Source organism: Halomonas sp. KM-1 (assembly GCF_000246875.1).
Lineage (GTDB): Bacteria > Pseudomonadota > Gammaproteobacteria > Pseudomonadales > Halomonadaceae > Halomonas > Halomonas aerodenitrificans.
The window spans coordinates 1-82,065 of record NZ_BAEU01000106.1 but is presented as its reverse complement, the minus strand read 5'-3'; the positions used below and the strand labels follow the sequence as shown (position 1 = coordinate 82,065).

Genomic DNA, 82,065 nt, shown 5'->3' with positions numbered 1-82,065 from the left:
AGCGGGCGGCGGCTCGCCGGCGCCACCAGCGGGTGCGGCGGACGAACCGCCACTTTCGACACCGCGTAGCGGCAGCGGGGTCTTGGCCGGCTGCGGCACCCCCTGGGGGCGGAAGGCCAGCATGCGCAGCAGCGTCATCTCCAGCGCTGTGCGCAGGTCGGGGGCGTGAGCCATGTCGCCGCGCCCCTGAATGCCGATCTGGTAGTAGAGCTGCACGTCCTCGGCGGTGAAGCGCGAGGCCAGAGCCAGCACCGTGTCCCGGTCGCCGTGGCCGTTGTCCACCGCGGCGGGTACCATCTGAGCCACCGCCAGGCGGTGCAGCACCGCGCTCAGGTCGTCGAGTACGGCGGCGAAATCCGGCCCTTGCTCCGCCAACTGGGCGATCTCGGCCAGCAGCCGTGGCGCATCGACGTCTGCCAGCGCTTCGACCAGTGCCAGCACATGACGGTGATCGAGCGTTCCCAGCATGGCGGCCACGTCAGCATGGCGCACCTGCCCCTGGCCGAAGGCGATGGCCTGGTCGGTCAGGCTCATGGCATCGCGCATGGAACCGTCGGCGGCCCGTCCCAGCAGCCACAGCGCACTCTCCTCGAAGCCGATGCCCTCGGCCTCGAGCACCTTGGCCAGGTGGGTGACGATACGCTCCGGCGGCATGTTCTTGAGGGTGAACTGCAGGCAGCGCGACAGTACCGTGGCCGGCAGCTTCTGCGGGTCGGTGGTGGCGAGCAGGAACTTGACGTGGGGCGGCGGCTCTTCCAGCGTCTTGAGCAGCGCGTTGAAGCTGCTGGTGGAGAGCATGTGCACCTCGTCGATGAGGTACACCTTGTAGCGGCCCTGGGTGGGAGCGTACTGCACGTTGTCGAGCAGCTCGCGGGTGTCTTCCACCTTGGTGCGCGAAGCGGCGTCGACTTCGATCAGATCGACGAAGCGGCCCTCGTCGATGGCACGGCAGCTGTCGCACTGGCCGCACGGCGTAGAGGTTACGCCATCGTCACCATACCCTTTGGCCGTACAGTTGAGACATTTGGCAAGTATTCTTGCCAGTGTGGTCTTGCCGACGCCGCGTGTCCCGGTGAACAGGTAGGCATGATGTAAACGCCCCTGATCGAGGGCGTTCACCAGCGCACGCTGGACGTGCTCCTGGCCGACCAGTTCATGGAACGTACGCGGTCGCCATTTGCGGGCCAGAACCTGGTAGCTCATTGCTGTACGGATTCCTTGCAACAGGGCTGGCGGGCAGCCGATCGGAGCAGGGCCTGCTGCGCCCCGACGAAGGTGTCCGGTGACGAGCCGAACGCGAAAACCTCCATTCTACCGGCTGATGCCGGGGGCGCAAAGCACACCCGGCAATGGCCCACGGCCCGCCAGTCGAAGCACCGCCTCGGGGGCTCGTCCGCCAGGCTAGCTGTGTTAGCATGCGTTGAGTATTTTCGACATTTACTGGAGTCATCATGAGCGATCCGCGCTGCGCCTCCTACTATACCGCCACCATCCACCAGGAGTCGGACTACCCTCGGCTGGAAGGCGAAGTGACGGTCGACGTGGCCATCGTCGGCGGCGGCTTCACCGGCGTGGCTACGGCGGTGGAGCTGGCCGAGCGCGGCTATCGGGTAGCCATCGTCGAGGCCAACAAGGTCGGCTGGGGCGCCAGCGGACGCAACGGCGGCCAGGTGACCGGCAGCCTCTCCGGCGAGGCGGCCATGCGCAAGCAGATGCGCCGCACTCTGGGCGAAGCCGCCGACGACTTCGTCTGGAACCTGCGCTGGCGCGGCCAACGCATCATTCGCCAGCGAGTCGAGCAGTACGACATTGCCTGCGACCTGAAGCACGGTCATCTGCAGGCGGCCTGGAAGCCCTCGCACATGGCGGCGCTCAAGGCCGACTTCGAGGCCTGTCAGGCCCGCGGTATGGGCGAGCACGTCGAGCTGCTCGATGCGCATCAGGTACGCGACGTCATCCGCACCGAGCTCTATCACGGCGGTCTGCTCAACCGTTACAACCTGCATCTGCACCCGCTCAACCTGTGCTTGGGCGAGGCGCGCGTGGCCCAACGGCTGGGTGCGCAGATCTTCGAGCATTCGCCGGTGGTGCGCATCGACCACGGCCCCTCGCCCGCCGTGATCACCGCGCACGGCACGCTACGCGCAGACCGCGTACTGCTGGCCGGCAATGCCTATCACCGCCTGGAGCGCCGCCGCCTGGGCGGCAGGCTGTTTCCGGCTTCGCTGGGTATCGTCACCACCGCGCCGCTGGGCGGGCTGGCCGAAGCCATCAACCCCCAGGACCTGGCGGTGTACGACTGCCGCTTCGTGCTCGACTACTACCGTCTCACCGCCGACGGCCGGCTGCTGTTCGGCGGCGGCGCCAACTATTCGGGCAAGGACTCCCCCGACATCGCCGCCGAGCTGCGCCCGCGCCTGGAAGCCACCTTTCCGCAGCTCGCGGGCACGCCCATCGATTACGCCTGGCAGGGCATGGCCGGTATCGTGGTCAATCGTATCCCCATGCTCGGCAGGCTCTCCGACACCGTCTATTACGCCCAGGGCTACTCGGGGCATGGTGTAGCGACCTCGCACATCGTCGGCGAGATCATGGCCAAGGCGATTGCCGGTCACCTGGAGGAGTTCGACACCTTCGCCGCCTGCCGCCACCTCAAGGTGCCGTTCGGCGACGCGCTGGGCAATCCGCTGTTGGCCGCGGGGATGTGGTATTACCAGTTACTCGAGCGCTGGCGCTGAGCCATGCCTGAAAAATGGCTGCGCTCGGCGATTTGTTCAGCGTTTCGCCGCTGCTTATAGTGAGCTTCACCCCAACAACTAGAATAGCGGGCCGGCCATGACAGCTTCCTTTTCCGAACGTATCGACGCCTTTCGTATCGCCCGCCTGCCGGATATCCGCTTCGGTGCCGGTAGCATCGGGCTGCTGCCGGGGCTGATCGCCGACTATGGAACGAGCGTGTTGGTGGTCACCGGCAGGCGCTCCTTCGTCGCAACGTCACATTGGCGGGCGCTGGTCGCAGAGCTCGAGGCGCAGGGCGCCAACTGGCATCACGTCACCGTCGAGGGTGAGCCCTCGCCGCAGCGGGTGGATGCCATCGTCGCCGAACAACAGGCTCACGCCATCGACGTCGTGGTCGCCATCGGCGGCGGCAGCGTGCTGGATGCGGCCAAGGCGGTGGCCGGCCTGCTGCGTCCCGGCAATTCGGTGATGGATCACCTGGAGGGCGTTGGCAGCGGCCTGCCCTATCGCGGCCCGGCGGTACCGCTGATTGCCGTGCCCACCACGGCCGGTACCGGCAGCGAAGCAACCAAGAACGCCGTGCTCAGCGTGCAGGGCGCCGACGGATTCAAGAAATCGTTCCGCGATGAGCGCTTGGTCGCCGCTGTGGTGCTGGTCGACCCGCAGCTGCTGGCGGGGTGCCCCAAGGCGCAGATTGCCGCCAACGGCATGGATGCCTTCACCCAGCTACTCGAATCCTACGTCTCGCTCAATGCCAGCCCCGCCACCGACGCCCTGGCCTGGTCCGGCATGCAGGCGTTCTGTCGCGGCTTCTGGTCGGCCTGGCAGGCGAACCATCCCGAGGCCGAGCAGGGCTACGAACAGATCGCCTACGCTTCGCTGATGTCGGGCATCACCCTGGCCCAGGCGGGCCTGGGCTCGGTACACGGCCTGGCCTCGCCGCTGGGCGCCTTCTTCCCGATTCCTCACGGTACGGTATGTGGCACTCTGGTTGCCGAGGCCACCGAGGTCAACGTTGCGGCGCTGCGCCAGCGTGAGCCGCACGCAGCGGCCCTGGCCAAGTACGCCGAGGCCGGCCGCCTGGTCAGCGGCGAAAGCGAGCTCAGCGACAGCGATGCCTGCGATGCGCTGGTCGCAACGCTGCGCGAATGGACCCAGCGGCTCGACATGCCGAGGCTCGGCGCCTACGGCATGCAGCGGGACGACATCGAGCGCGTGGTCGCCGGCGCCCGGGGCGGAAGCATGAAAACCAACCCCCTGGTGCTGACCGATGCCGAGCTGGGCAGCCTGTTGGAACGGCGACTCTAGGCGGCCCAAGGCGGCACTAGCCGGCTCTAACCAGGGCGGCATCGAAGCCGCTCAACACATTCACCACGTTGATGCCGATCTCCTCCACCGCATAGCCGCCCTCGAGCAGGAAGACGGTGGGTAGGCCCAGCGCGGCCAGGCGGCGTCCGACATCCGGGTAGTCGTCGCTTCTCAGCTTGAAGCTGCTGATCGGGTCGTGCTCGAAGGTATCCACCCCGAGCGACACGATCAGCAGTTCGGCCCCGGCCTGACGAATGCGCGCCAGCCCCTCGTCGAGAGCCGCCGACCAGCGCGCGTAATCGGTACCGGGCGGCATGGGATAGTTGACGTTGTAGCCCGCGCCCCGGCCGCTGCCGGTCTCGTCGGCGTGGCCCAGATAATAGGGAAAGCAGTGCAGTGGGTCGCCGTGCAGCGATACTACGATCACGTCGTCGCGGGAGTAGAAGATTTCCTGGGTGCCGTTGCCGTGATGAAAGTCGATGTCCAGCACCGCTACCCGCGAATGGCCGTGCTTCAGGGCCTGCTCGGCGACGATGGCCGCGTTGTTGAAGAAGCAGTAACCGCCGAATTGATTCGACGACGCATGGTGGCCCGGCGGACGGCACAGACCGAAGCTCGGCTCGCCGCTCTCGAGCGTGTGATCCAGCGCCGACAGGGCGATGTCCTTGCTGACCTCGGCGGCCTCGAAGGTATTGGCACAGATCGAGGTCTCGCCGGTCTGGGCGTAATAGCCGAGCCGCCCTTCGATATGCTCGGGTATCCGCGTGCCGGGCATCGAACGGGACGGCCAGATGTTGGGGATCGCCTCGCCGGCCATGCCGACCGCCTTCCACTCCTCCCAGCAGCTGGCCAGGAACTCGACGTAGTCGCGATCATGTACGGCCAGCACCGGCTCGAGACCGAAGCGGGCCGGGGCCTGCACCGGGCCAAGCCCGCTCGCTCGAATCCGCTCGAGCACCAGGTCGACGCGCTCCGGACACTCGAAAGGCGCCATGAGCAACCCCTCGTTGAGCTCGGTCTTGGCGCGACGCAGCTTGGTCGACTCGCTATGGAAGGTCAGCATGACGACACCTCTTCGGGATGGTTCGCCTGACCTTGCCATGCCCTAGGCCGAGATACCATATAGTGGAATACTTCAACGACGAGCGCCGACTGGGGGAGGGCCAATGCTAAGTGACATCGAACAGCGCATCGTCGAGCGCTGCGAGGCGCTGATGGACGACACCCTGGCGCTGACCCGCGACCTCGTGCGCGGCTACAGCGTGCTGGGCCAGGAGCACGGCGTACTCGAGACCATGGAGCGCTGGTTCGAGCGCCTCGAGCTGCCGGTTACCCGGGTGCCGCTGGACGCCCCCGGTTTCGCCGAGCACACCCACCGCGCCCCCACCGAATGGGACTGCACCGAACGCTATAACCTGGTGGCCCAACTCAATGCCGAGGCTCCGGGGCCGCATCTGGTATTCAACGGCCATCTCGACGTGGTCCCCGCCGAGCCCACCGACATGTGGACCCGCCCACCCTGGGAGCCCTGGGAACGGGACGGCTGGCTCTACGGGCGCGGCGCCGGCGACATGAAAGCCGGCATTGCCGCCATGACCCTGGCCGTGCAGGCGGTGCGTCAGGCCGGCGTGGCCATCGACTTCCCGCTGACCCTGCAGACGGTGATCGAGGAGGAGTGCACCGGCAACGGCGCCCTGGCCTGCCTGCACCAGGGCTTCAGCGGCGACTTCGTGCTGATTCCCGAACCCTTCGGCGCGCGGATCTATGCCGGCCAGGTCGGTGTGCTGTGGTTCCGTATGCGCCTCGACGGCGTGCCGGCCCACGTGCTCGACACCCGTGCCGGGCGCAACGCCATCGAGACACTGGTCGAATATTTGCCCGCGTTCAAGGCGCTGGAGGCCGAGATCAACGGCCTGCCGCGCCAGGCGCCCTACGACACCCTCGACAGCCCCTTCAATCTCAGCATCGGCAAGATCGAAGGGGGCAACTGGGCCTCCAGCGTGCCCGCCCATGCCATCCTCGAAGGCCGCGTGGGCTTCCCGCCGGGCATGACGCCCGACGAGGTGATGGAGCGTGTGCGCCGCTGCGTGGAGGCACGCCACGCCGAACTTGCCGATGACGGCCCCATGCCCCGGGTGGAGTTCCACGGCTTTCGCTCCGAAGGACACCTGGTCGACCTCGAGGCACCGGGCATTGCCCTGCTTTCGCGCTGCCACCAGGATCTGCTAGGCGCCCCGCCGGCCACCTATCTCTCCACCTGCACCACCGACCTGCGCGCCTTCCACGTCAGCGGCGCGATCAATGGCACCTGCTACGGGCCGGTGGCCCAGCGCATCCATGGCGTCGACGAGTGCGTAGAGATCGACTCGATTCGCCACGTGCTGACCACCTACGCGCTGTTCATCCATCGCTGGGCGGAGATGACCTGAAACCAGGGACACGAATTCTAAAGGGGATCAAAACGCAGCGGGGAGGCCATTGGCCTCCCCGCTCGTTCTTTCATTCGTGCGTGTAAGTGCTCGTCGCTGCCGGACTCAGGCGCAGTCCGCCGCACCCTCACCGAACATGTCGAACAGCAGCTCGCGGCCCATGGCGCTCAGCACGAAGCGACCGTGTTCGTTGTAGATGGCGGCCTCGCTGCTCTCGAGTACCCGCTGGCAGGCCGGCCACTCCTGGGAGGCTTCGCGCATCTGGCGCAGCGCGCGGCTATCGAGTCCACGGAAGGGGATGGTGATGGTCTCCAGCACGTGACCCTGCTGGTAGAGCAGAAAGGCAGCGTTCGACAGGCACTGGCGCAGGCTGCGCTGAATACCAGCGTTGGGCGTGGCGTCGATCTGCATGGTGCACATCCTCTCGCAAGCGTTTTGCTGCGCTGCATATTAACACCAAAGTCTATGTCGACCAAGGTCTAACATCGAAGCGTGCTGCGCGGAGATACACAAGACGAAAAGAAAACAAGAGGCCGAAATGGAGGCAGCCCCGACAGCCACATCCCGGCACACGCGACCACCACTACCGTTGCTCCCTTCCGGGCCTGGCGGGGTTTGCGGTTTAGCGTTGCGGGAGGACCGACGGGGCCACCACGACACGATGCCTTCGAGGTATCGAACCCGGCGTGCATCAATGGCTTGCCGAGTGCGCGTGCACTATACCAGCGGCACCGGAGGCGAGCAAGGACCGTCGCTCGAGGCAGGCATGAGCGACGGCCCGGGCTGTAAGGCGGAGCCAAATCGGCTAGGGTGAAAGGGCAAGGGAGACGATGAGGAGAGGCACACACACCGGAGGAGACGCCCCATGAAGAAGAATCCCGACAAGGGCTACATTGCATTGCTCGGCTGGAGCCTGAATGCCGTCGAGGCTGCCGAGAACTTCGACCGTCGCTACATCGTGGTAGCGCCGGAATGGGCGGAAGAGTACTGCCAGAAACACGATATCCCCCATGTGTCATGGAATTTCGAGCGCCTCAACGACCGCTCGCTGGAAATTGCCGAGACCTTGAAGGAAATGGGAGTGGACGTGGCGATCCCCCTGTTCGAGGAAACCGTCGAATGGGCCGGCGCCATCAACTCGGTATTACTAGACAACCCGCGGCTATACGGCCAATCGCTGCTGCTGCGCGACAAGGCGCTGATGAAACGCCGCGCCCAGCTTGGCGGCATTCGCGTGGGGATCTTCGAGGAGGCCCACGACAAGGGCGACGTCATCCGCTTTCTCAAGCGCGTCAACCAGACCCTGCTCAAGCTGGACGGCGACCCCAACGACCCCATTCATCTCAAGGCCTTCGACAAGGCCGGCTGCCTGGGGCATCGGGTGATACGCACCCCCGACGAGGTCGATACCATTCCCGATGAAGAGTTTCCGGTGCTGATGGAGTCGCACCTGGACGGCTGGGAATTCGCCGTGGAGGCGTGGATCCATGACGGCAAGATCGCCTTTCTCAACATCTCGGAATACGTCACCCTGGGCTACTCGGTCTTCGTGCCCGCCTCGCCGGAACTGGAACGCTACCGGCCCCAGATCACCGCTCAGATCGAAAAGCTGATCAAGGCCTTCGACATCGATTTCGGCCTGATCCATCCCGAGTATTTCGTCACCAGCGACGGCGAGATGTACTTCGGCGAGGTGGCCTATCGCCCACCGGGCTTCAAGGTGTTCGAGCTGCTCGAGCGGGTCTACGGCTTCAATGCCTACCAGGCCAGCATGCTGGTGTTCGACCCCAAGAGCAGCGCCGAAGAGGTCGCCGCCTTCTTCCCTCGCGAGGTCGAGGATGCCAAGTGCTATGCCGGCTGCTTCGGCGTCTATCCACGGCGTCGCGTGGTCAGCCGCCTGGAGATCCCCGAAGAGGTGGAAGACGACCCCTACTTCGAATCCCACGAACTCACGCCGCCCATGGAGGAAACCGTGACCAAGCGCACCGCTTTCGGCACGCACTGGGGGCTGATCTACTTCAAGGGAGACGATCCGGAGCGCCTGCGGGATCTGCTCAAGCACCAGGAAGAGCTTGATTTCTACATTTGATCAGGGCGTGATGGTGCGACAGCTCGATCACAAGGAGTCGGCGTGACCACTAACGGGCACATGCACGAGGGCACCCCGCCAGCGGACGAGGAGAAGCTGCTCAGACTACTGGCCAACCTCGACGAGGCAGCCGCCATGCTCGGCGAAGCCCGCGACTTCGCCAAGCCGGGCAAACTTCCCCGGGTGCTGGATACGGCACGTCGCGTACTGCTCCATCCCGGTGGCGCCGCCGCCCTGGAGGTACGCGCCAGGGCATTGGAAGAGGCCGGCGTGTTTCTCGGCTCCGACTGGGCCACGCCGCAGTATCTGCTCCCTTCCCTCACCACCTACTCGCTCAAGAGCCCCGACGCAAACACGGTGGTGATCGAGGCCTTGAGCGAGCTGCGTCTGCTGGCGGTGGCCAAGGGCGACTATCTGCATTCGCTGGTGTCCGGCGAGCAGGCCCACCACTACCTGACCCAGGTGATGGCGCTCAACCTCTGGCTGCTGTTCAGTTCCCCCAGCGAGGCGGAGCGGGAAACCCAGGGACGACTGGCGCGGATTCCACGCTATCTGTTCCATCACCTTGCCGAGCGTATCGGCTACGAGCACATCATCGATCAGCTGATCGAGGAGATCTGGCGGGTGCTGCAGCAGCGCCCGATCCAGGTGGAGGCGGTAAAGCAGATGATCACCCAGATCGCCATCTGCCAGGCCGATCCGGCCATCGATCTCGGTACCAGCGGCCAGGGCGCCGACCGCCTGGTGAGTTCGCTGTATGGCCCCACTCGCGCCTGCCGCGAAGACCCCGGCCTCGAGGTCTATCGCCAGCGTCTGGCCAGTATGGACAACGCCGCCCTGCAGGGAGAAGCCACCGGCTTCGCCCGCGCCATGCACGACACCGGGCTGGTGTCGCCCTACCACCCGGTGCTGCTGCGCCACCTGCTCGACCACGGCGACCATCTCATCACCGAGGCCCTGGGGCTCTCCTCCACCGGCCGCGACTGCCTGCTGTGCTACCGCGAGCTGGCTCACGCGCTGATCCGCAGTGCGGTGCACCCGGCCACGCCCCAGGCGGTGTACGGCCTGGCGCTGATGCTGGAGCGCGGCATTCTCTATCAGCCCCCCGTGGCGCCCGCCATGTGGCGCCAGTTAGGGCTGCCGCTCTCCGAGTGGTCCCAGGCGCGCCTCAACCTGGCATACGGCGATGCGGTCTCGCCGCGTGCCCGCCTGCTCGAGGGGGTGTTGTGCATGCTGGGGCTGCCGCTGGGCGTAGGTCAGGGCAACAACCCGACCTGTCAGTCGGCCAGGGCACTCTCCATGTGGGCTTACAACGATCCCGACTACCTGCTGCAGATGGTGGCCTGGGCCGCCCGCGACGACGAGATCGTGATGCACTTCGAAGGCCAGCCGATCTCCTCGATGGAGAGCAGTGGTGGCGTGGCACAGAGCCTGCCGATGGATCTCGATCCGGTGTCGCTGATCGTGGTGCCGCACCTGGACCGCATCTATGCCGAGATGGGCCGGCGCTGCATCGGCCGCGAGGGCGACCCGCACCGTTGGGTCAATCCGGAGTTCCACGGTTGGTGGTCGGGGCGCGGCTTTCGTATCAACGTGGACGTGGCCAGCGGCCAGCTGCATGAGCTGGACGTCTTTTTGCGCCACTTCTACGCCAGCTATCACCCCTACTACAACGGCAATCAGCCCCTCATCCACCCGCAGCCGGCGGGCATCGCCGTGACCGATAGCGCGGCGCGCTTCATCGGTTGGCACGCCATCACCATCCTGCGCGTCTCCCTCGATCCCACGGACGTGATGCGGGTCTACTTCTTCAATCCCAACAACGACAGCGGCCAGGACTGGGGCGATGGCGTCAGGGTCAGTACGGCAGGCAACGGCGAGCGCTTCGGCGAAGCCTCCCTGCCCTTCGAGCAGTTCGCCTCGCGGCTCTACATCTTCCACTACGATCCGCTGGAGCGCGGCGAGCTGGCCAACGTCACCCAGGAAGAGCTCAACCGGGTCACCGGCTACGTTCATCGCAGTTGGGGGGCGAACCGGGTACCCGCCGCCGATCTGCAGGCTGATAGCGGACACCCGAACCCAGGTACTTGACCCGCATCAGGACAATGACTCGGGGCTCTGCCAGAATGGCAGTATCTCAATGTGAGGCTCGCTTCGAGGGAGTTCGAATGGATTTCAAGTTATTGATGGTTTTCGTCGACCAGGACAGGACCGATACCGTGCTGACTGCCGCACGGGAAGCAGGCGCCACCGGGGCTACCATCATCAACAACGCCCAAGGCCAGGGGCTCAAGCCACAGTTGACCTTCTTCGGCCTGGAATTCATGGCGTCTCGCAGCGTGATTCTCATTCTGGTGGAAGCCCGCCGTTCAGAGGATGTACTGAACGCCGTGAGCACGGCGGGCAAGCTCGACGAGAGTCTCGACACGGGCATTGCGCTGGAAATCGAGGTGTCCAAGGCGCTGGGGCTGACGGAACACATCAAGGCCCTGAGCAAGGAGCACCCGTTCGACTGAGCGCTACTCGGGTGGCTGGCCGGAGCCGGTGAGGCGCCGTTCCACCCGCTCGAGATTGTCCTGCGAGCCCAACAGTACCAGCACGTCGTTGGTCTGGACTTCGGTGGCAGCGCCTGGGTAGCGCTCACGCTTGTCATCACGAACCAGCGCCGTGACGGAGACATCGTCCCGCTCGGTATCCAGCTCCGAAAGGCTCTGGCCAATTGCCGGTGAGCCCTCGGACATCAGCACCGAATGCAATCGCTCCTGCTCCGATGCCTCCGGTTTGATACTGTCCAGCGTACCGCGAAACAGCTCCCTGAGCATGCGGTAGTGGCTGCTGCGCTGCTCCTGCAATCGCAGTGCCACCCGGTACAGAGGCACGCCCAGCGACTGCAGCGCGTGGGAAGTCAGCAGCATGCTCGCTTCCAGTGTCTCGGGTATGACCTCGGTGGCACCTGCCTTTCGCAGCTCCTCCACATGCTGCTGGTCCCGGGTACGAACCACTGCCGCCAGCTCGGGATTCAGGCGCTTGGCATTGCGCAGCGTCGCCAGCGCCGCCGGCCTGTCGTCATGGCTGATGACCAGTAGCGCCGCCCGCTCCACACCGACGTTTTCCAGCACCGTCAGGTCCGATGAGTCGCCATAGAACACCTGCTGCCCCGCCAGCCGCGCCTCCCTCACGATGGCCGGGTCCATATCCAGCGCCAGGTAGTCGAAGCCTTCGCTTTCGAGAAAACGGCTTACCGTTTGGCCGGTACGGCCAAAGCCGCAAATCACCACATGCCCCTGGCTCTCGGTAGGCTCGGACGGCGTCGGTACGTCGCCAGCCGGTTTCGCTCGGCCTCGTGAGCGGCCGAATGCCCATAGTGCCAAAGGTTGATTGAAGCGAATCAGCAGTGGCGCCAGGATCATCGAGAACAGCACGGCGTTGAGCACGATCTGCGCCGGCCGGCTGGCGATGACGTTGCCATCCAGGCCAATGGCCAACAGCGCGAAGCCGAACTCACCGCCGACGGCCAGCACCAGCCCGGTACGAAACGCCGTCTGGGGATCGACCCCCGAGAAACGTACGATCAGCGTGATCAGCACCACCTTTATGCCCAGCAGCCCCACCGCTCCCAGCAGCGCTTCGAGCCAGATATCGGGCAAAAGCGCGGGCTCGACCAGCATGCCAATACTGACGAAGAAGAGCCCAAGCAATACGTCGCGGAACGGACGAATGGTGGACTCGACCTGATGGCGGAACTCCGTGTCACCGAGCACCATGCCGGCAAGAAAGGCGCCGAACGCCATGGACAGCCCGAGCGTCTTGGTGGTCCAGGCGGATACCAGAGAGACGAACAACACCGTGAGGGTGAACAGCTCCGCCGAGCGCCGTTCGGCTACCAGGTGAAACAGAGGACGCAGCAGATACCTTCCCGACAGCAGCACGATAACGAACGCGAGGAAGGCCTTGGCCAGAGCCATCCCTAGCGCCCCTGCCACCTCATGCATGGCAGCTACACCCAACACCGGGATGATCACCACGAAAGGAACGGCAGTAATATCCTGGAAGACCGACATGGTAGTGCCGAGCCGCCCATGTCGCGCCTGACTCTCACCCTGCTCCAGCAACTGCTTGGTGATGATGGAGGTCGATGACTGGGCGAACACCGCTCCGACGACGAACGCCGCCGGCCCGGGCAACCCCAGCCACCAGGCGATCATTGACACTACCAGGGTAGTCAACGCCACCTGTGCCGTACCCAACCCGAGAATGGTATGGCGCAGCGCATAGATTTGCGGCAGGGAAAAGCTGAGGCCGATGGTGAAGAGCAGAAACACGATGCCGAACTCGGCGATGACGTCGATGTAGTCGTTGTCGATTACCGGGCCGGCCGTGTGGGCGCCCAGCATCACGCCGACTAGCAGATATCCCAGGCTAGGTGGGATCCTGAAGCGCTGAAAGACCAGCACGACCAATACCGTTGCACCAAGCAACAGCAGTAACTGCACCAGCGCCTGCTCAAGCATTCATTCGTTCCTGCTCATTGGATGGAGCGTCCCTGTGAAGTTGCTGAATGGGTATCATGATATTGAAATTCAACGTGTACGCATCAACCAGCGCGCCCAGAACGGCGCGAAGAGCATCAGCGCCACCATGCGCAGCAGGTGATGAAAGGCGACGAAGACGGGGTCGAGATCCAGCGCCACGGCGAGTATCGCCATCTCGCCGATACCGCCGGGGGCCAGCGCCAGCAGCGCCACGTCGCGGGGCACGCCGACCAGGCGGTGGATCAGTTCGGCGAAGCCTGCCAGCACCGCCAGCGCCAGCAGCGTGGCAATGAAGGCTTCGAACAGATAGCGTCCCAGCCTGGCGGAAGAGAGCCCGCGAAAACGCGAGCCGATGGCACAGCCGAGCACCCACAGCATGACATTCATACCCCAGTCCGGCAGGCGCAGGCTGGCAATGTCGAAGCCGGAGAGCAGACCGGCGAAGAGCAGCGGTGCGAGCAGCGTGTAACTGGGCAGGCGCAGCCAACGCCCCAGGGGAAACAGCAGCGGCAGAGCCAGCAGCATCCAGGCGGAGGCAAAGCCGTTCTCGATCTCCGCCGCCTGGGGCGCTGCGCCACCTTCGTAGGCCCAGAACAGCGGCGGCAGGATCATGATCACCAGCACGATACGCAGCGACTGGGCGATGGCGATACGCCGCGGATCGCCGCCGCACTTCTCCCCCATCAGGATCATCGCCGTCATCGCGCCGGGCGCCGAGGAGAACCAGGCGCTCATCGAATCGAAGCCGCAGCGCCGGTACCAGGCGGCGGCCACTGCCGTGGAAGCGGCCACGCCGAGCAGCAGCAGCGCCGCGGAAAGCGGCCAGTCGAGCACCCGCTGGGCCAGCTGTGGCGTCACCTGACTGCCCAGCACCAGGCCGAGCACGCCGATAAAGGCCTCGCGCAGCGGTTCGGGCACGCGCACGTCGCCGCCCTTCGCCGACATGATCAGGTTGGCCGTCAGCGGCCCCAGCATCCATGCCAGCGGCATGCCGATGAGGTGGAAAATCAGCCCACCCAGCGCCCCGATGGCCAGCGACCTGGCCAGTGCCCTCCCTTCGCTTCGCTCCACGCAGCTCCCTTCTGTTAACTGGCTAACTAAACGATTATGCCATAATGGCGGCCCCGCTTCTGGCTGCCACTCTTGCTGCATGAGGAACTATTGCATGCCCCGCCTCGATCAGCTGCTCGTTTCCCAGGGCCTGGCCCGCTCGCGAACCCGCGCCCAGCGGCTGATCCGCCATGGCCGGGTCAGCCTGGCGGAGAGCGGAAAAATACTCAGCAAGCCCGGTGAGAAGCTGCCCGAAGGGGTGCGTCTGGCGGTGACCGAAGACCCCGAGGAGCGCTACGTCTCACGGGCGGGGCTGAAGCTGGAGGCACTGGTCGCAGCGCTGGGACTCGAGCTGTCGGGCCGAGTGGTGCTCGACGTGGGGCAGTCCACCGGCGGCTTCACCGATTGTGCCCTGGCCTTCGGTGCGCGCCATGTTATCGGTATCGAAGTGGGCCACGGCCAGCTAGACCCGGAGCTGCGTGGCGACCCTCGCGTGACCTGCCTGGAGGGGCTCAATGCGCGGGCCATGCACGACGAGCCGCGCCTGCACGACGCCCTCGCCGCTCAGAGCGCCGCGGCCCCCGATATCGTCGTGATGGACGTCTCGTTCATTTCGCAGACGCTGATCCTGCCCGAGATCGCCCGACTGCTGCGCCCCGGCGGCGAACTGCTGAGTCTGGTCAAGCCGCAGTTCGAGGTGGGCCCGGGCGGGGTCAATTCACGCGGCATCGTCTCCGACCCGGCCCGCTACGGCGAGGTGGAAGCCACCGTTCGCGCCTGCTGCGCCGAGTACGGGCTTGACGTTCGCCACTGGCAGGAGAGCCCGCTGGCCGGCGGAGACGGTAACCGCGAGTTCCTGCTACACGCCGTCAAGCAGTGACGGCGTTGCTCAGCGTCCGCCATCCCCGCCGTCGCTGCCGCCGATATCGATATCGCCTGGGTCGCCCCCCGCGCCGGGCGGCGGATGATGGGAGGTCAGGCTTTGTCCCGGCGCCTGGCTCTGCACCTTCCTGGCCTCGCCATCCGCCCGGTGCAGCCATACGTCGAGCTGGTTGAAGGCGATGTCGATGTCATGCTCGGCGAACAGCTCGCCCACCCGGCAGTTGACCTCATCGGTGGCATAGAGCCGGTCGCCCAGCGCATTGACGAAGATGCGCAGCTCGAAGTTGAGGGTGCTCTCGCCGTAGTTCATGAAGAACACCTGGGGTTCGGGATCGCCCAGCACCCGCGGGTTCTCGTCCGCTGCCTGACGCAACAGACGATGCACCAGGCGCTGGTCGGAGCCGTAGGAGACACCGAAGGTCAGCACCACCCGGGTGACCGTGTCCGACAGCGACCAGTTGATCAGCTGATCGGTGACGAAGGTCTTGTTGGGAATGATGATTTCCTTGCGGTCGAAGTCGGTCACCGTGGTGGCACGAATGCGAATCCGGCTCACCGTACCGGTGAGGTTGCCCAGGGTGATGGTGTCGCCGATACGCATGGGCCGTTCGAACAGGATGATCAGCCCCGAGACGAAGTTGGCGAATATCTCCTGCAAACCGAAGCCCAGCCCCACGCCCAGCGCCGCCACCAGCCACTGAAGTTGGCTCCAGGCCACGCCCAGGGTGGCCAGCGCCACCACCAGCCCGGTGCCGACGATGGCATAGGAGAGCAGCGCCGAAATGGCGTAGGCACTGCCCTGCTTGAGTTCCAGCCGCGACAGCACCATCACCTCGAGCAGGCCCGGCAGGTTGCGCGCCATCACCAGGGTCAACACGAAGATCAGCAGCGCGGCGAAGACGTCGGCCAGCGACAGCGCACTGGTGACGAGTTCAGCGCCGACACCCTCGCTGGCCTCCCAGATCGCAATCTCGTTGAGGTAGCCCAGCACCGTCAGCAGGTCGGACCACACCAGGTAGAGCAGCACGGCGAAGCCGAGCAATAGAATCAGCTTGGAGAGACGCAGCGACTGCTGGTTGATCTGCTCCATGTCCAGCGGCGGTTCCTCTACCACTTCGAGCCCTCCTTCGGCGCCTTCCTGGGCCTGGGCACGACGGCGCATCAGCGCACGCCTGAATGCCAGCCGGCGTGCCGCCACCGCCAGGCCGCGCACCACCGTGGCCTCGACCAGGATCCACATCGCCAGCAGATAGAGCGTGATGACGAAGCGTCCGATCAGGCTCAGGGCGGTGTATTCGAAGCCCGACACGATCAGCCCCGCCAGCACCAGCGGCACACCGGCCATGAGCAGCCCCAGCACCAGGCGGAACAGCTTGACGCCGAAGAACGGGGTATGGGCCATGATCAGTCTGGCCAGCAGCACGCTCATGGCCAGCAGGCCGGTAATCAGCAACAGCAAGGCAATGGGCCGCGACGAGAGATCGATCTCGCCATCCAGCGCCAGTGTGGAAACCAGCAGTACCGGCACCAGGGCCACCACGACCCAGCCCAGCAGCCAGCGCAGCCGCGCCACGTAGCCCGAAGGCCAGTAGAAGTGCTTGGTCGCCACGCCATCGCGCACCAGCAGGCGACGAGACCAGGCAATGAAGCCCCAGGCCAGCGCCAGATGCAGGAATGCCTGCCCCAGGCCCGAGGCGATGCCCGAACCGATGGTCGATAGCGAAATGCCGATGCCGGCCAGCGTCAGCGGGCCGGGAAGCGCCAGCAGAGCGTTGAGGCCGACCGCCTGGGGCGTGTGGGCCTGGGAGTCGCTGCGCAGGCGACCGATCTGCTCGTGCAGCATGGCCAGGCGACGCTGAATGCGGCGGCGCAGCCCCAGCAGTAGGGCCGCCATGAAGACCAGCGGCGCACCGGACAGGGCGTCGACTCCCGGCATACGCCAGTGCACCGGCAGCACGCCGCGCCATTCACCGCGCTGCAACTCGTCGGCCACGTTCGCCGGAAGCTGGCGGAACCAGGCCAGGTCCAGAGGTCGGGTATTGGCGATCCAGAACAGCTGCTCATCGATGGTGGTACGCAGCTCACGGGTGGTTTCCAGCAGCTGCTGCTGATTGAGCTGCAGCTCGATGGCCGCACTCAGCAGGCTGCCGTAGGTCTGTTCGAGCTGATCGACGAGCTGACGGCGCGAGTGGTAGAGCCCCTGCAAGGATTCCACCAGCCCCTGAGTGACCTCGACACCGGCCTCTTCCAGACGCTGATTGGCCAGACGCTCGCTCTGGCGCAAGGCGTCGCGCTGGCGTACCAAGTCGAACTGGCGCAGGCGCAGGTCGGCGATTTCATCCTGCAGGCTGCGCCCGGGGTCGACCTGGGGCAGCGAGCGGCGCTGCTCGCGCAGAATGCGCGACAGCAACAGGCTGCCGCGAATGGCTTCTATCTGTTCATTCAAGCTGCGCTGTAGCTGACGCACGTGATCGAGCTGACTGCGTATGGCCAGGCTCTCGCGTACCAGGCCGTTGTGACGATCGTTGGCCCGCAGCAGTTCGAGGCTGAGCTCACGGTTGACGTTCTGAGCACGCTCCAGCACCGGGTGTCCGGCTTCGAGCAGGGGGTCGTCGCGAGCGGCATCGGCAATCGCCTGCTCCGAGGCGATGCGCCGCTGGCGGTCGATCACCCCCTGCAGCAGGGCCAGCTCGGACTCCTTGCGCGCAACCTGTTGGGTGATCAGGTCGCGGCGCTGCTGGGTCAGCTCCCGCAGCCGGGTATTGCTGCCCAGCTCACGCTGACGCAGCCTGAGCGTGCGCTCGGCAAGCCGTCGCTCCACTTGCAGCTGCCACAGCCGGGGCGAGTCCTCACCGACACCCTGCGCCTCCAGCGCATCCAGGGCGCGGCGGGTGCGCTCGGCCGTCTGCATCGCCTCGGCTATGGCCTGCTGGGCCCGCTCCGGCAGCGTCTGGGCCGCCAGCAACTGGGAGTTGACGTCGGCCAGGCGATCCTGCAGCTGCTGCAGCTCGAACACTGATTCCTGCTGGCGATACTCCAGCTCATCCAGCGGCGTGTCGTCGAGCTCGGCAATCGAGCGGTCGAGCTCAGCCTCCTCTTCCTGCAGCAGTTCCCGCTCCAGGCGCAGCAGCTCGGCGGGCGCACTTTCGAGCCGCTGCTCCAGCCCCTCGATCCGCTCCTCGATCCCTTGCAGCTGTTCCAGGGCACGCAGCGTCGCCTCGAGGGCCTCGACATCGCGCTGCTCGGCCTCGCTCAGGCTCTCTCCCTCTTCGGGACGCAGCTCGACCAGGCGCTCTTCCACTGCCTGGCGCTCGGGCAGGGCATCTTCCGCCAACGCCGATGTAATCAACAGAATCCAACAGCAGATCAGTAGACACAGCGCCTGGCTGGCACGTCGGAAGATACCGGCAGCGGAGTAAAGCGTGACGTTCACGAAATTCCTCGTAGCAGCGACCCTCGTCAGAACGAGGCTCAACTGGTGCAATAACATGACAATAGCGGCGCCAGCAGTTGACTTGCCAAGGCGACATGGTAGAAACGGAAGCTCAATGCCTCGCTTCGAGTTCCTCCATGACCATCCGTTCCCTTCTTTTCGCCAGCGCCGCCGTGCTAGGGCTGCTGCCCACCTCCGCCATGGGCGAGGCCGATGCCCAGCGACAAGCGCTCGAATCTCGCATCGAAGCGTTGAGCGGCGAGCTGGAGGCATTGCGGCTTCAGCTCGACGCTCTGCCACCAGAGGACGACCCCCTCTATGCCGAGGTGGATGACCCCGTGCTGGAAGAGATCGCCCAGCGCCGTCAGCTGGAGCGGGAATCAACGCGCAACCCGCTGGCCATTACCATGCACCGGCGAAATTACCTGTTTCCCCTGAGTTATACCACGCATCCTAACCAGGTGGCCTTTCGCGACGTCTATGCCGACGGCAGCCCCAACGATCTCGAGGTGAAGTTCCAGTTCAGCGCCAAGGTCAACCTGCTCGAAGACATCCTGGGCACCACCGGGGATCTCTACTTCGCCTACACCCAGCGCAGCTGGTGGCAGGCCTACAACACCGATGCCTCCTCGCCCTTCCGCGAGACCAACTACGAGCCTGAGGTGTTCGTCGATTTCGACAACACCTCGCGCTTCCTGGGTTGGACCAACACGCGCAACCGGGTGGCCTTCAATCACCTCTCCAACGGACGCTCGATGCCGCTTTCGCGCAGTTGGAACCGCATCTACCTGGAGAGCATCTTTCAACGCGGCGACTGGGCAGTGGCAGTGGCACCCCACTGGCGCATTCCCGAATCCGACGGTGACGACGACAATCCCGACATCGACCGCTACTGGGGCTATGGCGACGTGACCGTCGCGCGCCGTTTCAACGGCGACCAGGAGGCCAGCGTCATGGTGCGCGGCAACCCCAGCCCCGGCAACATGGGCACCCAGGTGGACTACTCCTGGCCCCTGTTCGGCAACATCCGCGGCCATGTCCAGTACTTCTACGGGTACGGCGAGAGCATGATCGACTATGACCACCGCAACCAACGCATCAGCGTCGGCTTCAGCGTCAATCCGCTGTTCACCGGCGCCGGTGGCGTGCGCTGACTTGCCACAGGAGCAGCGTTGATCTCATATCAGCGAGTGCTATGCTGAGGCTGTCATTCATCGTCAGAGGAAGACTGTCATGGCAACGCGCACCCCGCATACCGATGAAACCACTCGGCAACTCAAGGAAGACCTGCACCAGCTCACCCGCACCATCGAGGAGCTGGTGCACGCCACCGCCGACGATTCCCGCAGCAACATCAAGGAACTGCGCGAGCGCGCCGAACAGCGGCTGAAGGACACCCGCGACCGACTCGAAGCCCGCGGTGAGCGGCTCTATGGCGAAGCACGCGACACCATGCACCAGCAGGCCGACGCCTGCGACCGCTACGTGCACGAGAATCCCTGGACCAGCATCGGCATCGGCGCTGCGGTGGGCGTCGTCATCGGCATGCTCATCGGACGCCGTTGATGGCTGCAAGCGAAGGACCGGCGCAACGCCTGTTCAGCATCGCCAAGCGAATTCTGGCCAATCTGGTGGCGACGGGCGAGACGCGTTTGCGCCTCGCCGTTCTCGAACTCGAAGAGGAGCGCGCCCGCCTCGTCACGCTGCTGCTGATGCTCGGGCTCAGCCTGCTGCTGCTGCTGCTGGGCCTGGGCATGCTGACCCTGCTGGTGGTGGTACTGTTCTGGGACACCCACCGCCTGGCCGCCATCGGCATCAGCGCTCTGGTGCTGCTGGGTAGCGGCATCGGCATGGCACTCTGGGGCATGCGCCTGGCGCGCCGCCATACCCTGCTCAAGGAGACACTGGCTCAGCTCGCGCTGGACCGTCACCTGATGGAGGAGCCGCGTGACACGCCGCAACGTTGACGCCTCAATACCCGCTGCCGCGAGCCGTGCCCAGCGCAAGGCCGAACTCATCGCCGCCATCGAACGGCAGCGTATCGACCTGCTGGTGGAAGCGGAGCGCTGGAAGCACGGCACCCTGGGGCTCAATGCCGGCTGGCAGCAGCTGGAGAGTCTCAAGCCCTTCATCAAGCACTACCGGGGAGCGGCTTATCTGGCCGGGGGCGCCCTGCTGGTCGCTGGCTTGCGTCATCCTCGTATGCTCGTTCGGCTGACCAGGCAAATCGCTGCCGGCGCCCTGCTGCTGCATCGGGCAAGGCACCTGCTGGAGCGGGTTCGCTGAGCACCTAGGATTAGTCAAACGGAACAGGGCTTCGAAGGGCGGCTTAGGCTTCGAAAGGCGGATTAGGCTTTGTACGAAAAGTCGGCGAGCGAAGGCACTTTTCGCAGAGCCTAGAGCTGCGCTTCGGCCCTATGCCTATGCTTTCCCCCGCTCGGCACCCATCGCATCCAGCTCTCGCCACGCTTCAAGCGCTTGTCGATGAACTGACGCGTCTTGCGCTGCCCTTCGCTGGTATCCCTTGCCCACACCGCCAGCGCCGCCACGAACAGGCTGGTCAAGACCACCTCTTCGAGCTGAGCGCGACGCGTGCCGTAGCGGGCTTCCAGACGTGCCGCCTCGCGCAGCCATTGCACGGTGCGCGACAGATCGAACACCAACGGTACCCAGGTGTGCGGATGCGGCAGATGCGCCTTGGTCCTGAGCATCTGCACGGTAACCCGGCGATGGGCGGCGAAGGTGTCGAACCAGGCCTGCAGGCAGTGCTCGATGCGCACCCGCTCCGGCCAGTCATCGAAGGTTTCCGGCTTTTCCGCCAGCATGGCGCGCCAGCCCCGCTGGAACCACGCATTCGCGACGGCATCCATGTCGCGAAAGCGTTCCAGCACCACTGACATCGGCAGCTCCAGGTTGCGTGCCACATCCGAGAGCCGCACCGCCTGCCAGCCGCGCTCCTCGGCCTGACGCACGGCCTCGTCGACGACGAGATCGGCAAATGCAGAGGCTTCGGACCGGGAAGAGTCCTGGATCGCGATCATGGTCATGGGTGGCCCTCGGCTTCCAGCATGGTTCTGCTTGCAGCATAGCCCGGTTTACGGGTGACGCCATCAGGCCGCCCGCTCCAGATAGTGGATGCAGAATAGCGCATCGCGATCGGTCCAATGCGCACACGGCTCGAACCCGGCGCGCCCCGCCAGCTCGACAAATCCGGCCACGCTGTACTTGTAGGAATTTTCGGTGTGAAGGCTCTCGCCCTCGGCGAAGAAGAAACGCTCCTCGGCCAAGCGAATGGCCTGGTCGCAGCGACTCACCAGATGCATTTCGATGCGCGATTCGACTTCATTGTAGAAGGCCAGATGGTGAAACCGCGACGGCTCCACCTCGGCCTCGAAATCACGGCGCAGCCGCTCCAGTAAATTGAGGTTGAAGGCCGCCGTGATGCCGGCAGCATCGTTGTAGGCGGCGTTAAGTATCGCCCGATCCTTGATCAGGTCGACACCGATCAACAGCCCGCCGCCGGGTGGGAGCAGCTGCGCCAGCCCCACCAGGAACGCCTCGGCCTCTGCGGGGGTGAAGTTACCGATGCTCGAGCCGGGAAAGAACGCCACCGGACGCTCTCCCGACAGCCCCTCGGGCCAGCACATCGGCTGCGAGAAATCGGCGCAGGCCGCATGCACCTCCAGCCAGGGGTAGTCGGTGGCCAGGCGGCGCGTGCTGTCGAGCAGAAAGTCCCGTGAAATGTCCACGCCCAGATAGCAGGCCGGATGCAGCGCCTCGAGCAGCAGCCGCACCTTGCGGCTAGCGCCGCTGCCCAGCTCGATCAGGGTCGCGTCGCGCCCCACCACCTCGGCGATCTCCCTTACGGCAGCACGCAAAATCGCCTCTTCCGTGCGGGTGGGATAGTACTCGGGCTGCTCGCAGATGGCGTCGAACAGCTCCGAGCCGCGGCGATCGTAGAAGAACTTGGGCGAGGTGTATTTCGGCGTGGCGGCAAGCCCAACCATCAGCTCCTGGCTCAGCGAACCCGCCGCCGCCGGTGAGTGCTGGTCGTGAAAAGTGACGAACGGGTCCATGTCATGCCTCCCTGGCCAGGCGGAAACCTGAGAACGCCCAGCGGGCGTGGGGTGGGAAGAAGTTGCGGTAGGTCGGGCGAATGTGATCGCTCGGCGTGGCGCAGCAGCCCCCACGCAGCACCATCTGTCCCGACATGAACTTGCCGTTGTACTCGCCCAGGGTGCCGGGCAGCGCCCGAAATCCCGGATAGGGCCTGTAGGCGCTGCCGGTCCACTCCCATACGTCGCCGAACAGTTGAGCCGCGGCACTGCCCCGCGCCGCGGCGGCCACCGGCTGCAGGTGGTCGCTCTCGACGAAATTGCCGCCCATGGATGCGTCCCGGGCCGCCACCTCCCACTCCGCCTCGCTCGGCAGCCGCGCCCCGGCCCAACGCGCATAGGCATCGGCCTCGAAGAAGCTCACGTGCACCACCGGCGCCTGCGGGTCGACCGGCCGCAGTCCGCCCAGGGTGTAGTGGTACCAGCCCTCTTCGCGCTTCACCCAATACAGCGGCGCCTGCCAGCCGGCCTGGCCGACCTGCTGCCAGCCATCGGAGAGCCACAGCGCCGGGCGGGTATAGCCGCCGTCTTCGATGAAGGCCAGGAACTCGGCGTTGGTCACCGGGCGATTGGCCAGTTGAAACGCCTCGAGAAACTGCCGGTGCACTGGCCCTTCGTTGTCATAGGCGAAGCCCGTTTGCAGGTCGTGGCCGATCTCGCGGACGCCGTCGGCATGCTCGAGCCAGGCCAGCTCGCCCGGGAGCTCCGTCGGCGGTGGCGCCAGGTCGTCGCGGTAAGCCGGGCACAGCGGGTTCTGGGCCAGGATGTGCTTGATGTCCATGAGCAGCAGCTCCTGGTGCTGCTGTTCATGGTGCAGCCCCAGCTCGACGCGGCGGACGATCTCCTCGGCATGCTCGGGTGGCGGCGACTCGAGCAGCTCCATCATGGCCGCATCTACATGGGCACGGAAGCGGTACACCTCGGCCACCGTGGGGCGCGACAGCGTGCCGCGATTCGGCCGCGGAAAGGGCACGCCGTGAGTCTCGTAATAGGAGTTGAAGAGGTGGTCGTAGATGGGGTCGAGAGGTCGGTAGCGGGGCTGGAAGGGAACGAGAATGAACGCTTCGAAGAACCAGGTGACGTGGGCGAGATGCCACTTCGGCGGGCTGACGTCATCCATGCTCTGGATCACGTAGTCCTCGGTGCACAGCGGCTCGCACAGCCGCTCCGATGCCTGGCGTATGCGCTGGTAGCGTCTCAGCCACTCCTTGGTGTGCAGGGTATCGGGCGTATCCAACTGCTGGGGGGAGGCCAACTCATGAGCTAAGGGGGGCATGGCGCACTCCTGTGACGAGCCACATCCGTGACGAACCATCCAGACGACCAGTTCTATCCAGCGTAGCAAGGCTGCCCCAGGCCACCGGTTACGTTAGGTAAGGTTTTGTCGCGTTCCCTTCAATTGCTACAGAGAGCCCCCACAGGCCACCCCCGAGGCCCAGGCCCACTGGAAGTTGTAACCGCCGAGCTCGCCGGTCACGTCGAGCACTTCGCCGATGAAGCGCAGCTGCGGCAGTCCGTCGACGCTGAAGTCCTTCGATGAGATCGCCGTGGTGTCCACGCCGCCCAAGGTCACCTCGGCGGTACGCCAGCCCTCGGTTCCTGCGGGCTTGAGCCGCCAGGCCCCCAGGCGCTCCTGCCAGGCCTCGATGCGGGAGTTGGAGAGCTCGGCCAGGGTGGGGTCTTCGCCGTGCCACTCCACCAGCGCCTGGGCCAGACGGCGCGGCAGGCGCTCGCCCAGCCAGGTGGAGAGCTGACGCCGCGGTGCCGCCTGGCGTGCCTCGGCAAGCGCGTCGGCAATCTCGAGCCCGGGCAGCAGATCGATCTCCAGTTCGTCGCCGGGCTGCCAATAGCTGGAGATCTGCAGCATTCCGGGGCCGGAAAGGCCGCGGTGGGTGAACAGCATAGGCTCACGATAGCGCCGCTGCCGCCCCGGCCCCAGACGCCGGCCGTCGCGTAGCGCGCTCACCGCCACATCGCAGCTCACCCCGGCCAGCTCGGCCGCCCGCTCCTTCCACTGCGAGGTCAGGGTGAACGGCACCAGTGCCGGACGCGTCTGCGTCACGCCGAGGCCGAACTGACGGGCAATGTCATAGCCGAAACCGGTAGCGCCCATGGTGGGGATCGAGAGTCCGCCCGTAGCGATCACCACCGCGCCCGCTTCGATGCGGCCCGCCGAAGTGGCCAGCCGCATGCCCTCTCCCGCTCTCTCGATGCGCTCCACGCTCGTCTTCAAGCGCAGCTCCACCCCGGCCCACTCGCACTCGGTGAGCAGCACGTCGAGCAGCTCCTTGGCCGAATGCGCGCAGAACAGCTGGCCCGGCGCTTTCTCCACGTACTCCACGGCGTGGCGCTCCACCAGCTCGACGAAGTGCTCGGGGCGGTAGCGCTTGAGCGCCGAAATGCAGAAGTGTGGATTGGCAGAGAAGAAGTTGGCCGGGCCGGTGGCCAGATTGGTGAAGTTGCAGCGCCCGCCGCCCGACATGAGGATCTTCTTGCCAGGCTTGTTGGCATGGTCGAGTACCAGCACACGCCGCCCGGCGTAGCCCGCCGTGAGAGCACACATCAGTCCGGCGGCGCCCGCGCCGATCACCACCACATCCGCTTGCATGCTCACCTGCGTCGCCCACCGGGTTGCCACTTCGAAGCTGCGCATTCTAGCAGCTGTAAGCGGGCAAACCCACGGCGGGAGGATCGCCGCCTCGTTAGTGTGCTAGGTTTACTGAGCCAACAGAAGAAACATCATTCCAATAAGTTAGAGGCTTGACGATGACGTATCCGAAGAAGGCACTGTTGACCAGCTCCGTTGCCCTGGCATCACTGCTGGCCGTAGGAGCAACTGCCGTAAATGCCGACGACTTTCCCAGCCAGCCGCTCACCATGGTGATCGGCTTCGGCGCGGGCGGCAGCACCGACATCCAGGGCCGGGTATTGGCCAACGTGCTGGAAGAGGAACTGGGCCAGCCGGTCAACGTGGTGAACCAGCCCGGGGCCGGCATGGGAGTGGCCCTGACCCGCCTGACCAACAATACCGACGATGGCTATACCTTCCTCTATGGCCCCTCCTCGCCGCTGACCTTCGCCCCGCTGGCGATGGAGACCGACTATGAGCTGGACGATTTCCGCTATGTCGGTGCGGTCTCCCTGGCCCAGGCCGGCTTCGTCACCGGCGAGAATCGCCCCTTCGGCGACAGCTGGGAGGAGCTGGTGGAATACGCGCGCGAGAACCCTGGCGTGAGCTATGCCACCCAGACCGCTCAGGACCGGCTCATCATTGACTATATTGCCGAACAGGAAGGACTCGATCTGCGCATCGTGCCTACCGAAGGCGGCGCCGGCATGGCACCGCTGATTCTCTCCGGCGACGTCGATTTCGCCTACAGCGGCGGCACCCACTCGGGCTATGCCGACAGCGGCGAGATGCCGGTGTTGCTGAGCCTGGCTGCCGATCGCCTGGTGGCATTTCCCGATGCCCCCACCCTGGTGGAAGCCGGCTACGACATCACACCGGGCGACATCCTGATGGCCGTGCTGCCGCATGACGTATCCGATGAGCGTGCCGAGCGGCTGGCCGAGGCCCTCGAGGCGGCCACCCAGGACGAGCGCTTCATCGAAGTGACCGAAGAGCGCTTGCTGCTGCCGGTACAGTACATGAACGAGGAAGAACTCACCGACACCCTATACGAGCAGCGCGATGCTTTCGCCGCACTGATCGAAGAGATGGGCGGCGTGGAAGAGTGACTGACCCACGAGACCGGCTCCTCGGAGCCGGTCTTATTGACTAGAAAAGTAATACTTCAGCCTGAGAAATATCACCCAGATATTTCCTCGCCATCTATTACATTGGCTAAGACAACCCATCACAAAAGGTTACACGCCGACATTACTAATAAACAAGAGCAAAGTAGGCCTCAAGAACTAAAACACATAAAGTAACATACGCAAGGGACTCAGGAGGGACACCGCTCATGTCCGCTCACGCCTACGTACTCATCGTATTACGCACACTGAATGAGCCTGAAGAAAGAGACTATGTGGTTGCACTAAGGCAAAAGGGTTATCGCATCGAGTTCGTCGGGGCAGAGCAGGACCCGCTTCCGATTCTGCTCTCTAATCCCCCCATCGTTGCCTGCTTCGAGTATGACTACCCTGACCTGAAGGGCCTTACCGATCTCAGACAAGCCAAGCAGCACGCGGCCTCGGTGCCCCTGCTGATGATCACCCAAGCACACTCGGAAAGCCTGGCGGTGTGGGCCTTTCGCACTCGAGTTTGGGACTACTTCGTACAGCCCGTCGACCTGGCCAGGTTCATAGGCGTGGTGGCCAGCCTTGCTCAGTTACGATCGCTCAATCCCGGCTCGCAAGAACGTAAACAGGCGACCGCCGTCGTCAATAGGATTCCGCCCGAAGCGCGCTTGCGCTGCTGCACGACCAGCAGCCAGCAGATCCAACTGGAGCGGGCCATCAGCTATATCGAGCAGCATTTGTACCAGAAGCTGGCCCAGGCGGAAGTGGCAGCGCAGTGCGGTATCACCTCGTTTCAACTCAGCCGACTGTTTCGCAAGCTCACCGGCAACACCTTCCAGGGATTCCTGCTCGAGCGGCGCATCGACGAAGCCAAGCGATTGCTGGCCAATCCTCGCACGTCCATCACCGATGTCTGCTTCAGCGTCGGCTTTCGCGATCTCTCCTACTTCACGCGAACTTTTCAGAAGCATGTCGGCCATACGCCGACACACTACCGTCAGCGCTTGCACCTTCAGCCACCCGCCAGCGCCGCTGTAGTGGAACCGATGCCGATAAATCCTTACGACAAGCTGACCCCGGCCTCTCGCCCCTTGATCAGCACCAACCAACTGCAAGACTCAACCTGCCCTCAGGTAGTCTCGCCCTGAGCCACGGGAGAACAAGGCGAAAACGATGGCGCCGGCTCTCGCCGGCGCCAGTGTGACTGCCCCACCAACTAATCCACCAGGACGGGTATCTGCGCCAGAATGCCGAAGTTCTCGCCCCCCGTCTGACCTTTGGGATCGTGATAGCTGCAGCTGGGCAGGAAGTAGATGCTCTTCTGCTGCCAGCCACTCTGCTGTGGCTGAGAGTTCCAGTGGGCCATGCTCCCATTGGCCTTGCGCAAGTTGAAGGTATTCACGAAGCTGTTCCAGCGATCCACGCCGCTGGTACTGCTATGGCTCCAGGTGCCTGGCGAGGTGCCGCCGCTGTTTTCCGGCGGCAGCTGCATTTGTTGGGGCGCCCGCTGGTCGATCTGGTTGGCTTGATCGTTCATCCATACGATGTTGACGGTCACGGCACCGATCAGCGGATTGCTCGGCGCAACACCCGAATCGCAGTCGATCACCGGCAGCGTCAGGGTCCAGACGCTCTGCTTGCCAGTCTTCTCCACCCAGCAGTCATAGAGATCGCCGAAGGCTGAGTTGACCTGACCGTTGTTGGTGGCGATGTTCTCACCGAAGCGCAGCTCATTGGGGTTGCCATCGCCGCATACCAACGACCTCAGCTCGCTGGCGCTGGATGCTCCGCTGTGATTGTGCTTGAAATTGGTCCAGCCACCGGTCTGGTCGCCCTCGGGGATGAAGCGGCCCACGCTACATGAGTAGTTGCCCGAAGGGTCCACCAGCGCCTGTCGGCACAAGGCGATGGGCTGGTCCACGTCCTCCGGGCGCAGGTTACCGGCGAAGCCGATGTAGGCCACCGAGCGCGCCGTCACGTCGTAGCCCTCGAAGCCGAAGATACGCCCAAAGAAGGCCGCCACCTGGCTCTGCTGGCGGGCCGTCACCACTTCCACGGCGTTGATGAAATTGGGGTCGCTATCGAGATCCTCGGCGGTACGACCGAACAGATCCACCGGATCGAGGGAGTCATTTGGGGTGAAAGTGCGCGTGGCGAAGCTCCAGTGGCCACGCAGCGCACTCAACACCTCGACTGCCTCCTTCTGGCTGTCGTTGGCCATGGCCGCATCGGTGGCTATCTGGTTGGCATCCGCATTGACCGAGCTGCCATCGGCGGTATACAGCATCCGAGCGCCGGCCAGGGAGCCGGCATCGGCAGCGTTGTGCAGCTCGTTTCTGGCCACGTAGAGATTGCTGCCATCCACCGCCAGGGCAGTGAAGGCCAGCAGCATGAACAGACCGACGGCCAACAGCACGATGGAAACCCCGCGCTGGCGCTGCGGCGAGCCGTAACGGCCGCGCCTTACGTTGCGAACGTTCATCTCATTCCGCCCTCATCACGGTGGTGGCATTGAGTTCGAGCACGTTGCCCAGGGTACCGATGAAACCGGGCAGCAGCAGGAACTGGTAGGGGTAGTCGACGCTGACCACGATCTCGTCGCCGGAATCGAAGCGGCCGTTGCCGTTGCGGTCGATGCGCTGGATGTCGATGGTCATGCTCGCCGGCCCGCCCAGCGAGATCAGGTACTGTTCGGCATAGTTGCGGATGGCCTGTTCGATGGCGGCGTTCTCGTTCCCGTTGTCGCGCGGTTCGGGCCGGAACAGGATGCCGGTTCTGGCTCCTTCGCGGCTGGCGTTGGTCAGCGTTGCCTTGTCGAACAGCGCGACGCTGAATTCGATGATGCCGAACAGCAGGATGAACAGCAGTGCCGCCGAAATCGCGAACTCCACCACCTCCGAGCCGCGCTGCCGGCGCGCCGAGCGTATTGCTTTCATGCCTGGCCCTCCCTGCTCGGGAAGCGCTCCGGTCATGACGATGCCGGAACGCTGCCCGGGCGATCAGTTGATGACCTCGCCTCCATTACGACGGATCAATTGATCCAGACTGCGGGCGTTCTCGCTGGCGGTGACGTAGTAGGCCGGCGAAAGCCGCATGGCTTCCTCGAAGAAGCCCAGGGCATCCTGATAGCGCCCCTCGAGCATCGAGATGTAGCCGATGTCGTTGTAGGCCTTGGCCCGGTCGCCGCCTCTGGCCACCGCCTCGATGGCGGTGTCGTAGTCGCCCTCGCGGGCGTGCACCAGCCCCAGGTTGCGCCAGGCCAGGTCATAGTTGGGATTGGCGTTGAGCGCCTGGCGCAGTGCCTGACGCGCCCCCGGCAGGTCGCCGGCCAGGTAGCGTGAGTAGCCCTGGTTGTTGAGCACCAGCGGCGTTCTCGGGTTCGTCTCCAGGGCCCGCGCATAGTGGCCTTGTGCCGTGGCGTGGTCGGCGCGCATGTCGGCGATAACCCCCAGGGCGTTGTGGGTCTGCCAGGGTGCATCGCGCCGCGCCGCGATTGGCGCCAGTAACCGCTCGGCCTGGTCATAGTCGCGCTGCTGGATCAGGATGATGCCAAGCGCGGTGCCGGCACCGGGATGGCGCGGATCGATCTCCAGCACCCAGCGATAGGCCATGTCGGCCAGTTCATGGTTGCCGCGACCGTGGTGGATGATGCCGACCCGGTACAACGCTTCGGCCTGGGGGCGCCGCTCCATGCGCAACCCGCGCAGGTACTCGAACAGCGCGCGATCGGCGTCGCCGGCACGCAGGGCGGCCTCGCCGTTGCGGTAGGCCTCCTCGGGAGACCCCACCGGGAAGGCGGTACCATAGGCGACCGACGACCCACCGGCGCCCAGCGCACCGTAGACGTCGCTCTCCTGGGACATACCCCCTCCGGTGGCAGCGCAACCGGCCAGTGCCAGGGACAGCGTGGCAACGGCGCAGGCCGCACGGCATCGTGTAGTGATTTTCATGACAATCCCTCCCACTCGTTGATGACATTGGCCGACTCAGCGCCCCGCCAGGGCGGCCGCCGCACCCAGCAGCGGCGGCCCCAAAGCCACCACGAAGAAGCTGGGAAAGACACAGAAGATCAAGGGAAACAGCATTTTGGTACTGACCTTGGCGGCTTTCTCCTCCGCCTCCTGGGTGCGCTTGTCGCGCAGCTCCACGGCGAACAGGCGCAGGGTCATGGCGATGCTGGTACCGAAACGCATGCTCTGCAGCAGCGTGGTCACCAGGCCGCGGATGTCCTCCACCCCGGTGCGCTCCTCCAGGTCACGCAGTGCGGTCTTGTTGTCCATCCCGGCACGGGTCTGCATGCCGAACAGGTGCAGCTCGTCGGCCAGCTCCGGGTGACTCACCTCCAGGTCGCGGGCCACCCGCTGAATCGCCGCGCCCAGCCCCAGGCCGGCCTCGCTGCACACCACCAGCAGATCGAGGGCATCGGGCAGGCCGCGGCGCAGTTGCTGAGTGCGCCGCTTGATCGCCCGCTCCAGCCAGAAGCGCGGCAGCAGGTAGCCGAGGATGGCCGGGATGATCAGCAGCAGTACCGCCACCATCGGGGGCAGGCGCACGAATGGGATGATCAGCAGCAGCACCAGCAGTGGCGGCACCACGGTCAGCAGCAGGCGTATGCCGTAGAACAGGCTGACGGCCGATGGCGAGCGCTTGCCGGCATGGCGCAGCTCCGTAGCGATCCGGCTGCGCACCTCATCCTTTTCTGGAATCAGTTTCTCGCCCATGGGCCCGAGCCACTGGACCAGCCCGCTCTCATCCGCCTTGCCATGCCCACCGGCCACCTCAGCGCTGGCTTCCAGATGCTTGAGCCGCCGCCGCAGCGGATCCGACAGTCCCATCACCAGCAGCACCAGCGCCACCATCAGGCTGAAAACGGCCATGCCCAGCAGTGCGGCGAAGCCAAGCTGCATGGCCTGAGGGTCCTTCAGCAGGCCACTGACGCTTTCGAGCCAAGCGGTTGAAACGTTCATGCGGGCTTCCTCCTCATACGTCGATACGCACGATACGGCGCATCCACAGGATGCCGACCACGATCATGAAGAATGACGCCGCGATCATCTGCCGCCCCACGGGGTCCTGGGTGAGCATGGGCAGGAAGTTCGGCGACACTAGAGTGAGCACACCGGCCAGGGCGAACGGCAGCAGCGAGAGGATCCAGGCCGCCATGCGCCCCTGGGCAGAAAGCGTGCGTACCTTGCGCTGGAAGCGGAAGCGGTCGCGCACCACCGCGGCCAGACCGTCGAGCAGTTCGGCAAGGTTGCCGCCGCTCTCCTTCTGGATCAGCACCGAGGTGGTGAAGACCATCACGGTCACGCTCGGCACCCGTTCCAGCATGCCCAGCATGGCGGTACGCACCTCGCCGCCGTAGTTGATCTCCATGAAGGTGGTACGGAACTCGCCGGCGATGGGATCGGCCATCTCCTCCGCTACCAGGTGCATGGCGTCGCTGAAGGGATGCCCCGCACGCAGGGCGCGAGCCATGATGATCAGGGCGTCGGGCAACTGCTCTTCGAAACGCGCCAGGCGCTGGCTGCGCAGGCGCTGCAGGTGCATGAACGGCAGCGTCGCCACGCCCACCCCCAACAGCACGCCGAGCAGGGGTTGCGGCAGCAGCAGGAAGCCGACCGTGCCGCACATGCCGCCCAGTCCCAGGCTCTGCAGCACCACCCGGTAGGCCGGGGTCTCGCGCCCCGCCTGCTCGACCAGCCGCTCGACCCGGGCCATGCCGGGCAGCGCCTCCAGCGCCCGCTCCAGCGGAGACAGCTGGCGCAGGTACTTGCGCCGCACCAGCGAGGCCTTGCCGTGATCGGCGCTGGCCGAAATGGCATGCAGGCGCTTCTTCAGCCGCTTCTGCGCCTTGCGGTTCTCGCCGAACGTCGGCACCAGGAAGCTCTGCATCAGCAGGAAGGCGGCAATGAAGATCATGCCGATGAAGATCGCCTCGTCGGAGAGGTTGACGTTCAGACCCATGACCGCTGGCCTCCCCCCACCTGGAACACCTCCAGCCCAGGATCCAGGCCGCGACGCTTGAGATGATCGTAGAAGCCCGGCACCACGCCGGTGGCCATGAAGCGCCCCACTACCCGGCCATGCTCGTCGATGCCTTCGCGCTCGAAGCGGAACAGCTCCGACATGGTGATGATCTCGCCCTCCTGGCCGTTGACCTCCTGCACGCTGACCAGGCGCCGCACGCCGTCCTCCTGGCGCTCCACCTGGACCACCAGATCGATGGCCGAGGAGATCTGCGAGCGCAGCGCACGAGGCGGCAGCTGGTAGCCGCTCATCGCCACCATGTTCTCGATCCGGGTCAGGGCGTCGCGGGGGGTATTGGCGTGAATGGTGGTCAACGAGCCGTCGTGACCGGTATTCATCGCTTGCAGCATGTCGAAGGCCTCACCGCCACGCACCTCGCCGACGATGATGCGGTCGGGTCGCATGCGCAGACTGTTGCGCACCAGATCACGCTGGGTCACCTCGCCACGCCCCTCGATGTTGGGCGGACGCGTTTCCAGCCGACCGACGTGGGGCTGCTGCAGCTGCAGCTCGGCGGAGTCCTCGATGGTGACGATACGCTCATCGGCCGGAATGAAACCCGACAGCACGTTGAGCAGCGTGGTCTTGCCGGCGCCGGTACCGCCCGAGACCAGCACGTTGAGCCGCGCCTTGACCACTTTTTCCAGCAGTTGGGCGATGACCGGCGAGAGGCTGCCATGGGCGATCAGATTCTCGGCGGTGAGACGGTCCACGGCGAAGCGCCGGATCGACAGCATCGGCCCGTCGATGGCCAGCGGCGGAATCACCGCGTTGACCCGCGAGCCGTCCTTGAGCCGTGCATCGACCATCGGCGAGGACTCGTCGACACGCCGCCCGACGCTGGACACGATACGGTCGATGATGGTCATCAGATGCTGGTCGCTGTCGAAGCGCAGCCGGGTCTGTTCCAGCTTGCCGCGGCGCTCCACGTAGATCGGGTTGGTGCCGTTGACCAGGATGTCCGAGACCGTCTTGTCGGCCAGCAGCGTCTCCAGCGGCCCCAGGCCCAGCACCTCGTCCTGCAGCTCGCTGACGATGCGCTGGCGTACGGCCGCGTTGAACGGCAGCGACTCCTTGCTCATCAAGGCCTCGCACACCTGCTGCACCTGGCTGCGAGCCTCGCGCTCCTCCAGACTGCTGAGCAGCGCCAGGTCCATCACCTTGACCAACTGACGGAACAGCCGCTGCTTGCACTCCTGCTCTGGGGGCGACAGGCTCACGCCCGCCAGCCCGCGGCCGCCCCAGCCACGCTCCTCATCTCCATTGGTCATGCGTTCGCGAAAGTTCATGGCCGCCTCCCGGACGTCAGCAAGGGTCAGTGTTGCGTGCGATTCCACAGCCGCAGGGACCAGCGCCGGGCAGGCGCCGGCGGCTCGCGCGGTGTCGTCAAGGCAAGCGCCAGCGCCTTGATGGCGCGTGTCAGCGGTGCCTTGCGGGCCAGATCGATCAACGGGCTGCCGACGTTGATGCTCTGGCTGGCATGACGGTAGTCGTTGGGCAGGGTATGGATCGGCAGCCGCGGCAGGGCATCGCCGATGGCACCCAACGACACCTCGTTGCGTTTGTCGTAGCGGTTGACCACCACAGTCAGGCGCGCAGGCGGCAATCCGAGCTCGTGAATCAGGATGTCGCGCAGGCGCTGGGCGTCGTGCAGGTGCGCCACGCTCTGCTGCATCACCATCAGCACGCGGTCGGCGCGCTCGAGCACGCAGGCGGTGGCACCGTTGATCCAGCGCGGCAGATCGACGACCACCTCTTCATGATCCTGGCCCAGTACGTGCAGCAGTTGCTCGACCCGGATCTCCGTCACCTCGGCGAGACTCACGCGGTCTTCCGGCGACGAGGCCAGCAGGCCCAGGCCGCTCTCGTGCTGCTGGACATAGGCCGACATGGCCAGGCTGTCGAGGCTGTCGGCGGCGTCCAGCGCCTGGACCAGCCCGTGGTCGGGGGTCAGGTTGAAATAAAGCGGCAGCGAGCCGAACTGCACGTCCATGTCGACCAGGGCGCACTCCTTGCCCTCCACCGCCAGCCGATGGGCCAGGTTGGCCGCCACCAGGCTGGCGCCGGAGCCGCCCTTGGCATTGATCACTGCGGTCAGGCTTGCCGCCGGCAGTGCCTGCTCTTCGCGGCGGTCGCGGACGATCTCACGCAGGAAGCGGCCGATCTCGCCGTCGTCGATGGGCGGAGAGAAGTAGTCCCGGGCACCGGCACGCATGGCCAACCGAATCAGCTCCACGTTGCCCTTGGGGCCGACCACCAACAGCGGTGGGCGCTCGCCGACGGGACGCTCGCACAGCGCCAGCAGCTCCGCCTCCCAGCACTCTCCCACCATCAGCACCAGCGCGTCGGGCAGCGTCTCTACGTCCTCCAGCGGATCGACGTTTCCGTTGATCAGCTGCCGTAGGGTGACGTCGATGCCACCCTGGCTGCGCAGCAGCGCTTCCAGCGCCTCCATGTCTGCCCTGGAGCGCCCCACCAGCCGTATCTCGAGCCGTGTCAGCATGGCGAATACCCGTTGGTCGTCAGCCTTGGTTTGCCGGCGGTCGCCCGACCGGCACCGTTGTTTGCGTTTCCGCTCGCTGTGCGCCTTGCGCCCGGCAAACGCTCAAGGCAGCGAACTGGAGCTCATGGGCAGCGACTGCTGCCCCGCCCCGCCGCTGCGGTAGTTGCGCATCGACTCGGCCGCCTTGGCGCCCCCCAGGGCCGGTGCGTCATCACCGGGTTCGTAGGTCTGCAACCGCTTGGTGTGCTGCACCGTGTCGCCGAAGGGCGGCAGATCGGCGCCGGGCTGGGCCGCGCAGCCCGCCAGCCCCACGGCGGTGGCAAGGGCTGCCAGCCGGATGCCACGGGCGAGCGGGCGATGAGTGGCATGGCCGAGGCCGGCAAAAGGATTCAGTGGGAACATGGCGGACACCTCCGTCGTGGCGTTCGGTTCACAGGTCATGGCCGAAGCGGCCCTCGGTGCCGCCCGCACGGCGGCTCGACATCAGTTCCAGATCCAGGCTGCTGGGGCGGGGCCGCGAGCCGCCGTCTTCGTCACGGGCCTGGAAGCGACCGAGCAGATAGAACTCCAGGTCGCTGGGCGCCACGAACGAACCGGTGGGCAGCCGCACCTGCTCAGGCGCGAAGGAGCGCGCCAGCCGTGGGGTGACGAAGATCACCAGTTCGGTCTGCTCCTTGATGAACTCCTGGCTGCGGAACAGTGCGCCCAGTACCGGCAGGTCGCCGAGGCCGGGGAACTTGGAGACGTTCTCGCGCAGGCTCTCGTTGAGCATGCCGGCGATGGCGATGGTCTGGCCCGAGGCCAGCTCCAGGCTGGAACTGGCGCTACGCTTGACCAGTGCCGGTACGAAGAACTGCGCCGATACCTGATCGCCCACCCCGACCCGCAGGCTGTTGGCCGGCACCAGGTCGGAGACGGATACGTTGACCTGCAGGTTGATCGAGCCGGAATCCAGCACCACCGGCAGGAAGCTCAGGCCGACGCCGAACTCCTTGTGCTCGATGGCCACCTGGCCGTTGCCCTGGGGCACCGGAATGGGAAATTCGCCGCCGGCCAGGAACTGGGCCTGCTGCCCGGTGAGGGTGGTGAGATTGGGCTCGGCGAGGATCTTGGCCACGCCCTCGCGGCTGGCCGCGTCCAGCACCAGGTTGAGCAGGTAGTCGCTGCGCTGGTAGCTGGCGAAGATACCGGTGTCCTCGATGCTGGCCACTGCGGGGGAGAACTCCCGCACCATCGGCCCCAGCGGAGTTCGCGTGCCGTTCTGGAACACCGGCAGACGGAAATCCCCGCCCGGCCCCTGGAAGATGGCATCGGGGAAGGTGGCTCCACCGCTGACCGCTCCCAAGCTGAGCGCCGACGAGCCGACGTTGAAGACGTTGAAGTTGGCCTCCAGCCGCTTGATCAGCGAACGGGAGACCTCCGCCACCTTGACGTCCAGCATCACCTGGTTGGCCCCGCCCACCTGCATCAGGTTGAGAACTGCATCCTCCCCGCCACCGGCGAAACGCATGGCCAGCCGCAGCGCGGTATCCAGCCGCTCGGCGCTGGAGACCTCGCCGCTGAGCACGATGCTGTCCTGGGCCGAGCGCACCTGGATGTTCTCGTCCGGTAGCAGCGCGTGCAAATGGCCCTTCAGCGCTTCAAGATCGTGGGTCACGGTGACGTTGAGGGTGCCCTGGATGTTTTCCGACTGATCCCACAGCACCACGTTGGTGGTTCCGGTGGACTTGCCCAGCACGTAGAGCTGACGCGAGCCCATCACCACCAGGTCGGCGATCTCGGGATTGCCCACCGACACCACCCGCACCGCGCGGGGGAACTGCAGCACCTGGGCCTTGTTCAACTCCACCGCCACCGACACCGTGCGCCCCTCCACCGGCATGGCGACGCTACGCGTGCTCTCCTGGGCCTGCAGCGCTGCCGCCCAGCTCAGCGCCAGGGCGGCGCACGCCGCCAGCGCCCACCCCTTCCATGCCATTTCCCGCCATGCCGTTCTCGTGTGCGCCGCTCCCTTCCGCACCGCCGCTCCCCACCCCTCGCCTTGTATGCTCATGACGCTTCTCCCCTGCCTGTTCTGATAGGCTTCGGCCGACCCGGCGCCAGCCCGGATTGCTGCGCTCCCTGCGTTTCAGTTGCGCACGTTCACGGTGCTGGCCTCGGTGCCGCGAATCACCATTACCTGGCGCTGCGGCTGAGCCGCAGGGGCCGCACGCGGTGGCGGCGGCGCATAGCTTGCGCGCGGCGGCTCGACGTTGAGCAGTTCGCGCTGGGCCGCCAGCAGGTCGGGTTTCTCTTCCTGGTCCAACGGATTGCGCAGGGTCAGCTGCACCTTGCCTTCCTGGGTGGCCTTGACCAGGGTCTCCGCCTGGGTGGGGTCCACCTCGAGGGTCACCGCCCGCACGATCACCGGGCCGTCGCGCTCCTGGGAGGCGATCTGGTCCACCGCCAGCACCTTGAGGTTCTGCAGCACGGTTCTCGACTCCACGCTGTTGCGAGTGCCGTTGCCGTTGTTGCGGGAGGAGACCACGTCGACCCGATTGCCCGGCAGCAGGAACCCGGCCACCCCGACCACGTCGTCGACCCGCACGCTCATGGCCCGTTTGCCGGGGTCGAGCAGCGCCGCCAGGGCGCTTCCGCCCAGGTGCTCGGCCACACGCCCTTCATGCAAAATCTCGCCGGCGTAGATCACCTGGTTGCTGACTCGTCCCACCACGCGCTCGATGTCGTCGAAGCTGCCCGGCGGCACCGACTCCGGCGGCAACCGCATGACCCGCAGGTCGCTGGCCTGCACCGTGGTGCCGAAGGGAATCTGCAGCGCCGCCACCACTACCTGACCGGCCTCGGTCAGGGCATCGCGCTCCTGGTTCTGTTCCTGCATCCAACTCATGGCGATCAGCGCTGCACCGCCGGCCATCAGCAGCGAGACGCAGAACATCGTGACAATGCCTTTCTTCTTCATGACGCGGTCCTCCCGCTCGTGTGGGCGTCACCGCCTGTGCGGTCATCGCTCGTGAAGTCTCCGAAGTAGGTCTGCCAGGCCCAGGCGAGCACCTCGCGGTCGAGGGATTCGCCGCCCCAGTAGCGCAGGTGGTCCCCCGCCAGCCCCAGCAGGTCGCGGGGGTGGCAGGCCAGCAGCGGCACGCCGAGACGGGCATGCAGCTCATAGATGACGAAATCGACCAGGGTCGGGTCGAAGCCGATGCCGCTTTCCCGGCACTGGCGGGCCCAGATCTCCCGGTAGGCCTCGCGGCTCAGCGGAGCGAAGCGGATCTTGTAGCCGATGCGGCGCAGGAAGGCGGCATCGGCCAGCGTGAGCGGGTCCAGGTTGGTGGAGAACACCAGCGCCACGTCGAAGGGCACGCTGAAGTGGTAGCCGTTGGCCAGCGCCAGGAAGTCGCGACGCTCCTCCAGCGGCACGATCCAGCGATTGAACAGCTCCATGGGCGCCATGCGCTGGCGGCCCAGGTCGTCGATCACCAGCATGCCGTTGTTGGCCAGCAGTTGGATCGGCGCCTGATGAATGTGGGTCGCGTGGTCGTACTGGACCTCCAGACGCTCCATGCTCAGCTCGCCCCCGGTCACCACGCAGGGCCGCCGGCAGCGCACGAAGCGCGGGTCGTGCCCTTCGGCCAGCAGCAGCGCCGCGCCGGTGTTCCCGGCTCCAGGCATCGCCAGCGGGCTGTGCACCGAGGGATCGAAGCAGCGCACCGCCTTGCCCCCCGCCAGAATGGCGTGGGGCACCAGCACCTCGCCGGGCAGCAGGCGTGCCAGGCGGCGTGCCATGTAGCTCTTGCCGGTACCCGGCTCGCCGTGGACGAACATTGCCCTGCCGGAGTGCAGACCCGGACCGAGCTGATCGAGCAGCATCGGGTCGACCACGGTATCGGCGAAGGCCCGGCGCACCTCGTCGCGGGTGGTCCCCACCTCGCTCAGGGCCTGGGCGCGCACCAGAGCGGTGTAGCGCTCCAGCGGCACCGGTGCCGGCCCGGCATAGCCGTCGCGAATCAGCGCCTCCATGGCGGCGGCGCGGCCCAGTTCGGTGAGGCCGAAGCGCAGTGCGCCGCTCTCGCCCTGGCCGCGCACCTCTGCGCGCCCCTCCCGGCGCAACAGGTGGCATAGCGTCTCCACCACGCTGCCGGCCAGGGCTGCGCCGCGGCTGAGCTGGTGCAGATCGAGCACGCCCTGTTCGAGCAGCTGCTTGGAGAGCAGGTCCATCAGGTAGAGGGGCGAGAGCCCGGTCTCCTCGACGCTGGCAGGACGCGGCGGAAGGGCATCGGCGGCGGCCGTGGACGCGCCAAGGGGCACTGCACCTTCGCCATCTGCAATGTCAAGTTTCGTATCCACGCCCATGCTCCTCTCTTCGATTTCCGATCACACCAGCGACCACTGCCAGACGAGCCAGGCAGTGGTGCCCAGGGCAATGGAAACGGCAAAAGGGAATTTCTTGCCCATCACCTCACCCTCGGCGGGCGGGATATAGAGTGGCCTTCCGGTCACCACCAGGGTGCGCATCATGAGCGCATAGCGCCCCCAAGGAGAAACAGACTGGCGATGAATCAGTGCACTTAAAGCAAAGACCATGGCGATAATTCCGCCGAATAAAATACTGATAAGCGCTGCTTGAAATACACCAACAGGACCGAGAAAGGTACCTATCGCCGCCATCAGCTTGGCATCCCCGGCGCCGGTAAAACCCATCAGATAACCCGGCAGCAAAATGGCCAAACCGACCAGCAACCCGTAGGTGGCGGCCAGGACGCCGCTGGCTCCCGCTGCCCACCCCTGCAGCAGAAACCCCACGGCGGCCCCGGCCAGAATAAGAGTGTTGGGGATGCGACGGCATTGGCCATCTTTCAAGGCCGCAACAATCACCAAAGGTATGGCGCCTATCTCGATCATGTCTTTCCACCTTACCGAAAAATAATCTGGCGCCAACATCCTTATCGGCGCCATACTAGATATGACTTATTAAGGAGTTTCTCCACCACCACCACCACCACCACTGATAGCCGCATTGAGATCACCAAGTAATTCAGCGGCTCTCTCACCGATGGTAATAAATATCGTTGCTCCCACTGCCACCACCAGCCCCCCAACCAAGGCCCATTCCACCACCTCGGTGCCCTCTTCTTCGCGCCAGAAGCGCACGACACCCTGCATCAGCTTGCTCATGGTCTTTCTCCCATTTCAGGTTGCTTATCCAAGCCTTCTGTTGTCAGAGTCCGGCGCCTTTGCCCCGGCTCACGTGACTCAGCATCGTCGTTACAAACCGGTTACGCTTGGAGAATCTTGCAGAGGGATTGGAGGATCTTGCAGGGCCGGCGGGCATGCACGAAACGGCATAGGGGGAATTAGTTATGCAAAACCTGTACAATCAAAGCCTGGAAGTAGATAGGATATTGCGAATTTGTTGTCATATTGGTAGGGGCCAATATGAGTAGCCTGGTAAGGATAGAAAGCCAAAGGAGTTGGCTTCCTCCGTCGCGACCCGAACACTACGACAAGAGCCACCCATGACCACATCGCGCACTTCTTCTCCCGGAGCCTGGCGCTGGCTGGCCCCGTTCTGCCTGCTGCTGGCCGTCTCGCTGCCGCTGGCGGCTCAGGACCGCACCGCCGTGATCGGTGCCCGCGCCGCGCTGCAGCCCTGGTCCGACCCGCTGGAGGCGCTGGGTACGCTGCGTGCCGACGAGAGCGTGACGCTCTCGGCCACGGTGACCGAGCTGGTCGCCGAACTGAACTTCCGCGATGGTGAAGCGGTGGAGGCCGGCCGGATGCTGATCCGCCTGGAGGATGGTGAAGAGCAGGCTCAACTGCGCGCCGCCCAGGCCCTGCGCGACGAACGCCGCAGCGCGGTGGACCGCCTGACCCAACTGCAGAACCGCAACATGGCGCCGCGGGCCGACGTGGAAGACAGCCAGGCGCGGCTGCGCCAGGTGGAGGCCGAGATTCAGGGGCTGGAAGCACGGCTGACCAACTACCGCCTGCGCGCGCCCTTCGACGGCGTGGTCGGCTTTCGCAACATCAGCGTCGGTAGCCTGGTCACCCCCGGCACCGAGCTGGTGACCTTGGACAAGCTCGACGTGATGAAGCTCGACTTCAGCGTGCCGGAGCTCTATCTGGCGATCCTCGAGCCCGGCCTGCCGCTCTCCGCCCGCAGCGTGGCCTTTCCCGACGAGCTGTTCGAGGGCGAGGTGAGCAGCATCGGCTCGCGGGTCGACCCCGTGAGCCGCAGCGTGACGATACGCGCCGAGATCGACAACCCCGAGCTGCGCCTGCGCCCGGGCATGCTGATGGAAGTGATTCTGCAGCGCAGCCCGCGCCAGGCCGTGGTGGTGCCCGAAGCGGCGCTGATCCCCAGCGGTGACAGGCAGTACGTGCTAGTGATCGACGAGGCCGACGAGAACCGCGTGGAGCGGCGCGAGGTGCGCGTCGGCGAGCGCCGTATCGGCCAGGCCGAGATACTCGAGGGGCTGGAACAGGATGAGCTGATCGTCTCCCATGGCGTGCAGCGCGCCCGGGAGGGCGACCGTGTACAGCTGCTCGGCATCGCCGACGAGGAGACTTCCATTCGCGAGATTCTCGAGGCGCATCGCGACGAGGGAGACGCCTGATGCGGCTGTCCGACATCTCCGTACAGCGGCCGGTACTGGCCACGGTACTGGCCCTGCTGATCGTCGCCTTCGGCCTGCTTTCGCTGGAGCGGCTGTCACTCCAGGAGTACCCGGCCATCGACCCGCCGGTGGTGAGCATCGACACGCGCTACCCCGGGGCGGCGGCCAACGTGGTCGAGTCGCGCATCACCCAGGTGCTGGAGGATCGCATTGCCGGGATCGAAGGCATCGAGGTGGTGACCTCTTCCAGCGAGGATGGCCGCTCGCGCATCAACATCGAATTCAATCTGGGCATGGACATCGACGCCGCGGCCAACGACGTGCGTGACCGCATTGCCGGCGCCCAGCGCAACCTGCCCGACGACGCCGACCCGCCCGAGGTGCAGAAGGCCGATTCCAGCGAAGAGATCGTGGTGTGGCTGAGCCTCTCCGGCGAGGGCTACTCCATGCCGGAGCTGACCGACTACGCCAACCGCTACCTGGTCGATCGCCTCTCGGTGCAGCCCGGCGTGGCCCGGGTGCGGCTGGGCGGCGGCCGCGACTACGCCATGCGCGTATGGCTCGACCGCAATGCCCTGGCGGCACGCAACCTGACGGTGAGCGACGTGGAGAACGCCCTGCGCGCCGAGAACGTGGAGCTGCCGGCCGGCTCCATCGAGTCCCGCGAGCGCCAGTTCATCGTGCGCCTGCCGCGCAGCTTCGCCGAGGCGGCGGACTTCCGCCGCCTGGCCATCGGCCAGGGCAGCGACGGCTACCTGATACGCCTGGGCGACGTGGCCCGGGTCGAGGTGGGCTCGGTGGACGACCGCTCGGTGTTCCGCGCCAACGGCGTGCCGATGGTCGGGCTCGGCATCATGATGCAGTCCACCGCCAACGTGCTGGAGCTTTCCCAGGGGGTTCAGGCGGAGATGGAGCGGCTGCAGGCCACCCTGCCCGAAGGCATGCAGATGAGTCTCAACTTCGATGCATCGGTGTTCGTTGCCGGGGCCATCGAGCAGGTGGTGATCACGCTGTTCATCGCCATGGGGCTGGTGGTGGTGGTCATCTTCATGTTCCTCGGCAACGTGCGTACCACCCTGGTGCCGGCGGTGACGGTGCCCATCGCCATCATCGGCTCGTTCATCGCGCTGGCTGCCATGGGGTTCTCGATCAACCTGCTCACCCTGCTGGCCCTGGTGCTGGCCATCGGCCTGATCGTCGACGATGCCATCGTGGTGCTCGAGAACATCAACCGGCGCATGCACGACTATGGCGAAACGCCGCTGGTGGCGGCCTTCCGCGGCACCCGGCAGATTGCCTTCGCCGTCATCGCCACCACCCTGGTGCTGATCGCGGTGTTCGTACCGCTGAGTTTCCTGCAAGGCAACGTGGGCCGCCTGTTCTCCGAGTTCGCCCTGACCATGGCCGCGGCGGTGGCGATATCCAGCCTGCTGGCGCTAACGCTCACGCCGATGATGGCCTCGAAGATCCTCAAACCCAACATGGGCGACAGCCTGGCGGCCCGCGGCGTGCAGTGGCTGCTGGAACTGTCGCAGCGCATCTACCGTGCGCTGCTCGAAATCGTGCTCAAGGCGCGCCTGGCGGTGCTGGCCGTGTTCGTCGCGCTGATCGCGGCCACCGTGTGGATGGCCGAGCAGTTGCCCAACGAGTACACCCCGCGGGAGGATCGCGGCAACTTCATCATCCTGGTCAACGGTCCCGAAGGCGCCACCTTCGATTACATGATGGACTACATGGACGAGATCGAGCTGCGCCTGCAGCCGCTGCTCGACTCGGGCGAACTCGAACGCGTGGTGATCCGTGCGCCGCGGGGCTTCGGCAACATCGAGAACTACAACGGCGGCTTCGCCATCATCAACATGGCCGACTGGGGAGAGCGCCGCAGCGCCTGGGAGATCATGGACGAGGTGCGCGCCCTGCTGGCCGATCTTCCCGGCATACAGGCCAGCCCGGTGATGCGGCAGGGTTTCGGCCAGCGCGTGCAGAAGCCGGTGCAGTTCGTGCTGGGCGGCGGCACCTACGAGCAGTTGGCCGAGTGGCGCGACCTGATGTTCGAGCACATTCGCGAGCACAACCCGCGCCTGGCGGGCCTGGAGAGCGACTATCGCGAAACCCAGCCGCAGCTACGCGTGGACATCGACTACGAGCGGGCGGCTTCGCTCGGGGTCACGGTGACCGAGATCGGCCGTACCCTGGAGGTGCTGCTGGGCGGACGCAACGTGACGCGCTACGTGGACGACGGCGAGGAGTACGACGTCATCCTCGAGGGCGACCGGGCGCGGCAGAACAGCCCCCGGGCGCTGGACAACATCCAGGTGCGCTCGGCGCGCTCGGGCGAGCTGATTCCGCTGGCCAGCCTGGTGACTCTGACCGACTACGCGGGCGCCAGCACCCTCAACCGCTTCAACCGCATACGCTCCATCACCATCGAAGCCAATCTGGTGGATGGCTACCCGCTGGGCGAAGCGCTGGAATACCTGGAGCAGACGGCCAACGAGATTCTCCCGCCCGAAGCCCAAACCAACGTGGCCGGCCCCTCGCGCGACTATCGCGAGGCCAGCGGCGCCACCACCTTCCTGCTGGTGCTGGGAGCGCTGGTGGTATTCCTGGTGCTGGCGGCCCAGTTCGAGAGCTTCGTGCACCCCTTCGTGATCATGCTCACCGTGCCACTGGCCATGAGCGGCGCCCTGCTCGGCCTGTTGCTGACCGGACAGTCGCTCAACATCTACAGTCAGGTGGGACTGGTCATGCTGATCGGCCTGGCGGCCAAGAACGGCATTCTCATCGTCGAGTTCGCCAATCAGCTGCGCGATCAGGGCCTGGCCTTCCGCGACGCCCTGCTCGATGCCGCCGTGACACGTCTGCGCCCGATCCTGATGACGGCGGTGACCACCATGGCCGGCGCCATCCCGCTGATTGTCTCCACCGGCGCCGGCGCCGAATCGCGCATGGTGATCGGTACGGTGATCATGGCCGGGGTGGCCGCCGCCACCTTCTTCACGCTGTTCGTGGTACCGGTGGCCTACGACCTGCTGGCACGCCATACCGGCTCCCCCGGCGACGTGAAGCGACGCCTGGAAACCGAGATGGACGAGGTCCCCGTCAACCGGCGCTGACACCCCTTCCCTGAGCCGGAACCTGCTGAGCCGAAACTGAAAACGATGAGGGCCACCCTATGGGTGGCCCTCACGCGTCGTCAGCGAGACGTGCGCTCAGCACTCGCCGAGACGTTCGCCCTCGATGGCGGTTTCGAGACGCATCTGCCCCATGGGCGATTCGGTGTCGATGTTTACGCTACCCTCGACCCGCTCTCCCAGGAAGTCCATGCGGCCGTCGATGTTGGCCTCGCCGCCCTCGGCGCGACAGATCATGCGGTAATCGACGCCATCGACGGAGACGTTGTGCTCGAGCAGCTCGCAGCCCTCCTCGACTTCGAGGAACTGGAAGTCGGCATCGTCGAGATCGCCCTGAACGATGCACTCCTGATGACTCTCCGTCTGATCGGGAATCGGCACGTCGCCCTTGACGGAAGTGGTGCTGGTGAACTGCCACTGGCCCGGCACGATGTTGGGCGTATCGGCCAGCGCCGTCAGCGGGAACATCAGCACGGCAGCGGCAACCCAGGGTCGTAAGGACATGAAACTCTCCGTTGTGGTGGTAGGTATGGCAGAGGAAACGATGCCTCCGGCAACACGTAGGCACCAGCTTAACCCAGCAACAACAGGAAAAGGAGGAAACACAGCGTAACGCTTTCCCCCCTCAGGTGGGGATGAAGCTCTCGGCCACTTTCAGCTTGAGGTTCTCCCTGGCCTGCGGGCGGCCGAAATAGTAGCCCTGAAACACCTGGCAGCCCTGTTCGAGCAACCAGCGATGCTGAGCTTCGCTTTCGACCCCCTCCGCCGTGACTTCCAGGCCGAGGCTCTCCGCCAGCGTGATGGTGGTATTGACGATGGCGGCGTCCACCGGGTCTTCGAGCACGCCGTTGACGAACGACTTGTCGATCTTCAAGCCATGCAGGGGCAGGCGCTTCAGATAGTTGAGCGATGAGAAGCCGGTGCCGAAATCGTCCAGGGCGAAACGAATGCCGAGCTTGCTGAGGCGCAGCATGATCTCACGCACCCACTGCGGATCCTCCATCAGCAGACTCTCGGTAACCTCCAGCACCAGGCGGGCCGGATCGGCACCGGTCATCTCCAGTGCGTGCTGCACGCGAGTCACGAAGTCGGTCTGGTGGAATTGAACCGAGCTGACGTTGACCGCAATGTAGAGGCCCTCCTTGTCGCGCTCCTTGCCCCACTCGGCCAACTGCCGGCAAGCCGTTTCGAGCACCCAGTAGCCGATCGGCAGAATCAGCCGGTTCTTTTCCGCCAGGGGGATGAAGAGCATCGGTGGGACCAGGCCGCGCTTGGGATGGTTCCAGCGAATCAGGGCCTCGACACCGACCACGCTGGCGTGGCTGTCCACCTGAACCTGATAGTGCAGACACAGCTCATCGCGTGCCAGTGCCTGGTGCAGGTCGGCCTCGAGCGATACCCGCTCCATCACGTCGGCCTGCATCTCGGCATTGAAGAAGCGCAGCGTATTCCCGCCTGCCGCCTTGGCCTGCTGCAGGGCGATGTCCGCCTGCCGCATGGCCGCCTCGACGCTGGCGTCACCGTCGGCGAACAGCGTGATGCCGATGCTGGCGGTGATGGGCAGCACCGGCAGTTGGTCGTCCTCGCCCCGGGCGTTCACGATTTGGCCCAGCAGCTTCTCGCCCACACGCTCGGCGGCATGGGCGGCCTGCTCCACGTCGAGCCCCAGGTCGTGAATGAGCAGGACGAACTCATCCGCCCCCAGGCGCGCCAGGGTATCGCTCTCCCGCACCACTTCCTCGAGGCATCGGGCCACCCGACTCAGCAGCCGATCTCCGCTGTACAGTCCCTGGGTCTCGTTGACGACCTTGAAATCGTCCAGATCGATGAACAGCAACGCCGCATAGCGCTCGCTGCGACGCGTGCCCTTGACGACCATGCCGAGGCGGTCCAGCAACAGACGGCGATTGGGGAGGCCGGTCAGGGGATCGTAATAGGTCAGGCGGTACTTGCTCTCCTGGATGTCACGATACTCGGTGACGTCGGTGGAGATACCGCAGAGCGCACGAATCGAGCCGTCGGCGGCATGCAGCGGCAGCTTGATCGACAGATAGGTACGGATGGTGTCGCCCGTGGCCAGCACGTGGCCCTCTTCGGCCACCACCTTCTCCCCTTGCTGCAACACCCGCTGGTCGTTGAAGCGCAGATCCGCCGCCATGTTCGCGTCGAAGAGGTCGAAGTCGGTCTTGCCGAGGATCGAGTCGACCGGCAACCCGATGCTCTGGACGGTCTTACGATTGACGTACTGATAGCGCAGGTCCGCCGATTTGACGTAGATACAGGCATCGACACTGTCCAGGATGGTCGCCAGCTCTTCCCTGCCGGCCCGCAGCCGCTCTGCCTCTTTCGTCAGCCTGCGGCGATAGGCCAGCCCGGCGACGACCAGGACAGGCACCAGTACCACCGTCAGCGCGAGCCCGCCCCACCCGGGAGATAGAGGCAGTGCGCCATTCCCTGCCGCCGCTAAGGCGGCCATCGGCAGGCCAGCCACTGCCCCTGCAGAAGCCGTACGGCATATGCTGACCAGCCAGCCAGAGTTGGACATCCCGTCACCTGGTAGAAGGATACGTCATGTTATAGCAGAAAAATCTAAAATTAACCTACGGTGGTCGACTTTCCATCATCTACCCTGTCACGGTAAAGCAAAAGCAAAAAATCGATGGCCATCAGGCGACTTTTCGAGCTTTAAGGCCTGAGGGTTCGCCAGAAACGACCCTCCAAAAGCAAAGAGCCCGACCTCTCGGCCGGGCTGATCTTCGCCTCCTTGCTTCACTCCTCGATCCTCCTGATCGAGCATCCATGGAACTTGCATCGTCCTGATGCGGCCTTCCCTGTCTCGGGCTTCCTACCCTTGTAACCAGCATGGCAGCTTTCGAGCAAAATGCTGTTAACCTGGGATATGCTTCCTTGTAAGAAATAACCTACAAAGCCTGTAAGAATTTACCTTCAGCAAGCCATGTGCCGATTAACTCGCCTCTCGCAACCCTTTGGCTACTCAGAATTTAAGTCATCCTAGCGCTGCTATTCGGCCAGCATCGACCATAATACCCAACGCTAAGCGCTACAAAATAAAACAAGAAAGCCCGGCCTTTCGACCGGGCTGAATCTTCGCTTCCCTACTACCACCTCGAGCTTCCTGCTCAAGCATCCCTGGAGGTGAGTCATCCTGACTCGATCATCCCTGATGAGCCTCCCTGGCTCATGCGTACAGTCTGGCAGCCAAGAAGCCCTCTGTATTTAACCTGAGATAAGCGAGTTTGTAGGAAATGACGGACACGGGTTGTAATAGATGCGCCACAACAGAAGGTGGCTGCACTCCAGTCCATTCTCACTGATTTCCATCTGCTCTATCGGAGGGCACTTGCCAGCCGCATTAGCATAGTTGCAACAACCTCAGGACCGAGCGGCGCTGCGGCATCGACAAGGCGCTTTTCGATATCGGCAACGATTGCAGAGGCTGCCACCAGGGCCTGAGCGCCCGCGGTCGTCAACTCGGTCTTCTGAACGCGCCCGTGCTCCGGATGAGGGGTACGTTTGATGAAGCCCAACTTCTCGAGCGTGACGAGGATCGCCTGCATTGTCTGCGGCGTGACGAAGGCTTGACGCGCCAGCGCGGCGTTTGAAGCTCCTGGCTCGACCTTCAAGTAGGCAAGCACCGCATATTGCGGCGTGGTCAGACCGATCTGACGCAATTCAGCATCCATACGCGTCCGAAGCGCTTGTTGGGCCTGCTTCAGCGCGAAGCCGATCGTTGCATAGGGGTCGTCCATCAGCAAACTCGTGTTGACATATCAGGGCCCTTATATGATATAAGCACCCTGATACTACCAAATCCGGCAATACAAGGAAACCCCGTCATGCCGCATCTAATCGGACCCGATTTCATTGGTCTTCAAGTCCAAGACATTGAAGCCGCGCGCACCTTCTACACCGACGTCGTCGGGCTCCAACCCGCGCCCATGAGCCCGCCGGGAGCCGTCGTGTTCGACACCAAGCCTGTGCCGTTTGCCATCCGTACGCCTGTCATCGATCTGGAGGCGACCGACAAGCTGGGCTGGGGCATTGCCATCTGGTTCGGCTGTGATGACGCTGATGCACTGCACGACCATCTCATTGGTCAAGGCGTCGAAGTCGAATTTGCTCCGAAGGACGGGCCGTTCGGCCGTTATTTCGCCTTCCGCGATCCGTTCGGCTACTCAATCACGGCCCACACGGTCGTGAAGTCCTGATTCAGCAACCAGGGAAACGGCATGACAAAGCCCAGTCAGCCCGCTTAGTTGACTGATCAGGGGAACGGCACAAGGATGTGCCGCGATGACAAGCCCTGCGCGCCAGTCAGGGCGCTATTGGCCGCATGATAGGTGGGGTACGAATAACGCAAAAAACCAGCCGCAAGCGACTGGTTTTTCGGAATCTGTGGCGGAGAGGGAGGGATTCGAACCCTCGAAGCCTTTCGACTTACACACTTTCCAGGCGTGCTCCTTCGACCACTCGGACACCTCTCCACATTGGGGTTCTTCCACGGGGGCAGCGCCCTTGTGCGTCAGAACGGCGCAAAGTCTAACGGCTTATGTGCGCGTTTGCAAGCCGGTTTTTCGGTTCGAGCACATTCAGCCGGCGTCCAGCACGGCGTAGTCGCCGTGGGCTTCCAGGCACAGGGTTTCGCCGCACCAGAGCTGCTGGACAAGACCGATGCGGCCGCGCCCACGGCTCGTCAGTCGCTCGGCCAGGCTCGCCGGGCCCTGTTCGCTCTGGGCAGCACAGACGATGCGGTAATCGCCGGTAACGGGGGCCAGGAAGCGCTGGCTGGCTTCGGCCACGACGACGTCGCGGGCGTAGCCGCGCTGGCGCAGCCAAAGGGTGGTCCAACACCAGCCCAGCAGGGTGGTCTGGGCGGTGAGCGCCCCGCCGAAGCCGGTGCCCTTGTCGTTGAGGTTGGGCTCGAGCGCGAGCTCCCACACCAGGCTCTCCCCTTCCCAGCGCATCTCGCGAATGCCCAGGTGCGCGACCATGGGAATGGCCTCGGCCAGCCAGGCGAGAAACGCCTGCGGCACGTCGCTCTGGCCGGGCTCGGGCAGCGACAGCCGTGGGTGGGGTATACCGATTTCCCGCATGGGTCAGGTCCAGCGTTCGACGAAGTCGCCGACGTTATGCTCGGCAATGGGCTTGTGGCGTCCGCCGAGCTGGCCCAGATAAAGGAAGGCGATCAGCTCGTCGTCTTCCTCCAGCCCGAGCCCCTTGCGCACGGTGGGGTCGAAGGCGTACTTGCCGCTGCGCCACATGGCGCCAAGGCCAAGGGCATGGGTCGCCAACAGGATGCCGTGGGCGGCACAGCCGGCGGAGATCACCTGCTCGATCTTGGGCACCTTGGGCATATCGGGGGTGACCTTGGCGATCACCGCGATGACCATGGGGGCGCGCAGCGGCTTCTTGCGCGCCGCATCCAGGGCGGCATCTTCGATGTCCGGGTCCTCACGGTACTCGGCCTCGGCGAACAGCTCGCCCAGCCGCTCTAGTCCCTCACCGGTGAACTCGATGAAACGCCAGGGGCGCAGTTCCTTGTGGTCCGGCGCGCGCAGCGCGGCGCGATAGATCGCTTCCATCTGCTCGGGGCCGGGGGCCGGCCCCATCAGCTTGCCCATGGAGCTGCGTTCGTGCAGCAGGGTCATCGCATCCATGTTGCTCTCCTCTCGAGTCTTTCTCGGCACTCTACCCAAGGCGCTACTGCCGCGCCAGGCGCAGGGGCTCGGGCGGGCGTTCGCCGGGAGTGGCGCGCCAGGGGCTGATGTCGAGCCCGCCGCGGCGCACGTAGCGCGCCAGCACCAGCAGGCGCTCCGGTTTCGCCCTGGCCATCAGGTCGGTGAAGATGTGCTCCACGCAGTGCTCGTGGAAATCCTGATGTTGACGATAGCCGATCAGGTAGCGCAGCAGGCTCTCGCGGTCGAGCCTGGGGCCGCGATAGCGAATCAGTACGCTGCCCCAGTCGGGCTGGCCGGTGACCGGGCAGTTGGACTTGAGCAGGTGCGAATAGAGCGTCTCCTCGACGATCTCCTCTCCCACCTTCAAGTGCTCGGCGCTGGGAGTGTAGGCGTCGATCTCAATGTCGAGTTCGTCCAGGCACTCGCCGGGCAGCCGACACACCGCCAGCGCCGCGTCGTCGACATCGAACAGCTCCACCGAGACCGGTGCCCCGGCGGCCTGGGCCAGATCGCGCTCGAGGATTTCGATCACCTGTTCGCGGCTGTCGAAGCGGGTCTGGTTGAAGCCGTTGAGGTAGAGCTTCCACGACTTCGACTCGATCAGGTTGGGCGACTCCGCCGGCAGACGAAAACGTGCCACGGCCACCAGCGGCTTACCGCGGGCGTTGAGCCAGCTAACCTCGAAGGCGTGCCACTCATCCTCGCCGACGAAGGGCAGTTTGCCCTCTTCGATGCCCAGCGGCGTGCGATTGGCCGCGCGGGGGATGGGATAGAGCAACCCGGCATCGTAGTGCTCGGGATAGGCGGACTCGCGCCCCAGCGGAGCATGCTCGAGCGTGTCAGGACGTTGACTCATGATCTGATACCTTTACCCCTCTCCAGCATCCACAGGGCGATGGCGAAGAGCACGATGATGAAAGCGAAGATGGCCGTCAGCGCCCAGCCTACCGGAATGTCGGAGATACCGAGAAAGCCGTGGCGGAACACGTTGACCATATAGAGTATCGGGTTGAGCAGCGAGACGTTCTGCCAGAAGGTCGGCAGCAGCGAGATCGAGTAGAACACCCCGCCCAGATAGGTCAGCGGCGTGAGCACGAAGGTCGGCACGATGGAGACGTCGTCGAACTTGTCGGCCAGCAGTGCATTGATGAAGCCGCCAATGGAGAACAGCGCCGCGGTGAGCACCACCACCCCGAGGGTCAACAGCGGGTGAGCCACGCTGATGCGTGTGAAGAACAGCGATACCAGGGTGACGATGGCGCCCACCCCCAGGCCGCGGGCCATGCCGCCCAGCACGAAGCCGGCCAGGATCACCCAATTGGGCATGGGAGAGACCATCATCTCCTCCACGCTGCGCTGGAACTTGTTGGAGAAGAAACTGGAGGCCACGTTGGAGTAGCTGTTGGTGATCACCGCCATCATGATCAGCCCCGGGACGATGAAGTCCATGTAGCTGAAGCCGTCCATCTCGCCGATGCGCGGGCCGATCAGGCTGCCGAAGATGATGAAGTACATGGCCATGGTGATGGAGGGCGGCAGCAGGGTCTGCGGCCAAATCCGCGTGAAGCGCTTGATCTCCTTGAGTACCAGGGTCCACAGGGCGATGGCGATCTGAGCGGCGCTCACTTGCTCACCTCCGCTCCGTCGAGTTCGCGCTGCATCTCATTACCCTGCTCCACCATCGACACGAACATCTCCTCAAGCCGGTTGGCGCGGTTGCGCATGGAAACTACCTCGATGCCCTGCTCGCCCAGGGCGGCGAAAACATCGTTGAGCCGCTGGCCGCGGTGCACCACCACGGCGAGCTGGGCACCCTCCACCTTGTTCACCTCGAAGCCCTCGACGTGCGGGGCCTGCTCCACCGGGCGGGCCAGGTCGAGCAGGAAGGTTTCGGTATCGAGTTCGGCGAGCAGCTCGCGCACGCCGGTGTTCCGCACGATCTCGCCGTGGTTGATGATCGCCACGTTGCGGCAGAGGCTCTCGGCCTCCTCGAGATAGTGGGTGGTGAGGATGATGGTGGTGCCCTCCTCACGATTGATGCGGCGCATGTACTCCCACATGCTGCGACGCAGCTCGATGTCGACGCCGGCGGTGGGCTCATCGAGAATCAGCAGTTTGGGGCGGTGCATCAGGGCGCGGGCGATCATCAGGCGGCGCTTCATGCCGCCGGAGAGCATGCGCGCGCTGCCGTTGCGCTTGTCCCACAGACCGAGGTCCTTGAGCAGTTGCTCGGCACGGGGCAACGCCTCGCTGCGCGGCATGCCGTAGTAGCCTGCCTGGGCCAGCACGATGTCGATGACCTTCTCGAACTGGTTGAAGTTGAACTCCTGGGGCACCACGCCCAGGTGGTACTTGGCCCGGGCGAAGTCGCGGTCGATGTCGATACCGAAGATCGAGACCCGGCCGGCGGTTTTCTGCACCAGCGAGCACACCACGCCCAGGGTGGTGGACTTGCCGGCCCCGTTGGGGCCCAGCAGGGCGAAGAAATCTCCCTGCTCGACGTCGAGATCGATACCCTTCAGGGCATGAAAGCCGTTGCCGTAGACCTTCGTCAGGCCACGGATCGACAGCGCCGGTTCGGCCATGGGACATCCTTGCGTTGGGATGAAGTGCGAGTCCAAGAGATTAGGGCGCGAAGGAATTTTTCAAGTCGCCGCCTGGAAAAACGCCGAAACCCTCGCCCATGGGCAAGGTCATCAAATTAAGTAGGGGGGCCGAGCCTTGGCATCTTGATGGGCGCAGAAGAAACTGGAGCGGGAAAGGAGATTCGACGGTCCGGCGCCCCGGCTTCCGGCCCGAGCCTTGGCATCTTGGACATTGGATAGAAAAACTGGAGCGGGAAAGGAGATTCGAACTCCCGACCCTCGCCTTGGCAAGGCGATGCTCTACCACTGAGCTATTCCCGCTTACTGCCTCTGGAGTGTCGCCCTGGACATCACAGAGTATCGAAGTGGCGTCCCATAGGGGGTTCGAACCCCTGTTCCCGCCGTGAAAGGGCGGTGTCCTAGGCCACTAGACGAATGGGACGCAAAAGCCAGACCGTGCTGGAGCGGGAAAGGAGATTCGAACTCCCGACCCTCGCCTTGGCAAGGCGATGCTCTACCACTGAGCTATTCCCGCATGCACGAACATCTATGCTATCGATAAAGCTACTTCTACCGCAACCGGAAGGTGGCGTCCCATAGGGGGTTCGAACCCCTGTTCCCGCCGTGAAAGGGCGGTGTCCTGGACCACTAGACGAATGGGACGCAAAAGCCGGACCGTGCTGGAGCGGGAAGGTGATTCGATCGGACTGGCGCACCAGCTCCCGACCCTTCACCGAACCTGCTCATTCTGCCGAAGCAGAATTTGGAGCGGGAAAGGAGATTCGAACTCCCGACCCTCGCCTTGGCAAGGCGATGCTCTACCACTGAGCTATTCCCGCACTCTGCTCTTGCACTTCGGTCCTACACTCCGGTACCCGTTGAAACCAGCGTAAAACGAGTGGCGTCCCATAGGGGGTTCGAACCCCTGTTCCCGCCGTGAAAGGGCGGTGTCCTGGACCACTAGACGAATGGGACGCTGTCGTCTCGCTTTCGCCTCAACGAGGTGGCGCGAATGTTACTCAAGCCCCCCGAGGCTGTCAACTGTCGGCCTCGGGCTGGCCGAAAAGAGGGAAAACGGCCAAGCTTTCAGTGTCAGATGAAGTCGACGTCGCCCAGCAGGAGAGAGGCCATGCGCAAGAAGATCGTGAAGAGCGATGCCGAGTGGCAAGCCCAGCTTACCCCTGAGCAGTATCGCGTGACGCGCCAGCAGGGCACCGAGCGCCCTTTCAGCGGCGACTACCAGGTGACCGGCGAGCACGGCATCTACCACTGTGTCTGCTGCAATGCTCCACTGTTCGAAAATGAGCACAAGTTCGAAGCCGGCTGCGGCTGGCCCAGCTTCGACCGCCCATTGGGCAAGGCCGCCGTCGAGGAACGCCCCGACGACTCCCACGCCATGCAGCGCACCGAGGTCGTGTGCGCTCACTGCGACGCTCACCTGGGCCATGTGTTCCCCGATGGCCCGCCCCACACCACCGGGCTACGCTACTGCATCAATTCGGTGTCCATCTCCTTCCATCCCGGCGAGTAGTCCTCCTCCACCCTGCTGAGGCCGCCCTTCTGCTATGATGGGCGGCCTCGTACGGTTTGCAGGAGTGGCACATGCTCGGCTGGTATCCGGGACACATGAACAAGGCGCGCCGCCAGATCCAGGAGGCGCTGCCGGAAATCGACGTGGCGATCGAGGTGCTCGACGCCCGCCTGCCCTACTCCAGTGCCAACCCCATGCTGGCCGGCCTGACCCGCCACAAGCCGGTACTCAAGATCCTCTCGCGGGCCGACCTGGCCGACCCGGAGCTTACCCGGGAGTGGGTGGAGCACTTCGATTCGCTGCCCGACACCCGCGCGCTGGCGGTCACCACCACCAACGCCCGCGAGCTCAAGCGCATCCCCAAGCTGTGCCATGAGCTGGCCGGGCAGGTACGCGCCGACCGCGATGTGCGGGTGATGATCATGGGCATTCCCAACGTCGGCAAGTCGACCCTGATCAACGGCCTGGCCGGCAAGGCCATCGCCAAGACCGGCAACGAGCCAGCGGTGACCAAACGCCAGCAGAAGGTGCGCATTGCCGGCCGCGTGGCGCTGATCGACACCCCCGGCGTGCTGTGGCCAAAGATCGAAGATCAGGCCAGCGCCTATCGCCTGGCCGCCAGCGGTGCCATACGCGATACCGCCATCGATTACGTCGACGTGGCGGTGGTCACCGCCGCCGAGCTGGCCCGCCGCTATCCCGAGGCGTTGAAGGCTCGTTACAAGCTGACCGCCCTGCCGCCCTACGTGCCCAACCTTCAGGCTGAACAAGTAGAGGCGGATGGACCGAAGCGCATCGACCTGCTCGCCATGGCCGGCTTCGACGGCCATGCGATACTGGCCGAGATCGCCAGCCGTCGTGGCGGGCTGCGCCCCGGCGGCGAGATCGACCTGCATCGCGGCGCCGAGGTCCTGCTGCATGAGCTGCGCGACGGCAAGCTGGGCCGTTTGACGCTGGAAACCCCCGCCGACATCCCGCCGCCGGAAGCCGACGAAGAGCCAATGCCACAAGCGGCGATCAGCGATAGCGGCGACGCCGACAACCCCGCATAATCACTGAGTTCCGGCAGCAGGGCTGACCGGAGCCACCGGACACCACTGGAATCTCGGACACCTCATGGATACGCCCTCCACGTTCAGGAAATCGTACAAGCTCGACAACGTCTGCTATGACATCCGCGGCCCCGTGCTCGAGCACGCCAAGCGGCTGGAAGACGAAGGCCACCGCATCCTCAAGCTGAACATCGGCAATCCCGCGCCGTTCGGCTTCGAGGCCCCGGAGGAAATCCTCCAGGACGTAATGCGCAACCTGCCCACTGCGCAGGGCTACTGCGATTCCAAGGGGTTGTATTCGGCACGCAAGGCGATCATGCAGGAGTGCCAACGCAAGGAGATTCCCGGCGTAGGCATCGAGGACATCTTCATCGGCAACGGGGTGTCCGAGCTGATCGTGATGGCGCTGCAGGCACTGCTCAACGATGGCGACGAGGTGCTGATTCCCGCCCCCGACTACCCGCTGTGGACCGCCGCCGCCCATCTTTCCGGCGGTCATGCGGTGCACTATCGCTGCGACGAGCAGGCCGACTGGGCGCCGGACATCTCCGACGTGCGCGCCAAGGTTACCAGCCACACCCGCGCCATCGTCATCATCAACCCCAACAACCCCACCGGCGCGGTCTATCCGCCCGAAGTGGTGCGCGAGCTGCTGGCCATCGCCCGCGAGCACGATCTCGTGGTGTTCTCCGACGAGATCTACGACAAGATCCTCTACGACGATACCGAGCACGTCTCCACCGGCGCGCTGGCCGACGAGGACCAGTTGGTAGTGACTCTCAACGGCCTGTCCAAGAGCTACCGCTGCGCCGGCTTCCGCTCCGGCTGGATGATTCTTTCCGGCAGCGTGGCCATGCAACGCGCGCAGGATTACATCCAGGGCCTCAACATGCTCGCCTCGATGCGCCTGTGCGCCAACGTGCCGGCCCAGCACGCCATCCAGACGGCACTGGGCGGCTATCAGTCGATCAACGACCTGATCCTGCCCGGCGGCAGGCTGCTGGCCCAGCGCGACATCACCTACGAGAAACTCAACGCCATTCCCGGGGTGAGCTGCACCAAGGCCAAGGGCGCGCTCTACGCCTTCCCGCGGCTCGATCCCAAGGTCTACCCCATCCAGGACGACCAGAAGCTGGTGCTCGATCTGCTGCTGCAGGAAAGAATCCTGCTGGTACAGGGCACCGCCTTCAACTGGCCCGAGCCGGACCACGTGCGTATCGTCACCCTGCCCTGGGCCGATCAGCTCGGCGACGCTCTGGATCGCTTCGCCCGCTTCCTGTCACGCTATCGCCAGTAAGCGTCGGCCTAGACCCGATTTTTCGGCTCGGACTTGAAACCTCCGTTAACCAGCCGTATCTAATCAACAGATTTTCTGGGCCGCCCGGTGCGGCCCTCGCTTCCTTGAGATGACCGGAGACTCCGAACGATGATGAGAATACTGCTCTTCCTGGGCACCAACCTGGCAGTGATCCTCGTCGCCAGCATCACGCTGCGACTGCTTGGGGTGGAGGGTTACCTGCGCGGCGAGGGCTTCAACTTCAATGCCCTGCTGATCTTCTGCTTCATCGTCGGCATGGCCGGCTCGCTGATCTCGCTGTTCCTGTCGAAGTGGATGGCCAAGCGCGGCACCGGCACGGTGGTGATCACCCAGCCGAGCAACGCTACCGAGAAGTGGCTGCTCGATACCGTCGAGGAGCTGTCCCGTGAGGCCGGCATCAAGACGCCCGAGGTCGGCATCTTCCCTGCGCAGCAGTCCAACGCCTTCGCCACCGGCTGGAACAAGAACGACGCCCTGGTGGCGGTTTCCGCCGGTCTGCTCAACCGTATGCGCCCGGAAGAGGTGCGCGCGGTACTGGCTCACGAGATCGGCCACGTGGCCAACGGCGACATGGTCACCCTGGCGCTGATCCAGGGCGTGGTGAACACCTTCGTGATGTTCTTCGCCCGCGCCGTGGCCCACCTGGTCGACAACTTCCTGCGCGCCCGCAGCGGCGGTGAAGGCGGCCTGGGCTTCATGGGTTACTTCGCGGTGGTGATCGTCGCCGAGATCGTGTTCGGCCTGATCGCCTCGGCCATCGTTGCCTGGTTCTCGCGCTACCGCGAGTACCGTGCCGACGCGGCGGGCGCCCAGCTGGCCGGTTCCGGCGCCATGATCAATGCCCTGGCCCGGCTCAAGGCGGAGACCGAGCTGCCCGATCAGATGCCCGACACCCTGCGCGCCATGGCCATCACCAAGGGCCAGACCCGCTCGCTGATGGAGCGTCTGTTCGCCAGTCACCCGCCGCTGGACGATCGTATTCGTGCGCTCAAGGAAGCCGCTTACCGCTGAGCCCTGCACGAGAAACCGGTACATGAGCCCGATACATAACTCGGTCCCAAAGACCGGTACGCAGCAGTAGAACCAGAAGAGCCCGTCGCTACGACGGGCTCTTCTGCGTTCAGGCCTGTTGCAAAATGGAACCTCACGCCAGACGCAGTCCCGCACCCTGCAGCCAGGCTGCGTGAGCCGAGGCCGCTTCGCCCAGCTCGAGGTTGAGCGTCGAGAGCTCCCGGCGCAGCGGATAGTTGGCGCGGCAGGCGTCGAAGCCAGCTGCCATGCCCAGCTGGCGGCTCTCCCGCAACAGGCTGTCATGGTCGCGACGCACGTCGTAAACCGCACGCAGGCAGAGCCGCAGCGTCTCCTCGGCATCGAGCCCACCTTCAAGGACCAGACGCGAGACGGGGGGCCTGGGCAGTAGATCGTCCAGCCCAAGCCGTGCCGGCAAGCCCAGATGCCGGCACAGCGCGGTATAGATCTGGTGCGTGCCGCGCAGCTTGCCATCCAGGCTGTGACCGGCGATGTGGGGGGTGGCAATGGCGGCCAGATCGCGCAGCGCCGGGTGGATGGCCGGCTCGTCCTCCCACACATCGAGTACCGCCGTGATGTCGCCCGGGCCGGACAGCCGCTGACGCAGCGCCGCGCCGTCCACGCAGTCGCCCCGCCCGGCATTGAGCAGCAGCGTGCCGGGGGCCAGCTCGGCGATGCGCTGCGCATCGAGCAGATGATGAGTGGCGTGTGGCCCTTCGCGAACCAGCGGCGTGTGCAGGCAGAGCACGTCGCACTCGTCGATGAGGGTATCGAGAGCCGCGAAGCCCTCACTGCCCTCACGTTCAGCCCGGGGCGGGTCGCAGGCCAGGCAGGCGATGCCCATGGCGCTCAGTCGGGCCAGCAGTCTACCGCCCACGTTGCCCACGCCGACGATGCCTACCCGGCGCTCGGCGAGTCGCCAACCCTGACGCTCGGCCAGCGTGAGCAGACTGCCCAGCACGTAGTCGACCACCGCTTCGGCATTGCAGCCCGGTGCGCTGGCGAAAGCGATGCCGTGTCGCGCCAGCGCCGCCTGGTCGACATGGTCGGTGCCGATGGTACAGGTACCGACGAAACGCAGCCAGGAGCCCCGAGCCACGGCGGTGTCGAGCGTCGCCGCGTCGAGCCGCGTGATGGAGCGAATCACCAGCACGTCGATGTCCTGCAGGGCCGCCGCATCGATCTCGCGCCCCGGCCGCCTCACCAGTTCGCCCAGTTGGCCGAAGCAGGCCTCGGCGCCCGGCACGTTGGCATCGACGAGAATACGCATGTTCACTCCCAGTAAAGCTCTTCCAGCACCACGGCAGGAATGGGCGCATCGCTCCATACACCCTGCAGATTCGACTTGCGTATGGCCTGCTGCGGCTTGAGAAACAGAAAGACGTGAACCGCCTCTTCGGCCAGATGACGCTGCGCCTCAGCCAGCAGGCGGTGACGCTCGGCCGGGTCCTGCTGCGCCTCGATGCGTGACCAGAGCTCGCGAAACGTCTCGCTGTGGTAGTTGAAGTAGTAATCATCGCGAGCGTAGATGTCGATGTCCATCGGTTCCACGTGGGCGATCACGGTCACGTCGTAGTCACGCTCGGTGAACACCTGACTCAGCCACTCCCCCCAGGAGACCCGCTGCAGCTCGACCTCGAAGCCAACCGCCTCCAGGTCCGAGGCGATGTACAGGCTGCTCTGCTCGGCATATTGCGTGGGCGGTACCGTCAGCGCTATACGGGTTCCGTCTCTGAAGCCGGCCTCGGCGAGCAGCCCTCGCGCCCGCTCGGGGTCGTAGGGATAGCGCTGGCTCAGGTCCACGTAGGCCGGATGGCGCGGCGAAAAGTGACTGCCGATCAGGGGCGGGTCGATGGAAGGATAGATCGCCAGCAGCGCTTCGCGATCGACGGCATGGGAAAGTGCACGGCGCACACGTATGTCCTGGAAGAGTGCACGGCCATGATTCATGGCCAGCAGCACTTCACCCTCGCTGAGACCGTCCTGGATCTCGTAGTCGGCTCGCTGCATGAGCGGCATATGAGCGGTCAGGCTGCTGGCATCGGGGTAGAGATCGATGGCACCCTCCGAGAGCAGATTCTCCAGTTCTACCCGGTTGGGGGTGAAGGTGAACAGCGCCTCGCGAATGGCTGGCAGCTCGCCCCAATACGCTTCGAAGACACGCAGCCGAACGCCCTCCTTGCGCTCCCAGCCGACGAATCTGTAGGGGCCGGTGCCCACCGGATGCGTACGGTTGGTGTGTACCGTATCGGGATGGACGATCACGGCGGCGGAGAGCGCCAGGCGGAATGGCAATAGCGCATCGGGCTGCTCCAGCTCGATGCGCAATTCATGCGTCCCCACTTCCTCTACGTGGCGAATCGCCCGGAACAGATGGCGCTGTGGATTGGCATTCTCGGCCTCCAGCAGGCGCCGCAGGCTATACGCCGCCACTCCAGAGTCGAATGCCTTGCCGTGATGAAAGAGGACGTCGCTACGCAAGACGAAGCGATAGACGAGGCCATCCTCGCTGACCTCCCAGCGGCTGGCCAGCGCCGGCTGCACCTCGCCATGCCGGCCGATGCGAGTGAGGCCCTGAAAGACATTCAGATGCAACGCCTCGGCCACGGTGCTGGATGCCGTCAGCGTGGGGTCGAGGTGCGGTGGTTCCAATTGCAGCTCGACCCGCAGGAGGGCCTGGGAAGCGTCTCCTGGCACCGCCAGGAACGAAAGGCTTGCGAGCAGAACCACCGCCAGCCGCCGGCTGAACGCATCACCCATAGGCCGCCTCTTCGGAATCGTCATTCGAAAGCCACTGATACATGACGCGATTGCGCCCGCTGCGCTTGGCCCGATAGAGCGCTTCGTCGGCCGCCTTGAGTGCTTCGTCGAACTCGCCGCCCGCCAACTGTTGTGCCAGGCCGAAGCTTGCCGTGACACGCAGCGCCGTTTCGCCAAGCTCGATGGCATGACTTTCGAATTCCTGGCGTATCTGCTCCAGCATGGGCGCCACTGCGTCGATGTCGAGTCCGGGCAGCAGCGCCACGAACTCCTCGCCGCCGTAGCGGGCCAGCAGAGCCGACTCGGGCAGCCCCCGCCGCAGCCGGTCGGCAACCCGACGAATCACCCGGTCGCCTGCCTCGTGGCCATGGGTGTCGTTGATCGCCTTGAAGTGGTCGATATCGATCATTGCCACGCAATAATGCTCGGCCACCAGGACGCTGCGGCGCTCATTGCACTCGCGTTCGAAGTAGTGTCGGTTGCGCAGTTGGGTCAAGGCGTCATGCGTGGCCAGGAAGTCGAGCTCCCGGTTCATCGCCATGATCCGCCGTTCGTTGTCGTTGATGCGATAGACATAGCGTTGAATGGAGCGCGCCATCTGGGCGATTTCGTCGCTACCGTCCACTCGAAGCTCATTCGGGGCGGGACGCTCACGGCTGATGACCCGCTGCAGCTTGACCACCCTGCGCACCACCGAGCGGTTGATGTGAAACGCCGTGGCCAGCAGCAACAGGATGGCAATCAGGGCAAAGCCCTTCAAGGCGCCCTCCCGCTGGCGCAGTTGCTGCTCCATCTGCTCGGCCGAATCGCGAATGGCGAGGCGAATACCGCTGACGTGATAGCCGATGGCCACGTTCAGATCCTGGGAGAGAGAACGATTGGTGCGCATCTGCCGGGCCAGCAGCCTTTCGGTCTCGCGCAGCTGGGCATCGCTGGTCTCGTCCGGCGCTTGCTGAAGCTGCCCAACGAGATCGATACGCCGCTGAACCAGAGCGTCCAGTGCGTCGAAGCTCTCCATCAGTTGATCGCGCACTCGCTCGATATCATCGAAGCTGCCTGCCTCGCCGCGTATGGCGGCAAGCTCATCCACCAGCCGTTCCATCCATTCACGCCGGTCGGCGATCTCGAACAGAGCCTGGCGCCGGCTGAAGTGATCGTCGGCCAGCAGCAGCATCGCGCCGCTGCCCAGCATGCTCTCGCTCTGCTGCATCAAACGGCTGGCCGTCATCAAGGCATGGGTATGCCGCTCGGAGAACTGCGAGACGGTCACGCGATACTCACCGAAGGAGTGTAACGCCAGCAGAATGGTGGCCAGTATGACCAGTGTCGGCACCATCGTGAGAGCGGCCAGCCTGGCTGTCAGTCCAAAAACTCTTCTCATGTCATACCAGCCACCCTCTTCCCTCGCTTGCTCGAGGACACCGAGGCTATACAATGCCGTATCTGCTACTCGACTTATCGGCAGAGCCAATGTTTTCTTTATTCCGTCACGGGGAGCGAATGTGATCGTCCGCTGGGAAAGTGACCACGATTACGTGCTGGTGCACATCCACCAGGACATGTTCGGCGACTGGATCTTCAGCCGCGCCTGGGGCCAGATCGGCACTCAGTTCGGCGGCCTCAAGCACATGCTCGCCGACGATCACGATCAGGCCAGGATGTGGCTCGCCGACGAAGCCACTATCCAATCCTCACGCGGCTTACGCAAGGTGCTGGAGGTCGAGGCAGAGAGCGCCGAAGGGCAGGCGGCAGTGCGGCAGCTCTCGCTGCTGGATGTGCTATAGCTCCTCTCTGCCGAGCTTCTTTTCGTCTATCCAGTGCTGCAACAAGCCTTGCAGTTCCTCGCTGACCTCGGCCACCCGTCGGGTCAGCGGCACCAAGCCTTGATTCCTCCCCCCCTGCCGGACCTCCAGCGCCTCCTGCACCAGTCGGTCATAGGTGGCATGCAACCTGGCGATTCGCCCCAAGGGGGTGGCCGTCGCGACCGGCTCGGCTTCCTGCTCAGACAGCCACTGCTGCAGACGACATTGGCCGCAGCCCGTCTCGGGAAGGTCGTGACGTTCACCTTTCAGGTAATCCAAAACACCAGCTGCGCAGGAGCGATGATCGACCATGGCGTAAATGGCCCGCAGCTCCGCCTGCCGGGCCGGCTGTCGCTGCCGCCATGATGGATCGGGACGCCAGGTTTCGAGCCACGTGGGGATCGATTCAGCCGGCATGGGGCGGGCAATGGCGTAGCCCTGCCCGACTTGATACCCCATCGCCAGCAGCAGACGTCCGTGCTGCAGGGTTTCCACCCCCTCGGCAATGATCTCGCGGCGAAATGCGACGGCAAGCCCCAGCACGCCTTCGAGAATCGTCAGATCCTCCGGGTCGTCGAGCATGTCGCGCACGAAGCTGCGGTCGACCTTGATTGCACTGGCAGGCAGATGGCGAAGATAGCTGAGCGAGGAGTATCCGGTACCGAAGTCATCGAGCGCGAAGTCGACGCCAAGGGCATGGCACGCCTTCATCACGTTGGCAACATGAGCGACATCGCTCAGCGCGCTGGTCTCCAGCACCTCCAGTACCAGGTCGCCCGGCGTCACGCTGGGATGACGCTCGATCTCGGCGCGCAGATGCTCGACGAAGCTGGGCTGCTGAAGATGCAGGGCGTCGATGTTGACGCTGACCGGCAGCCGGATACCCGCCGCGGCCCAGGTCTCGAACTGGTCCAGAGCGTGGGCCAGCACCCATTCGCCCAGATCGACGGCCAGCGGATGCTGCTGGATCACCGGCAGGAAGGAAGCAGGGGCCAACAGCCCGCGCTGAGGATGCTGCCAGCGGATGAGTGCCTCTACCCCGAGCACCTCGCCCGTCGCCATGTTGACCTTGGGCTGATAATGAAGCACGAACTCCTCGCTGGTCAGGGCTTCGCGAATACGCTCGAGACTCTCGAGATGTCCGCGCACCGCCCTGTCGTGCTCGGCATCGAAGACATGAAAGCGATTCTTGCCCGCCTGCTTGGCCTGGTACATGGCCTGATCGGCCTGCCGGATGAGCTGCTCGGGCTCGATATCGTCGTCGGGGGCGCAATGCACCAGCCCGATGCTGCCCGAGACGTAAAGGCGATTCCCCTCGATGTCGATCGGCTCCGCGATGTGGTCGAGCAGGCGCACCATCAGACCGTTCACGTTCGCCGTATCGCTTTGCTCGGGCAGCACGAGAATGAACTCGTCGCCGCCGAAACGAGCCACCGTGTCGGCTTCGCGCAGGGTCGACGTCAACCGCTCGGCAATGGTCACCAGGACCCGGTCGCCGAAAACGTGGCCATACTGATCGTTGATCTCCTTGAAGCCGTCCAGGTCGATGTAGGCCAGGGAGACCTGGCAGCCGCTGCGCCGCGCCGTCAACATGGCCTGACGCAGCCGGTCGGACAACAGGATACGGTTTGGCAGCCCGGTCAGGCTGTCATAGAAGGCCAGGTTCTGTAGCTGCTGCTCATGCTGCTTCTGGCGGCTGATGTCGGTGAAAATTCCCACATAGTGGGACACTTGGCCCTGCCTACCACCCACCTTGGAAATGGTCAGAAGTTCCGGAAAGACTTCACCGTTCTTGCGCCGGTTCCATATCTCCCCTTCCCAGGAGCCGCGCTCGAGCAGCGCTTTCCAGAGTTCACGGTAAAAGGCATCGCTCTGCCGCCCCGACTGTAGCAGGCGTGGATTCTTGCCCAGCACCTCGTCGCGATGATAGCCCGTGATGCGCGAGAAGGCGTCGTTGATGTCGAGGATGTCGCCCCGGGCATCGGTGATGACGATCCCCTCCCGGGCATGCCGGAACACACTGGCGGCCAGTTCGATCTCCGCCGTCTTGCGTGCCACCAACTGGCGCAACCGGACGTTCCACGTGACGATCAAGGCCAGCAACAGCGCGAGACCCGCAGCGTAGAGCCAGTAATCGCGCCAGTCGAACTCGACTCTCCCGGGCAGCGCGGCCCCCACCCACTTCTCCTGGAGGCGATCGAGCGTGCCGCTGGCGCGAGCGTGTTCGATCCCTTTGTTCAGGATCGATTGAAGCAGGTGGTTGTCGTCCGCTACGGCCATGGCGTTCAGACCAACGTACAGCGGCTCACCCACCCGTTTCATCAGTTCGTGCAGACCGCTGCTGTAGAGGTGATAGAGCACGATCTGCTCGTCGCCGACCATGGCGTCGGCACGCCCCTCGATCACGGCCATCGCAGCACTGGCGAAATCGTCGGTCTGTACCAGTTCGAACTCGAGCCCCAGCCCGGCCAGATACTCCTTGGCATAGTCGCCGCGCTGGGTGGCCACCCGCTTGCCATCGAGATCCGAGACCAGCGCGATGTCGGGGCGCCCGGCAGAGACGAAGATCGAGGCAGGCACTTCGAAGACCGTTTGCGTGAAGTCGAACTGTCGGTCCCTCACCTCGCTGTAGAAAAAGCTGGTGAGAACATGCGCCTCGCCGCTCAATACACGCTGCTGTGCTTCCTGAAAAACTGTATCGGTGAACTCGGCGTGGAACCCGGCCTCGGTGGCAATCCACTGGGCCAGCTCCACCATCATGCCGCGAGGCTGCTGGCTGGCATCGAGGAATTCGAAGGGGGGATAGCGCGTCTGGCTGACGAAGACGATGGGTTCGTTTTCGTGTAGATAGCGCCGCTCCTCCTCGGTCAGCGCGATACCGCCGTGATCGGCACCCGACACCGAGCTGACCAAGGCCAGCAGCATGCCGGCCAGAGCAGTGCGCTGCCACCGCCTGCGTTGCGGTGCATTCATCCCCACCCCCGTGCCCACGAGCCCACGAGCCCACGAGCCCATGCTGTTCTAATTGTCACCAATGCGCCGCCGTCTCACCACAGAGAAACGGAGGCCTGGTATACGCTGGGTCAACGTAGCCTGTCAGCCCAGATAGCGTCTTCCTCCGGAGCGGGCGGGCGTCCTGGCGGTATCATGCCCGCCGCGCTCTGGCTCGCCCTCTCCGCCCTGCAGCCGCCGCCAGGCGGCTTCATCGAGACGGCCGCGCTCGGCCAACCAGTTGGCCAGCCGCGGCGGCTCGAAGCCCAGGTCGAGCTCCTCGCCCGCTTCGTCCACCAGCACCGGGATGCGCACGCCGTAGCGTTGCATCAATGCCTCGTCTTCGCTGATCTCGACCTTGTTCAGCCGGTATTCACCCTCATGCAGCACGTCCAGCAAGGCTTCGAGACGCTCGCACAGATGACAGCCCAGCGTGGTGTAGAGCGTCAGGTGGGTCATGCTCCCTCCCGGTGACGAATTAAAAATACATGATGAATGTCGGGGCGGCGAGTGAAGTCCGGATCGAAAGTGCGCGCCGAGATTTCCGCCACGGTGAAGCGCTCAGCCAGGCCCGGGTCGAGCTGGAAACGGCGCTGGTTGTTGGAGAACACCAGGGTTCCGCCCGCGGCCAGCCGCGCCATGGCCAGCGAGACCAGACGCACGTGGTCGCGCTGCACGTCGAGCGTGCCCTCCATCTTCTTGGAATTGGAGAACGTCGGCGGATCGAGGAAGATCAGGTCGAACTCGGCCCTGGCGGTTTCCAACCAGCGCAGGCAGTCGTCGCGCACCACACGATGGCGCGCCGGATCGAGGCCGTTGAGGGCGAAGTTGTCCCGCGCCCACTCCAGATAGGTGTTGGAGAGATCGACGCTGACACTGTCGGTGGCACCGCCCGCCTCTTGCGTACCCAACGCAGCCTGCACCGTGGCCGCGGCGGTGTAGCAGAACAGGTTGAGGAAGCGCTTGCCCGCCGCCATCTCGCCCAGCATGCGACGTACCGGGCGATGGTCGAGGAACAGCCCGGTGTCGAGATAGTCACGCAGGTTGACCCATAGCCTGGCACGCCCTTCGTGCACCTGGAAACGCTCACCGGTGCTGGCCTGCTTGCGGTACTGGTCCTTGCCGCTCTGCTTCTCGCGACGCTTGATCACCACTTGCCCCGGGTCGACGCCCAGCACCTCGGGAATCACCTGCAGAGCGTCGAACAGGCGCTTCTGCGCCTGGGCGGCATTCACCGAGCGCGGCGCTGCGTACTCCTGAACGTGCACCCGCCCATCGTAGACATCCACCGCCAGGGCGTACTCCGGCATGTCGGCATCGTAGAGCCGGTAGCAGCTCTCACCCGACTGCTTGAGCCACTTCTTCAACCGCTTGCGGTTCTTCTCCAGGCGGTTGGCGAACATTTGCGCCCCCTCGCTGCGTCGGGGCGTCGCCGCGCCGGAAGCGCTACCCGCCCCAGCGTCCTGGGCGACGTCCGCCGCGTCGGGAACGTCCATCAACAGCAGCTTGGCCTCGAGCGGGCCGTTCTTCAGCGAATACTGCTTGTCGGCGCGCAGGCCAATTCGATGGCCGAGATCGGGATTGGCGGTGAACACCGCCAGGCGCCAGCCGGGAAATGCCTGCCGTATGCCCTCACCCAGCTCACGATAGAGCGTCACCAGCTCGGGCAGCTCGCCCAGCCGCTCGCCGTATGGCGGGTTGGTGATGACCAGGCCTCGCACCTCATCGCCCAACTCGGAAGGCCGCTGCAGTTGGCCAAGCGAGGCGCCCTGGAAGTCGATCAGTGCCGGAATGCCGGCTCGCATGGCGTTGGCCTTTGCTGCCGCTAGCGCCGGTGGGCTCTGGTCGAAGCCGCAGAGCCGGCTGCGGCAGCGCTTGCGGCCGATGCTGGCACGGGCCTCGGCCTCGCGCCTGAGCTCGGCCCAAAGCGCTTCGTCGTGCTGCGCCCAGCCGTGAAAACCGAAGCGCACCCGGTTCAGATTGGGTGCCATGTCGGCAGCCATCAGCGCCGCCTCGATCAGCAGCGTGCCGGCACCGCACAGCGGGTCGACCAGCGCCTGACCGTCGCGCAGGCGCTGCGGCCAGCCGGCACGGATGAGCAGCGCCGCCGCCAAGTTCTCCTTGAGCGGGGCATGCCCCACGTCGCGACGGTAACCGCGACGATGCAGGCTCTCGCCGGAGAGATCCACGCCCAGGGTGAGACGCCCCCGGTGCAGATGGGCATAAAGCCGCAGATCGGGACGCTGCAGGTCGACGTCGGGGCGCGGCCGCCCCTGTGCCTGCAGCGCATCGACCACGCCGTCCTTGACCGTCTGGGCACCGAAGCGGGTATGACGAATCTGCTCGCTGCGGCCATGGAAATCCACCGCCAGGGTGGCGCCAGGACGCAGATGAGCCGACCAGTCCACTCCGGCCACGGCCCGATGCAGCGCCTCGGGGTGCTCGATGCCCTCTTCGCGCAGCAGGCACAGCACGATACGATTGGCCAGCCGCGACCACAGGCAGGCGCGATAGGCCGTGGCCAGATCGGCGCGAAAATGCACGCCGGCCACCGTACTCCTGTCGACTTCCGCTCCCAGCGCGCGCAGCTCGTCGGCCAGCAGTTCTTCCAGTCCCTTGGGACAGGTGGCAAGCAGGGCCGATGTTTCCCTTTGCAATGAATCACTCATGCGACGTTCCCGCCCCCTTCGGCCGGGCATATTCCTTTCGTTACAATTTTGTCTCGGTCTTATGACGAAACATAGGTCGACAATGCCCCCCATGATGGGCTAAGAGTAGTCATGGTAGCTACTGTAAAAGACGCATGCGTTCACCCAGCGGGCCTCTGGTCCCGCATGACCTCGCTCTGCCGTCGTTAAGGGACTGAATAACGGCTAGGCGAACGGTGGAACGTCGGGGCGTGCATGTCGTGCGTCCCAAATTGGTACCTTTACAAGAGGTCATCCGATGAAAAGACAGAAACGTGATCGCTACCAACGCGCCTACCTTCATGGCTACAAGGCTGGCATTTCCGGGCGCTCCCGCGACGACTGTCCCAGTCAGGATGTCAACATACGTGAATACTGGATGAGCGGTTGGCGTGAAGGCCGAGGAGACCAATGGGCCGGCATGACCGGTGTCTCCGGCATTCACAAGAACCCCATGGTTCTATAAACCATGATGCTGTAAGTCTCTTTCTCGACCAACCCGATATCCCTTCACCGTCGTCGAACGGTGGAGAACGAGCTAAGCCCGTGCCTTGCACGGGCTTTCTTGTGCCGACAGTGCCTCTACCCCCTCGTTTTGCCGGAGTGAACACCGGCCGCTTTCAACGCCTCGGCGCACTCGGCGATCAGCTCCGGTCCGCGGTAGATGAAGCCCGAATAGAGCTGCACCAGATCGGCACCCGCCTCGGCCTTGGCCACCGCCGCGTCTCCACTGTCGATCCCGCCCACACCGATGATCGGCAACGCGGGCAGGTGACGACGCAGCTCGCGAATCACCAGATTGGAGGGCTCGAATACCGGCCGCCCGGAAAGTCCGCCCTGCTCGTCGGCATGGGGCAGCCCGGCCACCGCTTCTCGCGACACCGTGGTATTGGTGGCGATCACTGCATCGATACCGCTGCGGGCGATGCTCGCCGCCACCAGCCCCACCTCCTCGGCGCTCATGTCCGGCGCGATCTTGACCGCCAGCGGCACCTTCCGCCCTGCGCTCTGGTCCAGCCGATCACCCGCCTCGCGCAGGGTGCCCAGCAGCGTATCGAGGTGCTCGCCGAACTGCAGATTGCGCAGTCCCGGGGTATTGGGCGAGGAGATGTTGACCGTCACGTAATGCGCATGGGCGTGCACCTTCTCCAGGCAGATCAGGTAGTCGTCCACCGCGCGCTCCACCGGCGTGGTGAGGTTCTTGCCGATGTTGATACCGATCACGCCGTCGTAGCGTGCTGCCTTGACCCGCGCCACCAGGTGGTCCACCCCGGCGTTATTGAAGCCCATGCGATTGATGATCGCGCCACCCTCAGGCAGACGAAACAGGCGCGGCTTGGGGTTGCCGTCCTGGGGCTTGGGCGTGACGGTGCCCACCTCGACGAAGCCGAAGCCGAGCGCACCCAGCGCATCGAGGTGATCGGCATTCTTGTCCAGCCCCGCCGCCAGCCCCACCCGATTGGGAAAGCGCAGCCCCATCAGCTCCACCGGGTCGTCGATTCGCTTGCCGCCCAGCACGCCCAAAAGCTTCAGGCGGTGGGCCAGATCCAGGGCACGCAGCGCATGGCCGTGGGCGGTTTCTGCGTCGAGGCGAAACAGGATCGAGCGGGCAAGCGCGTACATGGGATCTCCTGGCGGTTGGCGATAGGTGGTTGGCAATGGGCGGTTGGCGATAGGCCCGGTTGAAAGGCGGGCGGATTATAGCAGCGCTACCAAGCCAAGACGACGAACCCCGCCATGGGCGGGGTTCGCAGTACCGCAGAGTTGCCGTCTCGGTCAGGCTTCGCCGTTGCTCTCGGCCAGATCGACCAGTTCGCGTACGGCCACGGCAAACAGCGGGAAGCTCGACTGGCTGCCGCCGCCACGTACCTCGGCGATCAAGCGGCACCAGCGCTCATGCAGCGAGGCATGCGTGGCCAGCCAGTTGTCGACGCGCTCGTCGGGCTCACGCCCGTCATCGGTCTTGAGCACGCTCACCGTCAGTGCCAGCTGCTGGCGGTCGATGTCGTCGCGGAAGGTCTCGCGAGCCTGGGCCTGCCAGCTGTCGCGCACGTTGAGATTGCTTACCTGCTGAATCATCCAGGGCAGCTCGAGACGATTGCCGATCTCGAAGAAGACCTCGGCCACGCGCTGCGGCTTCTCGTCGGCCTGACGGGCCGCTTGAATGATGCCGAGTGCACCGTACAGGCTTCCCGAGGCCGCCACCGTGGCCGCCAGCTCTTCGGGCACGCCGGCCTCGAGCAGCTCACCGCGCTTGTGCTCCCAGCGTTCGCGCTCCTCGCCGCGCAGCAGCTCGCCGATGCTCTCCTGCAGCTGAGCCACACGCGGGGCGAAGTACTCGATGGCATCGCGGGTGGAGAGACCCAGACGCTGACGCAGGAACCAGCGGGTGGTACGCCGGATCAGGCGGATGAGATCCGTCATCATGGTGTACTGCACCTGGCTCGGCACCTGGTTGTCCAGCGCCTCGATACGCTCCCACAGGTTGGAGAGCTGGAAGCTGTCGCGGGCAATGATGTAGGCACGGGCAATATCGGCCGGGCTGGCGCCGGTGGAATCGATCAGCAGCCGCACGAAGACGATGCCCATGTGATCGACCAGATCGTTGGCCACCTGGGTGGAGACGATCTCGCGCTTGAGGCGATGATCGTACATCTCATCGGGGAAGCGCTCGACCAGCACCCGCGGGAAGATACGCTCCACATACTGCTGGATGTAGGGGTCGTCGGGCACGTCGGAGGCCAACACCTCGCCCTTGAGCACGCTCTTGGAGTAGGAGATCAGTACCGACAGCTCCGGATGGGTCATGCCCTGGTCTTCGTTGGCGCGCTCCAGCAGCTCCTCGTCGGTGGGCAGGAATTCCAGCTCCCGGTCGATCTGCCCGGCGGCCTCCAGCTCGCTGATGAAGCGACGGTACGGGTCGATGCCCTGACGCGAGAAGATGGCCGAGATATCCAGCGCCTGGGTCTGGCGGTAGTTATCGAGGATGACCAGATCGGCCACCTCCTCGGTCATGTCGGCGAGCAGTTGGTTACGCTGCTTGTCGGTCATGTCGCCGCGCTTGACCACCTCGTCGATGAGGATCTTGATGTTTACCTCATGGTCGGAGCAGTTGACCCCGCCGGCATTGTCGATGAAGTCGGTATTGACCAGCACGCCCTTGGCGGCGGCCTCCATGCGGCCACGCTGGGTCAGGCCCAGGTTGCCGCCCTCGCCCACCACCCGGCAGTTGAGTTCGCCGCCGTTGATGCGCAGCGCATCGTTGGCCTTGTCGCCGACCATGGCGTCGGTCTCGGCGCTGCCCTTGACGTAGGTGCCGATCCCGCCGTTCCACAGCAGGTCGACCTGCGACTTGAGCATGGCGCGGATGAAGTCATTGGGCGAGAGACGGTCCTCGGCAATGCCGAAGGCCTCCTTCATCTGCGGCGTCATGGCGATCGACTTGGCGCTGCGCTTGAACACGCCGCCGCCCTCCGAGATCAGCGAGGCGTCGAAATCCTCCCAGCTGGAGCGCGGCAGCTCGAACAGGCGCTTGCGCTCGGCGAAGGTGGCCGCCGCATCGGGATTCGGGTCGACGAAGATGTGCAGATGGTTGAAGGCGCCTACCAGGCGGATCTTGTCGGAGAGCAGCATGCCGTTGCCGAACACGTCGCCGCCCATGTCGCCGATGCCGACCACGCTGAACTCCTCTTCCTGGGTGTTCAGCCCCAGGCTGCGGAAGTGGCGCTTCACCGACTCCCAGGCACCGCGAGCGGTGATGCCCATCTTCTTGTGGTCGTAACCGTTGGCCCCGCCCGAGGCGAAGGCGTCGCCCAGCCAGTGGCCGTACTCGACGGAAATCTCGTTGGCGATGTCGGAGAAGGTCGCCGTGCCCTTGTCGGCCGCCACCACCAGGTAGGCGTCGTCATCGTCGTGACGCACTACGTCTTTGGGCGGTACCACCTCGCCGCCGACCAGATTGTCGGTCACGTCGAGCAGGGCCCGGATGAAGGTCTTGTAGCAGGCGATGCCCTCCTGCTGGAGGGCGTCACGATCGCCACCCTCGGGCAGGCGCTTGCAAACGAAGCCGCCCTTGGCCCCCACCGGCACGATGACGGCGTTCTTCACCTGCTGCGCCTTGACCAGCCCCAGCACCTCGGTGCGGAAGTCCTCGTGACGATCCGACCAGCGCAACCCGCCGCGGGCAACCTTGCCGCCGCGCAGGTGGACGCCCTCGACCCGCGGTGAACAGACGAAGATCTCGAAGACCGGGCGCGGCTTGGGCATGCCGGTGATGTGCTTGGGATCCAGCTTGTAGGCGATGTAGTCCTTGAAGCCACCGTCGGCGGTGCGCTGATAGTAGTTGGTGCGCAGGGTGGCCTGGATCATCTCCATGAAGCGGCGCAGCAACTGGTCGTCATTGAGACTGGCCACGCCGTCGAGGTGGCGGTTGAGTCGCTCGATGCAGGCCTCTACCTCATCCTCGCCGGGACGCTCCGCGGGGTCGAAGCGCAGCTTGAACAGCGCGACCAGCTCACGAGTGATCTCGGGATAGTTGGTCAGCGCGGAGGCGATGTAGTCCTGCGACATGCCGAAGCGGATCTGCTTCAGATAACGGGCATACGCCCGCAGCATGGCCACTTCCCGCCAGTCCAGGTTGGCGGCGATCACCAGGCGGTTGAAAGCGTCGTTCTCGGCCTCGCCGACCCAGATGCGCTTGAATGCCTCGATGAAGGGCTCACGCATCTTCTGCAGGCTGACCTCGGTGCTGGTGTGATGTTCGAGGTCGAAGTCGTGCAGCCAGTAGCGCACTTCGGGAGTGACGATCTCGTAGGGCCGCTCGCCGATCACGCGCAGCCCCAGGTTCTCCATCACCGGCAGCACGTCGGAGAGCGGAATGGTGCGATCGCGCTGAAACAGCTTGAGATTGACGCCGCTGCCCTCCTCCTCCACCAGACGATAGAGGGTCAGCGCCAGCGGCTCGCCGGCATCGAGATCGGCCAGGTGCTGCAGGTCGAACACCGCCGTGCGCGAACCGAAGTCGTCGCGATAGCTGGCCGGGAAAGCGTCGCGGAAGCGATCCATCAGCCGGTTGGCCTGCTCCTCACCGAAGCCTTCGACCAGCGCCTCGTGCAGCTCGTCGCGCCAGCTGCGCGCCAGCTGTGCCACCTTGGCCTCGAGCCGCTTGAGGTTGACCTCACGGGGGGCATCGCCACGGAAGCGCAGGATGAACTGGATACGCGCCAGGATCGATTCCGAGAGATAGGTGTTGAAGTCACCGAAGGTGGCGTCGAGTTCTTCGCACAGCAGGTTCTGGATACGCACCCGCAGATCGGTGGAGAACACGTCACGCGGCACGAACACCAGGCAGGAGTGGAAGCGCCCGGAGTGGTCGGTGCGGATGAACAGGCGCACGCGACGTCGTTCGCGAATGTCGAGAATGCCCAGCGCAGTGTGAGCCAGTTCCTGGGTATCGATCTGGAACAGGTCGTCACGGGGGTAGACCTCGAGGATCTGCAGCAGCTGCTTGCCGTTGTGCCCCTTGGGGTTGAATCCGGCGATCTCCATCACCGCCTTGAGCTTGCGCCGCAGCAGCGGAATGTTGCGCGGCGACTCGTTGTAGACGCTGGCGGTGAACAGGCCAAGGAAGCGATGCTCGCCGATCACACGGCCCTGCTCATCATAGCGATCGATGGAGACGTAATCGGGATAGGTGGGGCGATGCACCCGGGCGTGGTGCGAACTCTTGGCAAAGGAGAGCAGTTGCGGCACGAGCACGAAACGGTTGCCCTCGATCCCCAGCTCGGTGCGGATACGCTCCTGATAGCGCGGCAGGTCCAGACGGAACACGCCGAGTTCGCTGCCCTGCTCCTTGACCAGGCGGTCACCGTCGGCGTCCGACTCGATGGTAAAGGCGTCGTAGCCCAGAAAGGTGAAGTTGTCGCGCACCAGCCACTCGAGAAAAGCAATTGCCTCTTCGTGGTCGCCCGGCTCGATCTGCTCGGGACGGCCGGCCTTGAGCTCGGCGACTGCCTTCAGGGCGCGCTCGTGCATGGTGTCGTAGTCGCCCACGGCAATCCGCACGTCGCGCAGCACCTCGCGCAGCGACTCCTCGATGTCGGCCAGCACCTCGGGGTTGGAGTGGCGGTCGATCTCGATGGCGATCAGCGATTCGCGCTGCTCGGGGGCATCGGCATCCCGCGGTGAACCGACCCGCACCAGGTTGTGGCTCGAGTTGCGCTCCACCGCCAGCACGGCGTTGTGGATCGCATGCACGGTGAGCGCCCGCCGGTTGAGCTCGATGCGCACCGAGTCGACCAGAAACGGCATATCCTCGTGCAGCACGGCAACGAAGGTGTGGGAGGACTGCCAGCCGTGCTCCTCGAAATCGGGGTTGAAGACGCGCACCTTGGGCGAGGCGTGATCGAAGTGCTGAATGTAGTGCCAAACCGACAGCGTGGCGCCGTAGAGGTCGTCCAGGCGGCGGTCGGCCAGATCCTCGAGCGGCACGGTGGCGTAAAAATGACGGGCGAACGCTTCCACCTCTTCGGCCCGCGCCTTCTCGAGTCGGCTATCCAGGCGCTCGCGCAGCTGCTTGAGAATCTCCTGCCGGCCCACTTCGATCGTCTCGTATTGCATCCCTCACCTCGGCTGCCTGGGGCCGCATGTCGGCCCTGGGAAAGAATCGGCGTGGCACACGGCCACGTGTCGGGAAGCTTACTTCAGCCCTGCGCCACACCCTATCGACTTGCCAGCCTTCTCATGGTGCATGTCGCTTGTGCATCGAGACCGAACGTTTTGCTACTTGACAACCCGAGACTCTTCAGGACCAAGGGCTCAAGCGACGTTTCTTTCCAGCAGCACACCGCATTCACAGTGATGGGTCCAGGGGAACTGATCGAACAGTGCGAAACGGGCAATCCGATGCGTGCGGCTCAGCGACTCCAGGTTCTGCTCCAACGTATCCGGGTTGCATGAAATATAGACGACTCGCGAATATTCGCTCAGTTGCCGGCAGCTTGCCTCGTCGAGGCCGGCACGCGGAGGATCCACCAGCACGGTGGAAAAGTCATACGCTTCCAGCGCCATTTCGGTCACACGTCGGCCGCCCTTCTCGCCCTTCAGCGCAGCAGCGAACTCTTCCGCCGACATGCGCCCCACCGCAGCGTTGTCGATACCGTTGGCCGCCAGGTTCTGCTGCGCGCTGGCAACGGAGGTGCGCGAGATCTCGGTGGCCAGCACACGGCGGAAGTTCTCGGCCAGGGCCACGGTGAAGTTACCGTTGCCGCAGTAGAGCTCGACCAGATCGCTATCCTGGCTCCCTCGGGTCACGTCCCGGGCCCAGGTCAGCATGGCCCGGCTGACCTCGGCGTTAGGCTGGGTGAAGCTGTTCTCCACCTGCTGATAGTGGAAGGTGCGCCCTTCCACCTCCAGTCGCTCCCAGACATGGTCGCGCTCGAGCACCAGGCGCTGCTTGCGCGAGCGACCGATGATAAGGATGTCGAGCGCCTGCTGCAGTTGTCGTGCCTCACTCTCCCAAGCCTCGTCCAGCGGGCGATGGTAGATGAGGGTCACCAGCGCCTCGCCGGAAAGCGTGGTCAGGAACTCGACCTGGAACAGTCGCCTGCGCAGCACGTCGCTAGCCAGCAGCGCCTCGCGCAGGCGAGGCATCAGCTCGTTGATGCGTCCGCTGGCGACGGGATAGTCGTCCAGGCGAATCACCCGCTTGTGCTTGGGATCGTCCGGGTCGACCTCGAACATGGCAAAGAAGAGATCGTCACCCTCGTGCCACAGACGGAATTCGCAGCGCTGCCGATAGTGGCTCGGCGGCGAGGCAAAGACCTCCAGCGGGGGCGGCGAAAAGCGCTCGAACTGCCGGCTGATGCGCTCACGCTTGGTCGCCAGCTGCTGGTCGTAGCGTTCGGGGTCGACAACGGGAATGGACACGGCATCTCCTGACGTGTGCAGGGTGGAAAGAAAATATTGGGTCAGCCGACGATGAGCAGGCGCGGCTCGTCGAAACCGAAAGTGGCCACGGCACGGGCCAGACGGGCATCCGGCGCCGTCGCCAGGCTCTCGTCGCGTCCGCTCGCGATCTCGAGCTCCTGCACCACCTGGGCGGTACGCCGGGCGATGGCCTCGCCGGAGTCGACCAGTTGGACCGGCCTGGGGGCGGCGGCCACGATGCGCTCGGCGAGCAGCGGAAAGTGAGTGCAGCCGAGCACGACGGTATCGAGATCGGGCGCTTCCCACAGGGGGGCGGTCACGGCATCGATGACCGCCTGGTCCGGCTCATCGCCGGCCAGGAATCGCTCCACCTCACGTACCATGGGGTCGGCGGCGACCCGAGTGACACGACAGTCGGCGGCAAAGGTCTCGATCAACCGGTCGGTATAGGGACGCGCCACGGTAGCGCTGGTGGCCAGCAAGCCGATGTGCCGGCTGCGACTCTGGGCAGCGGCGGGTTTGATCGCCGGCACGGTCCCCACCACCGGAACCGACAGATGTTCGCGCAGCGCATCCAGCGCCAGGGTGCTGGCCGTGTTGCAGGCAACGACCAGGACGGAGCATTCGCTCGCAGCCACGGCGGCCTTGCACACGGCCAGGATGCGCTCCACCAGCCACGCATCGGGGCGGATGCCGTAGGGCAACATGGCGTTGTCGCAGGCATAGACCAAGGCGGCACCAGGCAGGTGGTGCCGCAATGACGGTACGACCGACAGGCCGCCGACGCCGGAATCGAAGATCAGTATCGGGCCAGACATGGCGAAACGAGGCGCATTGAAATCGCTCGGCTGCTGCAAAGGGCTCTATTCTAGCAGCATGCCGAACGAGCTGAAGCCCCCGTTTCGCCGCCTGACGTCAGGCTGCCGGTTCCGCGGTCTCGCGCAGCTCGGCGTATAGCTCCGGATAGGCTTCCTGCAGCCGCCCCAACTTGGCCGCCGCGCCTTCCGGCAGCGCCTGGGCCAGTAGCTCCAGGTCGCGATCGTTGAAGTATTCGCGAATCAGCGGGAACAGCAGTTCGCGCTCATCGCGCAGATAGGCACGGTGCGCGTCGAGGTAGGCCTTGAGATCGTCGGCAAATCGGTCCATGGGGATGACCGCATCCATCAGGATCATGTCGATGTCGCCGGATAGCTGATTCAGGCGCTTGCGCAAGGCCTGATAGTCGCTGGACAACCGCTCGGTCAATTCCTGGGTTTCGGGCGCCAGGGCCTGAAGCCTCTCCGAGCAGACGCGTTCGAGGGGAACGGTGAACTCTTCCATGTAGTCGAGAATGTAATCGACGACTTCGCGGACCAGCTTGAAGTTGGGCCGTTCTCCGTCAGCGAGGGACTTCTGTTTGAGCTGAAGGACGTGCAACATGCGCGCCATATTGGCATGATCCTGACGCAGTTGGGTCAGCATGGGCATGTCGAGGCCTCCTCTAACGATGAGCGTATAGTGTTGGAGTCGCGGGACAGGAGCAGGTTCAGTCTCGTCGCCGTCGAGATACGGTCTTGTCGCCAACGAGACACGGGGCAAAAGCGGGATGCTGTATCACCCTAGACCCTTTATGCCGATCCCGCACATCGCCCAAGGTCGAATTTGCAAGCACCAAGGAGTATGCCATGGACCTTTTCGGTAAGGCGTCTGACGATTCCGCCCCCCTGGCCTATCGCATGCGCCCGCGCCGCCTCGACGATTACGTGGGCCAGCAGGCCTTGGTGGGTCCAGGCAAGCCGCTGCGACGCATGGCCGAGGCGGGCATCGTGCGCTCGATGATCTTGTGGGGGCCGCCCGGCACCGGCAAGACCACCCTGGCCGAGATCCTTGCCGAACACTCCGGCGCCCACCTGGAGCGACTCTCCGCGGTGATGGCGGGCGTGAAGGAGATTCGCGCCGCCGTTGATCGCGCGCGCGCCATGCAGGGCCAGGGCCGCCCCACGCTGCTCTTCCTTGACGAGATCCATCGGCTCAACAAGAGCCAGCAGGACGCCCTGCTGCCCCATGTGGAGGCGGGTCTGCTCACGTTGATCGGCGCCACCACCGAGAACCCCTCGTTCGAGGTCAACTCTGCCCTGCTCTCCCGGGCCCGCGTGCATGTGCTCACTGCGCTCGACGAAGAAGAGCTCATGGAAGTGATGCGACGCGCCCTGAACGACGACGAGCGCGGCCTGGGCCAGCGCCGCATCGCCGTGGATGACGAAGTGCTCGGCATGCTGGCCCGCGCCGCGGCCGGCGACGCCCGTCGCGCCCTGGGCATGCTGGAGACCGCCTGCGACTTCACTGTCGTCGAGGGCGATGGCGAGCGCCTGCCCCGCGAGGCCCTGAATGCCGCGCTTGGCCACCAGGCCAGCGCCTTCGACAAGCAGGGCGACCACTACTACGACCTGCTCTCGGCGATCCACAAGTCAGTGCGCTCATCGCGCCAGGACGCCGCCCTGCTCTACATCGCCCGCTTCATCCAGGGCGGCGGCGACCCGCTCGACGTGGTTCGCCGCCTGGCGGCGATTGCCTCGGAGGACGTTGGCAATGCCGACCCTCGCGCGCTGCCGTTGGTCATGGCAGCCTGGGACGCCTACCTGCGCCTGGGCGACTACGAGGGCCAGCGCGCCATCGCCCATGCCGCCATTCACCTCTCCATCGCGCCCAAGAGCAACGCCATCGACCAGGCCTGGAAGCGTGCCAAGGCCTTCACGGCGGCTCAGCCGCGGCTGGAGGTGCCCACCTACCTGCGCAACGCCCCGACCAAGCTGATGGAGTCGCTGGGCCATGGCCACGGCTACCGCTACGCCCACAACGAGCCGGAAGGCTACCCGGCGGGCAGCCAGCACGACTGCTGGCCCGAGGAAGTACCGCGAGAGGCCTTCTATCAGCCCAGCGAACACGGCCAGGAGAAGCGCTACGCCCAGCTGATGGCCTGGCGCGCCGAGCTGGATGCCCGGGCCGACGGAAACGCAGGCGAGTAGCAAGGCGAGCCGGAAAGACGCCAGCTAAGGAAACGCTGAATAAATCGGCGAGCGAGATGAAGCGCTAGGCGCACGGAGCACAGGAACCGGAGCATATGGGGTATATGTGAGGATTCCGCGCACCGCGCAACGCAGCGATTCGCTCGCGCAGCCATTTGTGCAGTGTTTCCCTAACGAAAGCGCCGCCTCAAGGGCGGCGCTTTGCGTTCTGCTTGAACTATCCGTGGATAATGAGGATCAGTGAGTGTCGCGGATCACGTCGGCCCCTTCGGGGATCTGGAACGCGAAGCGACGCTCGTCGATGGCATGGTTGGTGCGCACGTCGCTGAACTCAATGACGGTCTCCTGGCCGGTGCTGTCGATCATCTGCAGGGCCGCCAGCTGCTCGCCGCGGAAGGTCATCTGCAGCTCTTCGAACAGGGTGTCCGGCGATCTCGGCACCAGCCGGAAGCTCTCGCCACCGCCCTCCTGATGGCGTGTGACCTCGTAGCTATCGGTCAGCTCGCGGGCGCTACCCGACAGCAGCAGCGCCGGGGTGTGGGTGACCCGCTGGTCGAGCGCCTGTACGGTGACCTGCTCCAGATCGGGATCGTAGAGATAGACCTCGCTGCCGTCGGAGATCACCTCCTGCTGATAGGGCGCATCGACCTCCCAGCGGAACTTGCCGGGACGCGACAGCCACATCTGGCCGTTGGCCTGCTGCAGGCGCTCGCCGCTGCCGTCGAGGATCAACTGCTCGAAGCGCGCCTCGAGGGTTTCCAGTGGCTCCAACAGACTGGTCAGCCGGTCGGCACCTTCGCTGGCCAAGGCGGCTGCCGGCATGACGAGGGTAAGGGCCAGTGCAGTTAGGGTCTTCTTCACACTCATCGTCTCTCTCCCTGGGCGGGTCCTGAATGGATCCTGTCACTCGGACCCGCTACGTGCCGGCGGGTTGCATTGCCCGCCGGCACTTTCATGATTGATGCATGGTTGTCGCCTGTCGCCGACGGCGATCAATTGCCCACTGGCGGCGGCGCCAGCACTTCACGACCGCCGTTGGTGCCCATCGAGGAGACCACGCCGGCCGCCTCCATGGCTTCCACCAGGCGCGCCGCGCGGTTGTAGCCGATCTTGAAGCGCCGCTGCACCGCCGAGATGGAGGCGCGGCGACTCTCGGTGACGAACTGTACCGCTTCGTCGTAGAGGGCATCCTGCTCGGCATCGCCGCCACCCTCGCCCATATCGGCCTCGAGCCCGGTCAGGGCGTCGGCCGAGACGCCGCCGGAGAGGATCTCGTCGACGTATTCCGGCTCGCCGCGACGTTTCCAGTCCTCCACCACCCGATGCACCTCGTCGTCATCGACGAAGGCCCCGTGCACCCGGGTCGGCAGCCCCGAACCCGCCGGCAGGTAGAGCATGTCGCCATGGCCCAGCAGATTCTCGGCGCCCCCCTGATCGAGAATGGTGCGCGAATCGACCTTGGACGACACCTGGAAGGCCATGCGGGTGGGGATGTTGGCCTTGATCAGACCGGTCACCACGTCAACCGAGGGGCGCTGGGTGGCCAGTATCAGGTGGATACCGGCGGCCCGCGCCTTCTGCGCCAGACGCGCGATCAGCTCTTCGACCTTCTTGCCGACGATCATGAACATGTCGGCGAATTCGTCGATCACCACCACGATGTAGGGCAGTTTCTCCAGTACCGGTGGGGCTTCGTGCATCTCCCACGGCTGCGGCTCCCACAGCGGGTCGGCCACCTGGGCGCCGGCACGCCCGGCCTCGTCGAGCTTGCCGTTGAAGCCGGCGATGTTGCGCACGCCCATGGCCGCCATCAGCTTGTAGCGCCGCTCCATCTCGGCCACGCACCAGCGCAGCGCGTTGGCGGCCTCCTTCATGTCGGTGACCACTGGGGCCAGCAGATGCGGGATGCCGTCGTAGACGGAAAGCTCCAGCATCTTGGGGTCGACCATGATCAGGCGCAGCTCGTCCGGTGTGGCCTTGAGCAGCATCGAGATGAGCATGGCGTTGACGCCCACCGACTTGCCCGAGCCGGTGGTACCGGCCACCAGCAGGTGAGGCATCTTGCCCAGGTTGGCCACCACCGGGCCACCACCGATGTCCTGGCCCAGCGCCAGGGTCAGTGCCGAAGCCTCCTGCTGGTAGCGGTCGGAGTCGATCACTTCGCGCAGACGGATCATCGCCCGGTGCGGATTGGGAATCTCGATGCCCACCGTGGGTCGCCCGGGGATGACCTCCACCACGCGCACGCTCTTGACCATCAGCGAGCGCGCCAGATCCTTGGCCAGGTTGCTGATCTTCGACACCTTCACCCCGGCGGCGGGCTTGATCTCGAAGCGGGTGATCACCGGCCCCGGCCAGGTGTGCACCACCTCGGCCTTGACGCCGTATTCGCGCAGGCGGGTCTCGAGCAGTTCGGCCATGTCGGCCAGTTGCTGCTCGGTGTAGTTCTGCTGATGCGGCTCCGGCGGCGTGAGCAGGCGCAGGCTGGGCAGCTCGCCGTCCGGCTCCGGCATGTCGTCGAGGGTGGGCCGCTGGCTCTGCAGATGCTCCACCGTCCAGAGCGTGGGGCCATCGGGCTCCGCTGCCGCGGCACGTGCCTGTTCGGCGGTGGCGACTCTGCCGCCACTTTCGCTCTCGTCTTCTTCCTCGTCATCGATGAACGTCAATGAGGGCTCATCGGTGGCAGCCGACCGGCCGGCCGACTCACGCCAGGCCCGCAGACCCTCGGCCTGATCGGTATAGGCAGTGGGGCGTTGCGCAGCGCTGGCCGTCTGAGGCGGCATGGCCTCGTCCGCATTCGCCTCGTCGAGATCGCCATCGTCTTCGAAGTCGTCGCCACCGACGTCGTTCCAGTTCAGCCGCGGCTCGTAAGCATCGGTCGACTCTTCGGGCTGCAGATCGCCGAGCCCTGGCTCGCGCCGTGCTTCCCCACGCGGTGCAGCAGGCTCGGGGGCTGCGGGCTCCGCCGTGGACGACACCGTCTCGGGATCGGGTGGCTGGAAGCCGGGAGAGGTAGCCTTGGCTGCCGGCGTCTGAACGTCATCGGTGGCGCGTAGCGGCATGGCGGCGGTAGGCAGC

At 64.9% G+C, this 82,065-nt stretch carries 67 protein-coding genes, 7 tRNA genes and 1 other RNA gene; 23 read left to right on the top strand and 52 right to left on the bottom strand.

Going from position 1 to position 82,065, the window contains the following annotated elements; genetic code table 11:
* Positions 1–1,203 (bottom strand): DNA polymerase III subunit gamma/tau (gene dnaX, locus B8115_RS11205; RefSeq protein ID WP_010627887.1); only part of this gene is annotated, 1,203 nt, incomplete at its 3' end.
* Between the two features lie 248 nt (positions 1,204–1,451).
* On the opposite strand from dnaX, the gene B8115_RS11200 reads away from it, so the two are divergent.
* Both B8115_RS11200 and B8115_RS11195 read left to right on the top strand, forming a co-directional pair.
* Positions 1,452–2,738, top strand: coding sequence for an FAD-binding oxidoreductase (locus B8115_RS11200; RefSeq protein WP_010627886.1), 1,287 nt, complete (start codon positions 1,452–1,454; stop codon positions 2,736–2,738).
* Positions 2,739–2,835: 97 nt separating this feature from the next.
* Entirely contained in the window at positions 2,836–4,047 is a 1,212-nt protein-coding gene (locus tag B8115_RS11195; RefSeq protein WP_010627885.1) for an iron-containing alcohol dehydrogenase, read from the top strand.
* 16 nt (positions 4,048–4,063) lie between these two features.
* Here the strand turns inward: B8115_RS11195 and B8115_RS11190 are convergent, their stop codons facing one another.
* Positions 4,064–5,110 carry a histone deacetylase family protein gene (locus B8115_RS11190; protein WP_010627884.1) on the bottom strand — a complete coding sequence of 349 codons (1,047 nt, stop codon included), beginning with the start codon at positions 5,108–5,110 and terminating at the stop codon, positions 4,064–4,066.
* Positions 5,111–5,213: 103 nt separating this feature from the next.
* Here B8115_RS11190 and B8115_RS11185 point away from each other — a divergent pair, with 103 nt between their 5' ends.
* On the top strand, positions 5,214–6,476 hold the full coding sequence (locus tag B8115_RS11185) for an ArgE/DapE family deacylase (protein ID WP_010627883.1): 1,263 nt from the start codon (positions 5,214–5,216) through the stop codon (positions 6,474–6,476).
* A 105-nt stretch (positions 6,477–6,581) separates the two neighbouring features.
* Here B8115_RS11185 and B8115_RS11180 read toward each other — a convergent pair whose 3' ends face one another.
* Entirely contained in the window at positions 6,582–6,887 is a 306-nt protein-coding gene (locus tag B8115_RS11180; RefSeq protein WP_010627882.1) for a hypothetical protein, read from the bottom strand.
* Between the two features lie 137 nt (positions 6,888–7,024).
* Positions 7,025–7,121, bottom strand: an RNA gene (ffs, locus tag B8115_RS11175) — signal recognition particle sRNA small type.
* Positions 7,122–7,341: 220 nt separating this feature from the next.
* On the opposite strand from ffs, the gene B8115_RS11170 reads away from it, so the two are divergent.
* The 3 genes from B8115_RS11170 to B8115_RS11160 all read left to right on the top strand — a co-directional run bounded on the left by B8115_RS11170 (position 7,342) and on the right by B8115_RS11160 (position 11,081).
* Positions 7,342–8,565, top strand: a complete 1,224-nt coding sequence (locus B8115_RS11170) for an acetyl-CoA carboxylase biotin carboxylase subunit family protein (RefSeq protein ID WP_010627881.1) — start codon at positions 7,342–7,344, stop codon at positions 8,563–8,565.
* Positions 8,566–8,607: 42 nt separating this feature from the next.
* On the top strand, positions 8,608–10,656 hold the full coding sequence (locus tag B8115_RS11165; RefSeq protein WP_010627880.1) for a hypothetical protein: 2,049 nt from the start codon (positions 8,608–8,610) through the stop codon (positions 10,654–10,656).
* Between the two features lie 77 nt (positions 10,657–10,733).
* Positions 10,734–11,081 carry a nitrogen regulatory protein P-II gene (locus tag B8115_RS11160; RefSeq protein ID WP_010627879.1) on the top strand — a complete coding sequence of 116 codons (348 nt, stop codon included), beginning with the start codon at positions 10,734–10,736 and terminating at the stop codon, positions 11,079–11,081.
* Between the two features lie 3 nt (positions 11,082–11,084).
* Here the strand turns inward: B8115_RS11160 and B8115_RS11155 are convergent, their stop codons facing one another.
* The gene (locus B8115_RS11155) at positions 11,085–13,076 is read right to left on the bottom strand and encodes a monovalent cation:proton antiporter family protein (protein WP_010627878.1); all 1,992 of its coding nucleotides are present in this window, start codon (positions 13,074–13,076) and stop codon (positions 11,085–11,087) included.
* 69 nt (positions 13,077–13,145) lie between these two features.
* Positions 13,146–14,168 (bottom strand): AbrB family transcriptional regulator, encoded by a 1,023-nt coding sequence (locus B8115_RS11150; protein WP_010627877.1) that lies wholly within the window; start codon positions 14,166–14,168, stop codon positions 13,146–13,148.
* Positions 14,169–14,262: 94 nt separating this feature from the next.
* On the opposite strand from B8115_RS11150, the gene B8115_RS11145 reads away from it, so the two are divergent.
* A complete protein-coding gene (locus B8115_RS11145) occupies positions 14,263–15,027 on the top strand; it encodes a TlyA family RNA methyltransferase (protein WP_010627876.1) in 765 nt (254 codons plus the stop codon).
* Positions 15,028–15,036: 9 nt separating this feature from the next.
* Here B8115_RS11145 and mscK read toward each other — a convergent pair whose 3' ends face one another.
* Entirely contained in the window at positions 15,037–18,462 is a 3,426-nt protein-coding gene (gene mscK / locus B8115_RS11140) for a mechanosensitive channel MscK (RefSeq protein ID WP_010627875.1), read from the bottom strand.
* 137 nt (positions 18,463–18,599) lie between these two features.
* Between mscK and B8115_RS11135 the strand changes: the two genes are divergently transcribed.
* From B8115_RS11135 to B8115_RS11120, 4 genes are all read left to right on the top strand, one after another.
* A complete protein-coding gene (locus B8115_RS11135; RefSeq protein WP_010627874.1) occupies positions 18,600–19,616 on the top strand; it encodes a phospholipase A in 1,017 nt (338 codons plus the stop codon).
* Positions 19,617–19,695: 79 nt separating this feature from the next.
* On the top strand, positions 19,696–20,028 hold the full coding sequence (locus B8115_RS11130) for a YqjD family protein (protein WP_010627873.1): 333 nt from the start codon (positions 19,696–19,698) through the stop codon (positions 20,026–20,028).
* Positions 20,028–20,429, top strand: coding sequence for a phage holin family protein (locus B8115_RS11125; protein WP_010627872.1), 402 nt, complete (start codon positions 20,028–20,030; stop codon positions 20,427–20,429). Before B8115_RS11130 ends, B8115_RS11125 begins: the two co-directional genes overlap by 1 nt.
* Complete coding sequence (locus B8115_RS11120) at positions 20,410–20,748, top strand: YqjK family protein (RefSeq protein WP_010627871.1); 339 nt, start codon at positions 20,410–20,412, stop codon at positions 20,746–20,748. Before B8115_RS11125 ends, B8115_RS11120 begins: the two co-directional genes overlap by 20 nt.
* Positions 20,749–20,858: 110 nt before the next feature.
* Here B8115_RS11120 and B8115_RS11115 read toward each other — a convergent pair whose 3' ends face one another.
* From B8115_RS11115 to B8115_RS11100, 4 genes are all read right to left on the bottom strand, one after another.
* Positions 20,859–21,509 (bottom strand): COQ9 domain-containing protein, encoded by a 651-nt coding sequence (locus B8115_RS11115; protein WP_010627870.1) that lies wholly within the window; start codon positions 21,507–21,509, stop codon positions 20,859–20,861.
* A 63-nt stretch (positions 21,510–21,572) separates the two neighbouring features.
* Positions 21,573–22,538 carry an L-histidine N(alpha)-methyltransferase gene (gene egtD / locus B8115_RS11110; RefSeq protein WP_010627869.1) on the bottom strand — a complete coding sequence of 322 codons (966 nt, stop codon included), beginning with the start codon at positions 22,536–22,538 and terminating at the stop codon, positions 21,573–21,575.
* 1 nt (position 22,539) lies between these two features.
* Entirely contained in the window at positions 22,540–23,853 is a 1,314-nt protein-coding gene (egtB, locus tag B8115_RS11105) for an ergothioneine biosynthesis protein EgtB (RefSeq protein ID WP_010627868.1), read from the bottom strand.
* Positions 23,854–23,979: 126 nt separating this feature from the next.
* Positions 23,980–25,185, bottom strand: coding sequence for an NAD(P)/FAD-dependent oxidoreductase (locus B8115_RS11100; RefSeq protein WP_026038053.1), 1,206 nt, complete (start codon positions 25,183–25,185; stop codon positions 23,980–23,982).
* A 158-nt stretch (positions 25,186–25,343) separates the two neighbouring features.
* Here B8115_RS11100 and B8115_RS11095 point away from each other — a divergent pair, with 158 nt between their 5' ends.
* A complete protein-coding gene (locus B8115_RS11095) occupies positions 25,344–26,315 on the top strand; it encodes a tripartite tricarboxylate transporter substrate binding protein (RefSeq protein WP_010627866.1) in 972 nt (323 codons plus the stop codon).
* Positions 26,316–26,542: 227 nt separating this feature from the next.
* Positions 26,543–27,469 carry a DNA-binding response regulator gene (locus B8115_RS11090; RefSeq protein WP_010627865.1) on the top strand — a complete coding sequence of 309 codons (927 nt, stop codon included), beginning with the start codon at positions 26,543–26,545 and terminating at the stop codon, positions 27,467–27,469.
* A 68-nt stretch (positions 27,470–27,537) separates the two neighbouring features.
* On the opposite strand, the gene B8115_RS11085 is transcribed toward B8115_RS11090, so the two are convergent.
* The 13 genes from B8115_RS11085 to B8115_RS11025 form a co-directional block, all read right to left on the bottom strand.
* Entirely contained in the window at positions 27,538–28,803 is a 1,266-nt protein-coding gene (locus tag B8115_RS11085; protein ID WP_010627864.1) for a TadG family pilus assembly protein, read from the bottom strand.
* A 1-nt stretch (position 28,804) separates the two neighbouring features.
* On the bottom strand, positions 28,805–29,257 hold the full coding sequence (locus B8115_RS11080; RefSeq protein WP_010627863.1) for a TadE/TadG family type IV pilus assembly protein: 453 nt from the start codon (positions 29,255–29,257) through the stop codon (positions 28,805–28,807).
* Between the two features lie 63 nt (positions 29,258–29,320).
* On the bottom strand, positions 29,321–30,271 hold the full coding sequence (locus B8115_RS11075) for a lipopolysaccharide assembly protein LapB (RefSeq protein WP_051004628.1): 951 nt from the start codon (positions 30,269–30,271) through the stop codon (positions 29,321–29,323).
* 36 nt (positions 30,272–30,307) lie between these two features.
* Entirely contained in the window at positions 30,308–31,288 is a 981-nt protein-coding gene (locus tag B8115_RS11070) for a type II secretion system F family protein (protein ID WP_010627861.1), read from the bottom strand.
* 13 nt (positions 31,289–31,301) lie between these two features.
* Complete coding sequence (locus B8115_RS11065) at positions 31,302–32,288, bottom strand: type II secretion system F family protein (protein WP_010627860.1); 987 nt, start codon at positions 32,286–32,288, stop codon at positions 31,302–31,304.
* Positions 32,279–33,640, bottom strand: coding sequence for a CpaF family protein (locus tag B8115_RS11060; protein ID WP_010627859.1), 1,362 nt, complete (start codon positions 33,638–33,640; stop codon positions 32,279–32,281). Before B8115_RS11060 ends, B8115_RS11065 begins: the two co-directional genes overlap by 10 nt.
* A gap of 26 nt (positions 33,641–33,666) precedes the next feature.
* The gene (locus B8115_RS11055) at positions 33,667–34,854 is read right to left on the bottom strand and encodes an AAA family ATPase (RefSeq protein WP_010627858.1); all 1,188 of its coding nucleotides are present in this window, start codon (positions 34,852–34,854) and stop codon (positions 33,667–33,669) included.
* A 102-nt stretch (positions 34,855–34,956) separates the two neighbouring features.
* Positions 34,957–35,256 carry a hypothetical protein gene (locus B8115_RS11050; protein ID WP_010627857.1) on the bottom strand — a complete coding sequence of 100 codons (300 nt, stop codon included), beginning with the start codon at positions 35,254–35,256 and terminating at the stop codon, positions 34,957–34,959.
* Positions 35,257–35,284: 28 nt separating this feature from the next.
* Positions 35,285–36,907, bottom strand: a complete 1,623-nt coding sequence (locus tag B8115_RS11045; protein WP_202949077.1) for a type II and III secretion system protein family protein — start codon at positions 36,905–36,907, stop codon at positions 35,285–35,287.
* 75 nt (positions 36,908–36,982) lie between these two features.
* On the bottom strand, positions 36,983–37,813 hold the full coding sequence (cpaB, locus tag B8115_RS11040) for a Flp pilus assembly protein CpaB (protein ID WP_010627855.1): 831 nt from the start codon (positions 37,811–37,813) through the stop codon (positions 36,983–36,985).
* The gene (locus tag B8115_RS11035) at positions 37,810–39,204 is read right to left on the bottom strand and encodes an ATPase AAA (RefSeq protein ID WP_010627854.1); all 1,395 of its coding nucleotides are present in this window, start codon (positions 39,202–39,204) and stop codon (positions 37,810–37,812) included. Before B8115_RS11035 ends, cpaB begins: the two co-directional genes overlap by 4 nt.
* A gap of 21 nt (positions 39,205–39,225) precedes the next feature.
* Complete coding sequence (locus tag B8115_RS11030) at positions 39,226–39,753, bottom strand: prepilin peptidase (protein WP_010627853.1); 528 nt, start codon at positions 39,751–39,753, stop codon at positions 39,226–39,228.
* Between the two features lie 69 nt (positions 39,754–39,822).
* Positions 39,823–40,026: a Flp family type IVb pilin gene (locus B8115_RS11025; RefSeq protein ID WP_010627852.1), complete on the bottom strand. Its 204-nt coding sequence runs from the start codon at positions 40,024–40,026 to the stop codon at positions 39,823–39,825.
* Between the two features lie 341 nt (positions 40,027–40,367).
* Between B8115_RS11025 and B8115_RS11020 the strand changes: the two genes are divergently transcribed.
* Together B8115_RS11020 and B8115_RS11015 are read left to right on the top strand one after the other, a co-directional pair.
* On the top strand, positions 40,368–41,468 hold the full coding sequence (locus B8115_RS11020) for an efflux RND transporter periplasmic adaptor subunit (protein ID WP_010627851.1): 1,101 nt from the start codon (positions 40,368–40,370) through the stop codon (positions 41,466–41,468).
* Entirely contained in the window at positions 41,468–44,584 is a 3,117-nt protein-coding gene (locus B8115_RS11015) for an efflux RND transporter permease subunit (protein ID WP_010627850.1), read from the top strand. The genes B8115_RS11020 and B8115_RS11015 overlap by 1 nt, the downstream gene beginning before the upstream one ends.
* Positions 44,585–44,680: 96 nt before the next feature.
* Here the strand turns inward: B8115_RS11015 and B8115_RS11010 are convergent, their stop codons facing one another.
* From B8115_RS11010 to B8115_RS11000, 3 genes are all read right to left on the bottom strand, one after another.
* Positions 44,681–45,106, bottom strand: a complete 426-nt coding sequence (locus B8115_RS11010) for a DUF3617 family protein (protein ID WP_010627849.1) — start codon at positions 45,104–45,106, stop codon at positions 44,681–44,683.
* 121 nt (positions 45,107–45,227) lie between these two features.
* Positions 45,228–47,147: a bifunctional diguanylate cyclase/phosphodiesterase gene (locus tag B8115_RS11005; RefSeq protein ID WP_141638568.1), complete on the bottom strand. Its 1,920-nt coding sequence runs from the start codon at positions 47,145–47,147 to the stop codon at positions 45,228–45,230.
* A gap of 802 nt (positions 47,148–47,949) precedes the next feature.
* Entirely contained in the window at positions 47,950–48,372 is a 423-nt protein-coding gene (locus B8115_RS11000; RefSeq protein WP_010627847.1) for a MarR family winged helix-turn-helix transcriptional regulator, read from the bottom strand.
* An 87-nt stretch (positions 48,373–48,459) separates the two neighbouring features.
* Here B8115_RS11000 and B8115_RS10995 point away from each other — a divergent pair, with 87 nt between their 5' ends.
* The gene (locus B8115_RS10995) at positions 48,460–48,831 is read left to right on the top strand and encodes a VOC family protein (RefSeq protein ID WP_010627846.1); all 372 of its coding nucleotides are present in this window, start codon (positions 48,460–48,462) and stop codon (positions 48,829–48,831) included.
* A 188-nt stretch (positions 48,832–49,019) separates the two neighbouring features.
* On the opposite strand, the gene B8115_RS10990 is transcribed toward B8115_RS10995, so the two are convergent.
* The 12 genes from B8115_RS10990 to B8115_RS10935 form a co-directional block, all read right to left on the bottom strand.
* Positions 49,020–49,107 (bottom strand) — tRNA-Ser (locus B8115_RS10990).
* A gap of 105 nt (positions 49,108–49,212) precedes the next feature.
* Entirely contained in the window at positions 49,213–49,716 is a 504-nt protein-coding gene (locus tag B8115_RS10985; RefSeq protein ID WP_010627845.1) for a YiiD C-terminal domain-containing protein, read from the bottom strand.
* Between the two features lie 3 nt (positions 49,717–49,719).
* The gene (locus B8115_RS10980; protein ID WP_010627844.1) at positions 49,720–50,280 is read right to left on the bottom strand and encodes a nitroreductase; all 561 of its coding nucleotides are present in this window, start codon (positions 50,278–50,280) and stop codon (positions 49,720–49,722) included.
* Positions 50,281–50,323: 43 nt separating this feature from the next.
* Positions 50,324–51,157, bottom strand: coding sequence for an NADPH-dependent 7-cyano-7-deazaguanine reductase QueF (gene queF, locus B8115_RS10975; protein WP_010627843.1), 834 nt, complete (start codon positions 51,155–51,157; stop codon positions 50,324–50,326).
* Positions 51,154–51,927, bottom strand: coding sequence for an ABC transporter permease (locus tag B8115_RS10970; RefSeq protein ID WP_010627842.1), 774 nt, complete (start codon positions 51,925–51,927; stop codon positions 51,154–51,156). Before B8115_RS10970 ends, queF begins: the two co-directional genes overlap by 4 nt.
* Positions 51,924–52,886: an ABC transporter ATP-binding protein gene (locus B8115_RS10965; protein WP_010627841.1), complete on the bottom strand. Its 963-nt coding sequence runs from the start codon at positions 52,884–52,886 to the stop codon at positions 51,924–51,926. Before B8115_RS10965 ends, B8115_RS10970 begins: the two co-directional genes overlap by 4 nt.
* A gap of 246 nt (positions 52,887–53,132) precedes the next feature.
* Positions 53,133–53,207 (bottom strand) — tRNA-Gly (locus tag B8115_RS10960).
* Positions 53,208–53,252: 45 nt separating this feature from the next.
* A tRNA-Glu gene (locus tag B8115_RS10955) sits at positions 53,253–53,328 on the bottom strand.
* Positions 53,329–53,346: 18 nt separating this feature from the next.
* A tRNA-Gly gene (locus B8115_RS10950) sits at positions 53,347–53,421 on the bottom strand.
* Positions 53,422–53,473: 52 nt separating this feature from the next.
* Positions 53,474–53,549 (bottom strand) — tRNA-Glu (locus B8115_RS10945).
* A gap of 101 nt (positions 53,550–53,650) precedes the next feature.
* Positions 53,651–53,725, bottom strand: a tRNA-Gly gene (locus B8115_RS10940).
* Between the two features lie 60 nt (positions 53,726–53,785).
* Positions 53,786–53,861 (bottom strand) — tRNA-Glu (locus tag B8115_RS10935).
* 154 nt (positions 53,862–54,015) lie between these two features.
* Here B8115_RS10935 and msrB point away from each other — a divergent pair.
* From msrB to htpX, 4 genes are all read left to right on the top strand, one after another.
* Complete coding sequence (gene msrB, locus B8115_RS10930) at positions 54,016–54,417, top strand: peptide-methionine (R)-S-oxide reductase MsrB (protein WP_010627840.1); 402 nt, start codon at positions 54,016–54,018, stop codon at positions 54,415–54,417.
* A gap of 71 nt (positions 54,418–54,488) precedes the next feature.
* Positions 54,489–55,469, top strand: coding sequence for a ribosome biogenesis GTPase YlqF (ylqF, locus tag B8115_RS10925; protein WP_010627839.1), 981 nt, complete (start codon positions 54,489–54,491; stop codon positions 55,467–55,469).
* Between the two features lie 64 nt (positions 55,470–55,533).
* The gene (locus B8115_RS10920; RefSeq protein WP_010627838.1) at positions 55,534–56,766 is read left to right on the top strand and encodes a pyridoxal phosphate-dependent aminotransferase; all 1,233 of its coding nucleotides are present in this window, start codon (positions 55,534–55,536) and stop codon (positions 56,764–56,766) included.
* 129 nt (positions 56,767–56,895) lie between these two features.
* Positions 56,896–57,798, top strand: coding sequence for a protease HtpX (gene htpX / locus B8115_RS10915; protein WP_010627837.1), 903 nt, complete (start codon positions 56,896–56,898; stop codon positions 57,796–57,798).
* Positions 57,799–57,931: 133 nt separating this feature from the next.
* Here the strand turns inward: htpX and pdxB are convergent, their stop codons facing one another.
* From pdxB to B8115_RS10900, 3 genes are read right to left on the bottom strand one after another with little or no spacing between them, the layout of a single operon-like run.
* Positions 57,932–59,086, bottom strand: coding sequence for a 4-phosphoerythronate dehydrogenase PdxB (gene pdxB, locus B8115_RS10910; protein WP_026038050.1), 1,155 nt, complete (start codon positions 59,084–59,086; stop codon positions 57,932–57,934).
* Positions 59,087–59,088: 2 nt separating this feature from the next.
* Entirely contained in the window at positions 59,089–60,576 is a 1,488-nt protein-coding gene (locus tag B8115_RS10905) for an ABC transporter substrate-binding protein (RefSeq protein ID WP_010627835.1), read from the bottom strand.
* Positions 60,569–61,957 (bottom strand): diguanylate cyclase, encoded by a 1,389-nt coding sequence (locus B8115_RS10900; RefSeq protein ID WP_083861822.1) that lies wholly within the window; start codon positions 61,955–61,957, stop codon positions 60,569–60,571. Before B8115_RS10900 ends, B8115_RS10905 begins: the two co-directional genes overlap by 8 nt.
* A 121-nt stretch (positions 61,958–62,078) precedes the next feature.
* Between B8115_RS10900 and B8115_RS10895 the strand changes: the two genes are divergently transcribed.
* Entirely contained in the window at positions 62,079–62,360 is a 282-nt protein-coding gene (locus B8115_RS10895; RefSeq protein WP_010627833.1) for a hypothetical protein, read from the top strand.
* Here the strand turns inward: B8115_RS10895 and B8115_RS10890 are convergent.
* From B8115_RS10890 to rlmKL, 3 genes are all read right to left on the bottom strand, one after another.
* Positions 62,355–65,351 (bottom strand): EAL domain-containing protein, encoded by a 2,997-nt coding sequence (locus B8115_RS10890; protein WP_010627832.1) that lies wholly within the window; start codon positions 65,349–65,351, stop codon positions 62,355–62,357. The genes B8115_RS10895 and B8115_RS10890 overlap by 6 nt on opposite strands.
* A 123-nt stretch (positions 65,352–65,474) precedes the next feature.
* Complete coding sequence (locus B8115_RS10885) at positions 65,475–65,828, bottom strand: glutaredoxin family protein (RefSeq protein ID WP_010627831.1); 354 nt, start codon at positions 65,826–65,828, stop codon at positions 65,475–65,477.
* Positions 65,825–68,038: a bifunctional 23S rRNA (guanine(2069)-N(7))-methyltransferase RlmK/23S rRNA (guanine(2445)-N(2))-methyltransferase RlmL gene (gene rlmKL, locus B8115_RS10880; protein WP_026038049.1), complete on the bottom strand. Its 2,214-nt coding sequence runs from the start codon at positions 68,036–68,038 to the stop codon at positions 65,825–65,827. The genes B8115_RS10885 and rlmKL overlap by 4 nt, the downstream gene beginning before the upstream one ends.
* A 277-nt stretch (positions 68,039–68,315) precedes the next feature.
* Here rlmKL and rmf point away from each other — a divergent pair, with 277 nt between their 5' ends.
* On the top strand, positions 68,316–68,522 hold the full coding sequence (rmf, locus tag B8115_RS10875) for a ribosome modulation factor (RefSeq protein WP_010627829.1): 207 nt from the start codon (positions 68,316–68,318) through the stop codon (positions 68,520–68,522).
* A 116-nt stretch (positions 68,523–68,638) separates the two neighbouring features.
* Here the strand turns inward: rmf and B8115_RS10870 are convergent, their stop codons facing one another.
* The 5 genes from B8115_RS10870 to B8115_RS10850 all read right to left on the bottom strand — a co-directional run bounded on the left by B8115_RS10870 (position 68,639) and on the right by B8115_RS10850 (position 77,443).
* Positions 68,639–69,679: a quinone-dependent dihydroorotate dehydrogenase gene (locus B8115_RS10870; RefSeq protein ID WP_010627828.1), complete on the bottom strand. Its 1,041-nt coding sequence runs from the start codon at positions 69,677–69,679 to the stop codon at positions 68,639–68,641.
* Positions 69,680–69,832: 153 nt separating this feature from the next.
* The gene (locus B8115_RS10865) at positions 69,833–74,674 is read right to left on the bottom strand and encodes an NAD-glutamate dehydrogenase (RefSeq protein ID WP_010627827.1); all 4,842 of its coding nucleotides are present in this window, start codon (positions 74,672–74,674) and stop codon (positions 69,833–69,835) included.
* Positions 74,675–74,872: 198 nt separating this feature from the next.
* A complete protein-coding gene (gene trmA / locus B8115_RS10860) occupies positions 74,873–75,982 on the bottom strand; it encodes a tRNA (uridine(54)-C5)-methyltransferase TrmA (protein WP_010627826.1) in 1,110 nt (369 codons plus the stop codon).
* Between the two features lie 41 nt (positions 75,983–76,023).
* Complete coding sequence (murI, locus tag B8115_RS10855) at positions 76,024–76,800, bottom strand: glutamate racemase (RefSeq protein ID WP_026038048.1); 777 nt, start codon at positions 76,798–76,800, stop codon at positions 76,024–76,026.
* A gap of 97 nt (positions 76,801–76,897) precedes the next feature.
* Complete coding sequence (locus tag B8115_RS10850; protein ID WP_026038047.1) at positions 76,898–77,443, bottom strand: hemerythrin domain-containing protein; 546 nt, start codon at positions 77,441–77,443, stop codon at positions 76,898–76,900.
* Positions 77,444–77,646: 203 nt separating this feature from the next.
* Between B8115_RS10850 and B8115_RS10845 the strand changes: the two genes are divergently transcribed.
* Positions 77,647–78,987, top strand: a complete 1,341-nt coding sequence (locus B8115_RS10845; RefSeq protein WP_010627823.1) for a replication-associated recombination protein A — start codon at positions 77,647–77,649, stop codon at positions 78,985–78,987.
* A 237-nt stretch (positions 78,988–79,224) separates the two neighbouring features.
* On the opposite strand, the gene lolA is transcribed toward B8115_RS10845, so the two are convergent.
* Both lolA and B8115_RS10835 read right to left on the bottom strand, forming a co-directional pair.
* Entirely contained in the window at positions 79,225–79,854 is a 630-nt protein-coding gene (lolA, locus tag B8115_RS10840; RefSeq protein ID WP_010627822.1) for an outer membrane lipoprotein chaperone LolA, read from the bottom strand.
* A 125-nt stretch (positions 79,855–79,979) separates the two neighbouring features.
* Complete coding sequence (locus tag B8115_RS10835) at positions 79,980–82,064, bottom strand: DNA translocase FtsK (RefSeq protein WP_010627821.1); 2,085 nt, start codon at positions 82,062–82,064, stop codon at positions 79,980–79,982.
* Between the last annotated feature and the right edge of the window lies 1 nt (position 82,065).

Excerpts from the sequence above, each read along its gene's own strand:
- queF (WP_010627843.1), bottom strand. The coding sequence starts at position 51,157 with ATGAGTCAACGTCCTGACACGCTCGAGCATGCTCCGCTGGGGCGCGAG.
- B8115_RS11135 (WP_010627874.1), top strand. The coding sequence starts at position 18,600 with ATGACCATCCGTTCCCTTCTTTTCGCCAGCGCCGCCGTGCTAGGGCTG.
- B8115_RS10850 (WP_026038047.1), bottom strand. The coding sequence starts at position 77,443 with ATGCTGACCCAACTGCGTCAGGATCATGCCAATATGGCGCGCATGTTG.
- B8115_RS11080 (WP_010627863.1), bottom strand. The coding sequence starts at position 29,257 with ATGAAAGCAATACGCTCGGCGCGCCGGCAGCGCGGCTCGGAGGTGGTG.
- B8115_RS10885 (WP_010627831.1), bottom strand. The coding sequence starts at position 65,828 with ATGACCCACCTGACGCTCTACACCACGCTGGGCTGTCATCTGTGCGAG.
- B8115_RS11130 (WP_010627873.1), top strand. The coding sequence starts at position 19,696 with ATGGCAACGCGCACCCCGCATACCGATGAAACCACTCGGCAACTCAAG.
- B8115_RS11115 (WP_010627870.1), bottom strand. The coding sequence starts at position 21,509 with ATGACCATGATCGCGATCCAGGACTCTTCCCGGTCCGAAGCCTCTGCA.
- B8115_RS11145 (WP_010627876.1), top strand. The coding sequence starts at position 14,263 with ATGCCCCGCCTCGATCAGCTGCTCGTTTCCCAGGGCCTGGCCCGCTCG.
- B8115_RS11185 (WP_010627883.1), top strand. The coding sequence starts at position 5,214 with ATGCTAAGTGACATCGAACAGCGCATCGTCGAGCGCTGCGAGGCGCTG.
- B8115_RS11010 (WP_010627849.1), bottom strand. The coding sequence starts at position 45,106 with ATGTCCTTACGACCCTGGGTTGCCGCTGCCGTGCTGATGTTCCCGCTG.
- B8115_RS11025 (WP_010627852.1), bottom strand. The coding sequence starts at position 40,026 with ATGAGCAAGCTGATGCAGGGTGTCGTGCGCTTCTGGCGCGAAGAAGAG.
- B8115_RS10980 (WP_010627844.1), bottom strand. The coding sequence starts at position 50,280 with ATGGATGCGATGACCCTGCTGCACGAACGCAGCTCCATGGGCAAGCTG.
- B8115_RS10985 (WP_010627845.1), bottom strand. The coding sequence starts at position 49,716 with ATGCGGGAAATCGGTATACCCCACCCACGGCTGTCGCTGCCCGAGCCC.
- B8115_RS11170 (WP_010627881.1), top strand. The coding sequence starts at position 7,342 with ATGAAGAAGAATCCCGACAAGGGCTACATTGCATTGCTCGGCTGGAGC.
- rlmKL (WP_026038049.1), bottom strand. The coding sequence starts at position 68,038 with ATGAGTGATTCATTGCAAAGGGAAACATCGGCCCTGCTTGCCACCTGT.
- pdxB (WP_026038050.1), bottom strand. The coding sequence starts at position 59,086 with ATGCGTATTCTCGTCGATGCCAACGTGCCGGGCGCCGAGGCCTGCTTC.
- htpX (WP_010627837.1), top strand. The coding sequence starts at position 56,896 with ATGATGAGAATACTGCTCTTCCTGGGCACCAACCTGGCAGTGATCCTC.
- B8115_RS11020 (WP_010627851.1), top strand. The coding sequence starts at position 40,368 with ATGACCACATCGCGCACTTCTTCTCCCGGAGCCTGGCGCTGGCTGGCC.
- B8115_RS11005 (WP_141638568.1), bottom strand. The coding sequence starts at position 47,147 with ATGTCCAACTCTGGCTGGCTGGTCAGCATATGCCGTACGGCTTCTGCA.
- B8115_RS11090 (WP_010627865.1), top strand. The coding sequence starts at position 26,543 with ATGTCCGCTCACGCCTACGTACTCATCGTATTACGCACACTGAATGAG.
- B8115_RS11045 (WP_202949077.1), bottom strand. The coding sequence starts at position 36,907 with ATGAGCATACAAGGCGAGGGGTGGGGAGCGGCGGTGCGGAAGGGAGCG.
- B8115_RS10900 (WP_083861822.1), bottom strand. The coding sequence starts at position 61,957 with ATGAGAAGAGTTTTTGGACTGACAGCCAGGCTGGCCGCTCTCACGATG.
- B8115_RS11035 (WP_010627854.1), bottom strand. The coding sequence starts at position 39,204 with ATGGGCGTGGATACGAAACTTGACATTGCAGATGGCGAAGGTGCAGTG.
- B8115_RS11050 (WP_010627857.1), bottom strand. The coding sequence starts at position 35,256 with ATGTTCCCACTGAATCCTTTTGCCGGCCTCGGCCATGCCACTCATCGC.
- B8115_RS11200 (WP_010627886.1), top strand. The coding sequence starts at position 1,452 with ATGAGCGATCCGCGCTGCGCCTCCTACTATACCGCCACCATCCACCAG.
- B8115_RS10995 (WP_010627846.1), top strand. The coding sequence starts at position 48,460 with ATGCCGCATCTAATCGGACCCGATTTCATTGGTCTTCAAGTCCAAGAC.
- msrB (WP_010627840.1), top strand. The coding sequence starts at position 54,016 with ATGCGCAAGAAGATCGTGAAGAGCGATGCCGAGTGGCAAGCCCAGCTT.
- B8115_RS10865 (WP_010627827.1), bottom strand. The coding sequence starts at position 74,674 with ATGCAATACGAGACGATCGAAGTGGGCCGGCAGGAGATTCTCAAGCAG.
- B8115_RS11095 (WP_010627866.1), top strand. The coding sequence starts at position 25,344 with ATGACGTATCCGAAGAAGGCACTGTTGACCAGCTCCGTTGCCCTGGCA.
- B8115_RS11015 (WP_010627850.1), top strand. The coding sequence starts at position 41,468 with ATGCGGCTGTCCGACATCTCCGTACAGCGGCCGGTACTGGCCACGGTA.
- B8115_RS11070 (WP_010627861.1), bottom strand. The coding sequence starts at position 31,288 with ATGAACGTTTCAACCGCTTGGCTCGAAAGCGTCAGTGGCCTGCTGAAG.
- B8115_RS10890 (WP_010627832.1), bottom strand. The coding sequence starts at position 65,351 with ATGAATGCACCGCAACGCAGGCGGTGGCAGCGCACTGCTCTGGCCGGC.
- rmf (WP_010627829.1), top strand. The coding sequence starts at position 68,316 with ATGAAAAGACAGAAACGTGATCGCTACCAACGCGCCTACCTTCATGGC.
- B8115_RS10845 (WP_010627823.1), top strand. The coding sequence starts at position 77,647 with ATGGACCTTTTCGGTAAGGCGTCTGACGATTCCGCCCCCCTGGCCTAT.
- murI (WP_026038048.1), bottom strand. The coding sequence starts at position 76,800 with ATGTCTGGCCCGATACTGATCTTCGATTCCGGCGTCGGCGGCCTGTCG.
- ylqF (WP_010627839.1), top strand. The coding sequence starts at position 54,489 with ATGCTCGGCTGGTATCCGGGACACATGAACAAGGCGCGCCGCCAGATC.
- B8115_RS10905 (WP_010627835.1), bottom strand. The coding sequence starts at position 60,576 with ATGGGTGATGCGTTCAGCCGGCGGCTGGCGGTGGTTCTGCTCGCAAGC.
- B8115_RS11155 (WP_010627878.1), bottom strand. The coding sequence starts at position 13,076 with ATGCTTGAGCAGGCGCTGGTGCAGTTACTGCTGTTGCTTGGTGCAACG.
- cpaB (WP_010627855.1), bottom strand. The coding sequence starts at position 37,813 with ATGAAGAAGAAAGGCATTGTCACGATGTTCTGCGTCTCGCTGCTGATG.
- B8115_RS11190 (WP_010627884.1), bottom strand. The coding sequence starts at position 5,110 with ATGCTGACCTTCCATAGCGAGTCGACCAAGCTGCGTCGCGCCAAGACC.
- B8115_RS11000 (WP_010627847.1), bottom strand. The coding sequence starts at position 48,372 with ATGGACGACCCCTATGCAACGATCGGCTTCGCGCTGAAGCAGGCCCAA.
- B8115_RS11075 (WP_051004628.1), bottom strand. The coding sequence starts at position 30,271 with ATGAAAATCACTACACGATGCCGTGCGGCCTGCGCCGTTGCCACGCTG.
- B8115_RS10870 (WP_010627828.1), bottom strand. The coding sequence starts at position 69,679 with ATGTACGCGCTTGCCCGCTCGATCCTGTTTCGCCTCGACGCAGAAACC.
- B8115_RS11065 (WP_010627860.1), bottom strand. The coding sequence starts at position 32,288 with ATGGGTCTGAACGTCAACCTCTCCGACGAGGCGATCTTCATCGGCATG.
- B8115_RS11125 (WP_010627872.1), top strand. The coding sequence starts at position 20,028 with ATGGCTGCAAGCGAAGGACCGGCGCAACGCCTGTTCAGCATCGCCAAG.
- B8115_RS10965 (WP_010627841.1), bottom strand. The coding sequence starts at position 52,886 with ATGGCCGAACCGGCGCTGTCGATCCGTGGCCTGACGAAGGTCTACGGC.
- egtD (WP_010627869.1), bottom strand. The coding sequence starts at position 22,538 with ATGGACCCGTTCGTCACTTTTCACGACCAGCACTCACCGGCGGCGGCG.
- B8115_RS11085 (WP_010627864.1), bottom strand. The coding sequence starts at position 28,803 with ATGAACGTTCGCAACGTAAGGCGCGGCCGTTACGGCTCGCCGCAGCGC.
- B8115_RS11160 (WP_010627879.1), top strand. The coding sequence starts at position 10,734 with ATGGATTTCAAGTTATTGATGGTTTTCGTCGACCAGGACAGGACCGAT.
- B8115_RS11030 (WP_010627853.1), bottom strand. The coding sequence starts at position 39,753 with ATGATCGAGATAGGCGCCATACCTTTGGTGATTGTTGCGGCCTTGAAA.
- B8115_RS11060 (WP_010627859.1), bottom strand. The coding sequence starts at position 33,640 with ATGAACTTTCGCGAACGCATGACCAATGGAGATGAGGAGCGTGGCTGG.
- lolA (WP_010627822.1), bottom strand. The coding sequence starts at position 79,854 with ATGAGTGTGAAGAAGACCCTAACTGCACTGGCCCTTACCCTCGTCATG.
- B8115_RS11180 (WP_010627882.1), bottom strand. The coding sequence starts at position 6,887 with ATGCAGATCGACGCCACGCCCAACGCTGGTATTCAGCGCAGCCTGCGC.
- egtB (WP_010627868.1), bottom strand. The coding sequence starts at position 23,853 with ATGCCCCCCTTAGCTCATGAGTTGGCCTCCCCCCAGCAGTTGGATACG.
- B8115_RS11055 (WP_010627858.1), bottom strand. The coding sequence starts at position 34,854 with ATGCTGACACGGCTCGAGATACGGCTGGTGGGGCGCTCCAGGGCAGAC.
- B8115_RS10920 (WP_010627838.1), top strand. The coding sequence starts at position 55,534 with ATGGATACGCCCTCCACGTTCAGGAAATCGTACAAGCTCGACAACGTC.
- B8115_RS11195 (WP_010627885.1), top strand. The coding sequence starts at position 2,836 with ATGACAGCTTCCTTTTCCGAACGTATCGACGCCTTTCGTATCGCCCGC.
- B8115_RS11100 (WP_026038053.1), bottom strand. The coding sequence starts at position 25,185 with ATGCAAGCGGATGTGGTGGTGATCGGCGCGGGCGCCGCCGGACTGATG.